The sequence below is a fragment of the Pseudomonas sp. KCJK9111 genome (genome assembly GCF_046231935.1).
In the GTDB taxonomy this organism is placed as follows: Bacteria; Pseudomonadota; Gammaproteobacteria; order Pseudomonadales; family Pseudomonadaceae; genus Aquipseudomonas; species Aquipseudomonas parafulva_B.
Window position 1 is genome coordinate 1 of the sequence record NZ_JBJJMO010000011.1, and the last position, 80,826, is coordinate 80,826.

Genomic DNA, 80,826 nt, shown 5'->3' on the forward strand with positions numbered 1-80,826 from the left:
GATCAACACCGCATCCTGGCTGAACACAGTAGCGTTCACTTGGCTAACAGTCGGTTACTTTTTCCTACTGCCAAGGTGAAGCTGTTACTCATTACAAGCACCATGGATCCACGCTGATGATTGGGTATTCGACGCATCTGGGCGAGCTGGCAAGTAGGCCAGGTACTCGAAGCTCGCACGGCGGACGGGAATACAAAGCCATGTTGAAGAACACTATTTACTGAGCCTGACGATTTTGGCCTGCCCAAAATGGTCGGGGGCCAAAGTACCTAATGAAGTGATACTTATTTCTTCCCGAAGAACTGCCTTGACGGCGCTGCATATGGCATCTCGACCCCTGCAACAGCGCCTCTGACGGGAAGTCTTCGTGCATGCAATTAAGCGAAAACTTTCGAGGCCTTGAGAATGATCAAGAATTTTGACATTACGTTTCAATTACTTTTTCTTGCCACTCCCTTTGCCCTCGGACTGACCGGCCTCGTCATGGATCTGCGTATCGCAGGCTCCAAAGAATACAAAATCATGATTGGGGCCCTGCAGCGCAGTGCGTGCCTACCCTTTATTGTCACCCTTTGTGGTGAAAAGACTTTGCGTGCGAGAATGTTTGTGACATTCATGGTCGCCGGGGTCATAAAGTATCCAAAATCAAGTATTCGACAAGGCATGCTTGACGCACAAGACTATGAGCAATTTCCACCATCCATGAGAAAGCGGATTGTGGCCGCCTCATGGCTGAACACAGTCGCCTTCGGCTGGTTAATCATAGGTTCTTACTTTCTTTGATACTCCGAATCGCACGCCGACGTTATCGGACTGCCCATTTAGCTAACAGCAAATCGTCCTAACCTATAGATGCTTACCGCCAACGCCGCCCCTCACTCCCCTGCACAGCCACCTGCCCCTGCGAAATCGCCAACTCCACACTCATCTCGAACCGACTGCCCACCCCAGGCGCCGATTGATGTGACAGCCGTGCCCCCAGCAACTCGCTCATCTGCCGGCAGATGGCAAGGCCAATGCCCAACCCGCCGTAGCGCCGGGTCATGGACCCATCCACCTGGAAAAACCGCTGGTAAAGAATCGACTGGTCAAGGTCTTCGAAACCGATACCCGTGTCGCTCACGGTAAACGTCAAGGCCAGTTGATTAGGCCCCCTGTGCTGTCCGCGAACCTGGATCATCACACCACCCTGATGGGTGAATTTCAGGCCATTGTCCACCAGACATCCCAGGCAGCGGGCCAGCTTCGGCCCATCGCCCACCAGTCGGTCGGGCAGGTCCGCCGGCATGTCCACACTCAAATACAGGCCCTTGCCCAGTGCCTGGCCGGCATAGCTGGCGCGCACGCCTTGCAGCAGTGCCCGCAGGTCGAAGGGTGCTGGCTGCGCACGCAGCCGCCCTGCCTGGAGTTCGGACAAGGTCAGGATGGCGTCGACCATGTTCATCATGCCCTGGGCCGAACCCACCGCTGTCTGATGAAAGCGGGCCATTTCCGCGTCCATCGGCAGGGTATGCATCAACTCCAGGGAACCGATCACGCCATTCATTGGGGTGCGCAGTTCATGGGTGGCGCAGGCCAGAAACTCGTCTTTGAGCCGGTTGCTATTGGCCAGTTGCTGGTTGAGTAGCTCCAGTTGCTGCCCCGTTTCACGCAGGGTACGGGCCTGCTCATCGCGCAGCGTCTTGATGCGGTCGGCCAGGGCTAGCGATAGCAACGCCACTTCCAGCGCAGCACCCAATTGACTGGCATACATGGTCAGGAACATGTTCGGCAGGTAGCCCAGCACCATCAGCGTGTTGACCAGCCCCCCGAGCAGGAACGCGGTCCAGGCGATGATGAACCAGCGCGCCACGCGCAGGCCGCGCCGCCAGGCGTTGAGCCCTGCGCAGAAAACGCCCAGGCTGAACACGAGCGCCAAGGCGGTGGCAAGGCGCATGGCCACGCCATAGGGCACGCTCACGGCCAGCACCATCACCACGGCGCCGCCCAGCATCAGCGCCTGCAGCAACCGGTCGAAGCCGCGGCTTTGATGGCGAAGCTGCAGAAAATGCCGGGCGAACTGAGAGCCGAACAGCGCAGCTGCGCCGACGAATAACGGTGTGCAGGCGTTGGCCCACCATGGGCTGTCGGGCCACAGGTAAGCGATGCCGGCGCCATTGACCGAGACCTGGTAAAGGCCGAAGGAGGCGATGTAGAGGATGTAGTACAGGTAGCTGACGTCCCGCACGCTCAGGTACAGGAACAGGTTGTACACCAGCATCACCAACAACACCCCGTAGATCATCCCCAGCACATACAGGCGCGTGGCCTGGGCTTCCAGGTAGGCCTGGGGGGACCACAGGGCCAGCGGCGCCTGCACCGAACCCTGGCTGTGCAGGCGCAGGAAGACCGTGGTGACCTGCCCAGGCGGCAATTGCAGGTTGAACAGGTAGTTGTCCTGCCGAACCTCCCGGCTTGAGTAAGGCAGTGCATCACCCGTGCGCTGGGCCAGGTGAAAGCGCCCGTCCGGGCCCGTCAGGTAAAGCTCGAGGTGGTCGAGGGGTGGGTAGGCCAGTTCCAGCAACCAGTGCCGGGGCATGCCCGGCTCCGCGTCAGGGTGCAGCTCGAGCTTGAGCCAGAACACCGACTTGGAAAACCCGGCATTGAGCACGTCTTCAGGGTGGGAAAGAAAATGCTGTGCGAAGTCGGGCGCACTGACCTCCGTGATGCTGGCGCTGCCGTCCGGGTCTTCGTAGACCTGCATGACCTTGCCCAGGGGCAGGTGACGGGTGGCCGCGGTGATATCCACCGCTTCGGCGAATGCGGGCAGCAAACCCATGAGCACAATCAGCAAATAGCGCATACAGCCCCAGCATGGCCTGTCCGGTCGCGTCGCGGTTGCCCCCTTTCCGTTTGAGACGACGAAATCCTGCAGAACCTGTTCATCGATTTATCTGCGCACTCTAGCACAGCGTCAAGGTGCGTCGAGCGGCGGCAAAAAAACCACAGGACCGCTCTGGCACGGGCATAAGCGGCATTGAAGGGCGCGCATCGCACACCAAAAAGTCCACCGACCTGCACGGGCAAGGTCCGCACAAACAGGTTTGGTGGTAAGCTCGCCGACCATGAATACCTACGCCTCCCGCCCCGTTGTCCTCTGTCTCTCCGGCCACGACCCCAGTGGCGGCGCCGGCTTGCAGGCAGATATCGAAGCCCTGCTTGCACAAGGTTGTCATGCCGCGCCCGCGGTGACCGCCCTGACCGTGCAGGATACCGTCAATGTCTCCGACTTCCGCGTGCTCGACCGTGAGTGGGTGCTGGCCCAGGCCAATGCCGTGCTCACCGACTCCACGGTGGCTGCGGTCAAGCTGGGCATGCTCGGCTCGATCGACATGGTCGATACCGTGGCCGAGCTGCTGGCTGCGCACCCGCACCTGCCGTTGGTGTGCGATCCGGTGCTGCGCGCAGGCGGCGGCGGGCGCCTGGGCAAGGATGAAGTAGGCTATGCGCTGCGTGAACGCCTGTTGCCGCTGGCGACCATCACCACGCCGAACCTGCCCGAAGCCCGCATTCTTGCCGAGTTGCCCGAAGGCAGCGCCGACGAGTGCGCTGCCAGGCTGCTGGAGTTCTGCCCGCACGTGCTGATCACCGGCGGACACGGCGACGAGGTCGAAATCCACAACCGTCTGTACAGCCGCGACGGTCACCGCAGCACCTCGACCTGCCAACGCCTGCCGGGCAGTTACCACGGTTCGGGCTGCACCCTGGCCAGCGCCCTGGCGGGTCGATTGGCTCTGGGCGAGCACCTGGAAAGCGCGGTGCGCACTGCACTGGACTACACCTGGCGCACCCTGCGCGATGCGGAGCAGTTGGGACGGGGCCAGTTCGTGCCTCGGCGCCTGCCTCTGGATTTCTGCTCCTGACTCGAGGTGCTCGATGACCCTACGCGGCCTGTATGCCATCACCGACAGCCAACTGCTGGACGGCCGATTCCTGTCTCATGTGGAGGCAGCGCTCGAAGGGGGTGTATGCCTTCTGCAGTACCGGGACAAAAGCAATGACGCCGCGCGGCGCTTGCGTGAAGCGCATGCACTCCAGCAATTGTGCGAGCGCTATGGCACTCAGTTGATCATCAACGACGATGCCGAACTGGCTAGGCAACTGGGCGTGGGCGTACACCTGGGGCAAACCGACGGGCCGCTGACCCCCGCACGCGCCCTGCTGGGCAGCGCGGCGATCATCGGCTCGACCTGCCATGCCAGCCTCGATCTGGCCGCCCAGGCAGCCCGCGAAGGCGCCAGCTACGTCGCCTTCGGCCGCTTTTTCACCTCCAGCACCAAACCCGGCGCTCCGGCTGCCGACGTCCGTCTTCTGGCGCAGGCTCGCGCCCAGGTGAACCTGCCGATCGCCGCCATCGGCGGGGTCACCCTCGACAATGCCGCCGCACTGGTGCACCACGGTGCCGACCTGCTGGCGGTGATCCACGGCTTGTTCGGTGCCGACAGTGCGCAGGAAGTCACCCGCCGCGCCCGCGCCTTCAATGCCTTGTTCGCATCCTGATTCGAGAGAACTTTCCATGTCCCGTTCCGAAGCACTTTTCGCCCAAGCCCAGAAACACATCCCCGGTGGTGTGAACTCGCCCGTGCGCGCGTTCAAGAGCGTGGGCGGCACCCCATTGTTCTTCAAGCATGCCGAGGGCGCCTACGTCGTCGACGAAGATGACAAGCGCTACGTCGACTACGTGGGCTCCTGGGGCCCGATGATCCTGGGCCATGGCCACCCTGACGTGCTGGACTCGGTACGTCGCCAGCTGGAACACGGGCTGTCCTATGGCGCCCCGACCGCCATGGAAACCGAAATGGCAGACCTGGTGTGCTCGCTGGTGCCTTCCATGGAAATGGTGCGCATGGTCAGCTCGGGTACCGAAGCGACCATGAGCGCCATCCGCCTGGCCCGTGGCTACACCGGCCGTGACGCGATCATCAAGTTCGAAGGCTGCTACCACGGCCACTCCGACAGCCTGTTGGTCAAGGCCGGTTCCGGTCTGCTGACCCAAGGCGTGCCCAGCTCGGCCGGCGTGCCCGCCGACTTCGCCAAGCACACCCTGACGCTACCCTTCAACGACATCGCCGCCGTCGAGAAGACGCTGGCTGAAGTGGGCCAGACCGTAGCCTGCATTATCGTCGAGCCGGTTGCCGGCAACATGAACTGCGTACCGCCGGCGCCGGGCTTCCTCGAAGGCCTGCGCGAGCAGTGCGACAAGCATGGGGTGGTGTTGATCTTCGATGAAGTGATGACCGGTTTCCGGGTTTCGCTGGGTGGTGCGCAGGCGCACTACGGCATTACCCCCGACCTGTCCACCTTCGGCAAGATCGTCGGCGGCGGCATGCCGGTCGGCTGCTTCGGCGGCAAGCGCGAAATCATGGGCTGCATCGCCCCGCTGGGCCCGGTCTACCAGGCGGGTACGCTGTCGGGCAACCCGCTGGCCATGGCCGCCGGCCTGACCACGCTCAAGCTGATCAGCCGCCCGGGCTTCCACGCCGAGCTGACCGACTACACCAGCCGCATGCTCGACGGCCTGCAACAGCGCGCCGATGCTGCCGGCGTGCCGTTCGTGACCACTCAGGCTGGCGGCATGTTCGGCCTGTACTTCAGCGGGGCCGACGACATCGTCACCTTCGATGACGTAATGGCCAGTGACGCCGGTCGCTTCAAGCAGTTCTTCCACCTGATGCTCGACGGTGGCGTGTACCTGGCGCCGAGCGCGTTCGAGGCTGGCTTCACCTCCATCGTTCATGGCGACAAAGAGCTGCAGATCACCCTGGATGCGGCTGAAAAAGCCTTCGCAGCCCTGAAGTAACCCGGCGCCTTCCCACCTTGGTAGCCGGTAGTACCCGCTATCACGGTGGGTATACCGGCCATCGCCAGGGGCGTACCCCGTGGGAACGGGCGCACGTGCAATGCGGCCATACAGGTAACGAAGGGGTCCTGCCATCAGCCTGTTTCGCCACGCCGACATAAATTCGAGTAAAACTTTGTAAGGTTGGCGCTGCTTATCCCATAATGTGCCACCAGAGACATTGGCCGCAGCTTTGCAGAGGTAAGTCGATCCCCATGAACCGCACCGGCCGCGCCCTCACCCTGGGCTGCCTGTTGCTTCTCCAGCCCCTGCTGGCCCTGGCGGAGGGCGGTAACTCGTTGCTCATCCCGACGACGGGTCGCTGCACCTTGAACGTGCAGCCGCAGGACCTGGCAAGCGCACTCAAAACCTGTGAACAGGTGGCCGATGCCGGCGATGCCCAGGCACAGTACGAGCTGGGCGAGTACTTCTATGCGCAAGCGCCGAAGAACCTTAACAAGGCACTGGACTGGTACCAGAAAGCGTCCCTGCAAGGCCATGCCGAGGCCCAGTACCGCCTTGGGTCGATGTTTTTTCACGGCGAAGGGGTCAAGGCCAACAACGTGCAGGCCTACATCCTGTTGAAGATGGCGGCAGTCAACGGTGCTGAAGATGCCCTGGACATGGCGGACGAAGTCACCGAACAGATGCCCCGAGACGACTTGGAGCATGCGACGCAGGTGCTCGGCCAGATCTTCCGCAAATACCTGCTGGAGCTGCAGAACGCCGAGGGACGCTCGCCGTTCTCCCCGCTGCCCTAGGCTTTGCTCGGCATAATGCCGTTAAGCCCATCAGGACTTTCGCCACTGCCATTCAAGGGTTATTCTTGAGTTCACACTCATTGCCGTCGGGCGGCTAAAAACGACCTTGAACGCACCCATCGAACCCCATCGTTTCATCCTCGAACCTTTCGAGGCCCACCGTTTCGCCAACTTGTGCGGCCAGTTCGACGAGCACCTGCGCTTGATCGAACAACGCCTTGCCATCGAGATCCGCAACCGCGGCAATCAGTTCGAACTGATCGGCGAATCCAAGACCACCCATGCTGCCGAGCAACTGCTGCGCCGTCTCTACCGCGAGACCCAGGCTACCGAGCTGTCGCCGGAAACCGTGCACCTGTACCTTCAGGAATCGGCCGTCGAGCACATCGACAATCCGGCGGTGAACGAGGTCAGCGTCTCGCTGCGCACACGCAAGGGCAATATCCGACCACGGGGCGCCAACCAGCAGCGCTACGTCAAGGAAATCCTGGCCAACGACATCAACTTCGGCATCGGCCCGGCCGGTACCGGCAAGACGTATCTGGCCGTGGCGTGTGCTGTCGACGCGCTGGAGCGTGAACAGGTTCGCCGCATCCTGCTGGTGCGCCCGGCCGTTGAGGCTGGCGAGAAGCTCGGGTTCCTGCCTGGCGACCTTGCACAGAAGATCGACCCTTACTTGCGCCCGCTCTACGATGCCCTTTATGAAATGCTGGGCTTCGAGCACGTGGCCAAGCTGATTGAGCGTCAGGTCATCGAAATTGCGCCGCTTGCCTACATGCGCGGTCGCACCCTGAACAACAGCTTCATCATTCTCGACGAAAGCCAGAACACCACGCTCGAGCAGATGAAGATGTTCCTCACCCGTATCGGCTTCGGCTCCACGGCGGTGATCACCGGCGACATCACCCAGGTCGACCTGCCCCGGGGCACCAAGTCGGGCCTGGCGCATGTGATCGAGGTGCTGCGGGACGTGCCGGGTATCAGTTTCACCCACTTCCAGCCCAAGGACGTGGTACGTCACCCCTTGGTGCAGCGCATCGTCGAGGCCTATGACCGCTTCGAAGCCCGCCAGGCCACTCCCGAGGCGCCCGGCAAAAATGCTTGAACTGGACATACAACGGGCGACACAGGCTGCCGCCCCGGTCGATGCCGACTTTCGCCGCTGGTGCGAGCTGGCCTTGCAGCAACGCAAGGCCGACTCGGAGATGACCATTCGTCTTGTGGACGAAGCGGAAGCGCGCGAGCTTAATCACACGTATCGGCACAAGGACTATGCGACCAACGTGTTGTCCTTCCCGGCCGACGTGCCAGACGACTTGCTCGACATCCCCTTGCTGGGCGACCTAGTGATCTGCGTCGCGGTGGTCGAACGCGAGGCGGCCGAGCAAGGCAAGTCGCTGGCGGCGCACTGGGCGCACCTGGTCATTCACGGCTGCCTGCATCTGCTCGGTTACGACCACATCGAGGATGAGGAAGCCGAGGAGATGGAAAGCCTGGAACGAGAATTGCTGGCACAACTGGGTCACCCGGACCCATACGCCGATGACGAAACCGAATCAACCCCACACTGATAGACCAAGGATCACGAGAACCGCCATGAGCGAAGATCGATCGAGCAACGGGCAGAAGTCCTGGCTGGGTAAACTGACCCAGGCTTTTGCCCATGAGCCGAAAAACCGCCAGGAGCTCCTGGAGCTGCTGCGTGAAGCACATCAGAACAAGCTGCTGGACAGCGAGGCGCTGACCATCGTCGAAGGTGCCATCCAGGTGGCGGACCTTCAGGTGCGTGACATCATGGTGCCGCGCTCGCAGATGAACAGCATCAAGGCCGGCCAGTCGCCGCGCGAGTTCCTGCCGGCAGTGATCGACGCGGCGCACTCGCGCTACCCGGTAATCGGCGAAAGCCATGACGATGTGCTCGGTGTCCTGCTCGCCAAGGACCTGCTGCCGCTGATTCTCAAGGAGAACGGCGACAACTTCGACATCAAGACGCTGCTGCGCCCGGCCACTTTCGTGCCCGAGTCCAAGCGCCTGAACGTGCTGCTGCGCGAGTTTCGTGCCAACCACAACCACATGGCCATCGTCATCGATGAATACGGCGGCGTGGCTGGCCTGGTGACCATCGAGGATGTGCTCGAACAGATCGTCGGCGATATCGAAGACGAACACGACGTCGAAGAGGACAGCTACATCAAGCCGCTGCCCAACGGCGACTTCCTGGTCAAGGCGCTGACGCCGATCGAGCACTTCAACGAGTCCTTCGACAGCGCGTTCTCCGACGATGAGTTCGACACCGTCGGCGGTTTGGTGATGAGTGCATTCGGCCATCTGCCCAAGCGCAACGAAACCACCGAAATCGGCGCGTACAAGTTCCGCGTGCTCAACGCCGACAGCCGCCGGATACACCTGCTGCGCCTGACCCCGATCAACCGTTAAGGAACGACATGCGCTGGATCACCCGCCCCGGCTGGCCCGGTAACCTGCTGGCCCTGGCGGCCGGCGCTTCTACCCTCCTGGCCCTGGCGCCATTCGATCTGTGGCCACTGGCGCTGTTGTCCATCGCCGTGCTCTACCTGGGCCTGCGCGAGCTTAGCCCGCGCCAGGCCCTGTGGCGTGGCTGGTGGTTCGGTTTCGGCCTCTACGGCGCCGGCACCTGGTGGATCTACGTCAGCATGACGAACTACGGCGGTGCCTCGCCGCTGTTGGCCATCGCGCTGCTGGTTGCGTTCTTTGCGGCCTTGGCCTGGTTCTTTGCGCTGCCCACCTGGTTGTGGGCACGCTGGTTGCGGCGCAACGAGGCGCCCCTGGCCGATGCCCTGGGCTTTGCTGCCCTGTGGGTGGCCCAAGAGGCGTTTCGCGGCTGGTTCCTCACCGGCTTCCCGTGGTTGTACGCAGGCTACAGTCAGCTGGACGGCCCGCTGGCCGGCCTGGCGCCTCTGGGCGGGGTGTGGCTGGTGTCGTTTGCGTTGGCCCTGACGGCTGCGCTGCTGTGCAACCTCAACCGTTTGCGTACCCGTCCGGGCTTTCTTGCCATCGCCTGCGTGCTGCTGCTCACTCCCTGGGCAGTAGGATTGGCACTCAAAGGGCATGCCTGGACTACTCCGGCAGGCGACCCACTCAAGGTCGCTGCCATTCAGGGCAACGTCGAACAGGACGTGAAGTGGGACCCGGCGCATATCGACGCCCAGTTGGCCCTGTACCGCGACCTGAGTTTCAGTTCAAAACCTGCGGACTTGTTGATCTGGCCGGAAACGGCGGTACCTGTGCTCAAGGACCAGGCGCAAGGGTACATCGACATCATGGGGCGCTTCGCCGCAGACCGGCATTCGGCCCTGATCACCGGCGTGCCGGTTCGCGAGGTGGTGCACGGTCAGCGTCGCTACTTCAACGGCATCACCGTCACGGGCGAAGGGGACGGCACCTACCTCAAGCAGAAGCTGGTGCCCTTTGGCGAATATGTCCCGCTGCAGGACATGCTGCGGGGGCTGATCGAGTTCTTCAACCTGCCCATGTCGGATTTCGCCCGGGGCCCTGAGGACCAACCGCTGCTCCAGGCCAAGGGTTATCAGATCGCGCCTTATATCTGCTACGAGGTGGTCTACCCCGAGTTTGCCGCCGGCCTGGCGGCACGTAGCGACTTGCTGCTGACCATCAGCAACGACACTTGGTTCGGCACTTCCATAGGCCCGCTGCAGCACTTGCAGATGGCCCAGATGCGTGCGCTGGAAGCCGGCCGCTGGATGATCCGGGCCACCAACAATGGCGTGACGGCCTTGATCGACCCGTTCGGGCGCATCACGACCCAAGTGCCTCAGTTCCAGCAGGCAGTGATGTACGGCGAGGTAGTGCCGATGCAGCAGCTGACGCCTTATCTGCAATGGCGTTCCTGGCCGCTTGCAATCGTTTGTGGGTTGCTGCTGGTCTGGGCGTTGATGGCCGGGCGTGTGGCCAGGGCAGTGTGACGGGGCTTTGCAGTTGACGTTGTAAGGGGCTGCTCAGCCCCTTCAATAGAACAACCGATACCCCACCAGCCCAGCCACCTCATTGAGCAACTGCCCGCTCTGCCACATGGCCCGGCTTTCCGGCAGCCAACCACCGAATGGCCGCGCCGGATCACGGCCGAGGAAGCCGACTGGCGCGGGTACTACCTCGAAGCCTGCCTGCTCGAAGCTCCAGCGCGAGCGCTGCATGTGCCAGGCCTGGGTCACCACCACGACGCGGCGTATCCCCAACGGCTCAAGCACACTCGCCGAGTGCTGGGCATTTTCCCAGGTGGTGCGGCTCGCCTGCTCCAACCACTTCACCTCAACGCCGAAGTCGTCATGCAGGCTGTCGGCCATCAGCTGCGCCTCGCTGGGCGGTGTGCCATAGTGCAGCCCGCCGCTGGTCAGCACCGGTAGCCCGGACGCCTTGGCCAGGCGAGCGGCAAGGCGCAGCCGCTCCAGGGCCGTGGGCGTCGGCTGGTCGACACCCGCCCAGGCAGGGTCGCCCCGTTCACGCCCTGCGCCCAGCACGACGATGGCATCGGCCCGCTGCTTGAGGCCAGCCCAGTCCTGCCCGGCTAGCGCAGGCTCCGTCTCCAGGGCTCTTGCCAGGTGCTGAACAGCCACCGGCAAGCTGGTCATCCACAGCCCGCCTAGCCCTGCCACAAAGCACACAGCGGCCAGCCGGGGGCGACGCCTGCGCAGCCACCATGCTGCAAGCAGCAGGAGAAACAGCACGCCTGGGGGTAACAACCACTGTTTGATGAAATACCGGATGGGCATGCACACCTCCTTCGAAGGTGTGCAGACTAAAAGCATCGGCGCCGGCCAACAACATGGCCGGCGTCGATCAAGGTCGGATAACTGTGCAAACCTTCAAAAGGCTCCGCCCAATCCCTAGCGGCGGGAGGCCTTGCGTGGGCGTGGCGTACGCACTGTGCGCTTGATGTCCTTGAGCCAGATGATCCTGGCCGACGCAGGCTCAGCCTGCGGCCTGAGGTTTGCAGCCTCGTCGGCGCGTTTCTGGAAGGTATCCAGATAAGTTTTGATCACCTCGAACTCGGCGCGGCTCAAACCACGCAACTCCAACTCGGCTGGCGCCTCGTCCCGAAGTCGCATGGACGTTCTGGCTGTATCCAGGGCAAGCCCGAGCCTATCGATCAGGCGCTCATAGAGTTCTGGTTTTCCTGCAGGTAGCTGCGACTCTCCCATTCGTTCACCTCATTGAAGATAACGATTATCTCCCCCACCCCAGAGCTTAGCGTCGTTGCGAAAAGCAGCCTGACGCCGCGACCAGCGGCCATTCGCAACGAACGTTTCCCACGATGCGCGGCGCTGCTGTATGCTACGGCGTTCACTCCCGATGACACCGGAGTGCCGGACGCAGCGAGGTTCGCTGCCTGGAAAGGTCTCCTCTCTCTCAGCCAAAAGTAGCCATGCACGAACAATACACGCCCCGTGATATCGAAGCCGCCGCCCAGACATTCTGGGACGAGCAACAATCGTTCGCTGTTACCGAACAGCCAGGCAAGGACACGTACTACTGCCTGTCGATGTTCCCGTACCCGAGCGGCAAGCTACACATGGGCCACGTGCGCAACTACACCATCGGCGACGTGATTGCCCGCTACCAGCGCATGCTGGGCAAGAACGTCCTGCAGCCAATGGGCTGGGACGCTTTCGGCATGCCTGCCGAAAACGCGGCGATGAAGAACAACGTCGCCCCGGCCAAGTGGACCTACGAAAACATCGACTACATGAAGACCCAGCTCAAGAGCCTGGGCCTTGCCATCGACTGGGCCCGCGAGGTCACCACCTGCAAGCCCGACTACTACCGTTGGGAGCAGTGGCTGTTCACCCGCCTGTTCGAGAAGGGCATCATCTATCGCAAGAACGGCACCGTTAACTGGGACCCGGCTGACCAGACCGTGCTGGCCAACGAACAGGTCATCGACGGGCGCGGCTGGCGCTCTGGCGCGCTGATTGAAAAGCGCGAAATCCCAATGTACTACTTCCGCATCACCGACTATGCCGACGAGCTGCTGGAAAGCCTCGACGAGCTGCCGGGCTGGCCTGAGCAGGTCAAGACCATGCAGCGCAACTGGATCGGCAAGTCCCGCGGCATGGAAGTGCAGTTCCCGTACGATCAGGCCAGCATTGGCCACACCGGCACGCTGAAAGTCTTCACCACCCGCCCGGACACGCTGATGGGCGCCACCTACGTGGCAGTCGCCGCCGAGCACCCGCTGGCCACCCAGGCGGCCCAGGGCAACCCGGCGCTGCAAGCCTTCATCGACGAATGCAAGGGCGGCAGCGTGGCCGAAGCGGACATGGCCACCCAGGAAAAGAAGGGCATGGCCACTTCCCTGCTGGTCGAGCACCCGCTCACCGGTGAGAAGCTGCCGGTATGGGTCGCCAACTACGTGCTGATGCACTACGGCGACGGTGCAGTCATGGCTGTGCCAGCCCACGACGAACGCGATTTCGAGTTCGCCCGCAAGTACGACCTGCCGGTCAAGGCCGTGGTGCGTACCAGTGCCGGTGACGAGGTGGGCGCCCAGTGGCAGGCCGCCTATGGCGAGCATGGCCAGTTGATCAATTCCGGCGAATTCGACGGCCTGGATTTCGCCGGCGCCTTCGACGCCATCGAAGCGGCGCTGGTGCGCAAGGACCTGGGCAAGTCCCGCACCCAGTTCCGCCTGCGCGACTGGGGCATCAGCCGCCAGCGTTACTGGGGCTGCCCGATTCCGATCATCCACTGCCCGTCTTGCGGCGATGTGCCGGTGCCAGAAGACCAGTTGCCGGTTACCCTGCCCGAAAACGTGGTACCGGACGGTGCAGGCTCGCCGTTGGCGCGCATGCCCGAATTCTACGAATGCAGCTGCCCCAAGTGCGGCACTGCGGCCAAACGCGAAACCGACACCATGGACACCTTCGTCGAGTCCTCGTGGTACTTCGCGCGCTACGCCTCGCCCAACTACGAGGGCGGCATGGTAGACCCGAAAGCGGCCAACCACTGGCTGCCGGTCGACCAGTACATCGGCGGCATCGAACATGCCATCCTGCACCTTCTGTATGCGCGCTTCTTCCACAAGCTGATGCGTGACGAAGGCCTGGTGACCTCGAACGAGCCGTTCAAGAACCTGCTGACCCAGGGCATGGTCGTGGCCGAAACCTACTACCGCGTCGCCAGCAACGGCGGCAAGGACTGGTTCAACCCGGCCGATGTCGAAGTCGAGCGCGATGCCAAGGCCAAGATCGTCGGCGCACGCCTGAAGACCGATGGCCTGCCGGTTGAAATCGGCGGCACCGAGAAGATGTCCAAGTCCAAGAACAACGGCGTCGATCCCCAGTCGATGATCGAGCAGTACGGCGCCGATACCTGCCGCCTGTTCATGATGTTCGCCTCGCCGCCCGACATGAGCCTGGAGTGGTCCGACTCAGGTGTGGAGGGCGCCAGCCGCTTCCTGCGCCGCGTCTGGCGCCTGGCTCAGGCCCACGTTGCCCAGGGCTTGCCTGGCAAGCTGGAGGTGGCAACCCTGGATGACGCGCAGAAAGTGATCCGCCGCGCCATCCACGCCGCCATCAAGCAAGCCAGTACCGATGTAGGCCAGTACCACAAGTTCAACACCGCCATCGCCCAGGTGATGACCGTGATGAACGTGCTGGAAAAGGCGCCGCAGGCCACCGCGCAAGACCGTGCCCTGCTGCAGGAAGGCCTCGAAGCCGTCACCCTGCTGCTTGCCCCGATCACGCCGCACATCTCCCACGAGCTGTGGAAGCAACTGGGCCATGACCAGGCCGTCATCGATGCCGCCTGGCCTGCAGTGGATGAAGCCGCGCTGGTACAGGACACCGTGACCTTGGTGGTGCAAGTCAATGGCAAGCTGCGTGGCCAGGTCGAGATGCCAGCCGCAGCCAGCCGCGAAGAAGTCGAAGCCGCCGCGCGCAGCAACGAGAATGTCCTGCGCTTCATCGATGGCCTGGCTATCCGCAAGGTCATCGTGGTGCCGGGCAAACTGGTCAATATCGTCGCCAACTGATGGCAACGCCCGTTCGCAGGCTCTGCGCACGGGCGGAACAGGCTCACGAGGGAGCAACAACATGATCAAACGCAATCTGCTGGTAGTTGGCCTGGCGGTCATGCTCAGCGCCTGCGGGTTCCAGCTGCGCGGCACGGGCACCAGCGAAATGAGCGTCAAGGAGATGGACGTCAGCGCGCGCAACGCCTACGGCCCGACCGTGATTCAACTGCGCGAAGTGCTCGAGCGCAGCGGCGTGAACGTCCACGCAGGCGCGCCGTACCGCCTGGTGCTGACCAACGAACAGGAGCGCCAGCGCGCCGTTACCTACAATAGCGGCAACCGCACGGCGGAGTTCGAGCTCACCACCGAGCTGGACTACAGCATCCAAGGCCTGAACAACCTGGAGCTGACCAGCGACAAGGTCGAAGTGCGCAAAGTCTATGTGCGTGACGCCTCGAATATCACCGGTTCCGAGCAGGATGCCAAACGCGCCCGTGACGAGATGCGCCGCGACCTGGTCAATGCCATGATCGTGCGCCTGCAAAACCTCACCCCTGCCCAGCTCGATGAATTGCAGCGCAAGGCCGATGAGCGTGCCAAGGCCGAAGCGGATGCGCTGGAAGCCGCGCGTCGCCAGCAGGCCGAGACACCGCAGCAGTCGCCGCTGGAAGTGCCGGGCAACTGAGCCCGTGCAGGGCGCCGTCTGGCGCCCTGCCCCCGATGCCATGAAACTCGCCCCCGCTCAACTCACCAAACACCTGCAAGGCTCACTCGCGCCCGTCTACGTGGTCAGCGGCGATGACCCGTTGCTGTGCCAGGAAGCGGCCGACGCCATCCGCAGCGCCGCCCGCCAGCAAGGTTTCGACGAGCGCCAGGTATTCAGTGCCGATGCCAACTTCGATTGGGGCACCCTGCTGCAAGCGGGTGCGAGCCTGTCGCTTTTCGCCCAGCGACGCCTGCTGGAACTGCGCCTGCCCTCGGGCAAGCCGGGTGACAAGGGCGCTGCCGCATTGCTGGAATACTGCGCCCGCCCTGCCGAAGACACGCTGCTGCTGATCAGCTTGCCAAAGCTCGATGCCAGCGCGCAGAAGACCAAATGGGGCAAGGCACTGGTCGAGGGTGATCATTGCCAGTTCATCCAGATATGGCCCGTGGACGCGCATCAGTTGCCCCAATGGATCAATCAGCGGCTGCAACAGGCAGGCCTGAGTGCCCAGCGTGACGCCGTGGACCTGATTGCTGCGCGCGTGGAGGGCAACTTGCTCGCGGCTGCGCAGGAAATCGAAAAGCTCAAGCTGCTGGCCGAGGGCAACGTCATCACTCTGGAAACGGTCCAGGCCGCGGTGGCGGACAGCGCGCGCTTCGACGTCTTCGGGCTGGTCGACGCCATTCTCAAGGGTGAAGCCGCCCATGCCTTGCGCATGCTCGAAGGCCTGCGCGGCGAAGGCGTGGAGCCCCCGGTGATCCTCTGGGCCCTGGCCCGTGAACTGCGGCAACTGGCGGGCCTGGCCCAGCAGTTCAGCCAGGGCGTTCTCCTGGACAAGGCCTTCAGCCAGGCACGTCCACCCATCTGGGACAAACGCCGCCCTTTGGTCAGCAAGGCCCTGCAGCGGTTACCCGCGCAGCGCTGGTCGCAGCTGCTGCAGGACGCCCAGCGTATCGACGCCCAGATCAAGGGCCAGGCGCAAGGTTCTCCCTGGACAGGCCTGGCGCGCCTGGTGCTACTGATGGCCGGCCAGCGCCTAGCGCTGCCTGCCCAATAGTCGAAGCCCTGCCTATAGAGCCCGCGCTTGTCGGCCATCGCCGGCAAGCCGCCTCATGAGGCCTGGATAACACTCACGACCATATAAACAATCAATTGGCCTGCCCACGGCCAAGCCTGCACAGTGCAGCCCGCACTGGCCCAACGCAGGAACCACCTTCATGAGCAAAAAACCAAACAAGCAAGGCCATAACAAGGCCAAGTCCATCGTCGCCCAGCCCCTGTTCCGTTGCCGTCAGGAACGGCCGGAGAAAGGCAAGGGCAGCTACCGCCGCGAAGCCTTCCAATCGAGAGATTGGGAGGCTTCTTACTTTTTGGCGGCATGAAGGCATCCGTAGCGCAGGCATGATATGGTCATCACCTGACCTGCAGACCTGGACCTGTGCATGCTCTACCGTCTTTTTCCTCGTTGGGAAACCCGCCAGCTCGTTGCGGCCTCCAGCTTCATCCTGCTCGTTGCCTGTGCGGAAAAACCCACGGCAGCCGATGCATTGCCCCTCGCCCAGGCGCAGCCGGCACCTGTCGTGAATGCACCTGGCAAGGCGCCAGACAGCAACCCAGATATCCAGCCGTCCCAAACCTTTGCCCAGTGGCAAGCAGGTTTCCGCCAACAGGCCCTGCAAGCGGGCATTGCCCCGGAAATTTTCGACAAGGCGTTTCTCGGCGTTACGCCGGACATGGACGTGATCAAGGCTGACCGAAGCCAGCCAGAGTTCACCCGGCCAGTTTGGGAATACCTGGAAGGTGCCTTGTCCCCCGTGCGCGTACGCAACGGCAAAAGGCTGCTGGAGCAGAACGCCGAGCTCCTGACCCGCCTGGAACAGCGCTACGGCGTTGATCGCCAGATCCTGGTCGCGGTATGGGGCATGGAAAGCAACTTCGGCCAGTTCCAGGGCAGCAAGTCAGTGATCCGCTCCCTGGCCACCCTGGCCTACGAAGGGCGACGCCCACAGTTTGCGCAAGACCAGCTGATTGCCGCCCTGCAGATCATCCAGCACGGTGATATTCAGCCTGAAGCAATGCGCGGCTCCTGGGCCGGCGCCATGGGCCAGACCCAATTCATCCCGACCACCTACAACACCCATGCCGTGGATTTCGACGGCGATGGCCGCCGCGATATCTGGAACAGCACGCCCGATGCCTTGGCCTCCACTGCACACTACCTGCAAAGCTCAGGCTGGAAGCGTGGCCAACCCTGGGGGTTCGAGGTGCAGGTACCGGCAGGCTTCGATTATTGGCAAGCTGACGGGACCTCGCGCAAGCCGATCGCCGAATGGTTGGCCATGGGCCTGACACTGCCTGCTGGTACGCAATTGCCAGCCGGTAGTAATGAGCTGCCAGCCGCCCTGTTGCTGCCCGCTGGCGCGCGAGGCCCGGCATTCCTGGTTCTCGACAATTTCCGCGCCATCCTCAAATACAACAACTCATCGGCCTACGCGCTGGCCGTCAGCCTGCTGGGCGATCGCTTCACCGGCTGGGGCTTCATCGCTGGCAACTGGCCCAAGGACGACACCCCCCTGAGCCGCAGCGAGCGCATGGAGTTGCAGAACTTGCTCAATGCCAAGGGCTTTGAGGCGGGCAACGCCGATGGGATCATTGGCGCCAACACCCGCAAGGCCATCCGTAATGCCCAGCAGGGCCTGGGCTGGCCAGCCGATGGCTATCCGACGCACAAGCTCCTGGAGAGCCTACGGTAGCCGCAGGCTCGCGCTTACTGGCAACAATGCGGGTCCCCCTAGGCACGGTAACCGTGACCCTGGGGTGGCCTTGGCGCCAGGCTCATGCCTGGAACAGCGCCTGCTCCAGCACCAGGCGCTGCCGCTCGCTGTCCAGCGTTACTCGAGCACCTAGCGGCAGGCAGATATTGGGGTCACAGTGCCCACTGCGCCATCCGGCCAGCACAGGGACGCCCAGTGGGCCGAACGTGTCGCGCAGCAGCGGTGCCAGCGCCGCCGCGGTAATACCAGCAAAGTCCCCTACCAGCACACCCCTGATGCCTTGTAGCTTGCCGGCTAGCCGTAACTGCGTCAGCAGGCGATCGACTCGGTACAACGGCTCGTTCACGTCTTCGATGAACAGGATGCAGCCCTGGGTATCCAGCTCTGCCAAGGTCCCAAGGGTCGCACCCAGCATCGACAAGTTCCCACCCAGCAGCGGGCCACTGGCAAGGCCAGGGACGACCGTGTGCAAGGGGAACTGCGCCGGGTGCGTGATCGGCTCACCGGCTGCCACCTGCCCGCTCAACTGCGCCACCAGCGACGATTCGGTCGGTGCCTGCTTGCCACCCAGCAGGTCGGCGTTGAGCATGGCCCCGTGGAAGCTGATCATCCCTGTGTGACGGTAGAGCGCCGCATGCAAGGCGGTGATATCGCTGTAGCCAATCAAAGGCTTGGGGTGGTGTTGCAACAGCTCGAAATCGAGCTTGTCCAGCAGGCGCATGCTGCCGTAGCCGCCACGCATGCACAGAACCGCGTCGATGGACGGGTCCCGGAAGGCGTCGTGCAGATCCTGTAGCCGCTGCGCATCGGCGCCTGCCAGGTAGCCCTCGGACTGAGTCGCACCCGGATAGACCCGGCAGCGGTAGCCGCGCTCGGCGAACCACTGGGCCGCTTTGTGCACATCCAGACGCGCCGGGCCTGCCGGGGCAACCACGGCAAAGCAGGCATCGGGCTCAATGGCCTTGCGCAGTGGCAAGGCAGAAGGTTCTACGCAGTTCATCGGCAACTCCATACGGCTTGTCACAAACAGCTTACGGCTTTGCTGGCTGAAAAAAAAATGCCGACGCGGCCTTGCGGCGCATCGGCATTTCTCTTTTTACGGTCAGATCAGAGTTTGATCTTGGCTTCGTGCGCTTGCTGGTCGGCATGGTAGGACGAGCGCACCAGCGGGCCGGAAGCGACGTTCTTGAAGCCCATGCGGTAGCCTTCCTCGGCGAACCAGGCGAAGGTGTCAGGGTGCACGAAACGCTGCACCGGCAAGTGGCTGCGCGATGGCTGCAGGTATTGACCCAGGGTGAGCATGTCGATGTCGTGCTCGCGCATGCGGTGCATGACCTCGATCACTTCTTCGTCGGTCTCGCCCAACCCGAGCATCAGGCCGGACTTGGTAGGCACATGCGGGACCAGTTGCTTGAACTTCTGCAACAGGTCCAGCGACCAGTCGTAGTCCGAACCCGGGCGAGCGGCCTTGTACAGACGGGGCACGGTTTCGAGGTTGTGGTTGAACACATCCGGCGGCTCCTGAGCCGTGATCGCCAGCGCGACGTCCATACGGCCCCGGTAATCCGGCACCAGGGTTTCAAGCTGCACGCCTGGCGACAAAGCGCGGATTTCGCGGATGCAGTCGGCGAAATGCTGGGCGCCGCCATCGCGCAAATCATCACGGTCAACCGAGGTGATGACCACGTACTTCAGGCGCAGGTCGGCAATGGCCACCGCAAGGTTCTTCGGCTCGTCCACGTCCAACGGCTTGGGACGGCCATGCCCCACGTCGCAGAACGGGCAGCGGCGCGTGCAGATGTCGCCCATGATCATGAAGGTGGCGGTGCCGCCCGAGAAGCACTCGCCCAGGTTCGGGCAGGAGGCCTCCTCGCAGACGCTGTGCAGCTTGTGCTTGCGCAGCAGTTGCTTGATGCGGTCTACCTCGGGCGAGACCGGGATACGCACACGGATCCAGTCAGGCTTCTTGGGCAGCTCGTCGGTGGGGATGATCTTGACCGGGATGCGCGCGACCTTGTCGGCACCTCGCAGCTTGACCCCGGCTTCGACCTTCTTGGGGGCGGAGCGCGGCGTAGCGTCCTGGGTTGGGATCAGGTTCGGCACGGCTTCTTGCACAGTAGTCATATTCAGTCGATTCCGCCCGTGAGGGTCGTCTGCTCTGCGTAGTCGAGGTGCTTGACCAGCTGTTCGCGCAGCCTTGTCCTGACCTCGTCGAGTTCGATCGGGCCTGCCAGGTCACGCAGCTGGGTCATCGCCAGCCCCGCATAACCGCAGGGGTTGATTCGGCAAAAGGGCGCCAGGTCCATGTCCACGTTCAGGGCAAGGCCATGAAAGGAGCGGCCGTTGCGGATACGCAGGCCAAGCGAAGCGATCTTCGCGCCGTCCACATACACACCGGGTGCATCGGGTTTGGCAGCGGCCTGCACCGCGTAGCCATCGAGCAAAGCGATCAGGCTGCGCTCGATGCGGCTGACCAGGTCGCGTACGCCAAAGCCCAGGCGGCGTACATCCAGCAGCAGGTAGGCCACCAGCTGGCCTGGCCCATGATAGGTCACCTGGCCACCACGGTCGGTCTGCACCACGGGGATATCGCCCGGCACCAGCAGGTGCTCGGCCTTGCCAGCCTGCCCTTGCGTGAAGACCGGCGGGTGTTCGACCAGCCAGACTTCATCCTGGGTATCGGCAGTGCGCTGCTCAGTGAAACGCCGCATGGCCTCGAGCACCGGCTCATAGGGCTGCAGGCCAAGTTCGCGGACACCGAGGCAGCCGGGCATCACAGCACCATTTTCACGATGCCGGTGGCACGCAGGGCGCTGTTGATGTCGTGGAGCTGGTTTTCGCTTTCGGCCACGATGTGCAGTTGCACGGTGGTGTACTTGCCTTCCTTGCTCTGGCGTTCGGCCAGCGTGGAAAGATCGACCTTGGCGTATTTGCTGAGCACTTCGATCACGGTGTCCTTGAAGCCGACACCGGTGTCACCAATGACTTTGATCGGGTAGTCGGCACAGGGAAATTCGATTTTATGAGACTTGACGTCTGGTTCGCTCATGGCGGAAACGGCCTCGCAAGCCGTGGCAACAACACCCCCGCGATCACGCGGGGGTGTGCAGGTCACGTGTCAGTTGAACAACCCGTAGAAGAATAGACGGATGCTATCCCACATACGGCGGAAGAAACCACCTTCCTCGACGCCATCGAGGGCGATCAGGTCGGCGCTGTGAACCACTTTGTCGTCCAATTTGACTTCAACCTTGCCGATCACGTCACCCTTGGCAATGGGTGCGGTCAGTTGCGGGTTCATGGTCATCGAAGCCTGCAGGCGCTTGAGCTGGCCCTTGGGCATGGTCATGGTCAGGTCTTCGGCAAGGCCTGCCTTGACTTCGCTGGTGGCGCCTTTCCAGACCGGCGCCTTGGTCAGCTCGGTGCCTTTCTGATAGAAGGTCTGGGTTTCGAAGAAGCGGAAACCGTAGGTCAGCAGCTTCTGGGTTTCGGCAGCACGGGACTGCTCGCTGTTGGTACCGAACACCACGGCGATCAGGCGCTGCCCGTCACGTACGGCCGACGCCACCATGCAGTAGCCAGCCTCTTCGGTGTGGCCGGTCTTCAGGCCGTCCACGGTCTTGTCACGCCACAACAGCAAGTTGCGGTTAGGCTGCTTGATGTTGTTCCAGAAGAACTCTTTCTGCGAATAGATGGCGTAGTGAGCCGGGTCGACGTTGATGATCGCACGGGCCAGGATCGCCATGTCGTGAGCAGAAGAATAATGCTCCGGGTTAGGCAGGCCGGTGGGGTTCATGAAGTGACTGTTGGTCATGCCCAGGTCGGCAGCGGTCTTGTTCATCATGTCGGCGAACGCGTCTTCGCTGCCGGCGATGTGCTCGGACAGGGCGACGGACGCATCGTTGCCGGACTGGATGATGATGCCGTGCAGCAGGTCGCTGACGGTCACCTGGCTGCCCACCTTGATGAACATGCGCGAGCCGCCGGTGCGCCAGGCGTTTTCGCTGACGGTCACCGGGTCGTTTTCGCCGATCTGGCCACGGCGGATGTCCAGCGTGGCGATGTAGGCGGTCATCAGCTTGGTCAGGCTGGCTGGCGGAAGACGCTCGTCACCGTTGTTCTCGACCAGCACGTTGCCGCTGGACGCGTCCATGAGTACGTAGGACTTGGCTGCCAGTTGAGGCGGCGCGGGCGTCATCTGCTCGGCCGCGAAGGCTACCGGAGTGAGCAGGAGCAATACGGGCAAGCAAAGTCGTTTGGCAAGGTTGGTGATGTTCATCCGTCTCTCGAAAATCGCTTAATGGTCTGGAGATGTTTTCTGGGCAAGCACACGGCCCAGCACCGGTCAGTCTAGTTATTGGCCTGAGGCCTGGCCCGGCAACGTGCGACAGGGTGCCGCTGCGGGCAAAACCGGCATTGTACATGGCTGGGCCTGTCAATTCATGACAAAACCGCCACATTGCACCGTGCTTGCCCGTGGGTGAACCCCACACGCAGGCTGTTCATACCGTGCGCGAGGGGTCGGTCACCCTGTCGGGACGCCTGGTCAGTCAGCTGTGACCAGCTTGGCCTGCCCCAGGTTCGCCAGGCGAATGCTGTTCTGCGCCTGCTGGACTTCACCCTGGCTGTTGATCGGCCCCAGGCGTACACGATGCAATGTCTGCTGGTTACGCACGACCGAGCTGATGAACACCGGTGCGCTGACCATGCTGCTGAGCTTGGCGCGCAGCAGCTCGGCCGCATCCGGGTTGGCGAAAGCGCCGACTTGCAAGAAGCTGCCGCCAGTGCCAGCAGGCACGTTGTTGCCGCCCACCTGCACCGGCACCACCGGTGCTGCATGCTGCTGTGGCGGCGGCGTCCACTGCTCTACCCGACCGGAGCTGGCCGGGATCGCCTGGGTCTGGGCCACCTGGGGCTCCTTGAGCACCATGGGTGGCGTCTGGCCACGTTGCGCCCACCACTGCTGGGGGTCGATGCCTTCAACGCGCACATGGGCAGTGCCGATCTCGGCGTAGCCCAGCTTCTTCGCCGCCGCGTACGACAAGTCGATGATGCGATCGGAATAGAACGGGCCGCGATCGTTCACCCGCAGGATAACGCTGCGACCGTTAGCCAGGTTAGTCACCTTCACATAGGCGGGCAGTGGCAGTGTCTTGTGCGCGGCACTCATGCCGTACAGGTCGTACAGCTCGCCGTTGGCGGTGTTCTGGCCATGGAACTTGGTGCCATACCACGACGCCGTGCCCTCGGCGCGGTAGTTGCGCGCATCCTGCATCGGGTAGTAGGTCTTGCCCAGGACGGTGTAGGGGTTGGCCTTGTAGTTGCCGGTGTGCAGGGTGGGCGTGGCATCGGGGATCTTGTTGACGTCCACATCCCACCACGGCGCACCGTCCTTGTGGGCACGGTTGATGTCCAGGCCGGGCTGGCTGCGCACCACGCTCGCACCGCTGGAACTCTTGGGCGCCGGGCGGCTGGAGGAGCAACTGACCAACGCCAGGCCGATGGCTGCGCAGGTGATCAGTTTGAAGGAAGTGGTAGAGAAAATTGCGCGCATTAGTTGACGCCCCGTGCTTGGACCAGCTGTTGCGCAAGCTGATGCACCGCCATGGCATACATCACGCTGCGGTTGTAGCGAGTGATCGCGTAGAAATTCTTCAGCCCCACCCAGTACTCGGGGCCGTTCTCACCTTCCAGGCGGAAGGCCGTGACGGGCAGATCATCGCGCAGCGAATCATGAACCGACCAGCCAAGGGCACGCAACTCTCCGACCGTGCTGGCCGGCTCGATACCGGTGGTCAGGCCTTGATCGGCGCGCTCGCCCTGCACGGTTGCGCGGCTGACCACTTCCTGTCCGGCCATCCAGCCATGGCGCTTGAAGTAGCTCGCCACGCTGCCGATGGCATCATCGGGGTTGGTCCAGATGTTGATGTGCCCATCACCGTCGAAGTCCACGGCGTAATTGCGAAAGCTGCTGGGCATGAACTGCGGCAGCCCCATGGCCCCGGCGTAGGAGCCTTTAAGGGTCAGGGGATCGAGTTGTTCTTCACGGGCCAGCAGCAGGAACTCACGCAGTTCCTTGCGGAAGAATTCGGCGCGGGGGGGATAATCGAAGCCCAGGGTGGACAACGCGTCGAGCACCCGGAAGTTGCCCGTGTTGCGCCCGAAGAAGGTTTCAACGCCAATGATCGACACGATGTATTGTGCCGGCACCCCGTATTCCTGCTCGGCCCGCGCCAGCACGGCTTCGTGCTGACGCCAGAAGTCCACGCCCCGCGCGATGCGCGCGTCGGTGAGGAACATGGGGCGATATTCCTTCCAGGGCTTGACCCGTTCGGCGGGCCGCGAAATCGCATCGAGGATCGACTGCTTGCGCTGCACTTCACGGAACACGCCCATCAGTTGTTCTGGGGCAAAACCATGGTCGCGGCTCATCTGGCCAACGAATTCGGCCACCTGGGGCGAGTTGTCGTAGTCGCCGGCCTCGGCCAGCTGTACAGCGCCAAACAGGCTCACCGCACCAAACCACGGCGCACAACGGGTAGCCCAGTTACGCACTGCTTGCATGTAATTGTTCACCTTATTCAAACCTGTGCGATCCACTTTCGATGCGTGTGGATCGACATCAGAACGCCAAACGCTGACAGCAGCGTCACCAATGAAGTTCCGCCATAGCTAATGAAGGGCAACGGCACGCCGACGACGGGCAAAAGGCCACTTACCATCCCGATATTGACGAACACGTATACAAAGAACGTCATGGTCAAACTGCCTGCCAGCAGCTTGCCGAACAATGTCTGTGCCTGCGCCGTGATCATCAGGCCCCGCCCGATCAGCAGCAGGTAGACGATCAGCAACAGGCAAATGCCCACCAGGCCGAACTCCTCGCCCAGCACGGCGATGATGAAGTCGGTGTGGCTTTCAGGCAGAAAGTCTAGGTGCGACTGGGTGCCCAGCAGCCACCCCTTGCCGAACACGCCGCCAGAACCAATCGCTGCCTTGGACTGGATGATGTTCCAGCCCGTACCCAGCGGGTCGCTCTCCGGGTCGAGGAAGGTCAGCACCCGCTGCTTCTGGTAGTCGTGCATCACGAAGAACCACATGGCCACCGCCACCGGCACCGTGGCCGCCAGCACGCTGAGAATCCAACGCCAGCGTAGGCCGCCCATGAACAGGACGAAGGCACCGGAGGCCAGGATCAGCAACGCCGTACCCAGGTCCGGCTGGCGCACGATCAGGATGAACGGCACGCCAATCAATACCAGGCTGATGGCCACATGCTTGAGGTGCGGCGGCAGGGTGCGCTTGGACAGGTACCAGGCGATGGTCGCCGGCATGATGATCTTCATGAACTCGGAGGGCTGGAAGCGAATCACCCCGGGTATGTTGATCCAGCGCGTCGCACCCATGGCGTTGTGGCCCATCACGTCCACCACCACCAGCAGCAACACCCCGGTGAGGTAGGCCAGTGGCACCCATCGCGCCATGAACCGTGGCTCGAGCTGGGCGATGACGAACATCGATACCAGGCCGATGCCAAACGAGGTGGCCTGCTTGAGCAACAGGTCCCAGTTCTTGCCGCTGGCCGAATACAGCACGAACAGGCTGCCTGCGGCCAGCGTCAGGAGGATGATCAGCAAAGGACCATCGACGTGAATGCGCTGCAGGAAGCTGGCGCGCCGACGCATCACATCCTCGCTGGAGAGCATGCGATCGAAATTGTTCATCACAGCGGCGACTCCTGAGTAGCGGTAGCCGGCGCAAGCTCAGGCTTGAGCCGGCCGTTTTCGTCCAGCAGCCAGGCATCCATGATCTGGCGCACCACTGGCGCAGCCACCCCAGAACCCGACTCACCGTTCTCGACCATCACCGACACCACGATCTTGGGGTCGTCTGCCGGAGCGAAGGCCACGAACAAGGCATGGTCGCGGTGACGCTCCTGAAGTTTGTTGCGGTCGTACTTCTCGCCCTGCTTGATGGCCACCACCTGGGCGGTACCACTTTTGCCGGCGATGCGGTATTGGGCGCCGATGGCGGCTTTGCGGGCAGTACCGCGCGCGCCGTGCATCACCTGCTCCATGCCATGGGTCACGCGCGCCCAATCGGCCTTGTCGCGCAGCACGATGTCCGGCATCGGGTTTTCGTCCACCGGCGGCTCCCCTTCGATGGTCTTGGCCAGGTGCGGCCGGTTCCACACACCCTTGTTGGCAATCAGCGCCGTCGCCTGCGCAAGCTGCAGGGGCGTGGCCTGCATGTAGCCCTGGCCGATACCCAGGATCAGGGTTTCGCCCGGGAACCAGGCCTGCCGGCGCGTGGCCCGCTTCCATTCCCGCGACGGCATCAACCCTGCGGATTCTTCGAACATGTCCAGCGACACCCGCTGGCCGATGCCGAACTTGTTCATATAGCTGGACAACCGGTCGATGCCCATCTTGTGGGCCAGGTCGTAGAAGTAGGTGTCGTTGGAACGCATGATGGCGGTATCCAGGTCTACCCAGCCGTCACCCGAGCGGTTCCAGTTACGGTATTTGTGATCGTAGTTGGGCAGCTGGTAGTACCCAGGGTCGAACACACGGCTGCTTGGGGTCACCGCGCCGCTGTCCAGGCCGGCGATCGCCACGGCGGGCTTGATCGTCGAGCCGGGCGGGTAGAGGCCGCGCAGGATGCGGTTGAACAGCGGCCTGTCGATCGAATCACGCAGTTCGGCATAGGCCTTGAAGCTGATGCCAGTGACGAACAGGTTGGGGTCGAAGCTGGGCTGGCTTACCATGGCGAGCACTTCACCGGTGCGTGGGTCGAGTGCAACCACCGCGCCACGGCGCCCGGCCAGGGCGGCCTCGGCCGCTTCCTGCAACTTGATGTCCAGGCTCAGCACGATGTCCTTGCCAGGCTTGGGATCGGTACGCTTGAGCACCCTGAGCACACGGCCGCGGGCGTTGGTCTCGACTTCTTCGTAGCCGACCTGGCCGTGCAGCGTAGCCTCGTAGAACCGCTCGATGCCGGTCTTGCCGATGTGGTGCGTGCCGCTGTAGTTCACAGGGTCCAGGGTTTTGAGCTCTTTCTCGTTGATACGCCCGACGTAGCCCACCGAATGCGCGAAATGCGCCCCCTGTGGGTAGTGACGTACCAGCTGGGCGACCACTTCCACCCCTGGCAAGCGGAACTGGTTCACCGCCACACGGGCGATCTGTTCCTCGTTGAGTTCGAACAGGATAGGTACCGGCTCGAACGGCCTGCGCCCCTGGCGCATGCGCTTTTCGAACAGCGCGCGGTCGTCTGAGGTGAGTTCCAGTATCTCGACGATGCTGTCCAGTACCTGCTGCCAGTCTCCGGCACGCTCCCGGGTCATGGACAGGCTGAAGCTGGGCCGGTTGTCGGCGATCACTACCCCGTTGCGGTCGAAGATCAGCCCGCGTGTCGGCGGGATCGGCTGCACGTGCACCCGGTTGTTCTCCGACAGCGTGGAGTGGTAGTCGTACTGGATGATCTGCAGGTAGTACAGCCGCGCAATCAGCACGCAGATGAGCAACATGACCGCCACGGCGCCGACCACGACGCGGTTGCGCACCAGACGGGCGTCTTTTTCGTGGTCCTTGAGGCGGATCGGCTGCGACATCGGGCTGCTTACAAGCTCATTTGTGGTAGGGGTGGCCGGACAACACCGTCCAGGCCCGGTAAACCTGCTCGCCGATCAGTATCCTGACCAGCGGGTGCGGCAAGGTCAGCGGCGACAGGGACCAGCGCTGATCGGCGCGGGCGCACACTTGCGGCGCAAGCCCCTCGGGCCCGCCCACCATCAAATTCACCGTGCGCGCATCCAGGCGCCAGCGGTCCAGCTCACCTGCCAGCTGCTCGGTGCTCCACGGCTTGCCATGAACCTCAAGGGTCACGACGCGTTCGCCGGGTTGCACCTTGCTGAGCATGGCGTCGCCCTCCTGGCGAATCAGGCGGGCGACGTCGGCATTCTTGCCGCGTGTGTTCAGCGGTATTTCCACCAGCTCGAGCGAAAGTTCGGCCGGCAGGCGCTTGACATACTCATGCCAGCCCTCCTCGACCCACTTCGGCATGCGCGAGCCGACCGCGATCAGGCGCAGACGCACGGCGCTTTCCTTATTCGCGATCTTTGAGCTTGTCGGAGTACTCGTGGACATGGTCCGGGCTGTGGTGCTTGCCATCGGCGGCGCGGCTCTGCTCGGCACCCTGCCACAGGCGTTCGAGGTCGTAGAACTGGCGTGCAGCCGCGGTCATCATGTGCACGATGACATCGTTGAGGTCCAGCAGCACCCAATCGCTGTCGCCCTTGCCTTCTTCACCCAGCGGCTGGGCGCCCTTGGCCTTGACCGCCTCGCGGACCTTCTCGGCCATGGCGTTGATCTGCCGGTTGGAGGTACCGGTGGCGATGATCATGTAATCGGTCAGGCTGTGCTTGTCACGCACGTCGATGACCTGGATATCCTGGGCCTTGACGTCTTCCAGCGCTGCCGTGGTCACTGCGACCAGTTCGTCGCCGTAAATTTTCTGCTTGGTCATATAAAACTCGTTCAACTCGTAGGATGAGGTGCCAGGGGCACCGTCAGTTGGGCGCACGATACAGTTCGTGCGCCTCGATGTAGGCCAGTACGGCGTCCGGCACCAGGAACCTCACCGACCTGCCGCTGGCCAGCAGCTGTCGGATCTGTGTAGCCGACACCGCAAGCGGTGTCTGCCAGACGAACGAAATGTTTCCCGCCGGGCCGGACATGGCGGTGGGATCGCTCTGCGAACGGGCAGCCAGCAGGTTGCGCAGTTCGTCGGGGGGGTCTACGTCCGCATCCGGGCGTTGCAGCACCAGGATGTGGCAGTGTTGCAGCAGTTCTTCCCAGCGGTGCCAACCCGGCAGTCCGCAAAAGGCGTCCCAGCCCAGCACCAGGAACAGCTGGTCGTCAGCGGCAAGCTCGGCACGGATCGACTCCAGCGTATCAATGGTGTACGACGGTTTGTCCCGTGCCAGTTCACGTGCGTCCACGCTCAGGCCTGCAACGCCCGCGACGGCGCCCCGCACCATGGCCAGACGATCATGCGCGGCCACTTGCGGCGTGTCTCGGTGCGGCGGGCGAGCATTGGGCAGCAGGCGCAGCTCGTCCAGGGCCATGAACTCGGCGACTTCCAGCGCACTGCGCAGATGACCGATGTGAACCGGGTCGAAGGTGCCGCCAAGAATGCCGACGCGGCGCACTGCCTGGGCCTGATTCAACTCAGCAGGACTCCTGGCCGCGCAGTTGACCGTCGCCGATCACCACGTATTTCTCGCACGTCAGGCCTTCGAGGCCGACCGGGCCACGGGCGTGAAGCTTGTCAGTGGAAATGCCGATCTCGGCACCCAGGCCATATTCGAAGCCGTCGGCGAAGCACGTCGGGGTATTGAGCATGACCGAGGCCGAGTCGACCTCCGCCATGAACTGGCGCGCCTGCCCCTGATGCTCGGTGATGATCGAGTCGGTATGGTGCGAGCCATAGTGGTTGATGTGCTCGATGGCCTGATCCAGGCCTTGCACCACACGGATGGACAGTACTGCATCGAGGTACTCGGTGTGCCAGTCATCTTCGCTGGCCGCGTGCGCGTCGATCAGCGCACAGGTACGCTCGCAACCGCGCAACTCAACGCCCTTTTCCTGGAAGCGGCGCGCCATCTCGGGCAGGAAGCGCTCGGCGACCTGCTGGTCCACCAGCAGTGTTTCCATTGCCCCGCAGATGCCGTAACGGTAGGTCTTGGCGTTGAACGCCACGCGCCAGGCCTTGTCCAGGTCGGCATGCTGACTGACATAGACATGGCAGATACCGTCGAGGTGCTTGATGACCGGTACCCGGGCGTCGCGGCTGATGCGCTCGATCAGGCCCCGGCCGCCGCGCGGCACGATGACATCGACGAACTCGGGCATGCTGATCAGCGCGCCCACCGCCTCGCGGTCGGTGGTTTCCACCACCTGGACCACGGCCGCGGGCAAGCCTGCCGCCGCCAGGCCGCGCTGGATGCAGGCGGCAATGGCGCGGTTGGAGTGGATGGCTTCGGAGCCGCCGCGCAGGATGGTGGCATTGCCTGACTTCAGGCACAGGCTGGCCGCGTCGATGGTGACGTTCGGGCGTGATTCGTAAATGATGCCGATGACGCCCAGCGGCGTGCGCATCTTGCCGACCTGGATACCCGATGGGCGGTAGCTCATGTCGCGAATGGCGCCGACCGGATCAGGCAGGCTGGCCACCTGGCGCAGGCCGGTGATCATGCCATCGATGCGCGCCGGGGTCAGGGCCAGGCGGTCGAGCAACGCGGCTTCCAGCCCGGTGGCACGGCCATGGGCCAAGTCCTGCTCGTTGGCTGCAATCAGCGCATCACGCCCTGCATCTAATGCGTCGGCGGCAGCGTGCAGCGCACGGTTCTTCTGCGCGGTACTGGCACGGCCAATTACCCGGGAGGCTTCACGGGCTGCGCGACCCAGGCGGGTCATGTAGTCAAGAACGGACTCAGTCATGGGCTCGGTGTCTTGGCGGTGGGGAAACGGCTGATTATAACTGTCGCGCAGGTGTACGCCCAGCGGTGGGTGGCGGATGGTAAAAAAAGCTGTGGGTAATCCGTAGGAAAGATGTAACCGGGCTTATCCATAAGAACGCAGGACTCTGTGGAAATTGCTGACGTGCGCCGTCGCATATTCGCAGGTTTCAGATTCGGTTAAGGTAGCGCTTGTTACCCTCATGCCTTTAGCCTGCGAAGCCCTTGCATGCCAGCACTGCCAGACAGCTTTTTCGACCGCGACGCCCAGACATTGGCCAAAGCCCTGCTGGGCAAGGTCATCCGCCACCGCCAGGGCAACCTGTGGCTCGCCGCCCGTATCATCGAGACCGAGGCCTATTACCTCGCCGACAAGGGTAGCCATGCGTCGTTGGGCTACACCGAAAAGCGCAAGGCGCTGTTTCTCGATGGTGGGCACATCTATATGTACTACGCCCGCGGCGGCGACTCCCTGAACTTCAGCGCCCAGGGCCCCGGCAATGCGGTGCTCATCAAGTCTGCCTACCCGTGGCAGGATGACCTTTCCGGGCCCGACAGCCTGGCGCAGATGCACCTGAACAACCCCGACGCCAGCGGCAACCTGCGCCCCGTCGAGCGCCTGTGCGCAGGGCAGACGCTGTTGTGCCGGGCGCTGGGCCTCAAGGTGCCACAGTGGGATGCGCAGCGCTTCGACCCGCAGCGGCTGTATGTGGACGACTGCGCCAACCCGGTGCCCCGGGTGATCCAGGCAGCGCGCCTGGGCATTCCCCACGGGCGTGACGAGCACCTGCCGTACCGCTTCGTCGATGCCGCGTACGCCCGGTTCTGCACGCGCAACCCATTGCGGCGCGGCCAGGTCGAAGGCCGTGACTTCTCCATCATCGAACAAGAGAACTGAACCATGGAACAATGGCTCGACGGCCTGACCGGTTGGCTGGGCGCCAACCCACAGTGGCTGGGCGTCGCGATCTTCCTGGTCGCGTGCATCGAATGCCTGGCCATCGCCGGCATCATCGTCCCCGGCACGGTGCTGCTGTTCGCGGTAGCCGTGCTGGCAGGCAGCGGCGTGCTGGGCCTTGGCGAGACCTTGCTGCTGGGCTTTTTGGGCGGGTTACTGGGTGACGCGCTGTCCTACATGATCGGCAAGCATTTCCACCAGAACATTCGCCGCCTGCCGGTGTTGCGACACCACCCGGAATGGATCGGCAGCGCCGAAACCTACTTCAAGCGCTATGGCATCGCCAGCTTGCTCGTAGGCCGTTTCATCGGCCCATTGCGGCCCATGCTGCCAATGGTCGCAGGCATGTTCGACATGCCCCTGCTGCGGTTTATCGTCGTTAGCCTGGTAGCAGCCGCAGGGTGGTCGATCGCCTACCTGCTGCCCGGCTGGGCCACTGGCGCTGCCATGCGCCTGCCCCTGCCCGAAGGCTTCTGGCCCCAGGCCGGCATCATTTTTGGCACGCTGGCGGTGATCATCGGCCTTAGCCTGAGCACCAGCATCCGCGACCGCCGGCACGGCACACGGCTGATTGGTGCCCTGTGCCTGCTGGCCTTGGCCGGGGTATTTCTTGGTTGGCCCTACCTGCACGCCTTCGACGACGGGGTGATGACCCTGGTCCAGGAGCATCGCAGCCAGGCCATCGACGGCGCCGTGGTGGTGGTGACGCGGCTCGGGGATTTTCGCACGCAATTCTTTCTGGGCGGGCTGCTGACAGGTTTGCTGCTGGTGGTGCGTCAGTGGCGGCACGCTTTCTTCGCCGCTGGGGCGCTGATGGGTACCGCCATCGCCAACGGCACACTCAAGTGGCTGTTCGCCCGGGCCCGCCCGGAGGTGCTGACCGACCCGCTGACCAGCTACAGCATGCCCAGCGGCCACAGCTCGGCGTCGTTTGCGTTCTTTCTGGTGCTGGCGGTGCTCGCCGGCCGCGGCCAGCCACCGCCCATGCGCCTGACCTGGATCATGCTGGGCTGCATTCCGGCATTGGCCATCGCCCTGTCGCGGGTGTACCTGGGTGCACACTGGCCCACCGACATCCTGGCCGGTGCCCTGCTGGCCTGCTGCGTCTGCGCGATCAGCCTGACGTTGTCCCAGTACCGGCAGACCCTGCCGGCCCTGCCCCTGAAGGTCTGGTGGCTGGTGTTGCCGGCCTGCATCGCCTTGCTGGCCTTCTTTGCCACCCACGCCCTGCCCCACGCGCTGCTCAGGTACCAGTACTGACGCCCGGCGCTATTTAGGCAAACAGCTCACCCTGGATGCGCTCGAGCAACCTGTGGATCTCGCCCAGCCGCTGCTCGGGCGAGTCCTGGGCCAGCAAGTCCAGCTTGTCTTGCTCGGTGAAGGGCAGCAGATAGGCCAGTTGGTTGGCCAGCGCCTGACGCCCGCCCACGGGCCGGGGCATGTCGAGCGCCTCGACCATCGGGTGTTCGCCCAAGGCCAGCAGCAGCGCCAGCAAATCGTCGTCCGCTTCCTGCAAGGGGCTGTCTTCAAGATCAGGCAGCCACTGCACCTGCCCCACCAGCAGCTGATCCTTGAGCACTTCGGTGGCCTGCAGATCGAAACGCCGCACGCCTTCGACGCGAATGCCCAAAAGGCCGTTTTCCTGCTGGACGAAATCGCGGATCACGGCCTCGCAGCCTATGGACGCCACCACGGGCGGCGCCTTGCCGACCTGCTCGCCCTCCACGATGCAGACCACACCAAAGCCTTCGCCTTGTTTCATGCACCGCCCAATCATGTCCAGGTAGCGGGCTTCGAAAATCTGCAGGTCGAGAAAACACCCTGGAAACAGCACGGTGTCGAGGGGAAACAGCGGTAGCATCATCATCACTCCTCAAGCCACCAGGCTGACGGCCAGCGGCAAGAACACTGCCGTTGCCACGCCCATCAGGCTCATCGCCAGCGCGGCGAAGGCGCCGCATTCGTCACTTTCCTGCAAGGCCACCGAGGTGCCGACCGCGTGGGCCGTAATGCCCAGGGACATGCCCCGCGCTTCAGGGCTGAGCACACCGCAGCGGCTCAACAAGGCAGGCCCGAAAATGGCCCCGATCACCCCGGTAATCAGCACGAAGACCGCAGCTAGCGCCGCCACCCCACCGATCTGCTCGGCTACCAGCATCGCGATGGGCGAGGTGACGGACTTGGGTGCCATGGTCATCAGGATCATGTGCTCGGCGCCAAACCACCACCCCAGCAACAGGCAACACACCGTGGCGAACAGGCCTCCGAGTACCAGCGTAGTCAAGGTCGGCCAGAACAACTGACGAATGCGCCGCAGGTTCAGGAACAGCGGCACCGCCAAGGCCACGGTGGCAGGGCCCAGCAGGATGTTCATGATTTCGGTGCTCTTGCGGTATTCGGCGTAGTCGATGCCGCACAGCAGCAGTACGCCGATGACCAGCGCCATCGACACCAGCACCGGCTGCAGGAAGATCCAGCGGGTCTTCTCATACCCGGCCAGCACCAGCTGGTAGGCCCCCAAGGTCACGCCAATGCCGAACAACGGGTGGTGGACCACTGCATTCACTGCGCCTTGCCAGTCGAGCATCATGGCTGGTCCTCGCGCCGGGCCTGACGATGAATGAGTTTCTGCATCAGCACGCCCACCACCACCAGCGTCAGCAGGCAGGAAATCAGCAGCGCACCGACAATGGCCCAGAAGTCGGCGGCGATGTCGCGGGCATACACCATCACCCCCACGGCAGGAGGCACCAACAACAGCGGCAAGTAGCGCAGCAGGCTGCCGGCAGCTTCGTTGAGGGGGGCCCCCACCTCGCCGCGCACCATCAAAAAGCCCAGCAGTAGCAAAAGGCCAATGATCGGCCCCGGCAAGACGGGAACCAACAGATGATTGACTGCCGTCCCCAGCAGCTGGAACAGCACCAGCCAGGTCAAACCCCGCAACAGCATAACGTTCTCCTTCAGGCGTGCGGCTCATTATAAGCATGGGCACGCTGCCAGCGCCGAGCGCAACTTGACCGGCCCGGCCAGGCGTGTTGATCTTGCACGCACGTACCATTTCATACCCATGAGGTTCACCATGCCGCTAGTGCCGGTCAACGCGCTTACCCAATACATCGGCAAGTCCCTCGGCCACTCGGCCTGGCTGACCATCGACCAGCAGCGTATCGACCGTTTCGCCGAGGCGACTGGCGATCATCAGTTCATCCACGTCGACCCGCAGCGAGCGGCGCAGACCGTGTTCGGCTGCACCATCGCCCATGGGTTTCTGACCCTGTCCCTGATACCTGCGCTGATCGAAGACATCCTGGTCTTGCCACAGGGCTTGAAAATGGTCGTCAACTACGGCCTGGACAGCGTGCGCTTCATCCAGCCGGTGAAGGTCGACAGCCAGGTGCGCCTGCATGTCGAGCTGGCCGATGTGCAGCAAAAGCGCCCCGGCCAATGGTTGCTCAAGGCCATCGCCACACTGGAGATAAAAGACGAGGACAAGCCCGCCTACCGGGCCGAATCCCTGTCCCTGTGCTTTGTCTAGGCACCGGCACCTGGCAGGCGCAGGCGTCTCTACAAACCCCACGCACTCGCGTAAACTGCCAGGCTCCCGCGCAGCCTTGGGCTGCCCTTCTGGATCTATCAAAGGTACACGCCATGCCCTGGCTGCAAGTACGTCTGGCCATCAGCCCGGAACAAGCCGAAACCTACGAAGACGCGCTGCTGGAAGTCGGCGCGGTGTCGGTCACCTTCATGGACGCCGAAGATCAACCCATCTTCGAGCCAGACCTCAATACCACGCCGCTGTGGTCGCACACCCATCTGCTGGCCCTGTTCGAGGCCGACACCAATCCCGAGCAGGTATTCGCGCACCTGCGCCTGCTGACGGGGGTCGAGCTGCCCCAGCACCAGGCCGAAGTGATCGAAGACCAGGACTGGGAACGCAGCTGGATGGACAATTTCCAGCCGATGCGCTTCGGCCGCCGGCTGTGGATCGTGCCCAGCTGGCACGATGCCCCGGAAAAGGAGGCCGTGAACCTGTTGCTCGATCCTGGCCTGGCGTTCGGCACGGGCACGCACCCCACCACGGCGCTGTGCCTTGAATGGCTCGACGGTCAGCAACTGCAAGGCACCCAGGTCCTGGACTTCGGCTGTGGCTCGGGCATTCTGGCCATCGCTGCACTGCTGCTGGGCGCGCGCGAAGCGGTAGGCACGGACATCGATGTGCAGGCCATCGAGGCCTCTCGCGACAATGCCCAGCGCAACGGCATTGCCGACGAGCTGTTCGCGCTCTACCTGCCCGAGCACATGCCTGCCATGCAGGCCGACGTGCTGGTGGCCAACATCCTGGCCGGGCCATTGGTGTCGCTGGCACCGCAACTCAGCGGCCTGGTTCGCCCAGGCGGCCTGCTGGCGCTGTCGGGCATCCTCGCCGAACAAGGTGAAGAAGTGGCTGCCGCCTACGCTGCCGATTTCGACCTGGACCCCATCGTCGTTCGCGATGGCTGGGTGCGAATCAGTGGTCGCCGCCGCTAGTCGAACCTAGAATAGCCCTCAGCACAGCCTCCGGATCGCCGCATGACCGACAGTTTCGTCACCCAGTGCCCGCATTGCCAGACCAGCTTTCGTGTCACCCACCACCAGTTGAGCGTGGCCCGTGGCGTGGTGCGTTGCGGCCAGTGCCTGCAAGTGTTCAATGCCGCCAAGCAGCTGCTGGCGCAGAACCGCAGCGCCCCCCCTCAGGCGAACCCGCTGCCGGCAACCGAGGCAGCGCCGTCGCCTGCCGCGCCCACCCCCGCGCAAGGGCACCCCATCGCGCCGGACGACGAGGCCTGGGCCCAGACCGCCCAGGCCTTGGACGAACTCGATCTGGACAAGGAACTGGAGCGCCTGGAACGCCGCCACACGCCTGTACAGGTGGGTGAGGCCGACCAGACGCCCGTGCTGCAGGCACGGCGTCACGAAGAGGACACAGAGGAACACCTGGACGAGGTCTTCGGCACTGCAGCCGGCGAGCCGTTCGAACCGGAACAGGCTGACGCCGCCCCCGTGCTCAAGCCCGCCCCCCAGGCGGATTCACGGCGCGAGGCACGTACCGAGCCGACCTTCACTGCTGACCTGGACACCGATGCAGAAGGTGAGCCGCCGCTGGGCAGCATCGTTACGAATGAAGATGAGCCGAAACTGGGAGCGCCGCTGCGCCCCGGTGACGATGACGATGTGTCGATTGCCGGCCTCACCGCGCACGACGACGAACCTTTGGCAACTAGCCTGCGCGCCGACGATGAAATCGACGAGGCGCCGTTGCCCATGGGGCGTCTGGAGCCTGAAGTCACTGACAAGGTCGAACGCCCAAGGCGCAAGGAACCCCTGGTGGATGTGGTGGACGACCCGCTGCAACTAGGCTGGGAGAAACCGGCCCCGGCCTGGGGCAAGCGTTTGTTGTGGGGTGGCTTGACGCTGATCGCTGCCGCCACGCTAGCCTTGCAGTATGTGTGGTTCCATTTCGACGAGCTGTCCCGACAGGACCAGTATCGCCCACTGTTCGAGCAGGTGTGCCCGGTTGTGGGCTGCCAGGTCCCCTCTCGCGTCGATGTGAACCGGATCAAGAGCAGCAACCTGGTGGTGCGCAGCCACCCGGACTTCAAAGGGGCGCTGATCGTGGACGCCATCATCTATAACCGCGCACCTTTCGCCCAACCGTTTCCACTGCTCGAACTGCGCTTCTCGGACCTCAACGGCCAACTGATTGCCAGTCGCCGCTTCAAACCGGCCGAATACCTGTCCGGGGAGCTGGCCGGACGCGGCGAAATGCCCAGCCAGACCCCGATCCACATCGCGCTGGATATTCTCGACCCAGGTCAGCGAGCGGTGAACTACAGCCTGAGCTTTCGCTCGCCGGAATAAACCCAGGCGGCCTACCCGGTACGCTGCCGGCACGCCGGCCATGATGCCGCTTGTCCGGGTCTGACGACCCGGAGCCCAGGGTGCAGGGGCGGCAACCCGCAGTTGTTCAGATTTTATCCAAATCCATCTTTATCCGGTCATCCAGAGCGGGTATCATGCCAACCCTTTTTCGAACCTCAAGATTCGGCCCCACAACAGGGAACACCTATGTCGGCGGTACGCATCGGCCCTTATACACTGCGCAATAACCTGATCCTCGCACCCATGGCTGGGGTCACGGACCAGCCGTTCCGAACACTTTGCCAGCGCATGGGCGCAGGCATGGTGGTGTCGGAAATGGTCTCCAGCGACCTGTCCCTGTGGAACAGCCGCAAGTCGAGCCTGCGCCGCATCCACGAAGGCGATCCCGAGCCCCGCTCGGTCCAGATCGCCGGGGGCGATGCACAGATGATGGCGGCAGCTGCACAGGCCAATGTCGCCGCGGGCGCCCAGATCATCGATATCAACATGGGCTGCCCGGCAAAAAAAGTCTGCAACAAGGCGGCAGGCTCTGCTTTATTGAGAGATGAAGCCTTGGTCAGCGAAATTCTGCATGCCGTGGTGGGCGCCGTGGACGTTCCGGTGACGCTGAAAATCCGCACCGGCTGGGACCGGGCCAACAAGAATGGCCTGAACGTGGCGAAGATCGCCGAACAGGCTGGCATCCAGGCGCTTGCGGTGCATGGCCGCACACGCGCCGACCTGTACACCGGTGAAGCCGAATACGACACCATCGCCGCTATCAAGCAAGCGGTGTCCATCCCGGTCTTCGCCAACGGCGACATCACCTCGCCGGAAAAGGCCAAGGCAGTGCTCGACGCCACGGGCGTGGATGGCCTGCTGATCGGCCGGGCCGCTCAAGGGCGGCCCTGGATCTTTCGCGAGATCGAGCATTACCTGCGCACTGGCGAGCAGTTGCCAGCGCCGCAGCTGGACGAGGTGGAACGCATCCTGCTAGAGCACCTGGCCGCCCTGCACGCCTTCTACGGCGATGTCATGGGCGTGCGAATCGCCCGCAAGCACGTGGGCTGGTACCTGGCGACACGACCCGGCGGCAAGGAGTTTCGCTCCCGGTTCAACGCTTTGGAAGACACACAAGCGCAGTGCGCCAACGTTCGCGCGTTTTTCAGTGAACGTCGACAGAGCCTTGAGACAGAGGACGGACAAGGGGTGGCCGCATGACGATGATGACCGAAACATTTGTGAGTGGAACAACGCCCGTGAGCGACAACGCCAACCTGAAACAGCACCTGAACACGCCAAGCGAAGAGGGCCAGACCCTTCGCGACAGCGTCGAGAAGGCGCTGCACAACTACTTCGCCCACCTCGAAGGCGCGACCGTCACGGACGTGTACAACCTGGTGCTCTCCGAAGTCGAGGCGCCGCTGCTTGAAAGCGTGATGAGCTATGTGAAGGGCAACCAGACCAAAGCCAGCGAGATGCTCGGGTTGAACCGAGGCACGCTGCGCAAGAAGCTCAAGCAATACGACTTGCTGTAAGCCAGAATCCCGATCGAAAAAGGCGCCTGTCTCAACACAGACGCCTTTTTTGCTGACTCCACCGCGTTATTGGAACCCGAAATGACCGACCAGACTACCCGCCTGCCAGTCCGCCGCGCCCTGATCAGCGTCTCCGACAAGACCGGTATCCTCGAATTTGCCCGTGAGCTGCAACTGCTCGGGGTCGAGATACTGTCCACCGGCGGCACCTACAAGCTGCTCAAGGACAACGGTGTCAACGCGGTGGAAGTGGCCGACTACACCGGCTTCGCCGAAATGATGGATGGCCGGGTCAAGACCCTGCACCCGATGATCCATGGCGGCATCCTCGGTCGTCGCGGTACCGACGACGCGATCATGAACGAGCACGGGATCAAGCCCATCGACCTGGTGGCGGTCAACCTGTACCCCTTCGAAGCCACCATCTCCAAGCCTGGCTGCGACCTGCCGACCGCCATCGAGAACATCGACATCGGCGGCCCGACCATGGTCCGCTCGGCTGCCAAGAACCACAAGGACGTGGCCATCGTGGTCAACGCCAGTGACTACGCCAGCATCGTCGAGGGCCTGAAGGCCGGCGGTCTGACCTACGCCCAGCGCTTCGACCTCATGCTCAAGGCCTTCGAGCACACCGCCGCCTACGACGGCATGATCGCCAACTACATGGGCACCGTGGACCAGGGCAGGGAAACCCTGAGCACCGAGGCACGCGGCGATTTCCCGCGCACCTTCAACACCCAGTTCGTCAAGGCCCAGGAAATGCGCTACGGCGAGAACCCGCACCAGCGCGCGGCGTTCTACGTGGAAGCCAAGAAAGGCGAAGCCAGCATTTCCACTGCCGTGCAGCTGCAAGGCAAAGAGCTGTCCTTCAACAACGTGGCCGACACCGACGCTGCGCTCGAGTGCGTCAAGAGCTTCGTCAAGCCGGCCTGCGTCATCGTCAAGCATGCCAACCCGTGTGGCGTGGCCGTGGTGCCTGAAGACGAAGGCGGTATCCGCAAAGCCTATGATCTGGCCTACGCCACCGACACCGAATCGGCCTTCGGCGGCATCATTGCCTTCAACCGCGAGCTGGACGGCGAAACCGCCAAAGCCATCGTCGAGCGCCAGTTCGTTGAGGTGATCATCGCACCGACGATCTCCCAGGCTGCGCGCGAGGTGGTTGCAGCCAAGCAGAACGTGCGCCTGCTCGAATGCGGCGAGTGGCCAGCGGAGCGGGCTGCCGGCTGGGACTTCAAGCGAGTCAACGGCGGGCTGCTGGTCCAGAGCCGTGACATCGGCATGATCACCGCCGATGACCTGAAGATCGTCACCCAGCGTGCACCCACCGAGCAAGAGATCCACGATTTGGTGTTCGCCTGGAAAGTGGCCAAGTTCGTCAAATCCAATGCCATCGTCTATGCCAAGCAGCGCCAGACCATCGGTGTGGGCGCGGGCCAGATGAGCCGCGTCAACTCCGCCCGTATCGCCGCCATCAAGGCCGAACATGCCGGCTTGCAGGTGCAGGGTGCCGTCATGGCCTCGGACGCGTTCTTCCCGTTCCGCGATGGCATCGACAATGCGGCCAAGGTCGGCATCAGCGCGGTCATTCAGCCCGGCGGCTCGATGCGTGACGCCGAGGTGATCGCTGCCGCTGACGAAGCCGGCATCGCCATGGTGTTCACTGGCATGCGCCACTTCCGCCACTGATTCAGGGCAATCGGCCGCACCCAGGCAGGCAACTGCTGCGGTGCGACCTGGCACAGCGAGAGGCACAGCCTTTTGCTCGACAGATCTAGAGGTTTTGACATGAAAGTTTTGATCATCGGCAGCGGCGGCCGTGAGCACGCCCTGGCCTGGAAAGTCGCCCAGGACCCACGCGTCGAAAAAGTCTTCGTGGCTCCAGGCAACGCTGGCACCGCCATCGAGGCCAAGTGCGAGAACGTCGCCATCGACGTTTGCGCCCTGGAGCAACTGGCTGACTTTGCCGAGAAGAACGTCGACCTGACCATCGTCGGCCCGGAAGCGCCACTGGTCATCGGTGTGGTCGACCTGTTCCGCAGCCGTGGCCTGGACTGCTTCGGCCCGACCCAGGGCGCTGCCCAACTGGAAGGTTCCAAGGCGTTCACCAAGGACTTCCTGGCCCGCCACAAGATCCCTACGGCCGACTACCAGAACTTCACCGAGATCGAACCGGCCCTGGCGTACCTGCAGGAAAAAGGCGCGCCGATCGTGATCAAGGCCGATGGCCTGGCCGCTGGCAAAGGCGTCATCGTCGCCATGACCTTGGCAGAAGCCGAAGCCGCCGTGCGAGACATGCTCGCGGGCAATGCCTTTGGTGAAGCGGGTTCGCGCGTGGTCATCGAGGAATTTCTCGATGGCGAGGAAGCCAGCTTCATCGTCATGGTCGACGGCCACAACGTGCTGCCCATGGCCACCAGCCAGGACCACAAGCGCGTCGGCAACCAGGACAGCGGCCCGAACACGGGCGGCATGGGTGCCTACTCCCCTGCCCCTGTAGTCACTGACCAGGTGCACCAGCGGGTCATGGATCAGGTGATCTGGCCGACCGTGCGCGGCATGGCTGAAGAAGGCAATGTCTACACCGGTTTCCTGTATGCAGGCCTGATGATCGACAAGGCGGGCAACCCCAAGGTCATCGAATTCAACTGCCGCTTCGGCGACCCGGAAACCCAGCCGATCATGCTGCGCCTGGAGTCGAGCCTGGTGCTGCTCATCGAAGCAGCTTTTGCCAAGGCCCTGGACAAGGTCGAGGCGCAGTGGGACCCACGCCCTAGCCTGGGTGTGGTGCTGGCCGCAGGCGGCTACCCTGGTGACTACGCCAAGGGCGCAGCTATTTCAGGCCTGGAGGCGGCCGCAAAAATCGAAGGCAAGGTATTCCATGCGGGCACTGCCTTGAAGGACGGTGACGTGGTTACCGCTGGGGGGCGCGTGCTGTGCGCCACGGCCATGGGTGAGACCGTCGAATCCGCTCAGCAGCAAGCGTATCGCCTGGCCGAGCAGATCACCTGGGACGGCAGCTTCTACCGGACCGACATCGGCTACCGGGCCATTGCCCGGGAACGTGGCGAGCAATAACCGCTTTATCGCTGCACTGTCGAGGCGCCCGGACCTGTGCAGCCGGGCGCACGGCAACCGGCTCGTTGGCGTGCCCGCGGGCCTTGCCTTCAACTCCAAACGCCGCGCATAGTTAGCACCCCGCACATGGGCCAAGAAGGGATTTCGTAGTGCGCCGGCTCCGGATTGCCTCAGCGTTGATCGTCAGCTTGCTGACCCTGATCTGCATGTTCCCCGCGATGGCGGAGCATGACAGTGGCTGGGCCCTGCTGCTCGACGAACAAGGCAACCTGCAACTGAGCGACGTGCGCTCGGACCGTTATCGCAACCAGTTCAGCCCGCTGGAGCTGGCAGAACTCGATGCGGCGCCCCCCGACCAGGCCCTGTGGCTGCATTACCGACTAGAGCCCGGTGAGCAGGAACAACTGCTGCGCGTCTTCGCGCCTGATCTTTCTGGTCTGGACCTATACGCCCTGCAGGGCGACAAGCTGATACGCCACCTGCATCACGGCCGCCAAACCGGCAGTGCCAACCCCACATTGCGCGGCAGCGACCACGTGCTGCCGTTGCCCAACAGCAAGCAAAGCCTGGATATCTACCTGCGCCTGGTATCGGAACACCAGCTGCGCCCGGCCATCAGCCTTGAGCCCGCTGCGCGCGCCGCCGCCAATCAGACCCAGCCGTTGCTGTTCGGCACGCTGTTCGGTGGCCTGGTGATGCTGATCCTGCATAACCTGATTCGCTTCATCTACAGCCGCTCGAGCACTGCCCTGATCCTGGCGTTCTACCATGGCTTGATGTTGCTCAGCGGCCTGATCCTGCTGAACCTCAGCGGCCCATGGTGGCATGTGTGGTACAGCGCCCAGACGCCAGCGGCGTACCTTACGCTAGTCCTGGCGGGGCTGGCAGGGCTGTACTTCACCCAGCACTTCTTCGCACCGCGCAACTCGCCGCGCCTTAACCGGCTGTTGAACGGCGAGATGCTGCTGGTGGGCGTGAGCGGGATCGTGCTGCTGTTCATCGACACCTTGCCGCTCAATCTCATGACCTATGCCTTGATGGCACTGGGCAGTGTCACCATGCTGGTGGTCAGCAGCTACCATTGGTCCCGCGGTTACGCACCCGCCCGTTTGTTCGGTCTGGCGATGATCATCTTCAATGTTGGCGGGCTGGTGCTGCTGCCTGCCCTGCTTGGACTTACACGCACCCCCACGCCATGGTTGCTGTGCATTCTGTTGGGGCTGGCAGTGGTGAGCGGGCTGCTATTGAACCTGGCGGTCAGCGACCGGCTGCGACGCATCAATGAGGAGCGCTTCAGTGTCAGCCGCGCCTTGGCAGCCAGTGACGCCGAAATCAACGCCAAGGCCGAATTTCTGGCCAAGATCAGCCACGAAATACGTACCCCCATGAACGGCGTGCTGGGCATGACCGAACTGCTGCTGGGCACGCCGTTGTCCGTCAAACAGCGCGATTACGTTCAGACCATTCACAGCGCGGGCAACGAGCTGCTCACGTTGATCAACGAGATACTCGATATCTCCAAGCTCGAATCCCGTCAGATCGAACTCGACGATGTCCAGTTCGACCTCAACGCGCTAATCGAAGACTGCTTGAACATCTTTCGGGCCAAGGCCGAGCAGCAGAACATCGAGCTGATCAGCTTCACCCAGCCCCAGGTGCCCCGTGTGGTCAGCGGCGATCCCACCCGCTTGCGCCAGGCGCTGTCGAGCCTGATGGAAAACGCGCTGAAAAACACCGACCAGGGGGAAATTCTGCTTGTCGTTGCAATGGACCAGCGCGGCGAGGTGCCCCGCTTGCGCATCGCGGTGCAGGACAGCGGCGACCCCTTGCCGGCAGCCGATCGCGAGGCGCTGCTGCAGGCGGAACTGCACAGCAGGCACTTCCTGTCCAGCAATCGGCTGGGCGGCCACCTGGGGCTGGTAATCGCCAAGCAGCTGATTGGCCTGATGCATGGGGAGTTTGGCATCAAGAGCAGCACCGGCACCGGCAATACCTTGTGGCTGACCTTGCCCCTGGACCCAGCCTGCCTCGAGCAACCTCCGGCCGACCTGGACGGGCCGCTACGTGACGCGCGGGTACTGGTGGTGGACGACAACGACACGTGCCGCAAGGTACTGGTCCAACAGTGCAGCGCCTGGGGCATGAATGTCAGCGCAGTGCCTTCAGGCAAGGAAGCCCTGGCTCTGCTGCGTACCAAGGCTCACCTTCGTGATTACTTCGACGCGGTGCTCCTGGACCAGAACATGCCCGGCATGACCGGCATGCAACTGGCCGCCAAGATCAAGGAAGACCCCAGCCTCAATCACGACATCCTGGTGGTCATGCTGACCGGTATCAGCAACGCGCCCAGCAAGATCATCGCCCGTAATGCCGGGATCAAGCGGATACTGGCCAAACCGGTCGCTGGCTACACGCTCAAGACCACGCTGGCCGAAGAACTGGCTCAACGCGGCCGCGAGCAGGCGCTGCCGGCTGCTGCACCAGGCCAGCCCCAGGCCCTCGACCTGCCCCCAGATTTCAGCGTACTGGTCGCAGAGGACAACACCATTTCGACCAAGGTCATCCGCGGCATGCTCGGCAAGCTCAGCCTGCAGCCCGACACTGCCTCAAACGGCGAAGAAGCCCTTGAAGCGATGAAAGCCAAGCGCTATGACCTGGTGCTCATGGATTGCGAAATGCCGGTTCTGGATGGTTTCTCGGCAACCAGGCGCCTGCGCGAATGGGAAGCCGCCAACCAGCGCGTGCGCACACCCGTCGTTGCACTGACCGCGCATATCCTCGCCGAGCACAAGGACCGCGCCAAGCAAGCCGGCATGGACGGCCATATGGCCAAGCCCGTCGAATTGTCCCAACTGCGAGAGTTGATCCAACACTGGGCCAGCCAACAGCCGGCCAATGCTGATCAGGGCATGGGCCCTGACGGCAGTTAGCCGCGCAACTAGAGCACCAGATCCCTGATGACGCGCTCGGCCGTTCGCGCAACGCTGGCCTCTGCCCTGCGCCGATAATCCTCACGAAACCCTCGCAGATTGAAGTGGATCACTTCCAGGCGCAGGTCTCTCACACTGACCCCGTTGCTTGCGCCCATGAACAGGAAGTCGCTGGTGCTTTTCTTCATCGAAATATCCATGTGCAGCAGCACCATGTCGATAAAACCATTCGACTGCTGAGCACAGGGCAACAACTGCACGCGCGCCTGAGTGCCCACGGTCGAATGTGCGCTGAACAGTCTCAGCGCCTTGTCATCTCGACGTAGGGCCTCTAGCGCCTGGTTGGCCGCTTCGGCCAGGCGTGGAGAGCTCGCCTGGCTGATGTGCTCGACTGCCTGCGCAGCCAGGCTGCCGCGGTCAGGCCCCGGCCGCCGCCCTGCTGGCGCCAGCTTGCCATCGAAGCCAAGGGCAGCGAAGTTGCGCCAGTAATTCCTGAACCAGTCAGGTTCAAGACCGTCTTGCAAATCCCCCCATGCCACCTGCTGCGCAAAGGCGTTGGCCAACAATATGTCGGAGCGTGCTTGCGGGCATACGCCTGGCAGAAAAACCAGCACGCTGCTGTGGACCAGCTGGCCAGCGATAGATGATGCGTCGGTGTTAGTCATGGTTCGGCTCCTGCGCGCTGATTTCGCTGCGATGATGGGCCAGCTTGCCCTGAAGTTTTTTTGCCAGCCCTGGCCCGATGAGGTTCATGCGCCTGGAATCGATCAAGTACTGCCCCTGGAACTGCCAGCACGCCTGCACCGCCTGAGGGTCGAACGGTTGCCAGAGCCAGTCAGGATCGAGAGGCTCTCGACTTCCCAGGTTCAATTGAGTGCTGATGATGGAATACTCAGGCAGCGCCAGCCGAACCTCGGCATGCGCATAGTTCAGGCCAGTGTCGCCATGGTGTTCGCCAACATCACAGCGCTCCCCCATCCGGTTATCACGTGTTTCACTGCTCGCGCAGGCTGCCAGACACTGCGCGACAGCTTCGCGAAGGCGGTGAGGCGTAGCCTGGAGAAGACTGTCGCAAAGCAGGTCCCAAGGCCTGAAAGCCGCAACCGGCACCATGGGTATCGTTTGCGACCGCAGCGTGGCAAGCGTGCAGCCGAAACTGCTCTGCACACGTATGTATTCCTTGAGCCAGCTGTCACCATCAGCCCCTGAGTCACCGCCATTGCACGCGGCTAGGTAGGCCGCCAGCTGGATATTGAGCATGTCGTGCCTGCAAGACTCGCTGATGGTCTTGTCGACGAGCACCAGACTGTTGCCATTGCGCCACACGCTGTAGTTATTTGACATTGATGCACCCTCCAGGCTCACCGAAGCCAAGGCCCCGGTGAGTCACACCGACAGGTTAGATTTCGAGGGCCAGCAACACTTCCAGGGCGTTGTCGTCAAGCTTGGTTTCAACCACGGCGCGTACTTTCTCGTACTGGCGCTGGTCGAGGTTCAGAACGGCACCGCAGGCGTAGTTGGTGGTGCCGCTACTCTCCCATTTGGCCAACATGTAGTTGGCTTTCTTGTCAGGCTTGGCATCGGTCTGGACTGCGCTCACCATCATGGCAACCTGGCCAGCACCGGTCTGCTCACACTTGTTCAGGCTCAGGCTGTTGCGGTCATCCTCCACGGACTTGCGATCCAGCAATTCGACATTCTTGGTGCTGGCAGCCAGTGCGGAAACGACCGTCTTGCCCAACCCTTCCAGCGCCGATGCTACGTCGCCCGTAAAGGTGCCATAGGCAGCTTGCAGCCCTTTACCAATCAGGTTACTGATTTCCAGGTGCCTGTCGCTCTGGGTAATACGCTGAACATCAACGCGCGTGGGTGTCCAACCCATCTTCGACATTAGGAACACGTACTGGTTGAACCAGGCCTGGGTTTGCTGGATCGGGTGGTGCTGCCTGTTGGCGCCCTGGGTAGCAAGGGAGTGGCAGGCCTTGGCCGCGTTGCGGTTGGCCTCGCTCATGGTGTCGGGGAACACGAACAGGTTCATGTCAGGCAGGACTTGCAGTTCAAGGTTTTCTTTGTTGGTGGTCATGTCTAAGGCTCCAGTTGGGTCCGGTCGAAACCAGGTAGTTTCGGCCTTGAACCTAACCGCTCGACGCTGCTCATCCTGCCTCGAAACGCTTCCCCCTCGAATCGAACTGCCGTGCTTCAGGGCTTGGCGCCATACCACCGCGGCGTGTAGACCCACTGCCCGCCATCTGGGCGGTCGAAGGTGCACGTGGTCGATGAGCCCACCAGCACCATGGTGCGCATATCGACCATTTCTGGCACCAGTTGGGCCAAAGAGACGACGCGCAAAGCCTGCCCCGGCCTACCAATGTCACGGCCAAGGACTACAGGTGTATCAGCACCACGGTGCCGGCGCACGACGTCCAGCGCGGTCCCCAGTTGGTGAGGACGTGCTTTGGAAATCGGGTTGTAGAAGGCCAGCACCAGATCGGCCTGGGCAGCGAGGTCCAGCCGTTTTTCGATGATCGACCAGGGTTTGAGATTGTCCGACAGCGACATGACACAGAAATCATGCCCCAGCGGCGCGCCAGCCTGTGCAGCCGTTGCCAGCGAGGCCGATACGCCAGGCAGTATTTCTAGATCGACAGCGTGCCAGCCAGCGTCCGTGGACTCGTGCAACGCCTCAAGGACCGCAGCGGCCATGGCGAATACACCTGGGTCGCCCGATGACACCACCACCACCGAACGACCCCGCGCGGCCAGTTCGAATGCGTGGCGGGCGCGCTGCATCTCCTCACGGTTGTCGGTGCAGTGCAGCACCTGATCGTCCCGGAATGGCCCTGCCATTCGTACGTAGGTTTCGTAGCCGAGCACATCCTCGGCCCGTGCCAGCTCAGCCTTGACCGCTGGCACCATCAACTCCGCTGCACCGGGTCCCAGACCGATGACGGCCAGCCGTCCACGGCGACGGCCAACCTGAGTCACCTCGATGGGCGCAGGTGCCACGGCGATGACCACCTCACCCTGGCACTGCAACCGCGCCTCGGGCAGTGCAGCGCCCACCATGCCAGCCACATCGTCGGGCCTTGCCGCAAAGCGCAATTCGACACCCAGCGCCTGCGCAGCGGCATGCAACCGGGTGTCCGCCATGGCCCGCTCATCGGCCAGCACGCAGGCCAGCGATGCCTGCGCGATACCGGCCTGCTGCAGCGCGTCACGAATCGTCAGCAGATCGCCGCTGGCGAGACCGACCACGACGGAGCGGGGATGGATCAACAGCTCGTCTCGGCTGGCGGGGCGCGCCAAATGGCCTACATGGATGGTGCGCTGCGCGGCATCACTGGCAGGCAACTGAGCCTGCGCCAGCCACGGTGCTTGACCCTCGATGCGAACCGACTCTCCAGCCAGCAGGTCGGACACGAAACGCTTGCCTTGTTCCAGATCCGCCAAGGCGTAACCCTGGGGCGGATTGAGCAGGCACGTACCAAAGCGCAACTCGCCGCTGGTGGTGATGGCCGCTGAAACACCCAGCGCAGCGGCGATGTCGCGTGCCATCTGGTTGACGCCACTGAGGCCACCGAGCAGGGGCACCACGGCGCTGCCGTCTTCTGCCACGGCAAGCACAGGCGGCTCGCTGCCTTTCTCGCCCAACAGGCTGGCCAGGCTGCGGATCACGATCCCCGCGGCGCACAAGGCGATGATCGGCGTACCACGCTGGTAAAGGCTGCGCAGCAGATCGCCAAAAGTGCTGTAATCCTGGTCTGCCCCCTGGACGCGCCCTTGCAGGCCGTAAATGGTGGCTTGGGCGTAGATCCGCTGAAGGCAACGGGCGGTGGTCAGACTGCCTTGCCCCAGGATGACGATGGCCGGTGCCACCTGCGTGTTCAGCCCTGCCATTTTTCCCCCGGCACGATGATCAGCGAAAAGTAAGGCGAGGACTGCGGGTCGACCTGGTCCAGCGGTACGATTTTCTGGTTGGCCATGGTGGCGCGTTCCACATACAGCGCACGCTCGTGCAGGCCCAGCTCACCGAGCACCTGCCGCACCTTGGGAAAATTGCGCCCCAGTTTCATGATGACGGCCGCATCGGCGTCGGCCAGGCGGCGCTTGAGATCTTCGGCCGGCAAGACGCCAGAGAGCACCGAAAGGCTCTGGTTGCGATAGACCAGCGGTGCACCCAGCACCGAGGCCCCGCCGAGCATGGAGCACACGCCAGGAATCACCTGCGCTTCATAGCGCTGGGCCAGGCGGTCGTGCAGGTACATGTAGGAGCCATAGAAGAACGGGTCACCCTCGCAGATCACCGCCACGTCACGCCCTGCGTCCAGGTGTTCGGCCACCTGGACGCTGGCTTCGTCGTAGAAGTCGCTGATCACCTGCTCGTAGGACAGGGGCGCGGGCAAGGCTTCGGTAGTCACCGGATAGACCAGCGGTAGTAGCGTCTGCTCGGGTTGCAGGTGCGCTTCGATGATGCCGAATGCGTTACCGCGCTTGCCCTTGGCGACAAAGTAGCCGACCACCGGCGACTCGCGCAGCAGGCGCAGGGCCTTGAGCGTGATCAGTTCAGGGTCGCCCGGCCCTACGCCAAGGCCGATCAGGCGTCCGCGCGGGGCCATCATTCCACCTCCGTGGCCAGGGCGTTCACGGCCGCGGCGGCCATGGCGCTACCGCCCAGCCGCCCCTGCATGATCACAAAGGGCACGCCACGGCTGTCAGCCGCCAGCATGGCCTTGGATTCGGCAGCGCCAACGAAGCCGACGGGGAACCCCAGGATGAGCGCTGGGCGCGGCGCACCGGCATCGAGCATTTCCAGCAGGTAGAACAACGCCGTCGGCGCGTTGCCGATCACCACTACGCTGCCTTCCAGGTGGGGGCGCCACAGCTCCAGGGCAACGGCGGAGCGGGTATTGCCAGCGGCCTTGGCCAGGTCCGGTACGCTCGGGTCGCGCAAGGTGCAGATGACCGGGTTGTTCGCTGGCAGTCGTGCCCGGGTGATGCCTTCGGCGACCATGTGCGCATCGCACAGGATCGGCGCGCCACGCAGCAGGGCCTGACGGCCGGCCTGGCCGGCGCCCTCGGAGAATTGCAGGCCATCGATCGCATCGACCATGCCGCAGGCATGGATCACGCGTACCGCAAGCTTTTCAAGGTCTGCGGGAATCCGCTCAAGTCGGGCTTCCTCACGAATGATCCGGAAGGAATTGCGATAGATCTCCTGACCATCGCGGATGTAGTCAATCATCAAGGTGCTCCGTCGGCAGGTCGAGCATGGCGCCTGCTTCATTCAAGGTAATGTCAGTGGCGCGCAGGGCGCCGAACCCCGGCAGGCGGGGGTCACGCTGGTAAAGATCGTAGCGCCCGGACGCGCGGGCCAGCAGTGTGGCCGGGGCGGTGTGGGCCAGGGCACAGGACCGGGGGCAGCCAGTAAGATGCACGCTGGCAGGCGCCCCGGGCCCCAATAATGCGGCCAGTGCCACGGCGTCAGCCTTCGTCTCGCTCAAGGCCTTGGCACAGCCACTGGCGCCGGTGCAGGCGCTGATGCGTGCCAAGGGCTCGGCCGCGTGGCAGAGCAGCCCGACCGTCATCAGGCTGCGCTGCGCCTGGTCGATGGCGCCGGGCGCCAGGTTGGGCAGCACCAGGCTCTGCCAGGGGGTCAACCGCAGGCTGCTGTCGCCCTGTTCACGCGCGACACTCGCTGCCTCACGCAGCATGGCCGGGGTGAGCCGCCCCAGTGGCGGTGCCACGCCAAGCGCAACCCCACGCCGCTGAGCCAGCGCCCCAAGCCACGTCACTGGGCGAACCGGCCGGCGCCAGCCCAGCACGGCGGGGTCTTGGCGCAACGCCACGCCAAGCCCACCGATGAAATCGGCAGCCGTGCAGGTCTGCAGCACATGCCGCATGCGCGACTGGGTTGAGGTGGCCAGGTCCAGAAAACGTTCGAGCACGGCGCGTACCAAGGTCAAGCCCTGGCTGAACGGTACCGCACCCAGTACGTCACTCTCCCCAAGGCTGCCGGCCAGGCCGAATGCGAGCCAGGGCTGCTGCTCAAGCTCAAGCACCGAAAGCCACAGGTCGTGCGGGTGATCGAACATGGCCAGGCGTTCACCGGCATCGAGCTGAAGGGCGAACTTGGCCGATAACGCGTGAAAGCGTGGCGTGCCCTCGAGCAGGTCGAGGATTTGCCCCCCCAGCGGCCTGACGTCCAGCACCATCGCCGGATCAAGCCCGGCCAGTGGGCTGAGCATCAGGTTACGAACATCGTCGCCGGCTGCTTCACGCGGGCCCAGCCCAGCTGCAAGCAGCGCCGCCACCAGGCCCTGGTGATCAGGGCCGACGCCGCGGATTTGCAGGTTGCCCCGGTTGGTGGCCTCGATCACCCCCCCTGCGAAGCGCTCGGCGGCGCTGGCGACGGCCTCGGCCTGCTGGGCCAGCAACACCCCGCCCGGCAGTTTGATCCGGCAAATGCCGCCATCCAGGGCGCTGACGATACGCCACAACCCCGGACAAGCCGAGGGGCGAGGCGAACTGTAGGAAGCGTGAGGTGACATCGCTGAGGTGTCCGGCAATCCGTGAAACTGCGCTTGAGTGGAGAAGGCGCGGTATTATGCCTGCTTTGGCCGCCCGCATGAAAAGCCGGTGGTCGAGCATCTTTCGGGTAAAGGCACAATTGGGCGTGCTGCACACGCACGAACTCTAGAGGTATCAATGGCACCCTGGCTCACAGTAGTAGGCATCGGCGAAGACGGTTTCAGCGGTCTGGGCAAACAGGCTCGCCGAGCGCTGCTCAGTGGGACACGGATTTTCGGCAGCCCTCGCCAGCTGGCCCTGCTGCCGCGTTGCGTGACCGGCGAACGGCTGCACTGGCCGAGCCCTTTCTCGCTAGCGCCGGTACTGGCGCTGCGCGGCTCGCCTGTGTGCGTGCTGGCCAGTGGCGACCCGATGTTCTATGGGGTGGGCGCCAGCCTGGCGCGCCAGGTGCCTGCCGACGAAATGCAGGTGCTGTCGATGCCCTCCTCGTGCGCCCTGGCTGCTGCGCGCCTGGGGTGGGCGCTGCAGGACGTGCAGGTGGTGTCGCTGGTGGCAAGGCCCCTGGCCGCGCTCAACGCGCACCTGCATGGCGGCCTGCGCCTGCTGGTACTGAGCAACGATGGAGACAGCCCGGCGGCCATTGCCGCGTTGTTGCGCGAACGGGGTTTCGGCCCCAGCCGCCTATGGGTCTTCGAACACCTGGGGGGCGAGGCCCAGGGCCAGTTGCACGGGCAGGCATCCACGTGGCAGCACGGCCAAACGGCTGCGCTCAACCTGGTGGCCATCGAATGCGTGGCAGCGCCCGAAGCGCCTCGCCTGCACCGCCTGGCAGGCCTGCCCGATGACGCCTACCGGCACGACGGCCAACTGACCAAGCGCGATGTGCGCGCCATCACCCTGGGCCGGCTGGCCCCCGAGCCCGGGCAGCTGCTCTGGGACGTGGGCGCGGGCTGCGGCTCGATCGGCATCGAATGGATGCGTGCACACCCGGCATGCCGCGCCGTGGCCATCGAGGCCGACGAGGGCCGTCAGGGGTTGATCGAGTACAACCGTGATGCCTTGGGCGTGCCTGGCCTGCACCTGGTGCGCGGCAAGGCCCCCATGGCACTGGAAGGGTTGGAACCGCCACATGCGGTGTTCATTGGTGGCGGGGTCACCCGTCCAGGGGTACTGGCGCATTGCTGGTCCAGCCTGCGCCCAGGCGGTCGGCTGGTGGCCAACGCCGTGACGGTGCAAAGCGAACTGGCCCTGGCCCATTTCAAGGCGCAGCACGGTGGCGAACTGACGCGCATTCATGTTGCCCATGCCCAGCCCTTGGGTGCGTTCGATACCTGGCGCCAGGCGCTGCCCATCACCTTGCTCGACGTGGTCAAGCCGGCCGATGCGTGAAGAAACCCGCGAACAGGCCGCCCCGCTGCGCAGTGGCCTGACCACTGGCAGTTGCGCCACCGCGACCAGCCTGGCGGCTGCGCGTCTGCTGCTCACCGGTGCAGACAGCGACGCAGTGAGCATCACCCTGCCCAAGGGCAAGGTGGTGCAGATGCGCCTGGAGTTCTGCCGCCTGGTCGACGATTACGCCGAAGCCGGCACGCTCAAAGACGCCGGCGACGACCCGGACGTGACCCATGGTGCACTGCTGTTCAGCCAGGTACGCCTGCGTGCCCAGGCCGGTGTGCACTTCGTCGCAGGCACAGGCGTGGGCACTGTGACCCGGCCTGGGCTGGTCCTGGCCGTGGGCGAGCCGGCCATCAACCCGGTGCCACGGCGTATGATCACGGACCACCTGCAGGACCTGGCCGTCGAATGCGGCTACACCGGCGGGTTCGAGGTCACCCTCAACGTGCGGGACGGTGAAGCCCTGGCGCTCAAGACCATGAACCCACGCCTGGGCATCCTCGGCGGCCTGTCGATCCTGGGCACCAGCGGTATCGTGCGCCCCTTCTCCTGCGCAGCCTACATTGCCTCCATTCATCAAGGTATCGACGTGGCGCACACCAACGGCTACACCCACATCGCCGCGTGCACCGGCAACGCCAGCGAGGACACCATGCGCCGTGTCTACGGGCTGCCGGAAATCGCCCTGATCGAGATGGGCGACTTCGTTGGGGCGGTGCTCAAGCACCTGCGCAAGGTGCCGGTGCCCCGCCTGACCCTGTGCGGGGGCTTCGGCAAGATCAGCAAGCTGGCCGCCGGGCACATGGACTTGCACAGCCGTCATTCGAGCATCGACCTGCCGCAATTGGCGGGCTGGGCAGCAGCAGGCGGGGCCGATCCGGCGCTTCAGGCGGCCATCGTGGCCGCCAACACCAGCCAGCAGGCCCTGGCGTTGGCCCACAGCGCCGGTGTCCAGTTGGGCGATGCCGTGTGCCAGCATGCCCTGGCCTTCGCCCGCAGCGTCGTGCCTGCACAGGTGAGCGTCGAGGTGGTCGCCATCGACCGCCAGGGCGGCATCGTCGGTCGAGCGGGCCAGCCATGAGGGCGCGCATTCTGCTGCTCGGCGGCATTACCGAGGCGCTGGCCATCGCACGCCTGCTGGGCCCGGACCACATCTACAGCCTGGCCGGCATCGGCCGGGTGCCCGACGACCTGCAGTGCCAGGTACGCGTGGGCGGCTTCGGGGGGGCCGCTGGGCTGGCCCAGTACCTGCGTGAAAACGGCATCACGCTGCTGGTCGATGCCACCCATCCCTACGCCGCCCGTATCAGCGCCAACGCGGCCAGCGCCGCGCAGCGTGTCGGGATCCCTTGCTGGGCCCTGCACCGTCCGGCCTGGCAGGCACAGGCGGGGGATGACTGGCGCGAAGTCGAAGACTGGCCGGCGCTGATGCAGGGCATTGGGCCCTATGCCCGACCGCTGTTCACCCTGGGCCGGGAACCCCTGCAGCACCTGGACGCCATCCCGGATGGCCAGTTCTGGACATTGCGCGCCCTGCAGGCCTGTCCTGGCAATGCGCGCTGCGAGGTGATCGGTGCCCGCGGGCCTTTCGACCTGGACCAGGAGCGTGCGCTGTTCACCGACCGGCGCATCGACGTTCTGATCAGCAAGAACAGCGGCAGCGCCGCCACCGAACCCAAGCTGGAAGTAGCCCGCGAGCTAGGCCTGCCGGTGTTCATTCTCAAGCGACCGACATTGCCGATTGCCGATCGGACGTTCCATGCCCTGCCGGAACTGGTGGCGGCTTTGTTCGCTATGTGACGAAAGCCCCCTTGCATAGCGCCTAGGGGGTTGAGCTCCTACACCCCTTTGGGCATTTTCCGAGCGCCTGCAAGTGGCCATGTGTCGCAGTCCTGCCTTAAACTCGGGCGCCCCACTCGGAAGACGTGCCTGATATGGAACTGCAATGGTGGATCTGGTTGGTGTTCGGCATCGCGCTGATGTTGCTCGAACTGGTCTTGCCCACGTTCTTCATCCTCTGGTTCGGTATCGGTGCCGTGCTGGTGGCCTTGGCCTCCCTGGCGCTTCCAGGCCTGGAGCTGGACATGCAAGGGTTGCTCTGGGTCGTGCTCTCATCGCTGACTACCCTGCTGTGGTTCAAGGTGTTTCGCCGTAAGCAGCCGGATGAGCGCTGGACCGCCGCCAGCGTGATCGGCGAGGTCGGCTTGCTGACCACAGGTGTGTCCGAATTCCAGAAAGGCCGGGTGCGCTTCCAGAAGCCCGTACTGGGCAATGAGGAGTGGACCTGCATTGCCGATACCACCATCCCGGCCGGCGAGCGGGTACGCCTGATCGCCGTCGAAGGAAATACCGCCCGCGTCATCCGGGCCTGAATCCGTAAAAAAGGAATTTGCCATCATGACCAGCCTCATCGTCGTCGGCGCCATCGCTCTGTTCGTCCTGATCACCGTGTTCAAGGGGGTACGCATCGTCCCCCAGGGTGAGGAATGGATCGTCGAGCGCCTGGGCCGCTACCACACCACCCTCAAGCCTGGCCTCAACGTCGTCATCCCCTACATGGACGTGGTTGCCTATCGCCTGCCGACCAAGGACATCATCCTCGATGTGCAGGAACAGGAAATCATCACCCGCGACAACGCCGTCATCGTCGCCAACGCCCTGTGCTTTGCCAAGGTCGTTGACCCGCAGAAGGCGTCTTATGGCGTGCAGGACTACGCCTTTGCCGTCACCAGCCTGACCATGACGTCCCTGCGCGCCATCGTCGGCGCCATGGACCTGGACGAAGCCCTTTCCAGCCGCGAGCAAATCAAGGCGCGCCTGCGCGAGGCCATGTCCGAGCAGACCGAGGACTGGGGCGTGACCGTGCGCTCGGTGGAAATCCAGGACATCAAGCCGTCCCAGAACATGCAACTGGCCATGGAACGCCAGGCGGCCGCCGAGCGGGAGCGCAAGGCCGACGTCACCCGTGCCGAAGGCGCCAAGCAGGCGGCAGTACTCGAAGCCGAAGCGCGCCTGCAGGCCGCCCGGCTGGATGCCGAGGCGCAGATCAGCCTGGCCGAAGCCTCGGCGCGGGCCATCTCGCTGGTCAAGGACGCGGTCGGCAACGAAACCGTCCCGGCCATGTACCTGCTCGGTGAGCGTTACGTCGGGGCCATGGAAAACCTGGCGAGCAGCAATAACGCCAAGGTGGTGGTACTGCCGGCCGACCTGCAGGAAACCGTACGCGGCCTGATGGGCCGCAACAAGGCCTGAACCTGAACGGCTTCGCGGTGCCAGGCATCGCGAAGCCAGCGGCCAGGCACGCCACCTGCGTCACGTCACCGCACCCCGCCAAATTTGCTTATACTCGGCCGTACAATAGTCACCACGATTCCTGACCGGATCTCTCCATGCCCCCACGTCGGCACATTGCCTGGATAGCCTGCCTAGCGGTGCTGTTCAACCTGCTGGCCATGCCGTTGTCCTCTGCTGCGCCCAAAGGCCCGGCAGAGCAACTGCTATGGGGGGCGTTCTGTTCCAGCATGGCCAACAAGGCCAAGGTCGATGTGCAGGCCCTGGCCAAGATCGACCTGGGCCCGCAAAGCGATGACAGCGCCAGCACAATGCACTGCTGGTGCTGCCTGGGTGCCGCGCCGCCACTACCATTGGGCGGACAAGCGTTACAGCTGCATGCCTCGCCTGCTCGTCTTGCCGGCCCACTGTCGCTGGATGCGCCACCCACGCCTACGCCGCGCCAGCTCAGGCCCGCGCTCAACCCCCGTGCCTCCCCGCTTGCCTGAGTGTCTCACGCCGCCTGCCTGAACCTCATTCCATCGGGACATTCATCATGCTCAAGCACGCCCTTGCCGTGGCCGCCCTCCTGCTGCCCACCGCTTTCGCCCATGCTCACGAATACACCGTGGGCGACCTGCATATCGCCCATCCCTGGTCGTTGCAGCTGCCGCCCAATGCCCCCAACGTCGCCGCGTATTTCGTGGTGCACAACAATGGCAACACCGATGACCGCCTGCTGAGCGCCGAGTCCCCCATCAGCGATGACACCCAGTTGCACGAGCACGCCATGAGCGCTGCCGGTGCCATGCGCATGCAGCAAGTGCCAAACGTGGTAGTGCCCGCAGGCAAGGATCTGGTGTTTGCACCCAGCGCTTACCATGTGATGCTCATGCAGCCCAAGGATCGCAGCCTGCTGACCGATGGCCAGCGCTTCCCGCTGACCCTTCGCTTCGAGAAAGCCGGCCCCATCACCGTGCAAGTGGCTGTGCAGAAAGCACCGCCGACTGGCCAGCCGCAGGCTCATCAGCACTGACTGCCGCTGACAGGGCGTGATGCGCTCGTCGCCACACCGCCAGTCCCGTACCACCCGCCCTGATCGCAGGCGCGCCGGTGGCGGATGGCTGAGCCTGTTCGCCATGTGGATGATTTTCATCGGGCCGCTGGTTTCCCAGTCGATGCCCATGGATCACCATGGCGCCGGCATGACCATGCCGATGGACATGCCGATGCCGGCTGCTCATCAGCATGGCGACGCTCATCACGGCCCGAGCCAGGACGGCCAGCTTCATGTGATGTGGGAGAAGTGCGGCTACTGCAGCCTGCTGTTCAACTGCCCTGCATTGCCCCAGGCGCTCAGCCCCCTCAACCTGGCAGCCGCCCTGCCTCAGGTCCATCTTCAGCCTGCCACGCGCCACGGGCATGCCAGGCAGGCCGTTTTCCCCGGCGCCCGCAGCCGCGCACCGCCCGTTTCGATCAGTGTTTGACCCATTAGCGCACGAAGCCTGATCGCTTCGCGTCTTCTCACGACTGATCGACTGGAATCATTATGTCCGGCTGCACCCCTCTTTTGTCCCTGCGCGGGACCATTGCCGCCCTGTGTGGCTCGTTGCTGAGCCCTGTCGCACTGGCGGCAGACCCAGGCCACGTTGCCCATTCCTCCGCTGCACCTGAGCTCGGCCCTACGGTCATCACCGCCATCGCCCCCAGCTCGCCACTGACCGTGGTCACCCACCCCAAGGACCCTCGCCAGCCCGTGCCGGCCAGTGACGGTGCCGATTACCTGAAAACCATTCCCGGTTTTTCGGCCATTCGTGCCGGCGGCACCAACGGCGACCCGGTACTGCGCGGCATGTTCGGCTCGCGGCTGAACATCCTCACCAATGGTGGGCTGATGCTGGGCGCCTGCCCCAACCGCATGGATGCCCCAACCGCCTACATCGCCCCGGAAACCTACGACCGACTGACCGTGATCAAGGGCCCGCAGAGCGTGATCTGGGGGCCGGGCGGTTCGGCAGGCACCGTCTTGTTCGAGCGTGACCCCGAGGCATTCGGCACCCTTGGCAGCCGCGTCAATGCCAGCCTGCTCACCGGCTCCAATGGCCGCTTCGACAAGGTGCTGGACGCTGCTGTCGGCAACAGTCAGGCCTATGCCCGTTTCGTCGGCAATCAGTCGCGTGCCGATGACTACCATGACGGGGCTGGCGATTCAGTGCCGTCGCGCTGGGAAAAATGGAACGGCGATGTCGCCCTGGGCTGGACGCCCGATGCCGATACGTTGCTCGAACTCACCGCCGGCAAGGGCGATGGGGAGGCGCGCTATGCCGGTCGGGGCATGGACGGTTCGCAGTTCAAGCGTGAAAGCCTGGGCCTGCGCTTTGAAAAATCCAACCTCGGCGAGGTACTCGACAAGATCGAAGCCCAGGCCTATTACAACTATGCCGACCATGTGATGGACAACTACAGCCTGCGCACACCCTCTGGCAGCGGCATGATGGGCATGCCGATGGTCAGCAATGTCGACCGCCGCACGATGGGTGCACGCCTCAAGGCGACCTGGCGCTGGGCCGATGTGCAGCTGATCAGCGGTATCGACGCACAGACCAACGCGCATCGCCAGCGCGGCGGCATGGGCGTGGATGCGCACAAAGGCCAGGCCTGGACCAAGGATGCCGATTTTCACAACTACGGCGTGTTCGGCGAGCTGACCTGGTCGCTCAGCGGCGACGACCGGGTCATCACCGGCGCCCGCCTGGACCGCGCGTCGGCGCGGGATCTGCGCCAGGCCAGCCCGACCCGCAACGACACCCGCGCCGACACGCTGCCCAGCGGCTTCGTGCGCTACGAACACGACTTGGCAGCCCTGCCGGCAACGGCCTACATCGGCCTTGGGCACGCCCAGCGCTTCCCGGACTACTGGGAGCTGTTTTCGCCGAAAACAGCGCCCACCGGGTCGGTCAATGCCTTCGACGGCATCGAGCCCGAGAAGACGACGCAGCTCGACTTCGGTGTCCAGTACCGCAGCGAACGGCTGGAAGCCTGGGCTTCGGGTTATGTCGGGCAGATCCGCGACTACATCCTGTTCGACTACCGCACTGGCATGATGGGCATGGCGACTTCGAAGGCGCAGAACATCGACGCCCGCATCATGGGTGGCGAAGTGGGTGCGGCCTACGCGCTCAGCGATACCTGGAAGGCCGATGCCACACTGGCCTACGCCTGGGGCAAGAACAGCAGCGATGGCAAAGCACTGCCCCAGATGCCGCCCTTGGAAAGCCGCCTGGGCCTGACCTACAGCCGCGATGCATGGAGCGCAGGCGCGCTCTGGCGGCTGGTCGCAGCGCAGAACCGCATCGCCCGCAACCAGGGCAATGTGGTTGGCAAAGACTATGACGCCAGTGCAGGGTTTGGGGTGTTCTCGCTCAACGGCGCGTACAAGGTGAGCAAAAATCTGAAACTCAGTGCAGGGGTCGACAATCTGTTCGACAAGACCTACGCCGAACACCTGAACCTGGCGGGCAATGCCGGTTTCGGCTACCCGGCCAGCGATCCTCAACCGGTCAATGAGCCCGGCCGGAGCGTCTGGACCAAAGTCGATTTCAGCTTCTGACATCCACCGCGGGCGCGGCAGTGACCGCGCCCTGTGCGGGTTTACCTGGAGGTTCCCATGAGAGGAACACGCGTTTCATTCTACAACCTGGCCTGGCGTTGGCATTTCTATGCAGGGCTGTTCGTGGCCCCATTCATGATCCTGCTGGCCCTTACCGGGTTGGTATACCTGTTCAAGCCGCAGCTTGATCCATGGCTGTACCGCGACCTGATGGTGGTTGAGGCCGGCCATCATCGCCAAGGGGCCGATGTGATGCTGGCCGAAGTACGCAAGGCGCACCCCGAAGGCCATGTGGGCCAGTACCTGCCGCCGCTGAACGCGCAGCGCAGTGCGCAGTTCGTGGTGCACGAAGAGGGCCGCGAGCTGAACGTGTTCGTCGACCCGTACAGCGGCAAGATCCTCGGCGAGCAGGACGGCAAGCGCAATCTGCAGGCCATCGCCCGCGCCCTGCACGGCGAATTGATGGTGGGCACCCTGGGCGATCGCCTGGTGGAACTGGCCGCAGGCTGGGGCATCGTGCTGGTGGTTTCGGGCCTGTACCTGTGGTGGCCTCGCGGGCGCCTGGGGGCAGGCGTGCTGTGGCCGCGCCTGGCCGCCCGAGGCCGGCTGTTCTGGCGCGACCTGCATGCGGTCAGTGGGTTCTGGGGTTCGGCGCTGTTGTTGTTGATGCTGCTCAGCGGCATGACCTGGACCGGGTTCTGGGGCAAGCAATATGCCGACCTGTGGAACCGCTTTCCGATAGCGATGTGGAACGATGTGCCGAAGTCAGACCAGCAGGCGCGCGAGCTCAACCATGCTCACCGCCAGACCGTGCCCTGGGCCATGGAGAACACGCCGATGCCTCAATCTGGCGCCCATGCCGAGCATGCCGGGCATCACACAATGTCCAGCCAACCGGCCGCACCGAATGTGAGCGTGCAACAGGTCGAAGACATCGCCACTGCGCGGCAGGTGGAGCCGGGCTACAGCATCACCTGGCCAACCACGGCCGACGGCGTATTCACCGTCGCGGTATTCGCCGACGACCCACGCAACGACGCCACCCTGCATGTGGACCAGTACACCGGCAAGGTGCTGGCCGATGTGCGCTGGCAGGACTACAGCCCTGTGGCCCGCGCCACGGAACTTGGGGTCATGCTGCACGAGGGCAAGATGTTCGGCCCGCTGAACCAGATCGTCATTGCGCTGGTGTGCCTGATGATTCTGCTGGGTTCGGTCAGTGGCCTGGTGATGTGGTGGAAACGTCGGCCCGAAGGCGGCCTGGGCGTTCCCCCCTTGCGCCACGACCTGCCGCGCTGGAAGACGGCCGTGGTGGTGATGCTGGCATTGGGGCTCGTTTTCCCCTTGGTGGGGGTGTCGATGGTGCTGATGTGGGTACTCGACAACCTGATCATGCGGCGGGCAAGGGTGGCGACGCAGGCATAGCGGCCCGGTAGGCGGCTGTCGTGAAACCCCAGGCGGGCCGAAAGGCCCGCCGAGCGTTTCACGGCCCCTGCCTGTAGGTGCAGGATTATTCTCTAAAGCGCCGACGCTTGACCCCGATCATTTCTAAAGCGCCCTGTACTCACGATATCGTGTCGATCTGTCACGCCCGCACCTTTGCAGTGCGTGATAGCCTAGCCGGCTACGTCAGCCAATGCGACTGACCTCTACAAGGGAATGCAGCCTATGACGCAAACTGCGCCGACTCCACCCGACGACCAACACCTGCAACGCAACCTCACCAACCGACACATCCAGCTCATCGCCATTGGCGGTGCCATCGGCACCGGTCTGTTCATGGGCTCGGGCAAGACCATCAGCCTGGCTGGGCCTTCGATCATCTTCGTCTACATGATCATCGGCTTCATGCTGTTCTTCGTCATGCGCGCAATGGGCGAACTGCTGCTGTCGAACCTGAACTACAAGTCGTTCATCGACTTCTCCGCCGACCTGCTCGGCCCCTGGGCGGGCTACTTCACCGGCTGGACCTACTGGTTCTGCTGGGTGGTCACCGGCATCGCCGACGTGGTGGCCATTGCGGCTTATACCCAGTTCTGGTTTCCCGACCTGCCTCAGTGGATACCGGCGCTCACCTGCGTGGCCGTGCTGCTGTCGCTGAACCTGGTCACGGTCAAGCTGTTCGGCGAAATGGAGTTCTGGTTTGCCCTGATCAAGATCATTGCCATCCTGGGCCTGGTCGCCACCGGCCTGTACATGGTCATCACCGGTTTCACCTCCCCCAGCGCACGCACGGCTCAACTGGCCAACCTGTGGAATGACGGCGGCATGTTCCCCCACGGCATGATGGGCTTCTTCGCCGGGTTCCAGATCGCAGTCTTCGCTTTCGTGGGCATCGAGCTGGTCGGCACCACGGCAGCCGAAGCCAAAAACCCGGAGCGCACGCTGCCCAGGGCGATCAACTCGATCCCGATCCGCATCATCGTGTTCTATGTACTGGCACTGATCGCGATCATGGCGGTGACCCCATGGCGTGACGTGGTCCCGGGCAAGAGCCCGTTCGTTGAGCTGTTCGTACTGGCTGGCCTGCCAGCGGCGGCAAGCATCATCAATTTCGTGGTGCTGACCTCGGCGGCCTCGTCTGCCAACAGCGGGGTGTTCTCCACCAGCCGCATGCTGTTCGGCCTGGCCCAGGAAGGCGATGCGCCCAAAGCGTTCGAGAAGTTGTCCCGCCGCGCCGTGCCGGCCAACGGCCTGTACTTCTCCTGCCTGTGCCTGCTGCTCGGCGCGGTGCTGATCTACCTGGTCCCGAACGTGATCGAAGCCTTCACCTTGGTCACCACGGTGTCGGCGGTGCTGTTCATGTTCGTCTGGACGTTGATCCTGCTGTCGTACCTGAGCTACCGCAAGCACCGCGCGGCGCTGCACGAGCAGTCGATCTACAAGATGCCTGGCGGGCGTTTGATGTGCTACGTGTGCCTGGCGTTCTTCGCCGGCATCCTTGTGCTGCTGAGCTTGGAGGCCGACACCCGCTCGGCGCTGGTGGTGACGCCGATCTGGTTTGTGATCCTGGCGGTGACCTACCAGTTCGTGCGGAGCCGGCGCCAGCCGCGTACTGCCGTACGTGGGTCGTCGAGCAACTGATCAGCAAACTGTGCAGCCCATTCTCAGGCAGAACTGGCGAATGGGCGCACAACAACCAGGCCGCTTCAGCCTTGCTCCAACCCCTTGAGCACTGCCTCGGCCAGGGCCAAACCTTTCTCTAGCGAGTTTTCCGTCGCGGTCAGTAAACTACGAAGCGGCTCTCCCACCCTTTCCAGTGCTGCGGCATTGGTTTCATAAGCCGCTTTCAGCGCGGCAACGGCGCACACAAGTGCATCCTCGCTATCGATCCCAGCCTGAACCGACAGTATTGGATCATGAGCCTGATTGCAGGTGCCGAAATCGGCACTGGCGGTCACGGAACGAGATGTGCGGGGTGGATCTGGAACGATCTTCTTGAGCATGGTGCATCTCCTTGCAGCTCTCTCTTTATGACGCTCCGAGCCCATACGCCAATATGGGTGGACGGAGCCGTGCGGGTTGGCGTGCCGGCAGAGAGAACCGGTGAGCCCGAAGGCTCCCACACACGGCTCCGCCCATGACGGGTGCAGCCATGCAGAGCAAAGTCGCAAGGCGCGTCAATGCTCGATCTCTCTGTATAACGGGACGCCAATCCCGGTCGCAGAATCTACTGCGGTGCCGAACGGTACTCAAGTACCGCTTATGTGTCAAAACTGTTCACCGCCCTGGACCCAATCCTGTGCAGGCCAGTCGCGCAAGCACCAACCTGGCCCCTATCCAAGCCCCGCATAGAAGCACAACCCTTCTAGACCGCAGCCTTGCGCACCACGGCACAGCCTTTGCAATCGCCCTTCTGCCCACACCACAACAACTCAGCGGAGAGAGCACATGAAGCGACGCAGTCTGATCAAGGCCTTCACCCTCAGCGCCTCGATGGCGGCGATGGGCCTTAGCTGGAGTCTCCAGGCAGCCGAGACCATCAAGGTCGGCATCCTGCATTCGCTGTCCGGGACAATGGCCATCTCCGAGACGTCGCTCAAGGACATGGCCTTGATGACCATCGATGAGATCAACGCCAAAGGTGGGGTGAACGGCAAGATGCTGGAGCCGGTGGTGGTGGACCCGGCGTCCAACTGGCCGCTGTTCGCCGAAAAAAGCCGCCAGTTGCTGACCCAGGACAAGGTCGCGGTGGTGTTCGGTTGCTGGACGTCGGTGTCGCGCAAATCGGTATTGCCGGTATTCGAGGAGCTCAATGGTCTGCTGTTCTACCCGGTGCAATACGAAGGCGAAGAGATGTCGCCGAACGTCTTCTACACCGGCGCTGCGCCCAACCAGCAAGCGATTCCGGCGGTGGAATACCTGATGAGCGAGGACGGCGGCGGCGCCAAGCGCTTCTTCCTGCTGGGCACCGACTACGTCTACCCGCGCACCACCAACAAGATTCTGCGCGCGTTCCTGCACAGCAAGGGCGTGGCCGACAAGGACATCGAGGAGGTCTACACGCCGTTCGGCCACGCCGACTACCAGACCATCGTCGCAAACATCAAGAAGTTCTCGGCCGGGGCGAAGACGGCGGTAATTTCCACGGTCAACGGCGACTCCAACGTGCCCTTCTACAAAGAGCTGGCCAACCAGGGCCTGAAAGCGACCGATGTGCCGGTCGTGGCGTTCTCGGTGGGCGAAGAGGAGCTGCGGGGCATCGACACCAAGCCGTTGGTGGGCCATCTGGCCGCCTGGAACTACTTCGAGTCGGTGGATAACCCGGTCAACCAGAAGTTCGTCGCTGATTGGAAGGCCTATGCCAAGGCCAAAGGCCTTCCTGGCGCCGACAAGGCGGTGACTAACGATCCGATGGAAGCCACCTATGTGGGCATTCACATGTGGGCGCAGGCGGCGGAAAAAGCCAAATCCACCGATGTGGACAAGGTGCGCGAAGCGCTGGCCGGGCAGACCTTCAAGGCCCCTTCGGGCTACACCCTGACCATGGACAAGACCAATCACCACCTGCACAAGCCAGTGATGATCGGCGAGATCCAGGACGATGGGCAGTTCAGCGTGGTGTGGGAAACCGAGCAACCGCTGCGGGCGCAACCCTGGAGCCCCTTCATCCCAGGCAATGACAAGCGCCCTGATTACGCCGTGAAAGGCAACTGAGGCCCTGGGCTGCGCTGCAGCCCGCCCGTGGGCGGCCCGGTGTTCGGGTACGCCTGCGCGTAAGCGCTGATTCACAGGAGAGCCTCATGCTCAGATTCCTGCTTACCCTGCTACTGCTGTTGCCCCTGGCAGTAGACGCCAGCGAAGGTGAGTTTTTCTTCGCCGCCAAGCCCGCCGAGCAGGCGCGCCTACTTGATACCTGGGCCGCCCAACCCGAGCCAGGCCGAGTGGCATTGCTGGAAAACCTGCAGGCCGGCCGAATCGCCAAGGACGACAGCCGCAAGGTGCGCCTGAACAACCGCCTGCGCGGGCTGATCGACAATGCCCTGGCCAGCCACCGGTTACTCAGTGACGACAGCGCCACCCGGCTAGCCGCCGCCAGGCAGTTGCAAAAGAGCGCACAACCGGCTCAGGTCGCCTTGCTCGACCGGCGCTACGCCAGCGAGCCGGATGCGACCGTGCGGGCAGCCTTGGGCCTGGCGTTGGCCAACCTGCAGCTCGGGGCCAGCGACCCTTCGGTGCGCCTGGCGGCCGTACGCCTGTTAGGGGAAACCGGTGACCCAACGGCCCGTACGCGCCTTGAGGCGCTGTTGCAACCCGAGATGGAAACGGACCCCACGGTGCGTACCGCCGCCGAAACCAGCCTGGCCCAGGTCAAGCGCAAGCTGCTGGTCGGTGAAGTACTGGGCCAGGCCTTCAGTGGCCTGTCGCTGGGGTCGATCCTGCTATTGGCGGCGCTGGGGCTGGCGATCACGTTCGGACTTCTGGGTGTGATCAACATGGCGCATGGCGAGATGCTGATGCTCGGCGCCTACAGCACCTACATGGTGCAGGTAGTGGTGCAGCGCTACGCACCGGGTGCCCTGGAGTTTTACCCACTGATCGCCCTGCCCGTGGCGTTCGCCGTCAGTGCCGGTGTCGGCATGGCGCTGGAGCGTACGGTGATCCGCCACCTGTACGGCCGCCCTCTGGAAACCCTGCTGGCCACCTGGGGCATCAGCCTGATTCTGATCCAGGCTGTGCGTTTGCTCTTCGGCGCACAGAACGTCGAGGTCAGCAACCCGGCCTGGTTGTCAGGTGGCATCCAGGTTCTGCCCAACCTGATCCTGCCTTACAACCGCCTGGTGATCATCGCGTTCGCGCTGGCCGTGGTGCTGCTGACCTGGCTGCTGCTCAACCGCACGCGCCTGGGCCTGAACGTGCGCGCCGTAACCCAGAACCGCAACATGGCGGCGTGCTGCGGCGTGTCCACCGGGCGTGTGGACATGCTCGCCTTCGGCCTGGGTTCGGGTATCGCCGGCCTGGGCGGCGTGGCCTTGAGCCAGGTCGGCAACGTGGGGCCGGACCTGGGGCAAAGCTACATCATCGATTCATTCCTGGTGGTGGTGCTCGGGGGTGTCGGCCAACTGGCCGGAAGCCTCTGGGCGGCGTTCGGGCTGGGCATCGCCAACAAACTGCTGGAGCCGCAGATCGGTGCGGTGCTCGGCAAGATCCTCATCCTTGCGCTGGTCATCCTGTTCATCCAGAAGCGCCCGCAAGGCCTGTTTGCCCTCAAGGGACGGGTGATCGACTGATGAACCAGCCACTGCTTGTCACCGCTGCGCACAAAGCCGGCCCTCGCCTGTCGCTGGCGCTGGGTATCGCCGCCCTGGCGCTGCTGCTCGCCTTGCCGCTGTTGTCGCTGCTGCCCGCCGACCATGCCCTGCATGTGTCGGCCTATGTGCTCACGCTGGTGGGCAAGATCCTCTGCTATGCCATCGTGGCCCTGGCCCTTGACCTGGTCTGGGGCTATGCGGGGCTGCTGTCGCTCGGCCATGGTCTGTTCTTTGCCCTGGGCGGCTACGCCATGGGCATGTACCTGATGCGCCAGGCCGCCGGGGAGGGGCTGCCAGGCTTCATGACCTTCCTGTCCTGGAGCGAGCTGCCCTGGTACTGGGCCGGCACCCAACACTTTGCCTGGGCCCTGTGCCTGGCGGTGCTGGCGCCTGGCATGCTGGCCCTGGTGTTCGGCTGGTTTGCCTTCCGCTCGCGCATCAAAGGTGTGTACTTCTCGATCATGACCCAGGCCCTGACCTTTGCCGGGATGTTGCTGTTCTTTCGCAACGAGACCGGTTTTGGCGGGAACAACGGCTTCACCAGCTTTCGCACCCTGCTGGGCTTCGACATGGCCGCACCCGGGACCCGCGCCGTACTGTTCCTGCTCACCGTCGCGCTGCTGGTCGCCAGCCTGTACCTGTGCTGGCGGTTGACGCGCAGCAAGTTCGGGCGCCTGTTGACGGCCGTTCGCGATGCCGAGAACCGATTGATGTTCTGCGGCTACGATCCGCGTGGTTTCAAGCTGCTGGTATGGGTGCTCAGCGCCATGCTGTGCGGCCTGGCAGGCGCGCTGTACGTGCCTCAGGTCGGCATCATCAACCCCAGCGAAATGTCGCCCACCAACTCCATCGAGGCTGCTGTCTGGGTGGCACTGGGCGGGCGCGGCACCCTGATCGGCCCGCTGCTGGGCGCGGGGCTGGTCAACGGCATGAAGAGCTGGTTCACGGTGGCTTTCCCGGAATTCTGGCTGTTTTTCCTCGGTGCGCTGTTCATCCTCGTGACCCTGTACTTGCCCAAGGGCCTGGTCGGCCTGTGGAACAAAAGGAGCCAGTCATGAGAGGCCTGCCCCCGGTACACCCGGAGTTCATGCTCGAACCTGCCTTCGACCCGCAGGGTATCGGCCGCGACGCCATAGGCCTGGGCCATGCCCGCGTACCAGGCCTGGACGCGCGGCATGGCACCGTGCTGAGCCTTGAAGAGGTGAGCGTCAGCTTCGATGGATTCAAGGCACTCAATGCGCTGACGCTGTATATCGGCGTGGGCGAGCTGCGCTGCATCATCGGCCCGAACGGTGCGGGCAAGACCACGATGATGGACGTGATCACCGGCAAGACACGGCCCAGCGCAGGCAGTGCCTACTTTGGCGACACGCTCGACCTGACGCGCATGAGCGAATACCAGATTGCCCAGGCTGGCATCGGTCGCAAGTTCCAGAAACCCACGGTGTTCGAGGCGTTGAGCCTGTATGAAAACCTCGAGCTGGCGCTCAAGACCGACAAGTCGGTGTGGGCGAGCCTGAGGTCGCGCCTGAGCGGCGAGCAACGCGACAGGATCGACGAAGTCCTGACCACCGTGCGGCTGAACGGGCTGGCCTCGCGTCAGGCCGGGCTGCTGTCCCACGGCCAGAAGCAGTTTCTGGAAATTGCCATGCTGCTGGTCCAGGAACCTCAACTGCTGTTGCTCGACGAACCCGTGGCCGGCATGACCGACGCCGAAACCGCCTTTACCGCCGAGCTGTTCAAGGGGCTTGCAGGCAAGCACTCGCTGATGGTGGTCGAGCACGACATGGGGTTCGTGGGCAGCATCGCCGACCATGTGACGGTGCTGCACCAGGGCTCGGTGCTGGCTGAGGGATCGCTTGAGCAGGTGCAGGCCGATGATCGTGTGGTCGAGGTGTACCTCGGTCGTTGAACAGGCGCACGTCTTCTCGCGTACACCGGTGAGCTGCCGGGGACGCCAACCCGTTACTTCAGGAGCCTTGCATGCTCAAGATCGATACGCTGCACCAGTACTACGGCGGCAGCCATATTCTGCGCGGCCTTTCCTTCGAAGCCAGGCTGGGCGAGGTCACCTGCCTGCTGGGCCGCAACGGCGTGGGCAAGACCACGTTGCTGCGTTGCCTGATGGGCCTGGTGCCCGTGCGCGAAGGCAGCGTGGAATGGGAAGGCAAGCCCATCACCGCACTCAAGCCGCACCACCGGGTGCAGGCCGGCATTGCGTACGTGCCACAGGGCCGCGAAATTTTCCCGCGCCTGAGCGTCGAGGAAAACCTGCTGATGGGCCTGTCACGCTTTGCGGGGCGCGAGGCGCGTGAAGTGCCTGCCTTTATCTACGAGTTGTTCCCTGTGCTCGAGCAGATGAAGCAACGCCGTGGCGGGGATTTGTCCGGGGGGCAGCAACAGCAGCTGGCCATCGGCCGGGCATTGGCCAGTCGTCCGCGCCTGCTGATTCTCGATGAGCCCACCGAGGGTATCCAGCCTTCGGTGATCAAGGAAATAGGCGCGGTCATCCAGCGGCTGGCGCAGCGCGGCGACATGGCCATCCTGCTGGTCGAGCAGTTCTACGATTTTGCCGAGGCTTTGGCTGATCACTATCTGGTCATGGCCCGTGGCCAGATCGTGCAGCGTGGCCGGGGCGAAAACATGCAGGCCGAAGGTGTACGCGGGCTGGTAACCATTTAACCTGCACGCTTCGACCTAGCGAGACGCTGCCATGAGTCACGAAATCCGCGACGCCCTGCCTGCCGACCTACCGGCCATCCTCGACATCTACAACGATGCCGTGCGCAACACCACGGCCATCTGGAACGAGACGCCGGTGGACCTGGCCAACCGCCAGGCCTGGTTCGACGCCCGTGCACAACAGGGTTACCCGATACTGGTGGCCGTGGACGGCGCCGACGTGCTGGGCTACGCCTCCTTCGGGGACTGGCGCCCGTTCGAGGGGTTTCGCCACACGGTCGAGCATTCGGTCTATGTGCGCAGCGATCAGCGCGGCAAAGGGCTTGGGCCGGCGCTGATGATTGCGTTGATCGAACGCGCCCAAGGCTGTGGCAAGCACGTCATGGTCGCGGCCATCGAAAGCGGCAACGCAGCGTCTGTGCACCTGCACGAGCGCCTGGGTTTCGTGGTTACCGGGCAGATGCCGCAGGTGGGGGTGAAATTCGGGCGCTGGCTGGACCTGACCTTCATGCAGCGGGTGCTGAGCCCAGGGGCCGAGCCAGACCTGCCCTGACACCTCGCCCCGGCAGCCCTCACGCTGCCTTGCCGGGTGACACAAAGCTGCGTTGGCCAGCGTTCCAGCCCTGCTTGCGTCGGGTTCCCCTCACATCTGCGTGAACCTGCCCAGGCGCTGGCGCAGCATGCTGTTCTCGTTGCGTAGCTGCTGCACCTCCTGGAGCAATTCCAGGGCCAGCGCCACGCCTTCCCATTCCAGTTCCAGCTCCTGGTGCAGCTTGGCCGCGCGCCTTGCCAGCAGCGGTGCCTGATCGTCGAACAGCCAGTCTTCAGGCCTGCGCCCGGTTGGCTCCACAATGCCGTGCTCGACGATCTCGATCACACAGTCCGCCGTGAGGTCGGCTTCCTGACACAAGGTATGCATGTCCAGTTGAACGATCAGGGTGCTGCTCATGATCACTTACTCCATTGTGCCCTCGGGTCGAACGCGGCCTTCTCGGAAAGCTTGGCCCACAGTTCCCGGGTAGATTCGTCAGAGGTGGTCGGCATGACGACCTTGAGCTGTGCATAGAGGTTGCCGCGCTGGCCCTGCTTGTCGGCCAGGCCCTTGCCTGGCACCCGCAGGCGCTGCCCGCTCTGGCTGTCGGGGCGGATGGTCAGGTTGATCCTGCCTTCGAGCGTAGGTACCGCCACCTTGGTGCCCAGGACCGCTTCCCAAGGTGCCAGCGGCACGGTGATGATCAGGTCGTGCCCTTCGACGTCGAACAGCGGGTGCGGGGCCATGCGGATGGTCAGGAACAAATCGCCATTGGCACCGCCACCGACCCCCGGGGCACCCTGGCCCTTGAGGCGAATGCGCTCGCCATCGGTCACGCCGGCCGGGATCTTCACGTTCAGGGTCTTGGTGGTGAACCCGGTGCGCTGGCCCATGGCATTGGTTTGCGGTACCTGGAAGCTGATCTGCTTGGACTCTTTGGCCAGGGTTTCTTCCAGAAATACCGCCAGTTCAAGCTCCACATCCTGCCCTCGCCTGCCGGCACTGCGCTGTTGTTGACGAGCCCCCCCGAATGGGTTGCCTCCACGACCGCCGAACATCGAGCTGAAAAAGTCCGAAAAATCGCCACTCTCGAAACCACCCCCGGCCCCACCTCGGCTTTCCCAGCCCGGCGGTGCCTGGAACGGCCGGCCATGCTGGCCGCCGTACTTGCGGATTTCATCGAATTCGGCGCGTTTCTGCGCGTCGCCCAGCACTTCGTAGGCCTCGTTGGCTTCCTTGAATTTGTCTTCGGCGTCGCGCTCTTTGCTGACATCAGGGTGATACTTGCGGGCCAGCTTGCGGTACGCGGCCTTGATCGCCTTGTCGTCCGCCGTGGGCTCTACGCCAAGTATCTTGTAGTAGTCTTTGAAGTCCATCTAGGGATCACCAGTGTGAATGTGCGTGTTGCTGGAGAAGATAGGGATCAAGCATAGCCTTTCAAGGCCCGCTTGGGGTTGCTCCATGGCAGACGACCGGTCTTGATTCTGTCGCCAGCTGGCATACACTGCGCGGCCGTTTTGCCTCCGGAAGCCTTTTCCCCATGTCCGACGTATCCCCGGCCCGCGCCCTTGGCATCGACTTTGGCACCTCCAACTCGACGGTTGGCTGGCACCGTCCGGGCATGGAATCGCTGATTGCCCTGGAAGACGGCAAGATCACCTTGCCCTCGGTGGTGTTCTTCAATATCGAGGAGCGCCGCCCTGTCTATGGCCGGCTGGCCCTGCACGAATACCTCGAAGGTTATGAGGGGCGGTTGATGCGCTCGCTCAAGAGCCTGCTCGGGTCCAAGCTGATCAAGCACGACACCAGCGTGCTGGGCAGCGCACTGCCGTTCAAGGACCTGCTGGGGATGTTCATCGGTGAGCTGAAAAACCGCGCGCAGGCTGAGGCCGGGCGTGAGTTCGACCAGGTGGTGCTCGGCCGCCCGGTATTCTTCGTCGACGAGGACCCGGCAGCCGACCAGGAAGCCGAGGACACGTTGGCCGAGGTGGCACGCAAGATCGGCTTCAAGGACGTATCGTTCCAGTACGAGCCCATCGCCGCGGCGTTCGACTACGAGTCGGGCATCAGCCGTGAAGAACTGGTGCTGATCGTCGACATCGGCGGCGGTACGTCCGACTTCACCCTTATTCGCCTGTCGCCGGAGCGGCACGCGGTGGCCGAGCGCCAGAGCGACATCCTCGCAACCGGTGGCGTACACATCGGCGGCACGGACTTCGACAAGCAGCTGAGCCTGCAAGGGGTGATGCCGCTGTTCGGTTATGGCAGCCGCATGAAAAGCGGTGCCTTGATGCCAACCAGCTATCACCTCAACCTGGCCACCTGGCATACGATCAACGCGCTGTACTCACAGAAGTCGCAGTTGGCGCTGGGCAACATGCGCTACGACATCGAGGACACCCTTGGCGTTGATCGGCTGTTCAAACTCATCGAGGAGCGCGCCGGGCATTGGCTGGCCATGGAAGTGGAAGCCAGCAAGATCGAATTGACCGAACAGCCGAGTCGTCACGTCGACCTCGGCCGCATCGAACCAGGCCTTGGCGTGGACCTGTCTCGCAACCTGTTCGAGACGGCCATCGAAAGCCTGTTGGAACGGGTGCGGGCCAGTGTCACGGACTTGCTGGCCAAGGCCGGGGTCAGCCAGGGCCAGGTCGACACGGTCTTCTTCACGGGCGGCTCCAGCGGCATTCCAGCCCTGCGCAACAGTGTGGCGGCGATGTTGCCCAATGCCCGTCACGTGGAAGGCAACATCTTTGGCAGCATCGGCAGTGGGCTGGCCATTGAGGCACGCAAGCGTTATGGCGCGTGACGAAACGACGGGGTAAGGGGCGCTTGTGTCGCCCCTCGTTGACGGTAGCGCTGGCTGTGACCGCCTGACCAAGCCTGCGCCGGCCTTGTTATGTCCTGAGCAGGCCCGCCGTGGCCGCCTTCAAACCAGCTCCATCCTGCGCAGCTCGCTCTTGAGATAAGCGTAATAGACCGGCCCTGCCACCACCCCCGGCAGGCCGAACGCCGCTTCGAACACCAGCATGGCCAACAGCAGTTCCCAGGCCTTGGCCCTGATCTGCCCACCGACGATCTTGGCGTTGAGGAAGTACTCCACCTTGTGGATGACAATCAGGTAGACCAACGCCGCCGCTGCCACCCACACCGACAACGACAACCCGACGATGGTAATCAGGGTGTTGGACATGAGGTTGCCGATGACCGGTAGCAGACCTAACAGGAACGTCAGCACGATCAAGGTCTTGGTCAGCGGCAGGTGCACCCCGAACAACGGCAGCACCACGGCCAGAAAGATGCCAGTGAATGCGGTATTGAGCAGGGAAATCTTGATCTGGGCGAAAACGATGTTGCGAAACGCCTGTACCAGCAGGCTCAGGCGCTCGAACAGGGCGGCCGCCAGTGGTTTGCGCCGGGAAATATCGGGTATGCGCTGCAGGGCGACGATAGCCCCCAGGATCATGCCGATCAGCAGGGTCACGAACATGTGGGCCATGCCCTTGCCCACCAGTTGCAAATCACTGAGATGGCTCTTGATCCAGTCGCCGATCGCCACCTTGAACTCTGCAGCACTGGCCGGCAAATAGCCCTCGATGAACGGCGGCAACTGCCCGCGCGCCCGCTCTACCAACGCCATGAACTTGTCCAGCGAAGCGCCAGGATTTTCCGCTTCATGCAACAGGAAGCTGAACGCCCCGGCGATCAGCAGCGCCAGGCTGATCACCACCAGCGTGCCCAGCAGCGCCACTGCCAGCCAGCGCGCACGCTGCCCGGCAATCAATGGCTGCAGGCGCGGCGTGAGCATGTTGACCAGTTCGAACACCAGCAGGCCTGCCAGCAGGCTGGGCAGCAGCTTCAACGGCAACGCCAACAGCAAGCCTGCGAACACGATAATCAAACTGGCCAGGGTGACTTGGCGGGGGGTGAAGGTCATACAGCCTCAGCGGCAGCCAACGAAGAAGATCCGCAGTCTGCCAGCGTTATGCCTGCAGGCATAGGCACCGATCATTTCTTCTTCAGGCACTCACTCATGAACGCCTTGCGCTCATCACCCTTGAGCACCTTGGCGGTGGCGTCTGCGTTGCACGTCTTCATTTTCTCTTGCTGGGTTTGTGGCGCCTGTTTCTTCAGGCACGTACTCATGAAGGCCTTGCGGGCGTCGCCCTTGAGCGATTGCGCCGTGGCATCTGCATTGCACGTTTTCATCTTTTCCTGCTGGGTGGTAGTTGCCGCGAAACCTTGGGCGCTGAACAACAGCGCAACCATCACTAACGGAATGTGCAGCCGTTTCATGTCGTGTTCTCCTGAGCCCGCGCCCAACGCACGGTGACACCTGCAGTGTAGACAAGCGCTGGCGCGAGGCCCGTTTTGCCATCAAGCGCACGACAACCTTTTTGCACGCAGGCAATTGGCTAGCTCGATCGAACTCCTGGCGCTGCGTGAGGTTCAAAACCTGCACATACCCTTTTGTGCAAGGAGCGGGACGATGTTCAAGCAGACTCTGGCAATCCTTCTGGCCAGCGCCACCCTGACGGCATGCGGCAGCCGCCCGGAAAACCCGGTGGACTATGTGACCTACCGCAACGAGCCCCTGGTCAAGCAGGTCGAAAATGGCATGACCATGCAGCGCGTCATCGCCATCGGCGGCAGCCCGTCCAACGTCATCGACCTGCCCAATGGTGGTACCTGCAACGACTACATCCTCAACCGCGACGGCAAGCAACAGCCATATTACGTGCGCTTCGATGCCACCGGCCATGTGGATGCCAAGGGTTTCAAGACCTGCAAACAACGTGAAGAAGACCGCGAAGCCGTCAAAGGCGCGTAAGGCTTCCGCTACCTGACTACGACTACCTGATGCTTTTTGGAGATGAAACATGAACACGACTGAAATGACCGACATTCAGACCTTGCGCCAGCGCGCGCGCGAGCATGTGGAAAACGGTGCCGTGACCGAAGGCTACAATGCCGATCGCGAGCGCATCATCAAGCTGCTCAACGATTCGCTGGCCACCGAACTGGTCTGCACCCTGCGCTACAAGCGTCACTACTTCATGGCTTCTGGCGTCAAGGCCAGCGTGGCTGCCGAAGAATTCCTGGAGCATGCCAATCAGGAATCCGAACACGCCGACAAGCTGGCCGAGCGTATCGTGCAGCTGGGCGGTGAGCCAGACTTCAACCCGGACAACCTGAGCAAGAACTCCCACGCCCAGTACGTGGCAGGCACGACCCTTAAGGAAATGATCCTGGAAGACTTGGTGGCCGAGCGTATCGCCATCGACAGCTACCGCGAGATCATCCAGTACATCGGCGACAAGGACCCGACCACTCGCCGCATCTTCGAAGACATCCTGGCGCAGGAAGAAGAGCACGCCGACGACATGTCCGACCTGCTCGATGGGCTGTAAGGCCTGTAGCAATTGGCAATGCCGCTGATGCGGCAATGCTGCTCACGCAGGGCTGCTTCGCAGCCCATTGCGGTCGGTCTGGCGCCCTGACCGGACCATCCGCCAACCCTCGGGGATCGTGAAGCACTGGCGATCTTTACCTTGACTCTGGATTACTCAAGCCCACGACCGGCTCCGCCGGAGCGTTGGACTGGCTGCAATTCCTGCGCAGTAGCCTCAGGATCTTAGCTTCGCAGCGCATAATGCCGGGGCCGCGCTGCGGCCCATCGCGGCACTAGGCCGCTCCTACCTGGACCCTGTATTGGCAGATAGCAGGGCCTGGACTTTGCAGAAGCAACTGCCTAATACCGCCCCGAAGGCTAACCGATTTCAAGGAGCGGCCTTGCCGGGGCGCCGGACCGGCCGCGATGGGCTGCGCAGCCGCTCCAAGGTTTCAGCTCGCAGGCCCATGCCCCGCCATCACTTGCGGCCTTTGACGGCCGCCGGCGCCTTACCTTCCTTCATCTGCTGCAACAAGGGTGTGCACTGGTTGGGATCATCCCCACTGCTGGGTGCGATCAGCGCCAAGAGACCGGCCGCAGGCCCCGCGACCACCCCAAGGGCAACCATACCGGCGCCGCGCAGTGCCAGCGGTACGGCCTGCACCCCGGCGCTAGGTTTGGCGAAAGCCCCCCGCACATACAGCGGCGAGCGCAGGGAGAACAGCCTCAACCCCTTGGATTCCGGCGTGATCTTCAGGTCCAGGCGCTCGTTGGCGAAGTTGGCGGTGCCGTTGATATAGATGATCGCGTTCTCGGTATCGAAAATGAACAGGCGCGTACTGGCAAGGCCATCCTTGATACCGACATCGGCTGCGGCGCAGTTGATCTTCACGTCCTCATCACCGAAGAGTTTGTCGACGATGTAGTTGCCCACGTTCAAACCTGCGATTTCCATGAGGCTGCGGCTGATGGCGCCATCGTTGACCAGCATGCGCAGGTCGCCATTGGCGCTACCGAGCAGTGCTGCCACGGAGTTGCCGCGACCGGTGATGTCGGCATCCCCATTGAGCTCGCCAAAGCTGCTTTGCATCGGTGCGAAGGTGGGGAACAGTTGCTTGAGCTTGAACCCCCTCGCAGTAAGCCGTGCACGCCCCTGCAACGGAACGTTGCGGCCGTCCAGGCGAATGCGTGATGCCAGGTTGCCGCCCGCTACGCCGAACCTCAACGGCTCCAGGCGCAGTAGGCCGTCTTCCAGCATCACGTGGGCCGACAGGTCGTTGAAAGGAAGCTGCTCGCTGTGCACGATGCGCTTGCCGGTGAAGGTGACATCGGCATCCATGGCACGCCAGCGATCGGTACGGAATTCCTCGACCGGCAAGACCTTGTCGGACGGCTGCTTGCTGGCACCACCACGGGCTTTTTGCTCGGCATTGGAGTCAGCGCCGATCAGGGGTGCCAAGTCCTTGAACAGGAGCTGGTTGGAAACGAGCTTGCCCGTGAGCTTGGGCCGAGGCTTGCTGGCGACATACGCCAGGTCACCGTGAATGTCGCTGTCACCGATCTTGCCATTGAACCCTTGGTATTCGAAGGTAGCGCCTTGCTCGGCGCGCAGGTTGGCGTTGAGGTGGCCATCGGTGGAATACGCTGGGGTGTCAGGCAATGTCACGCCGGTCAACGGGAACAGATTGCCAAGGCTGGCGCCTGACAGGCGCAGCCGCAGATCGAGCGCGCCCAGGTTGAGCGGATCGGTCAGGGTACCGGCCAATACCACATGGGTATCGGCGATGCGCACATCCGCTTGCAGCGGGAAGGGTTGATCGGACGCTTTGAGTGCCAGCAGGCCGCCGATCTTGCCGGTGCCGGACACGGGCTGGTCCTTGTAGCGCCCCTGCGCCTTGAGGCCGAACGCATAGTCCTGTGCAGGCGCCGACTTCTCGGCCGTGGCCTTGCCCACGATGTCGCTGAATGCAATGGGCTTGCCCAGAGGATCGATCTGGACCTTCATGCGAGCCTTGAGCGTCTGGTCGTCAAAGCTGACATTGCCTTGGTCGAAACCGATCGCGCCGATGTCCATCTGCCATTTGGACGGTTCTTCGTCCTCGTCCTTCGGGCCGAAGTCGAAATTCCAGTTGGCCCGGCCGTCCGCCAGGCGCGTCAGGCTGGCAGTCGGCTTGGTCAGGTTGATACGCGGGATGCTGACCTGGTGGAACAACAGCGGCAGCGGCGACAGGCGAAACTCCACGCGCTCCAGTGCAACCATCTGCGGCTCTTTGAGCCAGTCCGGGTTGCCCAGGGTAAGGTCTTCAGCCGTGAAATGCGGCCAGGGTATCCACGCCCGCCAACCGCCTTCTTCAGGCTCGGTGCGCCAGTGCACTGCAAGGTTGCCATTGATGGCGAAGGGCCGATGCAAGGCCTCGGACACCTTTTCGTTGAGCAGGGGCTTGACGCGGTTCCAGTCGAAGGTGGCAATCACCACGACCAGGATTGCCAGCACGGTCAGCAGTGTGGTCAGGGTCCAGAGGATGATTCTGGCGGGGCGCGTCATTGCGTGAGTCTCCATGCGGCAAGGCGAAAACAAGCGTAGCGGTGAGGGGTCATGTATCTGGGACTGATGAAAGGCGTGAGGGTTTTATCTCAGGGGGAGGATAGCCAAGAATTTCCCGTGCCTGGGTGCGCCTGGCTCGTCCGGTTCGCTTGGTGTATCCCGTGCGCACCCATGCCATCAAGCCCCCTGCGACTCAGCCAGGGCTCTGAATAGAGCCTTTGGCGGTTGATATCAATGAGGTCGATTTTTACCATTACCCGGATGAGCTTCTCTGTGCCGGTGCGCGGCGTAGCATTGGCTACAGACCCACTTTCCAGCCCCGCAGAGGAGCACCGAATCATGAAACGCCACCTGTTGACCCTCACCCTTTCCCTGCTTGCAGCCAATGCGTTCGCCCTGCCAGGTGCCGAGCAGCACCTGACCGCCGAATCACGTTCGAGCGCTGTTCAAAACATCCAACCGCTTGAAACACTTGCCGAAGGCGGTTCAGACCGATTGATCGAGCGTAGCGCCCGTGTTGCCGAAGGCGGCTCCGATCGTCTGATCGAGCGCAGCGCCCGTGTTGCCGAAGGTGGTTCTGATCGCCTGATCGAGCGCAGCGGCCGTGTTGCCGAAGGCGGTGCAGATCGCTTGTCGCAAACGGCACGGGTGAGCTGACCTTGTGCAAGACGCACCGCGCTGTCGTCTGCCTGACCTACCCCTTCGAGCCCGGTCCATTGACCGGGCTTCGTTTTTTTAACTAGAGTGCCCAGCCACCCTCTATAGAAACCTGCATCATGTTGCCGCGTGCCGAACAGAAGCTACAGACCCGCCAGGCCCTGCTCGACGCCGCCTGCCTGCTCATGGAGAGTGGTCGCGGTTTTGGCAGCATCAGCCTGCGCGAAGTGGCCAAGGCGGCCGGCATCGTGCCCACCGGCTTTTACCGACATTTCCCGGACATGGATGCACTGGGCCTGGCACTGGTCAGCGAGGTGGACGATACCTTCCGCCAGACCATCCGGCTGGTGCGACACAACGAGTTCGAGCTGGGCGGTATCACGGATGCGTCGGTCCGTATATTCCTCGACGTGGTCGCTGCCCACCGTGCCCAGTTTCTGTTCCTGGCACGTGAGCAGTACGGAGGGTCGCAGCCCGTGCGCCAGGCCATCGCCCAACTGCGTGAAAACATCACCGCTGACCTGGCCACCGACCTGGGCCGGATGCAGCGTTGGCAGCACCTGGACAATGCTGCGCTCACCGTCATGGCGGACCTGGTGGTCAAGACCGTGTTCGCCACCTTGCCCGAATTGATCGACAGGCCAGAAAGGGGTGAACCCAAGGCGTTGACGCCTCAGGAAAAGATCACCCAGCAACTGCGCTTCATCTTCGTCGGTGCGCGGCATTGGCAAGGCCTTGGCAACCCGGGCTGACGGGCTCGGCAAACCCGACTTCTGCTACCATGGCGCCCTGCCCGACAGCGACGAGCGCCAAGATGTCCAAGCCCCGCCCCACCCTGCCCGAACTGACCCGCTTCAATCAGCACTTTGCCACGTGCATCGTGCCTCTATGGCAGGGGCCAGGCTGGAACACCGAACTGGCATTGCCCTACGAAGCGCTCGACGCCGAACATCAGCCGCTGCCTGTGCAGCGCTATCGGGCGATGGCGTGCGCACGCCAGTTGTACCTGTTCAGCAGCCGCATCGATCAACCGGGTGCGGCCGAACGCGCCGCGGCATTGTTCCGTTCCTTGCAAAAGCACTTCCATGACCCCGAGCACGGTGGCTGGTTCTACAGCATCGACGCCCAGGGCAAGCCGCTGGACCGGCGCAAGGACCTCTATACCCACGCGTTCATCGTCTTCGCCTGCGCGCACTATTGGGGCCAGGTCCGCGACAACCTGGTGGTCTCCACCCTGGCTGCTGCGCTGGACGTCATTGAGCATCGCTTTGCCCGGGATGATGGCTTGTACGAGGCCAGCCTGGGTGAAGACTGGGGCAACCTGGGCAGTGGCGCGCTGCAAAACCCTCAGATGCATTTGGCGGAGGCCTTCCTGCAGGTGTTGGCCGTGCGTGATGACCAGGCTGTGCAGCAGTCACTTTTGCAGTTATGCACAGCGATGCAGGCCCACTTCATCGAGCCTGCCCACGGCCTGATGCTGGAAAAGCCCAGGGGCACTGTGGATAACTGGTTCGAGCCGGGTCATCAGTTCGAGTGGTTCTATTTGCTGCACACCTCGCCGCTGCTGCGTGAGACGGCGTTGCATGCTTCCATTGAGCGGGGGTTCGCCTTTGCCGAGCGCCATGGCGTGAAAAACATGGCGGTGCTGGCGACGCTGGATGTGCAAGGGCACGTGCTGGATGCGACCCAGCGTATCTGGGCACAGGCTGAATACGCCAGGGCCTTGGCATTGCGCCCTGACGCAGACGAGAAGCTGCCCCAGCTGTTGCAGGCCCTGCAGGGGCGGTTCTTGCGGCAGGCGGGATGGTATGAATGCCGGGATGGGCAGGGCAATGTCAGCCGGCATGATATGCCGTCGACTACGCCTTATCACCTGGCTACCTGCCTGGAAGGGTTGAAGCGACTGGGTGAATGAAGTCGGGTGCTGCGACAGTGGTGCCATGATGGGCAGGTAGGCTCGGATCCTGGGGCCTTCCAGGGCGCTGGCAAATTCGCGCCATTGGAATACGTACAATGGCGAGCGTTATCAGAACTGCCACAGTATCGGGCGTCTGGTTTATTGGCTTGGTTCTATGTGCATTGTTATTACTCTGTAAGCGCTACAGCACATGTTAATTCAATATACTGGTTAAGCTTGTATATTCTTTGAAGATTACTCAATTCTCGTGTAAGAGCGGCCTTGTGCCGCGATGGGTCGCCTAGCGGCCCCAAAATTTGAGCAATATCGCTGTTTCTGGGGCCGCTGCACGGCCCATCGCGGCACAAGGCCGCTCCTACACGGGTTATATATCGCGGCACGTTTGAAGTTATCATTCCCACTGTAGACGCTCTTGCTGTTGCTGTTGCTGTTGCTGTTGCTGTTGCTGTTGCTGTTGCTGTTGCTGTTGCTGTTGCTTTGGCTTTTGATCTTGCTT

The 80,826-nt window shown here is 63.3% G+C and carries 79 protein-coding genes; 47 read left to right on the forward strand and 32 right to left on the reverse strand.

Annotated features, from left to right (window positions below):
- Window positions 1-405 precede the first annotated feature (405 nt).
- Window positions 406-783 carry a hypothetical protein gene (locus ACK59L_RS06710; protein ID WP_100850739.1) on the forward strand — a complete coding sequence of 126 codons (378 nt, stop codon included), beginning with the start codon at window positions 406-408 and terminating at the stop codon, window positions 781-783.
- Between the two features lie 73 nt (window positions 784-856).
- Here the strand turns inward: ACK59L_RS06710 and ACK59L_RS06715 are convergent, their stop codons facing one another.
- Complete coding sequence (locus tag ACK59L_RS06715; RefSeq protein WP_409272562.1) at window positions 857-2,842, reverse strand: sensor histidine kinase; 1,986 nt, start codon at window positions 2,840-2,842, stop codon at window positions 857-859.
- 262 nt (window positions 2,843-3,104) lie between these two features.
- Between ACK59L_RS06715 and ACK59L_RS06720 the strand changes: the two genes are divergently transcribed.
- From ACK59L_RS06720 to lnt, 8 genes are all read left to right on the forward strand, one after another.
- Window positions 3,105-3,902, forward strand: coding sequence for a hydroxymethylpyrimidine/phosphomethylpyrimidine kinase (locus ACK59L_RS06720; protein WP_058638963.1), 798 nt, complete (start codon window positions 3,105-3,107; stop codon window positions 3,900-3,902).
- 13 nt (window positions 3,903-3,915) lie between these two features.
- Entirely contained in the window at window positions 3,916-4,539 is a 624-nt protein-coding gene (thiE, locus tag ACK59L_RS06725; protein ID WP_409272565.1) for a thiamine phosphate synthase, read from the forward strand.
- Between the two features lie 16 nt (window positions 4,540-4,555).
- Window positions 4,556-5,839: a glutamate-1-semialdehyde 2,1-aminomutase gene (hemL, locus tag ACK59L_RS06730; protein WP_058603548.1), complete on the forward strand. Its 1,284-nt coding sequence runs from the start codon at window positions 4,556-4,558 to the stop codon at window positions 5,837-5,839.
- Between the two features lie 254 nt (window positions 5,840-6,093).
- Window positions 6,094-6,639: a tetratricopeptide repeat protein gene (locus ACK59L_RS06735; RefSeq protein WP_196136086.1), complete on the forward strand. Its 546-nt coding sequence runs from the start codon at window positions 6,094-6,096 to the stop codon at window positions 6,637-6,639.
- A gap of 106 nt (window positions 6,640-6,745) precedes the next feature.
- Window positions 6,746-7,744, forward strand: a complete 999-nt coding sequence (locus ACK59L_RS06740; protein WP_028687151.1) for a PhoH family protein — start codon at window positions 6,746-6,748, stop codon at window positions 7,742-7,744.
- On the forward strand, window positions 7,737-8,210 hold the full coding sequence (ybeY, locus tag ACK59L_RS06745) for an rRNA maturation RNase YbeY (RefSeq protein WP_409272568.1): 474 nt from the start codon (window positions 7,737-7,739) through the stop codon (window positions 8,208-8,210). Before ACK59L_RS06740 ends, ybeY begins: the two co-directional genes overlap by 8 nt.
- 25 nt (window positions 8,211-8,235) lie before the next feature.
- Window positions 8,236-9,075: an HlyC/CorC family transporter gene (locus ACK59L_RS06750; protein ID WP_023534628.1), complete on the forward strand. Its 840-nt coding sequence runs from the start codon at window positions 8,236-8,238 to the stop codon at window positions 9,073-9,075.
- Window positions 9,076-9,083: 8 nt separating this feature from the next.
- On the forward strand, window positions 9,084-10,601 hold the full coding sequence (lnt, locus tag ACK59L_RS06755) for an apolipoprotein N-acyltransferase (protein WP_409272570.1): 1,518 nt from the start codon (window positions 9,084-9,086) through the stop codon (window positions 10,599-10,601).
- A 42-nt stretch (window positions 10,602-10,643) separates the two neighbouring features.
- Here the strand turns inward: lnt and ACK59L_RS06760 are convergent, their stop codons facing one another.
- Both ACK59L_RS06760 and ACK59L_RS06765 read right to left on the reverse strand, forming a co-directional pair.
- The gene (locus ACK59L_RS06760; RefSeq protein ID WP_409272572.1) at window positions 10,644-11,405 is read right to left on the reverse strand and encodes a YdcF family protein; all 762 of its coding nucleotides are present in this window, start codon (window positions 11,403-11,405) and stop codon (window positions 10,644-10,646) included.
- Between the two features lie 114 nt (window positions 11,406-11,519).
- Window positions 11,520-11,834, reverse strand: coding sequence for a hypothetical protein (locus tag ACK59L_RS06765; protein ID WP_078477937.1), 315 nt, complete (start codon window positions 11,832-11,834; stop codon window positions 11,520-11,522).
- Window positions 11,835-12,058: 224 nt separating this feature from the next.
- Here ACK59L_RS06765 and leuS point away from each other — a divergent pair, with 224 nt between their 5' ends.
- The 5 genes from leuS to ACK59L_RS06790 all read left to right on the forward strand — a co-directional run bounded on the left by leuS (window position 12,059) and on the right by ACK59L_RS06790 (window position 18,106).
- A complete protein-coding gene (gene leuS, locus ACK59L_RS06770) occupies window positions 12,059-14,665 on the forward strand; it encodes a leucine--tRNA ligase (RefSeq protein WP_167339490.1) in 2,607 nt (868 codons plus the stop codon).
- A gap of 61 nt (window positions 14,666-14,726) precedes the next feature.
- Window positions 14,727-15,332, forward strand: coding sequence for an LPS assembly lipoprotein LptE (gene lptE, locus ACK59L_RS06775; protein WP_145253609.1), 606 nt, complete (start codon window positions 14,727-14,729; stop codon window positions 15,330-15,332).
- Between the two features lie 40 nt (window positions 15,333-15,372).
- Window positions 15,373-16,410 carry a DNA polymerase III subunit delta gene (holA, locus tag ACK59L_RS06780; protein ID WP_409272576.1) on the forward strand — a complete coding sequence of 346 codons (1,038 nt, stop codon included), beginning with the start codon at window positions 15,373-15,375 and terminating at the stop codon, window positions 16,408-16,410.
- A gap of 160 nt (window positions 16,411-16,570) precedes the next feature.
- Window positions 16,571-16,735 (forward strand): alternative ribosome rescue factor ArfA, encoded by a 165-nt coding sequence (gene arfA, locus ACK59L_RS06785; RefSeq protein ID WP_027915252.1) that lies wholly within the window; start codon window positions 16,571-16,573, stop codon window positions 16,733-16,735.
- A gap of 60 nt (window positions 16,736-16,795) precedes the next feature.
- Window positions 16,796-18,106, forward strand: coding sequence for a lytic murein transglycosylase (locus ACK59L_RS06790; protein ID WP_409272578.1), 1,311 nt, complete (start codon window positions 16,796-16,798; stop codon window positions 18,104-18,106).
- 82 nt (window positions 18,107-18,188) lie between these two features.
- Here the strand turns inward: ACK59L_RS06790 and ACK59L_RS06795 are convergent, their stop codons facing one another.
- The 13 genes from ACK59L_RS06795 to ACK59L_RS06855 form a co-directional block, all read right to left on the reverse strand.
- Window positions 18,189-19,127: an LD-carboxypeptidase gene (locus ACK59L_RS06795; RefSeq protein WP_409272581.1), complete on the reverse strand. Its 939-nt coding sequence runs from the start codon at window positions 19,125-19,127 to the stop codon at window positions 18,189-18,191.
- Window positions 19,128-19,234: 107 nt separating this feature from the next.
- Window positions 19,235-20,251, reverse strand: a complete 1,017-nt coding sequence (gene lipA / locus ACK59L_RS06800; protein WP_058603537.1) for a lipoyl synthase — start codon at window positions 20,249-20,251, stop codon at window positions 19,235-19,237.
- A 2-nt stretch (window positions 20,252-20,253) separates the two neighbouring features.
- On the reverse strand, window positions 20,254-20,901 hold the full coding sequence (gene lipB / locus ACK59L_RS06805; RefSeq protein WP_027915256.1) for a lipoyl(octanoyl) transferase LipB: 648 nt from the start codon (window positions 20,899-20,901) through the stop codon (window positions 20,254-20,256).
- The gene (locus ACK59L_RS06810) at window positions 20,901-21,176 is read right to left on the reverse strand and encodes a DUF493 domain-containing protein (protein ID WP_058603535.1); all 276 of its coding nucleotides are present in this window, start codon (window positions 21,174-21,176) and stop codon (window positions 20,901-20,903) included. The genes lipB and ACK59L_RS06810 overlap by 1 nt, the downstream gene beginning before the upstream one ends.
- A 69-nt stretch (window positions 21,177-21,245) precedes the next feature.
- Window positions 21,246-22,406, reverse strand: coding sequence for a D-alanyl-D-alanine carboxypeptidase family protein (locus tag ACK59L_RS06815; RefSeq protein WP_023534573.1), 1,161 nt, complete (start codon window positions 22,404-22,406; stop codon window positions 21,246-21,248).
- 267 nt (window positions 22,407-22,673) lie between these two features.
- Entirely contained in the window at window positions 22,674-23,681 is a 1,008-nt protein-coding gene (locus ACK59L_RS06820) for a septal ring lytic transglycosylase RlpA family protein (RefSeq protein WP_058603534.1), read from the reverse strand.
- A complete protein-coding gene (gene mltB / locus ACK59L_RS06825) occupies window positions 23,681-24,691 on the reverse strand; it encodes a lytic murein transglycosylase B (RefSeq protein WP_144966937.1) in 1,011 nt (336 codons plus the stop codon). Before mltB ends, ACK59L_RS06820 begins: the two co-directional genes overlap by 1 nt.
- A 17-nt stretch (window positions 24,692-24,708) precedes the next feature.
- Window positions 24,709-25,812, reverse strand: a complete 1,104-nt coding sequence (gene rodA, locus ACK59L_RS06830; RefSeq protein ID WP_042139378.1) for a rod shape-determining protein RodA — start codon at window positions 25,810-25,812, stop codon at window positions 24,709-24,711.
- 38 nt (window positions 25,813-25,850) lie between these two features.
- Window positions 25,851-27,740, reverse strand: a complete 1,890-nt coding sequence (mrdA, locus tag ACK59L_RS06835) for a penicillin-binding protein 2 (protein ID WP_409272585.1) — start codon at window positions 27,738-27,740, stop codon at window positions 25,851-25,853.
- A gap of 16 nt (window positions 27,741-27,756) precedes the next feature.
- Window positions 27,757-28,224, reverse strand: coding sequence for a 23S rRNA (pseudouridine(1915)-N(3))-methyltransferase RlmH (gene rlmH, locus ACK59L_RS06840; RefSeq protein WP_023534514.1), 468 nt, complete (start codon window positions 28,222-28,224; stop codon window positions 27,757-27,759).
- A gap of 10 nt (window positions 28,225-28,234) precedes the next feature.
- Window positions 28,235-28,654 (reverse strand): ribosome silencing factor, encoded by a 420-nt coding sequence (gene rsfS, locus ACK59L_RS06845; protein ID WP_027915263.1) that lies wholly within the window; start codon window positions 28,652-28,654, stop codon window positions 28,235-28,237.
- 43 nt (window positions 28,655-28,697) lie between these two features.
- Entirely contained in the window at window positions 28,698-29,357 is a 660-nt protein-coding gene (gene nadD / locus ACK59L_RS06850; protein WP_078477933.1) for a nicotinate-nucleotide adenylyltransferase, read from the reverse strand.
- 1 nt (window position 29,358) lies between these two features.
- Window positions 29,359-30,630, reverse strand: a complete 1,272-nt coding sequence (locus ACK59L_RS06855) for a glutamate-5-semialdehyde dehydrogenase (RefSeq protein ID WP_144966940.1) — start codon at window positions 30,628-30,630, stop codon at window positions 29,359-29,361.
- 246 nt (window positions 30,631-30,876) lie between these two features.
- On the opposite strand from ACK59L_RS06855, the gene ACK59L_RS06860 reads away from it, so the two are divergent.
- Window positions 30,877-31,545, forward strand: a complete 669-nt coding sequence (locus tag ACK59L_RS06860) for a DNA-3-methyladenine glycosylase (RefSeq protein ID WP_196136076.1) — start codon at window positions 30,877-30,879, stop codon at window positions 31,543-31,545.
- A 3-nt stretch (window positions 31,546-31,548) separates the two neighbouring features.
- On the forward strand, window positions 31,549-32,865 hold the full coding sequence (locus ACK59L_RS06865) for a bifunctional DedA family/phosphatase PAP2 family protein (RefSeq protein WP_409272589.1): 1,317 nt from the start codon (window positions 31,549-31,551) through the stop codon (window positions 32,863-32,865).
- Between the two features lie 13 nt (window positions 32,866-32,878).
- On the opposite strand, the gene ACK59L_RS06870 is transcribed toward ACK59L_RS06865, so the two are convergent.
- Genes ACK59L_RS06870 through ACK59L_RS06880 form a run of 3 tightly spaced genes read right to left on the reverse strand, consistent with a single transcriptional unit; the run spans window position 32,879 to window position 34,554 of the window.
- Entirely contained in the window at window positions 32,879-33,469 is a 591-nt protein-coding gene (locus ACK59L_RS06870; RefSeq protein ID WP_409272591.1) for an LON peptidase substrate-binding domain-containing protein, read from the reverse strand.
- A gap of 9 nt (window positions 33,470-33,478) precedes the next feature.
- The gene (locus ACK59L_RS06875; RefSeq protein ID WP_058603527.1) at window positions 33,479-34,195 is read right to left on the reverse strand and encodes an LrgB family protein; all 717 of its coding nucleotides are present in this window, start codon (window positions 34,193-34,195) and stop codon (window positions 33,479-33,481) included.
- Window positions 34,192-34,554, reverse strand: a complete 363-nt coding sequence (locus ACK59L_RS06880; protein ID WP_023534554.1) for a CidA/LrgA family protein — start codon at window positions 34,552-34,554, stop codon at window positions 34,192-34,194. The genes ACK59L_RS06875 and ACK59L_RS06880 overlap by 4 nt, the downstream gene beginning before the upstream one ends.
- A gap of 130 nt (window positions 34,555-34,684) precedes the next feature.
- Between ACK59L_RS06880 and ACK59L_RS06885 the strand changes: the two genes are divergently transcribed.
- From ACK59L_RS06885 to ACK59L_RS06920, 8 genes are all read left to right on the forward strand, one after another.
- Window positions 34,685-35,140, forward strand: a complete 456-nt coding sequence (locus ACK59L_RS06885; RefSeq protein ID WP_196136074.1) for a MaoC family dehydratase — start codon at window positions 34,685-34,687, stop codon at window positions 35,138-35,140.
- Between the two features lie 113 nt (window positions 35,141-35,253).
- Window positions 35,254-36,132: a 50S ribosomal protein L11 methyltransferase gene (gene prmA, locus ACK59L_RS06890; RefSeq protein ID WP_058603525.1), complete on the forward strand. Its 879-nt coding sequence runs from the start codon at window positions 35,254-35,256 to the stop codon at window positions 36,130-36,132.
- Window positions 36,133-36,174: 42 nt separating this feature from the next.
- A complete protein-coding gene (locus ACK59L_RS06895; protein WP_409272594.1) occupies window positions 36,175-37,503 on the forward strand; it encodes a DUF3426 domain-containing protein in 1,329 nt (442 codons plus the stop codon).
- Window positions 37,504-37,710: 207 nt separating this feature from the next.
- Window positions 37,711-38,724: a tRNA dihydrouridine synthase DusB gene (gene dusB, locus ACK59L_RS06900; protein ID WP_100850726.1), complete on the forward strand. Its 1,014-nt coding sequence runs from the start codon at window positions 37,711-37,713 to the stop codon at window positions 38,722-38,724.
- Entirely contained in the window at window positions 38,721-39,041 is a 321-nt protein-coding gene (fis, locus tag ACK59L_RS06905) for a DNA-binding transcriptional regulator Fis (protein ID WP_023534526.1), read from the forward strand. Before dusB ends, fis begins: the two co-directional genes overlap by 4 nt.
- An 81-nt stretch (window positions 39,042-39,122) precedes the next feature.
- A complete protein-coding gene (purH, locus tag ACK59L_RS06910) occupies window positions 39,123-40,730 on the forward strand; it encodes a bifunctional phosphoribosylaminoimidazolecarboxamide formyltransferase/IMP cyclohydrolase (RefSeq protein ID WP_409272597.1) in 1,608 nt (535 codons plus the stop codon).
- Between the two features lie 99 nt (window positions 40,731-40,829).
- Window positions 40,830-42,119 (forward strand): phosphoribosylamine--glycine ligase, encoded by a 1,290-nt coding sequence (purD, locus tag ACK59L_RS06915; protein WP_058638217.1) that lies wholly within the window; start codon window positions 40,830-40,832, stop codon window positions 42,117-42,119.
- A 149-nt stretch (window positions 42,120-42,268) separates the two neighbouring features.
- Window positions 42,269-45,049: a response regulator gene (locus ACK59L_RS06920; protein ID WP_409272599.1), complete on the forward strand. Its 2,781-nt coding sequence runs from the start codon at window positions 42,269-42,271 to the stop codon at window positions 45,047-45,049.
- 8 nt (window positions 45,050-45,057) lie between these two features.
- Here the strand turns inward: ACK59L_RS06920 and ACK59L_RS06925 are convergent, their stop codons facing one another.
- The 7 genes from ACK59L_RS06925 to cobG form a co-directional block, all read right to left on the reverse strand.
- On the reverse strand, window positions 45,058-45,714 hold the full coding sequence (locus tag ACK59L_RS06925; protein WP_196136071.1) for a hypothetical protein: 657 nt from the start codon (window positions 45,712-45,714) through the stop codon (window positions 45,058-45,060).
- Complete coding sequence (locus ACK59L_RS06930; protein WP_196136070.1) at window positions 45,707-46,393, reverse strand: hypothetical protein; 687 nt, start codon at window positions 46,391-46,393, stop codon at window positions 45,707-45,709. The genes ACK59L_RS06925 and ACK59L_RS06930 overlap by 8 nt, the downstream gene beginning before the upstream one ends.
- 55 nt (window positions 46,394-46,448) lie before the next feature.
- Complete coding sequence (locus tag ACK59L_RS06935; RefSeq protein WP_409272602.1) at window positions 46,449-47,132, reverse strand: hypothetical protein; 684 nt, start codon at window positions 47,130-47,132, stop codon at window positions 46,449-46,451.
- 116 nt (window positions 47,133-47,248) lie between these two features.
- Window positions 47,249-48,946 carry a precorrin-3B C(17)-methyltransferase gene (cobJ, locus tag ACK59L_RS06940; RefSeq protein WP_409272604.1) on the reverse strand — a complete coding sequence of 566 codons (1,698 nt, stop codon included), beginning with the start codon at window positions 48,944-48,946 and terminating at the stop codon, window positions 47,249-47,251.
- Window positions 48,934-49,665: a precorrin-2 C(20)-methyltransferase gene (locus tag ACK59L_RS06945; protein WP_058603631.1), complete on the reverse strand. Its 732-nt coding sequence runs from the start codon at window positions 49,663-49,665 to the stop codon at window positions 48,934-48,936. Before ACK59L_RS06945 ends, cobJ begins: the two co-directional genes overlap by 13 nt.
- Window positions 49,665-50,291: a precorrin-8X methylmutase gene (locus tag ACK59L_RS06950; RefSeq protein WP_027915280.1), complete on the reverse strand. Its 627-nt coding sequence runs from the start codon at window positions 50,289-50,291 to the stop codon at window positions 49,665-49,667. The genes ACK59L_RS06945 and ACK59L_RS06950 overlap by 1 nt, the downstream gene beginning before the upstream one ends.
- Window positions 50,284-51,597, reverse strand: a complete 1,314-nt coding sequence (cobG, locus tag ACK59L_RS06955) for a precorrin-3B synthase (RefSeq protein ID WP_409272606.1) — start codon at window positions 51,595-51,597, stop codon at window positions 50,284-50,286. The genes ACK59L_RS06950 and cobG overlap by 8 nt, the downstream gene beginning before the upstream one ends.
- A gap of 157 nt (window positions 51,598-51,754) precedes the next feature.
- Between cobG and ACK59L_RS06960 the strand changes: the two genes are divergently transcribed.
- From ACK59L_RS06960 to cycA, 11 genes are all read left to right on the forward strand, one after another.
- Window positions 51,755-52,966: a bifunctional cobalt-precorrin-7 (C(5))-methyltransferase/cobalt-precorrin-6B (C(15))-methyltransferase gene (locus tag ACK59L_RS06960; protein ID WP_058638224.1), complete on the forward strand. Its 1,212-nt coding sequence runs from the start codon at window positions 51,755-51,757 to the stop codon at window positions 52,964-52,966.
- Window positions 52,959-54,053, forward strand: a complete 1,095-nt coding sequence (locus tag ACK59L_RS06965) for a cobalt-precorrin-5B (C(1))-methyltransferase (RefSeq protein ID WP_409272609.1) — start codon at window positions 52,959-52,961, stop codon at window positions 54,051-54,053. The genes ACK59L_RS06960 and ACK59L_RS06965 overlap by 8 nt, the downstream gene beginning before the upstream one ends.
- Window positions 54,050-54,772, forward strand: a complete 723-nt coding sequence (locus tag ACK59L_RS06970; RefSeq protein ID WP_409272611.1) for a cobalt-precorrin-6A reductase — start codon at window positions 54,050-54,052, stop codon at window positions 54,770-54,772. Before ACK59L_RS06965 ends, ACK59L_RS06970 begins: the two co-directional genes overlap by 4 nt.
- Window positions 54,773-54,906: 134 nt before the next feature.
- On the forward strand, window positions 54,907-55,344 hold the full coding sequence (locus ACK59L_RS06975) for an NfeD family protein (RefSeq protein ID WP_196136063.1): 438 nt from the start codon (window positions 54,907-54,909) through the stop codon (window positions 55,342-55,344).
- Window positions 55,345-55,369: 25 nt separating this feature from the next.
- Complete coding sequence (locus ACK59L_RS06980) at window positions 55,370-56,224, forward strand: SPFH domain-containing protein (protein ID WP_058638228.1); 855 nt, start codon at window positions 55,370-55,372, stop codon at window positions 56,222-56,224.
- Between the two features lie 137 nt (window positions 56,225-56,361).
- Window positions 56,362-56,751, forward strand: a complete 390-nt coding sequence (locus ACK59L_RS06985) for a DUF2946 domain-containing protein (RefSeq protein ID WP_058603509.1) — start codon at window positions 56,362-56,364, stop codon at window positions 56,749-56,751.
- 47 nt (window positions 56,752-56,798) lie between these two features.
- The gene (locus tag ACK59L_RS06990; RefSeq protein ID WP_144966957.1) at window positions 56,799-57,278 is read left to right on the forward strand and encodes a copper chaperone PCu(A)C; all 480 of its coding nucleotides are present in this window, start codon (window positions 56,799-56,801) and stop codon (window positions 57,276-57,278) included.
- A 19-nt stretch (window positions 57,279-57,297) separates the two neighbouring features.
- Complete coding sequence (locus ACK59L_RS06995) at window positions 57,298-57,729, forward strand: DUF2946 domain-containing protein (RefSeq protein WP_058638229.1); 432 nt, start codon at window positions 57,298-57,300, stop codon at window positions 57,727-57,729.
- Window positions 57,730-57,791: 62 nt separating this feature from the next.
- The gene (locus ACK59L_RS07000) at window positions 57,792-59,852 is read left to right on the forward strand and encodes a TonB-dependent copper receptor (protein WP_409272615.1); all 2,061 of its coding nucleotides are present in this window, start codon (window positions 57,792-57,794) and stop codon (window positions 59,850-59,852) included.
- 57 nt (window positions 59,853-59,909) lie between these two features.
- Complete coding sequence (locus ACK59L_RS07005; RefSeq protein ID WP_409272617.1) at window positions 59,910-61,277, forward strand: PepSY-associated TM helix domain-containing protein; 1,368 nt, start codon at window positions 59,910-59,912, stop codon at window positions 61,275-61,277.
- A gap of 243 nt (window positions 61,278-61,520) precedes the next feature.
- On the forward strand, window positions 61,521-62,936 hold the full coding sequence (gene cycA / locus ACK59L_RS07010; protein ID WP_409272619.1) for a D-serine/D-alanine/glycine transporter: 1,416 nt from the start codon (window positions 61,521-61,523) through the stop codon (window positions 62,934-62,936).
- Between the two features lie 65 nt (window positions 62,937-63,001).
- On the opposite strand, the gene ACK59L_RS07015 is transcribed toward cycA, so the two are convergent.
- Window positions 63,002-63,298, reverse strand: a complete 297-nt coding sequence (locus tag ACK59L_RS07015) for a hypothetical protein (protein ID WP_027915293.1) — start codon at window positions 63,296-63,298, stop codon at window positions 63,002-63,004.
- Window positions 63,299-63,743: 445 nt separating this feature from the next.
- On the opposite strand from ACK59L_RS07015, the gene urtA reads away from it, so the two are divergent.
- The 6 genes from urtA to ACK59L_RS07045 all read left to right on the forward strand — a co-directional run bounded on the left by urtA (window position 63,744) and on the right by ACK59L_RS07045 (window position 69,839).
- Window positions 63,744-65,009 (forward strand): urea ABC transporter substrate-binding protein, encoded by a 1,266-nt coding sequence (gene urtA, locus ACK59L_RS07020; RefSeq protein WP_027915294.1) that lies wholly within the window; start codon window positions 63,744-63,746, stop codon window positions 65,007-65,009.
- 86 nt (window positions 65,010-65,095) lie between these two features.
- A complete protein-coding gene (gene urtB, locus ACK59L_RS07025; protein WP_409272622.1) occupies window positions 65,096-66,583 on the forward strand; it encodes an urea ABC transporter permease subunit UrtB in 1,488 nt (495 codons plus the stop codon).
- Window positions 66,583-67,662 (forward strand): urea ABC transporter permease subunit UrtC, encoded by a 1,080-nt coding sequence (urtC, locus tag ACK59L_RS07030; RefSeq protein ID WP_409272624.1) that lies wholly within the window; start codon window positions 66,583-66,585, stop codon window positions 67,660-67,662. The genes urtB and urtC overlap by 1 nt, the downstream gene beginning before the upstream one ends.
- Window positions 67,659-68,516 (forward strand): urea ABC transporter ATP-binding protein UrtD, encoded by an 858-nt coding sequence (urtD, locus tag ACK59L_RS07035; protein WP_028687177.1) that lies wholly within the window; start codon window positions 67,659-67,661, stop codon window positions 68,514-68,516. The genes urtC and urtD overlap by 4 nt, the downstream gene beginning before the upstream one ends.
- 71 nt (window positions 68,517-68,587) lie before the next feature.
- Window positions 68,588-69,286 carry an urea ABC transporter ATP-binding subunit UrtE gene (gene urtE / locus ACK59L_RS07040; RefSeq protein WP_409272627.1) on the forward strand — a complete coding sequence of 233 codons (699 nt, stop codon included), beginning with the start codon at window positions 68,588-68,590 and terminating at the stop codon, window positions 69,284-69,286.
- A gap of 31 nt (window positions 69,287-69,317) precedes the next feature.
- Window positions 69,318-69,839 (forward strand): GNAT family N-acetyltransferase, encoded by a 522-nt coding sequence (locus ACK59L_RS07045; RefSeq protein WP_167339474.1) that lies wholly within the window; start codon window positions 69,318-69,320, stop codon window positions 69,837-69,839.
- Between the two features lie 90 nt (window positions 69,840-69,929).
- Here ACK59L_RS07045 and ACK59L_RS07050 read toward each other — a convergent pair whose 3' ends face one another.
- Both ACK59L_RS07050 and cbpA read right to left on the reverse strand, forming a co-directional pair.
- Window positions 69,930-70,235, reverse strand: coding sequence for a chaperone modulator CbpM (locus tag ACK59L_RS07050; RefSeq protein ID WP_023534557.1), 306 nt, complete (start codon window positions 70,233-70,235; stop codon window positions 69,930-69,932).
- A 2-nt stretch (window positions 70,236-70,237) separates the two neighbouring features.
- The gene (gene cbpA, locus ACK59L_RS07055) at window positions 70,238-71,194 is read right to left on the reverse strand and encodes a curved DNA-binding protein (RefSeq protein WP_409272629.1); all 957 of its coding nucleotides are present in this window, start codon (window positions 71,192-71,194) and stop codon (window positions 70,238-70,240) included.
- 164 nt (window positions 71,195-71,358) lie between these two features.
- Here cbpA and ACK59L_RS07060 point away from each other — a divergent pair, with 164 nt between their 5' ends.
- Window positions 71,359-72,627 carry an Hsp70 family protein gene (locus ACK59L_RS07060; protein ID WP_058603496.1) on the forward strand — a complete coding sequence of 423 codons (1,269 nt, stop codon included), beginning with the start codon at window positions 71,359-71,361 and terminating at the stop codon, window positions 72,625-72,627.
- 120 nt (window positions 72,628-72,747) lie between these two features.
- On the opposite strand, the gene ACK59L_RS07065 is transcribed toward ACK59L_RS07060, so the two are convergent.
- Both ACK59L_RS07065 and ACK59L_RS07070 read right to left on the reverse strand, forming a co-directional pair.
- On the reverse strand, window positions 72,748-73,755 hold the full coding sequence (locus tag ACK59L_RS07065; protein ID WP_023534518.1) for an AI-2E family transporter: 1,008 nt from the start codon (window positions 73,753-73,755) through the stop codon (window positions 72,748-72,750).
- A gap of 71 nt (window positions 73,756-73,826) precedes the next feature.
- Window positions 73,827-74,114, reverse strand: a complete 288-nt coding sequence (locus ACK59L_RS07070) for a PsiF family protein (RefSeq protein ID WP_196137061.1) — start codon at window positions 74,112-74,114, stop codon at window positions 73,827-73,829.
- Window positions 74,115-74,307: 193 nt separating this feature from the next.
- On the opposite strand from ACK59L_RS07070, the gene osmE reads away from it, so the two are divergent.
- Entirely contained in the window at window positions 74,308-74,649 is a 342-nt protein-coding gene (osmE, locus tag ACK59L_RS07075; protein WP_058638237.1) for an osmotically-inducible lipoprotein OsmE, read from the forward strand.
- A 49-nt stretch (window positions 74,650-74,698) separates the two neighbouring features.
- Window positions 74,699-75,229, forward strand: coding sequence for a bacterioferritin (locus ACK59L_RS07080; protein WP_409272633.1), 531 nt, complete (start codon window positions 74,699-74,701; stop codon window positions 75,227-75,229).
- Window positions 75,230-75,688: 459 nt separating this feature from the next.
- Here the strand turns inward: ACK59L_RS07080 and ACK59L_RS07085 are convergent, their stop codons facing one another.
- Window positions 75,689-77,755, reverse strand: a complete 2,067-nt coding sequence (locus ACK59L_RS07085; protein ID WP_409272635.1) for an AsmA family protein — start codon at window positions 77,753-77,755, stop codon at window positions 75,689-75,691.
- A gap of 339 nt (window positions 77,756-78,094) precedes the next feature.
- Between ACK59L_RS07085 and ACK59L_RS07090 the strand changes: the two genes are divergently transcribed.
- The 3 genes from ACK59L_RS07090 to ACK59L_RS07100 all read left to right on the forward strand — a co-directional run bounded on the left by ACK59L_RS07090 (window position 78,095) and on the right by ACK59L_RS07100 (window position 80,327).
- Window positions 78,095-78,412: a hypothetical protein gene (locus ACK59L_RS07090; protein WP_058638240.1), complete on the forward strand. Its 318-nt coding sequence runs from the start codon at window positions 78,095-78,097 to the stop codon at window positions 78,410-78,412.
- A 119-nt stretch (window positions 78,413-78,531) separates the two neighbouring features.
- Window positions 78,532-79,164 (forward strand): TetR family transcriptional regulator, encoded by a 633-nt coding sequence (locus tag ACK59L_RS07095; RefSeq protein ID WP_409272637.1) that lies wholly within the window; start codon window positions 78,532-78,534, stop codon window positions 79,162-79,164.
- 62 nt (window positions 79,165-79,226) lie between these two features.
- The gene (locus tag ACK59L_RS07100) at window positions 79,227-80,327 is read left to right on the forward strand and encodes an AGE family epimerase/isomerase (RefSeq protein WP_409272639.1); all 1,101 of its coding nucleotides are present in this window, start codon (window positions 79,227-79,229) and stop codon (window positions 80,325-80,327) included.
- Window positions 80,328-80,826: the final 499 nt, after the last annotated feature.

Coding starts and splice junctions, on each gene's coding strand:
- hemL (WP_058603548.1), top strand. CDS start 4,556: ATGTCCCGTTCCGAAGCACTTTTCGCCCAAGCCCAGAAACACATCCCC.
- ACK59L_RS06735 (WP_196136086.1), top strand. CDS start 6,094: ATGAACCGCACCGGCCGCGCCCTCACCCTGGGCTGCCTGTTGCTTCTC.
- leuS (WP_167339490.1), top strand. CDS start 12,059: ATGCACGAACAATACACGCCCCGTGATATCGAAGCCGCCGCCCAGACA.
- ACK59L_RS06820 (WP_058603534.1), bottom strand. CDS start 23,681: ATGCGCGCAATTTTCTCTACCACTTCCTTCAAACTGATCACCTGCGCA.
- ACK59L_RS06875 (WP_058603527.1), bottom strand. CDS start 34,195: ATGATGCTCGACTGGCAAGGCGCAGTGAATGCAGTGGTCCACCACCCG.
- ACK59L_RS07100 (WP_409272639.1), top strand. CDS start 79,227: ATGTCCAAGCCCCGCCCCACCCTGCCCGAACTGACCCGCTTCAATCAG.
- ybeY (WP_409272568.1), top strand. CDS start 7,737: ATGCTTGAACTGGACATACAACGGGCGACACAGGCTGCCGCCCCGGTC.
- ACK59L_RS06815 (WP_023534573.1), bottom strand. CDS start 22,406: ATGAACATCACCAACCTTGCCAAACGACTTTGCTTGCCCGTATTGCTC.
- ACK59L_RS06980 (WP_058638228.1), top strand. CDS start 55,370: ATGACCAGCCTCATCGTCGTCGGCGCCATCGCTCTGTTCGTCCTGATC.
- ACK59L_RS06765 (WP_078477937.1), bottom strand. CDS start 11,834: ATGGGAGAGTCGCAGCTACCTGCAGGAAAACCAGAACTCTATGAGCGC.
- ACK59L_RS06945 (WP_058603631.1), bottom strand. CDS start 49,665: ATGGCCCCGCGCGGACGCCTGATCGGCCTTGGCGTAGGGCCGGGCGAC.
- ACK59L_RS06760 (WP_409272572.1), bottom strand. CDS start 11,405: ATGCCCATCCGGTATTTCATCAAACAGTGGTTGTTACCCCCAGGCGTG.
- ACK59L_RS07095 (WP_409272637.1), top strand. CDS start 78,532: ATGTTGCCGCGTGCCGAACAGAAGCTACAGACCCGCCAGGCCCTGCTC.
- cycA (WP_409272619.1), top strand. CDS start 61,521: ATGACGCAAACTGCGCCGACTCCACCCGACGACCAACACCTGCAACGC.
- ACK59L_RS07060 (WP_058603496.1), top strand. CDS start 71,359: ATGTCCGACGTATCCCCGGCCCGCGCCCTTGGCATCGACTTTGGCACC.
- ACK59L_RS07045 (WP_167339474.1), top strand. CDS start 69,318: ATGAGTCACGAAATCCGCGACGCCCTGCCTGCCGACCTACCGGCCATC.
- cbpA (WP_409272629.1), bottom strand. CDS start 71,194: ATGGACTTCAAAGACTACTACAAGATACTTGGCGTAGAGCCCACGGCG.
- holA (WP_409272576.1), top strand. CDS start 15,373: ATGAAACTCGCCCCCGCTCAACTCACCAAACACCTGCAAGGCTCACTC.
- ACK59L_RS06860 (WP_196136076.1), top strand. CDS start 30,877: ATGCCAGCACTGCCAGACAGCTTTTTCGACCGCGACGCCCAGACATTG.
- ACK59L_RS07015 (WP_027915293.1), bottom strand. CDS start 63,298: ATGCTCAAGAAGATCGTTCCAGATCCACCCCGCACATCTCGTTCCGTG.
- ACK59L_RS07070 (WP_196137061.1), bottom strand. CDS start 74,114: ATGAAACGGCTGCACATTCCGTTAGTGATGGTTGCGCTGTTGTTCAGC.
- ACK59L_RS06810 (WP_058603535.1), bottom strand. CDS start 21,176: ATGAGCGAACCAGACGTCAAGTCTCATAAAATCGAATTTCCCTGTGCC.
- osmE (WP_058638237.1), top strand. CDS start 74,308: ATGTTCAAGCAGACTCTGGCAATCCTTCTGGCCAGCGCCACCCTGACG.
- arfA (WP_027915252.1), top strand. CDS start 16,571: ATGAGCAAAAAACCAAACAAGCAAGGCCATAACAAGGCCAAGTCCATC.
- ACK59L_RS07005 (WP_409272617.1), top strand. CDS start 59,910: ATGAGAGGAACACGCGTTTCATTCTACAACCTGGCCTGGCGTTGGCAT.
- ACK59L_RS06715 (WP_409272562.1), bottom strand. CDS start 2,842: ATGCGCTATTTGCTGATTGTGCTCATGGGTTTGCTGCCCGCATTCGCC.
- lipA (WP_058603537.1), bottom strand. CDS start 20,251: ATGACTACTGTGCAAGAAGCCGTGCCGAACCTGATCCCAACCCAGGAC.
- ACK59L_RS06750 (WP_023534628.1), top strand. CDS start 8,236: ATGAGCGAAGATCGATCGAGCAACGGGCAGAAGTCCTGGCTGGGTAAA.
- ACK59L_RS06965 (WP_409272609.1), top strand. CDS start 52,959: ATGCGTGAAGAAACCCGCGAACAGGCCGCCCCGCTGCGCAGTGGCCTG.
- lnt (WP_409272570.1), top strand. CDS start 9,084: ATGCGCTGGATCACCCGCCCCGGCTGGCCCGGTAACCTGCTGGCCCTG.
- urtD (WP_028687177.1), top strand. CDS start 67,659: ATGAGAGGCCTGCCCCCGGTACACCCGGAGTTCATGCTCGAACCTGCC.
- ACK59L_RS06995 (WP_058638229.1), top strand. CDS start 57,298: ATGCGCTCGTCGCCACACCGCCAGTCCCGTACCACCCGCCCTGATCGC.
- ACK59L_RS07000 (WP_409272615.1), top strand. CDS start 57,792: ATGTCCGGCTGCACCCCTCTTTTGTCCCTGCGCGGGACCATTGCCGCC.
- rsfS (WP_027915263.1), bottom strand. CDS start 28,654: ATGACCAAGCAGAAAATTTACGGCGACGAACTGGTCGCAGTGACCACG.
- ACK59L_RS06720 (WP_058638963.1), top strand. CDS start 3,105: ATGAATACCTACGCCTCCCGCCCCGTTGTCCTCTGTCTCTCCGGCCAC.
- ACK59L_RS06950 (WP_027915280.1), bottom strand. CDS start 50,291: ATGATTGACTACATCCGCGATGGTCAGGAGATCTATCGCAATTCCTTC.
- ACK59L_RS06855 (WP_144966940.1), bottom strand. CDS start 30,630: ATGACTGAGTCCGTTCTTGACTACATGACCCGCCTGGGTCGCGCAGCC.
- ACK59L_RS06790 (WP_409272578.1), top strand. CDS start 16,796: ATGCTCTACCGTCTTTTTCCTCGTTGGGAAACCCGCCAGCTCGTTGCG.
- ACK59L_RS06985 (WP_058603509.1), top strand. CDS start 56,362: ATGCCCCCACGTCGGCACATTGCCTGGATAGCCTGCCTAGCGGTGCTG.
- lptE (WP_145253609.1), top strand. CDS start 14,727: ATGATCAAACGCAATCTGCTGGTAGTTGGCCTGGCGGTCATGCTCAGC.
- ACK59L_RS06930 (WP_196136070.1), bottom strand. CDS start 46,393: ATGTCAAATAACTACAGCGTGTGGCGCAATGGCAACAGTCTGGTGCTC.
- urtE (WP_409272627.1), top strand. CDS start 68,588: ATGCTCAAGATCGATACGCTGCACCAGTACTACGGCGGCAGCCATATT.
- mrdA (WP_409272585.1), bottom strand. CDS start 27,740: ATGTCGCAGCCGATCCGCCTCAAGGACCACGAAAAAGACGCCCGTCTG.
- ACK59L_RS07065 (WP_023534518.1), bottom strand. CDS start 73,755: ATGACCTTCACCCCCCGCCAAGTCACCCTGGCCAGTTTGATTATCGTG.
- ACK59L_RS06895 (WP_409272594.1), top strand. CDS start 36,175: ATGACCGACAGTTTCGTCACCCAGTGCCCGCATTGCCAGACCAGCTTT.
- purH (WP_409272597.1), top strand. CDS start 39,123: ATGACCGACCAGACTACCCGCCTGCCAGTCCGCCGCGCCCTGATCAGC.
- ACK59L_RS07090 (WP_058638240.1), top strand. CDS start 78,095: ATGAAACGCCACCTGTTGACCCTCACCCTTTCCCTGCTTGCAGCCAAT.
- ACK59L_RS06710 (WP_100850739.1), top strand. CDS start 406: ATGATCAAGAATTTTGACATTACGTTTCAATTACTTTTTCTTGCCACT.
- rodA (WP_042139378.1), bottom strand. CDS start 25,812: ATGCGTCGGCGCGCCAGCTTCCTGCAGCGCATTCACGTCGATGGTCCT.
- ACK59L_RS06795 (WP_409272581.1), bottom strand. CDS start 19,127: ATGAACTGCGTAGAACCTTCTGCCTTGCCACTGCGCAAGGCCATTGAG.
- fis (WP_023534526.1), top strand. CDS start 38,721: ATGACGATGATGACCGAAACATTTGTGAGTGGAACAACGCCCGTGAGC.
- cobG (WP_409272606.1), bottom strand. CDS start 51,597: ATGTCACCTCACGCTTCCTACAGTTCGCCTCGCCCCTCGGCTTGTCCG.
- ACK59L_RS06970 (WP_409272611.1), top strand. CDS start 54,050: ATGAGGGCGCGCATTCTGCTGCTCGGCGGCATTACCGAGGCGCTGGCC.
- ACK59L_RS06960 (WP_058638224.1), top strand. CDS start 51,755: ATGGCACCCTGGCTCACAGTAGTAGGCATCGGCGAAGACGGTTTCAGC.
- lipB (WP_027915256.1), bottom strand. CDS start 20,901: ATGCCCGGCTGCCTCGGTGTCCGCGAACTTGGCCTGCAGCCCTATGAG.
- urtA (WP_027915294.1), top strand. CDS start 63,744: ATGAAGCGACGCAGTCTGATCAAGGCCTTCACCCTCAGCGCCTCGATG.
- ACK59L_RS07085 (WP_409272635.1), bottom strand. CDS start 77,755: ATGACGCGCCCCGCCAGAATCATCCTCTGGACCCTGACCACACTGCTG.
- dusB (WP_100850726.1), top strand. CDS start 37,711: ATGTCGGCGGTACGCATCGGCCCTTATACACTGCGCAATAACCTGATC.
- ACK59L_RS06865 (WP_409272589.1), top strand. CDS start 31,549: ATGGAACAATGGCTCGACGGCCTGACCGGTTGGCTGGGCGCCAACCCA.
- ACK59L_RS06885 (WP_196136074.1), top strand. CDS start 34,685: ATGCCGCTAGTGCCGGTCAACGCGCTTACCCAATACATCGGCAAGTCC.
- thiE (WP_409272565.1), top strand. CDS start 3,916: ATGACCCTACGCGGCCTGTATGCCATCACCGACAGCCAACTGCTGGAC.
- purD (WP_058638217.1), top strand. CDS start 40,830: ATGAAAGTTTTGATCATCGGCAGCGGCGGCCGTGAGCACGCCCTGGCC.
- urtC (WP_409272624.1), top strand. CDS start 66,583: ATGAACCAGCCACTGCTTGTCACCGCTGCGCACAAAGCCGGCCCTCGC.
- ACK59L_RS06880 (WP_023534554.1), bottom strand. CDS start 34,554: ATGCTGTTGCGGGGTTTGACCTGGCTGGTGCTGTTCCAGCTGCTGGGG.
- ACK59L_RS06990 (WP_144966957.1), top strand. CDS start 56,799: ATGCTCAAGCACGCCCTTGCCGTGGCCGCCCTCCTGCTGCCCACCGCT.
- ACK59L_RS07080 (WP_409272633.1), top strand. CDS start 74,699: ATGAACACGACTGAAATGACCGACATTCAGACCTTGCGCCAGCGCGCG.
- ACK59L_RS06870 (WP_409272591.1), bottom strand. CDS start 33,469: ATGATGCTACCGCTGTTTCCCCTCGACACCGTGCTGTTTCCAGGGTGT.
- ACK59L_RS06975 (WP_196136063.1), top strand. CDS start 54,907: ATGGAACTGCAATGGTGGATCTGGTTGGTGTTCGGCATCGCGCTGATG.
- ACK59L_RS06925 (WP_196136071.1), bottom strand. CDS start 45,714: ATGACTAACACCGACGCATCATCTATCGCTGGCCAGCTGGTCCACAGC.
- urtB (WP_409272622.1), top strand. CDS start 65,096: ATGCTCAGATTCCTGCTTACCCTGCTACTGCTGTTGCCCCTGGCAGTA.
- cobJ (WP_409272604.1), bottom strand. CDS start 48,946: ATGGCAGGGCTGAACACGCAGGTGGCACCGGCCATCGTCATCCTGGGG.
- ACK59L_RS07050 (WP_023534557.1), bottom strand. CDS start 70,235: ATGAGCAGCACCCTGATCGTTCAACTGGACATGCATACCTTGTGTCAG.
- prmA (WP_058603525.1), top strand. CDS start 35,254: ATGCCCTGGCTGCAAGTACGTCTGGCCATCAGCCCGGAACAAGCCGAA.
- mltB (WP_144966937.1), bottom strand. CDS start 24,691: ATGCAAGCAGTGCGTAACTGGGCTACCCGTTGTGCGCCGTGGTTTGGT.
- ACK59L_RS06935 (WP_409272602.1), bottom strand. CDS start 47,132: ATGACCACCAACAAAGAAAACCTTGAACTGCAAGTCCTGCCTGACATG.